This is a genomic window from Azospirillum thiophilum, from assembly GCF_001305595.1.
Taxonomy (GTDB): Bacteria; Pseudomonadota; Alphaproteobacteria; order Azospirillales; family Azospirillaceae; genus Azospirillum; species Azospirillum thiophilum.
The window spans coordinates 455,001-570,343 of record NZ_CP012402.1 but is presented as its reverse complement, the minus strand read 5'-3'; the positions used below and the strand labels follow the sequence as shown (position 1 = coordinate 570,343).

General features: G+C 68.7%; 90 protein-coding genes, 1 tRNA gene, 2 rRNA genes and 2 pseudogenes (2 of these 95 cut by a window edge). 68 read left to right on the top strand and 27 right to left on the bottom strand.

The window, feature by feature from the left end; genetic code table 11:
* From AL072_RS16325 to pcaF, 5 genes are all read left to right on the top strand, one after another.
* A protein-coding gene (locus tag AL072_RS16325; RefSeq protein WP_045583164.1) for a 3-hydroxyacyl-CoA dehydrogenase family protein crosses the window boundary here: on the top strand, nt 1–369 show its 3' portion. It extends 288 nt beyond the left edge of the window; the window shows 369 of its 657 coding nt (coding positions 289–657); the start codon falls outside the window, past its left edge; its stop codon occupies nt 367–369.
* Entirely contained in the window at nt 369–1,499 is a 1,131-nt protein-coding gene (locus AL072_RS16320) for a CaiB/BaiF CoA transferase family protein (RefSeq protein ID WP_200909868.1), read from the top strand. Before AL072_RS16325 ends, AL072_RS16320 begins: the two co-directional genes overlap by 1 nt.
* A 226-nt stretch (nt 1,500–1,725) precedes the next feature.
* On the top strand, nt 1,726–2,712 hold the full coding sequence (locus AL072_RS16315; RefSeq protein ID WP_045583165.1) for an NADPH:quinone oxidoreductase family protein: 987 nt from the start codon (nt 1,726–1,728) through the stop codon (nt 2,710–2,712).
* Nucleotides 2,713–2,786: 74 nt separating this feature from the next.
* Nucleotides 2,787–4,355, top strand: a complete 1,569-nt coding sequence (locus AL072_RS16310) for a 3-hydroxyacyl-CoA dehydrogenase (RefSeq protein ID WP_245636889.1) — start codon at nt 2,787–2,789, stop codon at nt 4,353–4,355.
* A complete protein-coding gene (gene pcaF / locus AL072_RS16305; RefSeq protein WP_045583167.1) occupies nt 4,355–5,557 on the top strand; it encodes a 3-oxoadipyl-CoA thiolase in 1,203 nt (400 codons plus the stop codon). The genes AL072_RS16310 and pcaF overlap by 1 nt, the downstream gene beginning before the upstream one ends.
* Nucleotides 5,558–5,608: 51 nt before the next feature.
* Here the strand turns inward: pcaF and AL072_RS16300 are convergent, their stop codons facing one another.
* The 6 genes from AL072_RS16300 to AL072_RS16275 form a co-directional block, all read right to left on the bottom strand.
* Nucleotides 5,609–6,742, bottom strand: a complete 1,134-nt coding sequence (locus AL072_RS16300) for a CaiB/BaiF CoA transferase family protein (RefSeq protein WP_045583422.1) — start codon at nt 6,740–6,742, stop codon at nt 5,609–5,611.
* Nucleotides 6,743–6,755: 13 nt separating this feature from the next.
* Entirely contained in the window at nt 6,756–7,793 is a 1,038-nt protein-coding gene (locus AL072_RS16295) for an NADPH:quinone oxidoreductase family protein (RefSeq protein WP_052710122.1), read from the bottom strand.
* A complete protein-coding gene (locus tag AL072_RS16290) occupies nt 7,790–8,662 on the bottom strand; it encodes a MaoC/PaaZ C-terminal domain-containing protein (RefSeq protein WP_045583424.1) in 873 nt (290 codons plus the stop codon). Before AL072_RS16290 ends, AL072_RS16295 begins: the two co-directional genes overlap by 4 nt.
* 18 nt (nt 8,663–8,680) lie before the next feature.
* The gene (locus tag AL072_RS16285; RefSeq protein WP_045583168.1) at nt 8,681–10,258 is read right to left on the bottom strand and encodes an AMP-binding protein; all 1,578 of its coding nucleotides are present in this window, start codon (nt 10,256–10,258) and stop codon (nt 8,681–8,683) included.
* 58 nt (nt 10,259–10,316) lie between these two features.
* Nucleotides 10,317–11,558: an ABC transporter substrate-binding protein gene (locus tag AL072_RS16280; protein ID WP_045583169.1), complete on the bottom strand. Its 1,242-nt coding sequence runs from the start codon at nt 11,556–11,558 to the stop codon at nt 10,317–10,319.
* 69 nt (nt 11,559–11,627) lie between these two features.
* Complete coding sequence (locus AL072_RS16275; RefSeq protein WP_045583170.1) at nt 11,628–12,686, bottom strand: amidohydrolase family protein; 1,059 nt, start codon at nt 12,684–12,686, stop codon at nt 11,628–11,630.
* A 445-nt stretch (nt 12,687–13,131) separates the two neighbouring features.
* Between AL072_RS16275 and AL072_RS16270 the strand changes: the two genes are divergently transcribed.
* Nucleotides 13,132–14,754 carry an AMP-binding protein gene (locus AL072_RS16270; protein WP_052710123.1) on the top strand — a complete coding sequence of 541 codons (1,623 nt, stop codon included), beginning with the start codon at nt 13,132–13,134 and terminating at the stop codon, nt 14,752–14,754.
* A 29-nt stretch (nt 14,755–14,783) separates the two neighbouring features.
* Nucleotides 14,784–15,983, top strand: a complete 1,200-nt coding sequence (locus AL072_RS16265; RefSeq protein ID WP_144428263.1) for an NADH:flavin oxidoreductase/NADH oxidase — start codon at nt 14,784–14,786, stop codon at nt 15,981–15,983.
* Between the two features lie 25 nt (nt 15,984–16,008).
* Here the strand turns inward: AL072_RS16265 and AL072_RS16260 are convergent, their stop codons facing one another.
* Nucleotides 16,009–16,962, bottom strand: a complete 954-nt coding sequence (locus AL072_RS16260) for an SDR family NAD(P)-dependent oxidoreductase (protein ID WP_200909867.1) — start codon at nt 16,960–16,962, stop codon at nt 16,009–16,011.
* Nucleotides 16,963–17,112: 150 nt separating this feature from the next.
* Nucleotides 17,113–17,796 carry a TetR/AcrR family transcriptional regulator gene (locus tag AL072_RS16255; protein WP_052710124.1) on the bottom strand — a complete coding sequence of 228 codons (684 nt, stop codon included), beginning with the start codon at nt 17,794–17,796 and terminating at the stop codon, nt 17,113–17,115.
* Between the two features lie 242 nt (nt 17,797–18,038).
* Here AL072_RS16255 and AL072_RS16250 point away from each other — a divergent pair, with 242 nt between their 5' ends.
* Nucleotides 18,039–20,060 (top strand): oxidoreductase, encoded by a 2,022-nt coding sequence (locus tag AL072_RS16250; protein WP_045583172.1) that lies wholly within the window; start codon nt 18,039–18,041, stop codon nt 20,058–20,060.
* Nucleotides 20,061–20,073: 13 nt separating this feature from the next.
* Here the strand turns inward: AL072_RS16250 and AL072_RS16245 are convergent, their stop codons facing one another.
* Nucleotides 20,074–21,057 (bottom strand): IclR family transcriptional regulator, encoded by a 984-nt coding sequence (locus AL072_RS16245; protein ID WP_144428262.1) that lies wholly within the window; start codon nt 21,055–21,057, stop codon nt 20,074–20,076.
* Nucleotides 21,058–21,301: 244 nt separating this feature from the next.
* Here AL072_RS16245 and AL072_RS16240 point away from each other — a divergent pair, with 244 nt between their 5' ends.
* From AL072_RS16240 to AL072_RS16030, 43 genes are all read left to right on the top strand, one after another.
* Nucleotides 21,302–22,108 (top strand): enoyl-CoA hydratase/isomerase family protein, encoded by an 807-nt coding sequence (locus AL072_RS16240; RefSeq protein ID WP_045583173.1) that lies wholly within the window; start codon nt 21,302–21,304, stop codon nt 22,106–22,108.
* A gap of 45 nt (nt 22,109–22,153) precedes the next feature.
* A complete protein-coding gene (locus AL072_RS16235) occupies nt 22,154–23,062 on the top strand; it encodes a 3-hydroxyacyl-CoA dehydrogenase (protein WP_045583174.1) in 909 nt (302 codons plus the stop codon).
* Between the two features lie 2 nt (nt 23,063–23,064).
* Complete coding sequence (locus AL072_RS16230; RefSeq protein WP_045583175.1) at nt 23,065–24,252, top strand: thiolase family protein; 1,188 nt, start codon at nt 23,065–23,067, stop codon at nt 24,250–24,252.
* 26 nt (nt 24,253–24,278) lie between these two features.
* The gene (locus AL072_RS16225; protein ID WP_045583176.1) at nt 24,279–25,448 is read left to right on the top strand and encodes an acyl-CoA dehydrogenase family protein; all 1,170 of its coding nucleotides are present in this window, start codon (nt 24,279–24,281) and stop codon (nt 25,446–25,448) included.
* A 6-nt stretch (nt 25,449–25,454) separates the two neighbouring features.
* The gene (locus tag AL072_RS16220) at nt 25,455–26,546 is read left to right on the top strand and encodes an acyl-CoA dehydrogenase family protein (RefSeq protein ID WP_045583177.1); all 1,092 of its coding nucleotides are present in this window, start codon (nt 25,455–25,457) and stop codon (nt 26,544–26,546) included.
* A 32-nt stretch (nt 26,547–26,578) separates the two neighbouring features.
* Entirely contained in the window at nt 26,579–27,739 is a 1,161-nt protein-coding gene (locus AL072_RS16215) for an acyl-CoA dehydrogenase family protein (protein WP_045583178.1), read from the top strand.
* A 52-nt stretch (nt 27,740–27,791) separates the two neighbouring features.
* Complete coding sequence (locus AL072_RS16210; protein ID WP_045583179.1) at nt 27,792–28,592, top strand: crotonase/enoyl-CoA hydratase family protein; 801 nt, start codon at nt 27,792–27,794, stop codon at nt 28,590–28,592.
* Nucleotides 28,593–28,727: 135 nt separating this feature from the next.
* Nucleotides 28,728–29,468: a TlyA family RNA methyltransferase gene (locus AL072_RS16205; RefSeq protein WP_045583180.1), complete on the top strand. Its 741-nt coding sequence runs from the start codon at nt 28,728–28,730 to the stop codon at nt 29,466–29,468.
* A 391-nt stretch (nt 29,469–29,859) separates the two neighbouring features.
* Nucleotides 29,860–32,088: a TonB-dependent receptor plug domain-containing protein gene (locus AL072_RS16200; RefSeq protein WP_082109050.1), complete on the top strand. Its 2,229-nt coding sequence runs from the start codon at nt 29,860–29,862 to the stop codon at nt 32,086–32,088.
* A 233-nt stretch (nt 32,089–32,321) separates the two neighbouring features.
* Entirely contained in the window at nt 32,322–33,992 is a 1,671-nt protein-coding gene (locus AL072_RS16195; protein WP_045583182.1) for a hypothetical protein, read from the top strand.
* 20 nt (nt 33,993–34,012) lie between these two features.
* Nucleotides 34,013–35,689, top strand: coding sequence for an SMP-30/gluconolactonase/LRE family protein (locus tag AL072_RS16190; protein ID WP_045583183.1), 1,677 nt, complete (start codon nt 34,013–34,015; stop codon nt 35,687–35,689).
* A gap of 56 nt (nt 35,690–35,745) precedes the next feature.
* Nucleotides 35,746–36,705 carry a hypothetical protein gene (locus AL072_RS16185; RefSeq protein ID WP_144428261.1) on the top strand — a complete coding sequence of 320 codons (960 nt, stop codon included), beginning with the start codon at nt 35,746–35,748 and terminating at the stop codon, nt 36,703–36,705.
* 30 nt (nt 36,706–36,735) lie between these two features.
* The gene (locus tag AL072_RS16180) at nt 36,736–37,071 is read left to right on the top strand and encodes a DMT family protein (RefSeq protein WP_045583185.1); all 336 of its coding nucleotides are present in this window, start codon (nt 36,736–36,738) and stop codon (nt 37,069–37,071) included.
* Between the two features lie 230 nt (nt 37,072–37,301).
* A complete protein-coding gene (locus AL072_RS16175) occupies nt 37,302–37,586 on the top strand; it encodes a hypothetical protein (RefSeq protein ID WP_045583186.1) in 285 nt (94 codons plus the stop codon).
* Nucleotides 37,587–37,589: 3 nt separating this feature from the next.
* A complete protein-coding gene (locus AL072_RS16170) occupies nt 37,590–37,937 on the top strand; it encodes a hypothetical protein (protein WP_045583187.1) in 348 nt (115 codons plus the stop codon).
* 32 nt (nt 37,938–37,969) lie between these two features.
* Nucleotides 37,970–39,637 (top strand): PepSY-associated TM helix domain-containing protein, encoded by a 1,668-nt coding sequence (locus AL072_RS16165; RefSeq protein ID WP_045583188.1) that lies wholly within the window; start codon nt 37,970–37,972, stop codon nt 39,635–39,637.
* A 245-nt stretch (nt 39,638–39,882) separates the two neighbouring features.
* Nucleotides 39,883–41,862 carry a TonB-dependent receptor plug domain-containing protein gene (locus tag AL072_RS16160; protein WP_245636888.1) on the top strand — a complete coding sequence of 660 codons (1,980 nt, stop codon included), beginning with the start codon at nt 39,883–39,885 and terminating at the stop codon, nt 41,860–41,862.
* Between the two features lie 86 nt (nt 41,863–41,948).
* Nucleotides 41,949–42,128 carry a hypothetical protein gene (locus tag AL072_RS16155; protein ID WP_045583189.1) on the top strand — a complete coding sequence of 60 codons (180 nt, stop codon included), beginning with the start codon at nt 41,949–41,951 and terminating at the stop codon, nt 42,126–42,128.
* Nucleotides 42,125–43,225, top strand: a complete 1,101-nt coding sequence (locus AL072_RS16150; RefSeq protein WP_245636887.1) for an efflux RND transporter periplasmic adaptor subunit — start codon at nt 42,125–42,127, stop codon at nt 43,223–43,225. The genes AL072_RS16155 and AL072_RS16150 overlap by 4 nt, the downstream gene beginning before the upstream one ends.
* 15 nt (nt 43,226–43,240) lie before the next feature.
* Nucleotides 43,241–46,414, top strand: a complete 3,174-nt coding sequence (locus AL072_RS16145) for an efflux RND transporter permease subunit (RefSeq protein ID WP_045583191.1) — start codon at nt 43,241–43,243, stop codon at nt 46,412–46,414.
* 283 nt (nt 46,415–46,697) lie between these two features.
* Nucleotides 46,698–47,537, top strand: coding sequence for a hypothetical protein (locus AL072_RS16140; RefSeq protein ID WP_052710127.1), 840 nt, complete (start codon nt 46,698–46,700; stop codon nt 47,535–47,537).
* 90 nt (nt 47,538–47,627) lie between these two features.
* Nucleotides 47,628–48,650 carry a TAXI family TRAP transporter solute-binding subunit gene (locus AL072_RS16135; RefSeq protein WP_045583192.1) on the top strand — a complete coding sequence of 341 codons (1,023 nt, stop codon included), beginning with the start codon at nt 47,628–47,630 and terminating at the stop codon, nt 48,648–48,650.
* A 114-nt stretch (nt 48,651–48,764) separates the two neighbouring features.
* Entirely contained in the window at nt 48,765–49,178 is a 414-nt protein-coding gene (locus AL072_RS16130; RefSeq protein WP_060721722.1) for a hypothetical protein, read from the top strand.
* 97 nt (nt 49,179–49,275) lie between these two features.
* Entirely contained in the window at nt 49,276–49,587 is a 312-nt protein-coding gene (locus tag AL072_RS16125; RefSeq protein ID WP_045583194.1) for a hypothetical protein, read from the top strand.
* Nucleotides 49,588–49,776: 189 nt separating this feature from the next.
* The gene (locus AL072_RS34355; protein WP_158511074.1) at nt 49,777–50,259 is read left to right on the top strand and encodes a hypothetical protein; all 483 of its coding nucleotides are present in this window, start codon (nt 49,777–49,779) and stop codon (nt 50,257–50,259) included.
* Nucleotides 50,260–50,590: 331 nt separating this feature from the next.
* The gene (locus AL072_RS16115) at nt 50,591–51,184 is read left to right on the top strand and encodes a hypothetical protein (protein ID WP_045583196.1); all 594 of its coding nucleotides are present in this window, start codon (nt 50,591–50,593) and stop codon (nt 51,182–51,184) included.
* Nucleotides 51,184–51,774, top strand: coding sequence for a hypothetical protein (locus AL072_RS16110; protein WP_052710128.1), 591 nt, complete (start codon nt 51,184–51,186; stop codon nt 51,772–51,774). Before AL072_RS16115 ends, AL072_RS16110 begins: the two co-directional genes overlap by 1 nt.
* Nucleotides 51,775–51,877: 103 nt before the next feature.
* Nucleotides 51,878–53,221: a type VI secretion system baseplate subunit TssK gene (tssK, locus tag AL072_RS16105; protein WP_060721721.1), complete on the top strand. Its 1,344-nt coding sequence runs from the start codon at nt 51,878–51,880 to the stop codon at nt 53,219–53,221.
* A gap of 30 nt (nt 53,222–53,251) precedes the next feature.
* Nucleotides 53,252–54,241, top strand: a complete 990-nt coding sequence (locus AL072_RS16100) for a DotU family type IV/VI secretion system protein (protein WP_052710129.1) — start codon at nt 53,252–53,254, stop codon at nt 54,239–54,241.
* Complete coding sequence (locus tag AL072_RS16095) at nt 54,241–58,422, top strand: type VI secretion system protein (RefSeq protein WP_158511073.1); 4,182 nt, start codon at nt 54,241–54,243, stop codon at nt 58,420–58,422. Before AL072_RS16100 ends, AL072_RS16095 begins: the two co-directional genes overlap by 1 nt.
* A gap of 73 nt (nt 58,423–58,495) precedes the next feature.
* Nucleotides 58,496–61,153: a type VI secretion system ATPase TssH gene (gene tssH, locus AL072_RS16090; RefSeq protein WP_045583199.1), complete on the top strand. Its 2,658-nt coding sequence runs from the start codon at nt 58,496–58,498 to the stop codon at nt 61,151–61,153.
* Nucleotides 61,154–61,611: 458 nt separating this feature from the next.
* Complete coding sequence (tssB, locus tag AL072_RS16085; RefSeq protein WP_045583200.1) at nt 61,612–62,154, top strand: type VI secretion system contractile sheath small subunit; 543 nt, start codon at nt 61,612–61,614, stop codon at nt 62,152–62,154.
* A 47-nt stretch (nt 62,155–62,201) separates the two neighbouring features.
* Nucleotides 62,202–63,695, top strand: a complete 1,494-nt coding sequence (gene tssC, locus AL072_RS16080; RefSeq protein ID WP_045583201.1) for a type VI secretion system contractile sheath large subunit — start codon at nt 62,202–62,204, stop codon at nt 63,693–63,695.
* Between the two features lie 98 nt (nt 63,696–63,793).
* Nucleotides 63,794–64,288, top strand: coding sequence for an Hcp family type VI secretion system effector (locus AL072_RS16075; protein WP_045583202.1), 495 nt, complete (start codon nt 63,794–63,796; stop codon nt 64,286–64,288).
* 6 nt (nt 64,289–64,294) lie between these two features.
* On the top strand, nt 64,295–64,798 hold the full coding sequence (tssE, locus tag AL072_RS16070; RefSeq protein ID WP_045583203.1) for a type VI secretion system baseplate subunit TssE: 504 nt from the start codon (nt 64,295–64,297) through the stop codon (nt 64,796–64,798).
* A complete protein-coding gene (gene tssF, locus AL072_RS16065; protein ID WP_045583204.1) occupies nt 64,788–66,632 on the top strand; it encodes a type VI secretion system baseplate subunit TssF in 1,845 nt (614 codons plus the stop codon). Before tssE ends, tssF begins: the two co-directional genes overlap by 11 nt.
* Entirely contained in the window at nt 66,629–67,762 is a 1,134-nt protein-coding gene (gene tssG, locus AL072_RS16060) for a type VI secretion system baseplate subunit TssG (protein WP_052710130.1), read from the top strand. Before tssF ends, tssG begins: the two co-directional genes overlap by 4 nt.
* 28 nt (nt 67,763–67,790) lie before the next feature.
* On the top strand, nt 67,791–68,894 hold the full coding sequence (locus AL072_RS16055; protein WP_045583205.1) for a type VI secretion system Vgr family protein: 1,104 nt from the start codon (nt 67,791–67,793) through the stop codon (nt 68,892–68,894).
* Between the two features lie 33 nt (nt 68,895–68,927).
* Nucleotides 68,928–70,382: a phage baseplate assembly protein V gene (locus AL072_RS16050; protein ID WP_045583206.1), complete on the top strand. Its 1,455-nt coding sequence runs from the start codon at nt 68,928–68,930 to the stop codon at nt 70,380–70,382.
* Between the two features lie 17 nt (nt 70,383–70,399).
* Nucleotides 70,400–73,114: a DUF2169 family type VI secretion system accessory protein gene (locus tag AL072_RS36005; protein WP_052710131.1), complete on the top strand. Its 2,715-nt coding sequence runs from the start codon at nt 70,400–70,402 to the stop codon at nt 73,112–73,114.
* A 5-nt stretch (nt 73,115–73,119) separates the two neighbouring features.
* Entirely contained in the window at nt 73,120–74,229 is a 1,110-nt protein-coding gene (locus AL072_RS16040) for a pentapeptide repeat-containing protein (protein WP_158511072.1), read from the top strand.
* Nucleotides 74,230–74,243: 14 nt separating this feature from the next.
* Nucleotides 74,244–74,873 carry a DUF3540 domain-containing protein gene (locus AL072_RS16035; RefSeq protein WP_052710132.1) on the top strand — a complete coding sequence of 210 codons (630 nt, stop codon included), beginning with the start codon at nt 74,244–74,246 and terminating at the stop codon, nt 74,871–74,873.
* A gap of 13 nt (nt 74,874–74,886) precedes the next feature.
* Nucleotides 74,887–75,282 carry a DUF4150 domain-containing protein gene (locus AL072_RS16030; protein ID WP_045583208.1) on the top strand — a complete coding sequence of 132 codons (396 nt, stop codon included), beginning with the start codon at nt 74,887–74,889 and terminating at the stop codon, nt 75,280–75,282.
* Here the strand turns inward: AL072_RS16030 and AL072_RS16025 are convergent.
* The gene (locus AL072_RS16025) at nt 75,218–77,803 is read right to left on the bottom strand and encodes a class I SAM-dependent methyltransferase (protein ID WP_158511071.1); all 2,586 of its coding nucleotides are present in this window, start codon (nt 77,801–77,803) and stop codon (nt 75,218–75,220) included. The genes AL072_RS16030 and AL072_RS16025 overlap by 65 nt on opposite strands.
* Between AL072_RS16025 and AL072_RS16020 the strand changes: the two genes are divergently transcribed.
* The 7 genes from AL072_RS16020 (at nt 77,802) to AL072_RS15990 (ending at nt 86,865) form a co-directional block, all read left to right on the top strand.
* Nucleotides 77,802–79,016: a nucleotide disphospho-sugar-binding domain-containing protein gene (locus AL072_RS16020; RefSeq protein ID WP_045583209.1), complete on the top strand. Its 1,215-nt coding sequence runs from the start codon at nt 77,802–77,804 to the stop codon at nt 79,014–79,016. The genes AL072_RS16025 and AL072_RS16020 overlap by 2 nt on opposite strands.
* A complete protein-coding gene (locus AL072_RS16015; RefSeq protein WP_045583210.1) occupies nt 79,013–80,920 on the top strand; it encodes a tetratricopeptide repeat protein in 1,908 nt (635 codons plus the stop codon). Before AL072_RS16020 ends, AL072_RS16015 begins: the two co-directional genes overlap by 4 nt.
* Nucleotides 80,917–81,870: a phytanoyl-CoA dioxygenase family protein gene (locus tag AL072_RS16010; protein WP_045583211.1), complete on the top strand. Its 954-nt coding sequence runs from the start codon at nt 80,917–80,919 to the stop codon at nt 81,868–81,870. The genes AL072_RS16015 and AL072_RS16010 overlap by 4 nt, the downstream gene beginning before the upstream one ends.
* A gap of 73 nt (nt 81,871–81,943) precedes the next feature.
* A complete protein-coding gene (gene tssA, locus AL072_RS16005; protein ID WP_045583212.1) occupies nt 81,944–83,101 on the top strand; it encodes a type VI secretion system protein TssA in 1,158 nt (385 codons plus the stop codon).
* A complete protein-coding gene (locus AL072_RS35625; protein WP_245636886.1) occupies nt 83,098–84,603 on the top strand; it encodes a lytic transglycosylase domain-containing protein in 1,506 nt (501 codons plus the stop codon). Before tssA ends, AL072_RS35625 begins: the two co-directional genes overlap by 4 nt.
* Complete coding sequence (locus AL072_RS15995; protein WP_144428258.1) at nt 84,591–85,052, top strand: hypothetical protein; 462 nt, start codon at nt 84,591–84,593, stop codon at nt 85,050–85,052. The genes AL072_RS35625 and AL072_RS15995 overlap by 13 nt, the downstream gene beginning before the upstream one ends.
* 88 nt (nt 85,053–85,140) lie before the next feature.
* Complete coding sequence (locus AL072_RS15990; protein WP_052710135.1) at nt 85,141–86,865, top strand: uracil-xanthine permease family protein; 1,725 nt, start codon at nt 85,141–85,143, stop codon at nt 86,863–86,865.
* 166 nt (nt 86,866–87,031) lie between these two features.
* Here the strand turns inward: AL072_RS15990 and AL072_RS15985 are convergent, their stop codons facing one another.
* Nucleotides 87,032–88,162 carry a M14 family metallopeptidase gene (locus AL072_RS15985; protein WP_060721719.1) on the bottom strand — a complete coding sequence of 377 codons (1,131 nt, stop codon included), beginning with the start codon at nt 88,160–88,162 and terminating at the stop codon, nt 87,032–87,034.
* Nucleotides 88,162–88,935 (bottom strand): GNAT family N-acetyltransferase, encoded by a 774-nt coding sequence (locus AL072_RS15980; protein WP_245636885.1) that lies wholly within the window; start codon nt 88,933–88,935, stop codon nt 88,162–88,164. The genes AL072_RS15985 and AL072_RS15980 overlap by 1 nt, the downstream gene beginning before the upstream one ends.
* 535 nt (nt 88,936–89,470) lie before the next feature.
* On the opposite strand from AL072_RS15980, the gene AL072_RS15975 reads away from it, so the two are divergent.
* Both AL072_RS15975 and AL072_RS15970 read left to right on the top strand, forming a co-directional pair.
* The gene (locus AL072_RS15975; protein ID WP_045580661.1) at nt 89,471–90,670 is read left to right on the top strand and encodes an IS256 family transposase; all 1,200 of its coding nucleotides are present in this window, start codon (nt 89,471–89,473) and stop codon (nt 90,668–90,670) included.
* A gap of 42 nt (nt 90,671–90,712) precedes the next feature.
* A complete protein-coding gene (locus tag AL072_RS15970) occupies nt 90,713–91,393 on the top strand; it encodes an AAA family ATPase (protein ID WP_082109053.1) in 681 nt (226 codons plus the stop codon).
* A 504-nt stretch (nt 91,394–91,897) separates the two neighbouring features.
* On the opposite strand, the pseudogene AL072_RS15965 reads toward AL072_RS15970, so the two are convergent.
* Nucleotides 91,898–92,116: pseudogene (locus tag AL072_RS15965) on the bottom strand (transposase); the annotation flags it as partial.
* Between the two features lie 91 nt (nt 92,117–92,207).
* Between AL072_RS15965 and AL072_RS15960 the strand changes: the two are divergent.
* Nucleotides 92,208–92,639, top strand: a complete 432-nt coding sequence (locus AL072_RS15960) for a hypothetical protein (protein ID WP_052710137.1) — start codon at nt 92,208–92,210, stop codon at nt 92,637–92,639.
* A 141-nt stretch (nt 92,640–92,780) separates the two neighbouring features.
* On the opposite strand, the gene AL072_RS15955 is transcribed toward AL072_RS15960, so the two are convergent.
* Nucleotides 92,781–93,940, bottom strand: a protein-coding gene (locus AL072_RS15955) for an IS3 family transposase (protein WP_425388601.1) whose coding sequence is annotated in 2 segments (ribosomal slippage) — nt 92,781–93,661 and nt 93,661–93,940 — 1,161 coding nt in all. Because the reading frame shifts where the segments join, the coding sequence is not laid out codon by codon here.
* A 228-nt stretch (nt 93,941–94,168) separates the two neighbouring features.
* Between AL072_RS15955 and AL072_RS33510 the strand changes: the two genes are divergently transcribed.
* Nucleotides 94,169–94,978 carry a DUF3800 domain-containing protein gene (locus AL072_RS33510; RefSeq protein WP_082109054.1) on the top strand — a complete coding sequence of 270 codons (810 nt, stop codon included), beginning with the start codon at nt 94,169–94,171 and terminating at the stop codon, nt 94,976–94,978.
* Nucleotides 94,979–95,096: 118 nt separating this feature from the next.
* Here AL072_RS33510 and AL072_RS15945 read toward each other — a convergent pair whose 3' ends face one another.
* Complete coding sequence (locus tag AL072_RS15945; protein ID WP_045583217.1) at nt 95,097–95,327, bottom strand: DUF6471 domain-containing protein; 231 nt, start codon at nt 95,325–95,327, stop codon at nt 95,097–95,099.
* Between the two features lie 111 nt (nt 95,328–95,438).
* Between AL072_RS15945 and AL072_RS15940 the strand changes: the two genes are divergently transcribed.
* Nucleotides 95,439–96,413 (top strand): IS1595 family transposase, encoded by a 975-nt coding sequence (locus AL072_RS15940; protein WP_045583218.1) that lies wholly within the window; start codon nt 95,439–95,441, stop codon nt 96,411–96,413.
* A gap of 20 nt (nt 96,414–96,433) precedes the next feature.
* Here AL072_RS15940 and AL072_RS33505 read toward each other — a convergent pair whose 3' ends face one another.
* Both AL072_RS33505 and AL072_RS15935 read right to left on the bottom strand, forming a co-directional pair.
* Nucleotides 96,434–97,345 carry a P63C domain-containing protein gene (locus AL072_RS33505; RefSeq protein WP_158511070.1) on the bottom strand — a complete coding sequence of 304 codons (912 nt, stop codon included), beginning with the start codon at nt 97,343–97,345 and terminating at the stop codon, nt 96,434–96,436.
* Nucleotides 97,346–97,669: 324 nt separating this feature from the next.
* A pseudogene (locus AL072_RS15935) lies at nt 97,670–98,659 on the bottom strand (IS256 family transposase); the annotation flags it as partial.
* Nucleotides 98,660–98,838: 179 nt separating this feature from the next.
* On the opposite strand from AL072_RS15935, the gene AL072_RS34350 reads away from it, so the two are divergent.
* A complete protein-coding gene (locus tag AL072_RS34350) occupies nt 98,839–99,399 on the top strand; it encodes a hypothetical protein (RefSeq protein ID WP_144428257.1) in 561 nt (186 codons plus the stop codon).
* A 297-nt stretch (nt 99,400–99,696) separates the two neighbouring features.
* On the opposite strand, the gene AL072_RS15930 is transcribed toward AL072_RS34350, so the two are convergent.
* From AL072_RS15930 to AL072_RS15900, 7 genes are all read right to left on the bottom strand, one after another.
* A complete protein-coding gene (locus AL072_RS15930; RefSeq protein ID WP_045583219.1) occupies nt 99,697–100,626 on the bottom strand; it encodes a DUF2493 domain-containing protein in 930 nt (309 codons plus the stop codon).
* A gap of 299 nt (nt 100,627–100,925) precedes the next feature.
* Nucleotides 100,926–101,951: a DUF7146 domain-containing protein gene (locus tag AL072_RS15925; protein ID WP_045583220.1), complete on the bottom strand. Its 1,026-nt coding sequence runs from the start codon at nt 101,949–101,951 to the stop codon at nt 100,926–100,928.
* A gap of 12 nt (nt 101,952–101,963) precedes the next feature.
* Nucleotides 101,964–106,337 carry a strawberry notch family protein gene (locus AL072_RS15920; RefSeq protein ID WP_045583221.1) on the bottom strand — a complete coding sequence of 1,458 codons (4,374 nt, stop codon included), beginning with the start codon at nt 106,335–106,337 and terminating at the stop codon, nt 101,964–101,966.
* Nucleotides 106,338–106,430: 93 nt separating this feature from the next.
* Entirely contained in the window at nt 106,431–106,661 is a 231-nt protein-coding gene (locus tag AL072_RS15915) for a DUF6117 family protein (protein ID WP_045583222.1), read from the bottom strand.
* Between the two features lie 70 nt (nt 106,662–106,731).
* Nucleotides 106,732–107,121 (bottom strand): hypothetical protein, encoded by a 390-nt coding sequence (locus AL072_RS15910; protein WP_144428256.1) that lies wholly within the window; start codon nt 107,119–107,121, stop codon nt 106,732–106,734.
* On the bottom strand, nt 107,118–109,271 hold the full coding sequence (locus tag AL072_RS15905; RefSeq protein WP_425388603.1) for a ParB/RepB/Spo0J family partition protein: 2,154 nt from the start codon (nt 109,269–109,271) through the stop codon (nt 107,118–107,120). The genes AL072_RS15910 and AL072_RS15905 overlap by 4 nt, the downstream gene beginning before the upstream one ends.
* 121 nt (nt 109,272–109,392) lie before the next feature.
* Nucleotides 109,393–110,337 (bottom strand): ArdC family protein, encoded by a 945-nt coding sequence (locus AL072_RS15900; RefSeq protein WP_045583223.1) that lies wholly within the window; start codon nt 110,335–110,337, stop codon nt 109,393–109,395.
* Nucleotides 110,338–110,541: 204 nt separating this feature from the next.
* Here AL072_RS15900 and AL072_RS15895 point away from each other — a divergent pair, with 204 nt between their 5' ends.
* From AL072_RS15895 to AL072_RS15880, 4 genes are all read left to right on the top strand, one after another.
* A complete protein-coding gene (locus tag AL072_RS15895) occupies nt 110,542–110,826 on the top strand; it encodes a type II toxin-antitoxin system TacA family antitoxin (protein ID WP_082109056.1) in 285 nt (94 codons plus the stop codon).
* A 4-nt stretch (nt 110,827–110,830) separates the two neighbouring features.
* Nucleotides 110,831–111,340, top strand: a complete 510-nt coding sequence (locus tag AL072_RS15890) for a GNAT family N-acetyltransferase (RefSeq protein ID WP_045583225.1) — start codon at nt 110,831–110,833, stop codon at nt 111,338–111,340.
* Between the two features lie 229 nt (nt 111,341–111,569).
* Nucleotides 111,570–111,761, top strand: a complete 192-nt coding sequence (locus AL072_RS15885) for a hypothetical protein (RefSeq protein ID WP_045583226.1) — start codon at nt 111,570–111,572, stop codon at nt 111,759–111,761.
* A gap of 12 nt (nt 111,762–111,773) precedes the next feature.
* Nucleotides 111,774–113,441 (top strand): recombinase family protein, encoded by a 1,668-nt coding sequence (locus AL072_RS15880; RefSeq protein WP_082109087.1) that lies wholly within the window; start codon nt 111,774–111,776, stop codon nt 113,439–113,441.
* Here the strand turns inward: AL072_RS15880 and AL072_RS15875 are convergent.
* The 3 genes from AL072_RS15875 to AL072_RS15865 form a co-directional block, all read right to left on the bottom strand.
* Nucleotides 113,398–113,474 (bottom strand) — tRNA-Met (locus AL072_RS15875). The genes AL072_RS15880 and AL072_RS15875 overlap by 44 nt on opposite strands.
* A gap of 78 nt (nt 113,475–113,552) precedes the next feature.
* Nucleotides 113,553–113,668: ribosomal RNA gene (gene rrf / locus AL072_RS15870) — 5S ribosomal RNA — on the bottom strand.
* Nucleotides 113,669–113,854: 186 nt separating this feature from the next.
* Nucleotides 113,855–115,343 (bottom strand): 23S ribosomal RNA (locus tag AL072_RS15865) (it continues 1,274 nt past the right edge of the window).

Sequence of the window (115,343 nt, the reverse complement as noted above, 5' to 3'; positions counted from 1 at the left end):
CTGGTGCGCCAGCCGGCCACGCCGGACAGCGCCATCGCTGCCGCCAGGGCGGTGCTGGAGGGCGCCGGGCTGAAGGTCGCGGTCTGCGGCGACTTCGCCGGCCGCATCATCGACCGTCTGGTCCGCCCCTACTACAACGCCGCGCTCCGCCGCCTCGACGAGCAGTTGGCGACGGCCGACGATCTCGACCTGACGCTGAAGCTCGGCCTCGGCTATCCGGAAGGTCCGATCGGCCTGCTGGAGCGCACCGGGCTGGCGCACCATTACGACGTCACCTCCGCCCTGTTCGAGACGCTCGGCACCCCCGACTACGCCCCGGCCCGCCGCGCCGTGGTCGCCAAGCGCCGTGCCGAAAAGGGACTCACCTGATGCGCCCGCAAGCGATGCGCCCACTCGACGGAATCCGTGTCCTCGATTTCAGCACCCTGCTGCCCGGCCCGCTCGCCACGCTGATGCTGGTCGAGGCCGGGGCCGAGGTCATCAAGATCGAGCGTCCTGGACGCGGCGACGAGATGCGCAGCTACGAGCCGAAATTCGGCGCCGACGCGGTGAATTTCGGCCTGCTGAACCGCGGCAAGCGCTCCATTGCGCTCGACCTCAAGGGGCATGGCGCGGTGGAGCGGCTGATGCCGCTGATCCGCTCGGCCGACGTGATCGTCGAGCAGTACCGGCCCGGCGTGATGGACCGGCTGGGGCTGGGCTACGCGGCGCTGTCGGCGATCAATCCCGGGCTGATCTACTGCTCGATCACCGGTTACGGGCAGAGCGGGCCGAAGGCGGCCGAGGCCGGGCACGACCTGAACTATGTCGCCGAGACCGGCATGCTGTCGTTGGCGGCCGGCAGCGACGGCGCCCCGGTCCTGCCGGCGGCGCTGGTCGCCGACATCGGCGGCGGCACCTATCCGGCGGTGGTCAACATCCTGATGGCCCTGCTGGAGCGCAACCGCACCGGCAAGGGCTGCCACCTCGACATCGCCATGGCGGACGGGATGTTCACCTTCCTCTATTGGGCGATGGGCAACGGGCTGGCCGATGGCCGGTGGCCGGTGCCGGGCGGCGACCTCGTCACCGGCGGGACGCCGCGCTACCAGATGTACTGCACCGCCGACGGCCGCTTCCTCGCCGCCGCTCCGCTGGAGGAGAAGTTCTGGGCCGCCTTCTGCGCCATCATCGGGCTGCCGGAGGAATTCCGCGACGATTCCAGGGATCCGGCCGCCACGAAGCAGGCCGTCGCCGGGCTGGTCGCGGGCAGGGACTCAGCCCACTGGCGCACCGCCTTCGCCGGCAAGGACGTCTGCTGCGTCGTGATGAGCAGCATGGAGGAGGCGCTCGCCAACCCGCATTTCCAGGAGCGCGGCCTGTTCGCCCGCCGTCTGGCGGGACCGGGCGGCCGGACCATCGCCGCCCTGCCCACCCCGCTCGCCGCCCCCCTGCGCGCCGACACCGCCGAGGCCGGCTATCCGGCGCTGGGCGAGGCGAACGGGTTGCTCGACGGCTGACGCCTGCCCCCTCCAGTTAGCGCCCCCTCCCTATCCCTCCCCCGCTCACGCGGGAGAGGGGACTGCCGCCGGCTCCCCCCGAAGCTCCTGCCCCCTCTCCCGCACTGCTCTCGCACAAAGCTCCCCTTTGTGCTGACGCGACAGGCGGACCATAGGTCCGCCGAGAACGGGGGAGGGATGGGGTGGGGGCAACCGTGGCCGAACCCCGCACAAAAGAAAGACCGAAATGAGAGCGATCACCATCCGCCAGTTCGGCGAGCCGGACGGCATGGCCATTGAGGAACGCCCGACGCCGCAAGCCGGGCCGAACGAGGTGCTGGTCTCCGTCAGGTCGATCGGCGTGAACTACCCGGACCTGCTGGTCATCGACGGCAAATACCAGATCCTCGCCAAGCCGCCCTTCAGCCCAGGCAAGGACGCGGCCGGCGTGGTGCTGGCGGTCGGTGCGGACGTCGACACCTGCAAGCCCGGCGACCGCGTGGTCTGCCAGCTCGAATACGGCGCCTATGCCGAGGAGATCACCGTCCCGGCCGACCAGTGCTTCGTCCTGCCGGACGCCCTGTCCTTCGACGAGGCGGCGGCGATGGGCCTCGCCTACCAGACCGCGCATTTCGCGCTGGTCGAGCGCGGGATGTACCGGACCGGTGAGATCGTGCTGGTCAACGGGGCGGCCGGCGGCGTCGGCCTGGCCGCCGTGCAGATCGCCAAGGGCCTCGGCGCCACGGTGATCGCCGGGGTGATCGGCGAGGACCAGGCCGCCATCGCGCGCGAGAACGGCGCCGACCACACCGTCGACCTGTCGATGCCCGACCTGCGCAACGCGCTCCGCGACCGCATCAGGGAAATCACCGGCGGCCACGGCGTCGACGTGGTGCTCGACCCGGTCGGCGGCGAGGCGTTCACCGCGGCCTTGCGGTCGATGGCGTGGCGCGGCCGCATGGTGGTGATCGGCTTCGTCAGCGGCACGATCCCGGAAGTGAAGGTCAACTACCTGCTGGTCAAGAACATCCATGTCAGCGGCCTGCAATGGAGCGACTACCGCGACCGCACCCCCGACTGGGTGCGCCGCGTGCAGACCGAGCTGTTCGACCTCTACACCGCCGGAGCCATCCGCCCGAAGGTGATGAAGAGCTTCGCCTTCGAGGACTACGCCCAGGCGCTTGGTCTGGTGCGCGAGGGCAAGGTCACCGGCAAGGTCGTGCTGCGGGTGTGACCGGACGCCGGCCCCGCCCGTCCCGGTGAAGGAGGGGGCTTTTCAAGAGACGGAATGCAATGGGAGAGGCAGCAGTGAGCGGCAAAGCGGGAAACGGGGCCGAGGCCCTGCCGAAGGACAGGGTCGTGGCCGTCGTCGGGGCCGGGACGATGGGAAGCGGCATCGCCCAGGTGGCGGCTGTGGCCGGTCACCCGGTCCTGCTGTTCGACAGCATCGCCGGCGCCGCCGGACGCGGCCTGGAGGCCATCGCCGCCAACCTTGCGCGCATGGTCGCCAAGGGCAGCCTCGACGAGGCGGGCCGCGGCGCCATTCTCGACCGCATCCGCACCTGCGACGACCTCGCGGCGCTCGCCGGCGCCGGTCTGGTCGTCGAGGCGATCGTCGAGGATCCGGCGGCCAAGCGCGCCCTGTTCACCGCATTGGAGGACGTGGTGCCGGACGACTGCATCCTCGCCACCAACACCTCCTCCCTCTCCATCGAATCCGTCGGCGCCCCGCTGGCCCGCCCGGAGCGGCTGGCCGGCCTGCATTTCTTCAACCCCGCCCCGCTGATGGCGCTGGTCGAGGTCGTCCGCGGCCGCGCCACCGATCCCGCCATCGCCGACCGGCTGCTCGCCACCGCCGCCGCCTGGGGCAAGATCCCGGTGCTCGCCCGCTCCACCCCCGGCTTCATCGTCAACCGGGTCGCCCGCCCCTTCTACGCCGAGGCGCTGCGCGTGCTGGCGGAGAGGGCAGCCGTCCCGGCGGCACTGGATGCGGTGATGCGCGGCTGCGGCGGTTTCCGCATGGGCCCGTGCGAGCTGATGGACCTGATCGGCCACGACGTGAACTACGCCGTCACCCGGTCCGTGTGGGACGCCTTCCACAACGACCCGCGCTTCCAGCCCTCGCCGGTCCAGCGCGAACTGGTGGAGGCCGGCTGGCTCGGACGCAAGTCCGGGCGCGGCTTCTACGACCACCGGCCCGGCGCCGCCGCCCCCGATCCCGGCTTCGCGCCCGCCGCATCGGTTCCGCTGCCCGCTTCGGTAACGGTGGCAGGCTCGCTGGGCTTCGCGGCACCTCTGCTCGACCGCATCCGCGCCGCGGGCATCGCCGTGGAGAGTGCTGCCGAGCAAACCGCCGGCCCCGGCCTGCTGCGCCTCGGCGGCGTCACGCTGGCGCCTACCGACGGGCGGCTCGCCACCGAGCGCGCGGCGGAGAGCGGCGGGCAACTCGTGCTGTTCGACTGGGCGCTCGACTGGGCAAAGGCGGGAACCATCGCCCTGGCCCCGGCCCGCCAGACCTCCGCCGCCGCGACCGCCGCCGCCGTCCGGCTGTTCCAGGCGCTGGGGATGAGCGTCGCCCTGATCGACGATGTGCCGGGCATGATCGTCGCCCGCACCGTCGCCATGCTGGTCAACGAGGCCGCCGACGCGCTCAACCAAGGGGTCGCCGACGCGCATGCCATCGACCTCGCCATGACCAGGGGCGTCAATTACCCCATCGGGCCGCTCGCCTGGGGCGACCGCGTCGGCGCGGCTTTCGTCCTATGCACACTGGACAATCTCGCCCGCACCTACGGCGAGGACCGCTACCGCGCCTCCCCCCTGCTCCGCCGCTGCGCGCTGGCGGGCGTTCCCCTGCTGAACGAAAAGGAACAGTGATGACCGCCGCCTACCTCTGCGATGGCCTGCGCACCCCCTTCGGCCGCTATGGCGGGGCGCTCGCGTCGGTGCGCGCCGACGATCTCGCCGCCGTGCCGATCCGCGCCCTGATGGAGCGCAACCCGGCCGTCGACTGGGCGCGGCTGGACGAGGTGATCCTCGGCTGTGCCAACCAGGCAGGCGAGGACAACCGCAACGTCGCCCGCATGGCGGCGCTGCTGGCGGGCCTGCCGGTCGAGGTGCCCGGCACCACGGTCAACCGCCTGTGCGGATCCGGCATGGACGCCGTCGGCATCGCCGCCCGCGCCATCCAGTCCGGACAGGCCGACCTGATCCTGGCCGGCGGCGTCGAGAGCATGAGCCGCGCCCCCTTCGTGATGGGCAAGGCCGACAGCGCCTTCTCCCGCAACGCCGCGATCTTCGACACCACCATCGGCTGGCGCTTCGTCAACCCGGCGATGAAGGCGGCCTACGGCGTCGATTCCATGCCGGAGACGGCGGAGAACGTGGCGGAGGATTGGGGGATCGGCCGGGCCGACCAGGACGCCTTCGCCCTGCGCAGCCAGCAGCGCGCCGGCCGGGCGCTCGCCGCCGGACGCTTCCGGTGCGAGATCGCCCCGGTGACCGTCAAGGGCCGGAAGGGCGATACCCTCGTCGACACCGACGAGCATCCCCGCCCCGACACCACGGCCGACGCGCTGGCCGCGTTGAAGCCGGTGGTCCGGCCGGGCGGCACGGTGACAGCCGGCAACGCGTCCGGCGTCAATGACGGGGCGGTGGCGCTGCTGCTGGCGTCCGAGGCTGCGGTCAAGCGCTACGGCCTGACGCCGCGGGCGCGGGTGACCGGGATGGCGACGGCGGGGGTGGCGCCGCGGGTGATGGGCATCGGCCCGGTGCCGGCGGTGCGCAAGCTGCTCGACCGCCAGGGCCTGACGGTCGCCGACCTCGACGTGGTGGAGCTGAACGAGGCGTTCGCCGCCCAGGGACTGGCCGTCCTGCGGCAGCTCGGCCTGCCCGACGACGGGGCGCAGGTCAACCCCAACGGCGGCGCCATCGCGCTGGGGCACCCGCTCGGCGCCTCGGGGGCGCGGCTGATCCTGACCGCCCTGCACGAGCTGGAGGAGACCCGCCTCAACCGGGCGCTCTGCACCATGTGCGTCGGCGTCGGCCAGGGCATCGCCACCATCATCGAACGGGTGTGACGGGCCGGGGCCGCCCGCCCGTCCGGAATCCCCACGCCTATCGGCACACGCTCACCACGGCCCGTCCCCGGCGGACAGCCCCCAATCGGCCAGCACCTCCCGCGTGTGTTCCCCGGGTGCCGCCGGCGGTCCCTGGACCGCCGGCCTGCTGCGGCTGAAGCGCGGCGCCGGGGCCGGCTGCACCACGCCGCCGACATCGACGAAGCCGCCGCGCGCAACCGCATGGGGATGGCGAGGCGCCTCGGCCATCGACAGGACGGGAGCGAAGCAGACGTCGGTCCCCTCCAGCAGCGCGCACCATTCGTCGCGCGTCCGCGTTCGGAAGACATCCGTGAAGGCCGCGCGCAGGCGGCCCCGGTTGGCCTCGCCGCGGTCACGCAACGCCTCGTCGGTCAGGCCGAGGAGATCCAGCATCATGTCGTAGAAGCGCGGCTCCAGCGGCCCGATGGCGATGTGCTTGCCATCGCTGGTCTCGTAGCTGTCGTACCACGGCACGCCGCCGTCGAGCAGGTTTCCCGCACGCCGATCCTGCCAAAGCCCTGCGTGCAGCAACCCGTAGAGCGCCGCACCCAGCGAGGCCGCGCCGTCGACCATCGCCGCATCGACCACCTGTCCCCGCCCCGACCGGCTCCGTTCGAGCAGGGCGCAGACGATGCCGAAGGCGAGATACATGGCACCGCCGCCATAATCGCCGATCAGGTTCAGCGGCGGCAGCGGCCGGTCGGCCGGGCCGATGGCGTGCAGCATGCCGCTGAGCGCGATGTAGTTCAGGTCGTGCCCGGCAGCCTTGGCCAGCGGCCCCTCCTGGCCCCAGCCGGTGATCCGGCCATAGACCAGCCGCGGGTTGACGGCCAGCAGCTCCTCCGGACCGAGGCCGAGCCGTTCCATCACGCCGGGCCGGAAGCCTTCGATCAGGGCGTCGGCCCGGACGGCAAGCCGCTTCAGCGTCGCCACCCCCTCCGGACTCTTGAGATCGAGCACCACCGAGCGCCGGCCGCGGTTGGTGACGTTGCTGAGGACCGGAATGTCGATGCCCTGGTCGGGCGGCGAGGCGCGGTCGATGCGGATGACCTCCGCCCCCATGTCCGACAGCATCATGGCGCAGAAGGGACCGGGCCCGATGCCTGCGATCTCGATGACGCGCAGGCCGGCCAGCGGCCCCGTCGGCGTTTCAGTCTCGCTCATGCCCTGCTCCACACTACTGCTCCCCCAATTGCTCCGCCCAATGCTCCTCCATGCCCGGCGCCGGCGCGGCGGTCCCGAAATCGGGCCGGATGACCGGCTTGCCCACGCTGCGCCGGTTGCGGAAATCGTCCAGCAGCGGGACCAGCGCGGAGAGCGGATGGATGGCGGGCCGCTCGGGCCGCAGCGCGCCGCTGTCGAACAGCGCGCGCAGGCGCGCCAGCAGCGTCCGGTTGGCCGCCGGCTCGGTCCGCATGAAGCCGCCCCAATCGACGCCGACGATGCTCGCCCGCTTCAGGAGCGGCAGGTTGAGGGGGATGCGCGGGATCTCTCCGGCGGCAAATCCGACGACCAGATGGCGCCCGCCGGGGGCGAGGCTGCGGAAGGCGGGTTCGGACAGGGTGCCACCCACCGGGTCGAGCACCAGATCGACGCCGCCGCCCAACCGCTCCGTCATCGCGCGGCGCCAGTCGGGATCGCCGTAATCGACCGCCAGTTCGGCACCGCGCGCCCGGCAGAACTCCAGCTTCTCCGGCGAGGAGGCCGCCGCGACCACCCGGCCGCCGAGCCCCCGCGCGATGTCGATGGCCGCCGCCCCGACCGTTCCGGCACCGCCCAGCACCAGCACCGTCTCGCCGGCCCGCATCCGCCCGCAGCTCTCCAGCGCGTAGAGGCTGGTCGCATAGGCGCTGAGGATCGAGGCGGCGGTGGCGGCATCCATGCCCGGCGGCGTCGCCATGCAATGGTCGCAGCGCGCCACCGCGCGCTCGGCCAGGGCACCCCCGAAGGCGATGGCGGCGACCCGGACGGCGACCAGCGCCGGGTCGCCGCCCTCCCCCACCGCCAGCACCCGCCCGGCCAGTTCGCGGCCCGGAATGAAGGGCGGTTCCGGGCGTTCCTGGTAGCGCCCGCCCAGCAGCACCGCGTCGAAGCCGCCGATCCCGACCGCCTCGACGGCGATCAGCGCCTCGCCGGGGCCGGGTTCCGGTTCCGCAACGTCGGCGATGCGCAGTTCGGGCGGCTCGCCGTAGGACAGGCAGTGCAGCGCCTTCATCGCACGGCCTCCCCCCGCAGCCGGCTCAGGCCGTTCCGGACCACCACGGCGTCCCGCGCCGTGACCCGCGCCTGGAAGGACACCGCGTCGCCTTCGACCCAGAGATCGACGGTGATCGTCTCGCCCGGGAAGACCGGGGCGGAGAAGCGCGCCTGATGGTGGAGCATGCGCTCCGGCCGGTAATCGCAGCAGGCGGCGAGCACCGCGCGGGCGGTGATTGCGTATGTGCAGAGCCCATGCAGGATCGGGCGCGGGAAGCCGGCCGCGCGCGCCGCCTCCGGGTCGGCGTGCAGTGGGTTGAGGTCGCCGGAAAGCCGGTAGAGCAGCGCCTGCGACGGCGTGGTCGGCAGGTCCAGCGACAGGTCGGGTGCGCGGCCGGGAACCTGGTGCGGCGCCGGCTGGCCGTCGGCCGGGCCGCCGAAGCCTCCTTCCGCCCGGCCGAAGGCGGTGGTGACAACGGTCGCCAGCGGCTCGGGATCGCCGTCGAGGCGCAGGATCTTCTCCTGGGCGAAGACCGCGCCCTTCCCCACCCCCTTGTCCCAGGCACCGAGCATGCGCCCCTCGACGGTGCCCGTGCCGCTCGGCGGCATCGGCCGGTGCAGGGTGACGGCCTGCTCGCCGTGCAGCAGGGTGCGGGTGTCGAGCCCGATCAGCAACAGCGGCCCGCCGGCAAAGGTCGGTACGATCGCGAAGGTCGGCAGCAGCTTCAGGCCGCGCTCGTGGACGAAGGGCAATTCACGTTGGTCCACCGAATTGGCCACCGGGTCGGCCCCCATCCCGACGCCCAGCGCGTAGAGCATCGCGTCGCGTTCGCTCCAGGACGTCGCGTCCCGCGTCCGCAGTTCCATGATCGCCGCATGGTCCAGCATGGCCCGCTCCATTCCGGTTCAGTTCACTCCGCGTGTCCGGTCACGCCAGTAAGGCTCACGCAGCGCCTTGCGGTCCACCTTGCCGAGCCCGGTCAACGGCATCCTGGCGACGATGTCGATGGATTTCGGCGACCAGGGTGCGCCGCGCACCGCCTTCACATGCGCCTGGAGCTCCGCCGCCTCCACCGCGGCGCCGGGACGCAGGGTGACGAATCCCTTCACCGCCTCGCCCCATTTGGCATCGGGAATGCCGATCACCCCGGCCAGCGACACCGCCGGATGGGCCATCAGCGCATCCTCGACCTCGCGCGGGTAGATGTTGAAGCCGCCGGAGATGATCATGTCCCTGGTGCGGTCGACGATGTGCAGGAAGCCCTCGGCGTCGCGCCTGGCGACGTCGCCGGTGTGCAGCCAGCCGCCGTGGAAGGCCTGTTCGGTCAGCTCCGGCCTGCGCCAATAGCCGGCCATCACCAGCGGTCCGCGCACGCAGAGTTCGCCCGGCTCGCCGACGGCGACCTCGCGCATATCGGCGTCGAACAGCTTCACGTCGCACAGCGCGGTCGGCCGTCCGCAGGAGCCGAGCCGCTCCGGCCTGCCGAGGTCGTGATCGACCCTGCGCAGCGTGGTGACGCATTGCGGCGCTTCCGACTGGCCGTAGAGCTGGAGGAAGATCGGGCCGAAGGCGTCGATGGCCCGGCGCAGCAGGTCGGGCGCCATCGGCGCCGCGCCGTAGACGATCAGCCCGAGCGAGGACAGGTCGTGCCGGGCCAGCAGCGCCGGATCCTCCACCAGCGTGTTGACGATGGTCGGCACCAGGAAGGCGGCGGTGATGCGCTCCTCCGCCACCGTGCGGCAGAACTCCGCGCCGTCGAAGCCGGGCAGCAGCCGGGCCGAGCCGCCCATCAGCATGATCGGGTAGAGCATGATGCCGCCGGCGTGGCTGATCGGCGTCACCGCGGCATAGCGCAGGTCTGCCGGCCATTCCCATTCGGCGGCGATGGTCGAGGCCATCGCCGCGATGGCCCGGTGCGGCAGCATGATGCCCTTGGACCGGCCGGTCGTGCCACCGGTGTAGCAGAGCAGCGAGACGTCCTCCGCCTCCACCTGCGGGTCGAGCGGGGCCGGTTCCAGCCGCGGCAACTCCTCCAGCAGGTCGGGAATGCCGTCGAGCGGACCGCCCAACGGACCGAGGGACAGGAGATGCTCCAGGGCCGGCACCCGCGCGCGGATCGCCAGCGCGCGCGGCCCGAACCGTTCGGCGTCGACGATCAGAACCCGCGCCTCGCAATCGGCGAGGATGAAGGCGTGGTCGTCCTCGCCGGCCAACGGGTGCAGCGGCGTGTAGCGGATGCCGAGGATGTTGGCCGCGCAGATGGCGGCCCAGGGCTCCACCCGGTTGCCGGTCAGGATGGCGATGCCGTTGCCCTTGCCGAGCCCGAGGGCCTGGAAACGGGTGACGAAGCGGCCGATCCAGTCGCCCAGCTCGGCATAGGTCCAGCGCGTCCGGTGGTCGGCCAGGGCCGGGCGGCCGGCGAAGCGGGCGACGGCGTCGGCGATCAGGCGCCCCGCCGTGCCGCCGGTGTGCAGGGATGGCATGGGGATCCTCGCGTGGGAGAGGAGTGTCGGGTGGGGGTCGCGTGAGCCTGACCCGCCCCTACTTCTTCACCAGCGGGCACTTGCTCTCCGACAGCGGCGCGAAGGCCTCCTCGCCGGGGATGGTCTTCAGCAGGGTGTAATAATCCCAGGGCTGCCTGCTTTCCGACGGCGCCTTGACCTTGAACAGGTACATGTCGCGCAGCACGATGTTGTCCGCCCGCAGATGCGACGGCTTGGTCACCGCGTCGCTGATCGTCGTCTCCTTCATCGCCTTCAGGACCGGAGCAGTGTCGGTGCTGTCGGCCGCCTTGACCGCTTTCAGATAGTGGTTCACCGCCGAATAGAGACCGGCCTGCACCATGGTCGGCATCTTGCCCCGTTTGTCGAAGAAGCGCTTCGACCATGCCCGCGTCTGGTCGTTCAGGTCCCAGTAGAAGGATTCGGTGACGTACATGCCCTTGGCCATCGGCAGCCCCATGGCGTCGATGTCGGTGATCATCGGCAGCAGCGGGGTCAGGGCGACGCTGCCGTTCAGGCCGTACTCGTTGGCCTGCTTGACCGCATTGATGGTGTCGGGGCCGGAGTTGCCGAAGCCGATCGCCTTGGCGCCCGAGCTTTGCCCCATCAGGATCTGGGAAGAGAAATCGTTGTTGTTGAACGGGTGCTTGACCGAACCCAGCACCTTGCCGCCGGCCGCCAGCACACCCTTGGTCGCATCCTCCTCCAGCGAACGGCCGCCGGCATAGTCGGCGGTCACGAAATACCAGGTCTTGGCGCCGTCCATGGTGACCGCCTTGGCCGTCGTCGCGGCGACCGCGCGGGTGTTGTAGCTCCAATGCAGGGTGGTCGGCTTGCAGTCCTCGCTGGACAGGCTGTTCTGGCCGGACGCGGTGGCGAGCACCAGCCTGTTCTTCTCGGCGCCGATGTTCGACACCGCGAGCGTGACCGAGGCGCCGGCCACGTCGGTCAGCACGTTGACGCCCTGCTCGTCGATCCATTTCCGGGCGATGCTGGAGGCGACGTCGGCCTTGCTGGTGTGGTCGGCCGACACCAGGGAGATCTTGAAACCGGGCTTCTCGGCCGCGGTGAAGTCGTCGATCGCCATCTGCGCCGCCAGCACCGAGCCGGGCCCGACCAGATCGGAATAGATGCTGCTCATGTCGGTGAGCACGCCGATCTTCACCTCCTTCACCGGGGTCTCCGCCGCGGCAATCGAGGGCGCGGCGGATGTGGCCGCCGACAGGGCGGCGGCGACCGCCAGACAGGACACGGCACCACGGAGCGTCTTGGCCAACAACATGGTTTTCCTCCCGGAACTCGGATTATCGCTTTTGGATTTTGCTTTCCGGCCCTTGCCGGCCGGCGCGGCTCAGCGCAGGACGTGCCCGATGCCGTAGACCCGGGCCGCGGTGCGGCTGAACAGCGCCGCCTTCTCGTCGGCCGACGCCCCGGCGGCGAGCCGCTTGAAGCCGTTCCACAGGACGGCGTAGCTGCAGGACAGCTGGTCCACCGGGAAGTTGCTTTCGAACATCGCGCGGTCGGGGCCGAACGCCTCGATGCAGGTCTCGATGTAGGGGCGCCACGCCGCGGCCAGATCCTCGGAGGACGGCGGCACCGGGCGTTCGTGGAATCCGAAACCGCCGAGCCGCATCGCCAGGCCGCCCAGCTTCACGCTCACGTTGGGATGGCGCGCCACCTCCAGGATGCCGGCCTTCCACTGCGCGAAGACCTCGTCGCGCCGGCCGGCATAGGGGCCGATGCCGACCGGGCCGCCGACATGGTCGAGGACGATCGCCGTGTCCGGGAAGGCGGCCGCCAGATCGGCGACGTCCGACAGCTGGTGATGGTAGACCCAGGAATCGAAGGTCAGTCCAAGCGGCGCCAGACAGGCGAAGCCGCGGCGGAGCTGCTCGTCGCGCAGCAGCCCTTCCGGCGGGGTGCGCATGGTGGTGCGGATCTCCGGGTTCGGATCCCAGGAGGTCGATTGGCGGATGCCCTTGAAGCGTCCCTTGCCGGCGGCGATGTGGGCCTCCAGCACGGCGCGCACGCCCTCGCCCTCGCGCAGGTCGGCGTAGCTGATGATGCCGGCGCACAGGCCGGCCGGCCGGTAGACGCCCGCCTCGCACTGGTCGGCGATGGCGGTCACGAATTCGGTCTCGCCGACCGGCCGCATGTTCTCCGGCCCGTCGGTGCGGTAGCCCTCGGTGCAGTCGGCGAAGACGGTGCCGACGATGTTGTGGCCCGCCTGGGCATCGCGCTGCAGCTCCCCGGCGAGGTAGCGCGGCGAGCGCGGTGCATCCCACAGATGGTGGTGGGGATCGATGATCGGCAGATCCGGCTCCAGGATCGCCTCTTCCCGCAGCGCCAGCCAGTTCGGATCCGCCGAAGGCAGGATCGCGCCCTGCGTGCCGCTCTTGGTTTCGGTCATACGGTCCTCTCGTGAACATCGGATGTGCGGCCGGGAGGGAAACCGGCACCGCCGGCCCGTCCACCGCCATCCCGGCGGGTGTCGGAGTCGATGCGGCGAGGTCCGCGCTTTGCACACCGCTTATTGCTGGCTAAGTCAATCATAAGCCAGCCGAACATGGAATATAAAAAATCACTCAGGATTGATTTTTAGCGATACGGCCATGCACCGCTGCCTGCGCGATGATCCGCCACGTCTTGCCGATTTGCGATGCGACGCCACGCTGACTGAGAAGCGGATTGACAGATAAAATTATTCGTGTGTGATTGTATTGAACCGATCTCAACCCCGGCCGGCGCAGCGACGCAGGCCGGTGCCGGCGCCCCGCCGGCCCGTTGCGGCCCCCGCGGTTTCACTGTCCCCAACCGCTTGCCGCCGGCCGGCCCCGCCGTTTGGAGCCCTTCCCATGAATGAAAGCGGCAGCACATCCCCGACCCGGCTTTTCGAAATGCTGGACGGCCCGCCCGACGGCGCGACCATGCTGGTGGGGGCGTCGGGGCCCGTCACCTACGGCCGGATGCGCGCCGACAGCGCCCGGCTCGCTGCCCGTCTGAAGGATCTCGGCCTGCGGCGCGGCGACCGGCTGGCGCTGTGGCTGCCCAACATTCCGGAATGGCTGACCACGGCGCTGGCCTGTTCGCGGCTCGGCGTCGCCGTGGTGCCGATGAACGTGCGGCTGGGCGCCCACGAGGTCGCCTTCCTGCTGTCGCGCGCCGGCTGCCGGGCGGTGGTGCTCGCCCCCGGCCATCGCAACGGCGCCTGCGCGGAGGTGCTGCGCGGCGTCGGTCCGGCCGAACGCCCGGCCCTGGACCTGGTGGTGACGCTGGGCGACGGCGAAGCGACGCTGCTCGACGGCGTGCGCCAGACCCGCTTCGCCGAGCTGGTTGCCGAATCCCCGGCCCCCCTGCCGGAAGTCGTCGACGGCCGGCCGGAGGATGTCAGCCTGATCCTCGCCACCTCCGGCACCACCAGCGCGCCCAAGCTGGTGCAGCACACGCAGGCGCGCAACACCCGCCATGCCGGCGACGCCGCCGCCGCGGTCGGGCTGACCGAGCCGGGGACCAGCTTGCTGCTGGGCATCCCGATGTGCGGCGCCTTCGGCTACACGCTGGCGATCACCACCATCCGGGCGCAACGCCCGCTGGTCCTGATGGAGGCCTTCATGCCGGAGAAGGCCGCCCGCCTGCTGGTCGAGCATGGCATCACCCACATGCTGGGCACCGACGACATGCTCGACAAGATCCTGTCGGTGGTGCCGGAGGGCAAACCCTTCCCGGATCTGCGCATGTTCGGGCATGCCAACTTCACCCCCGCCCTGACCGCCATCCTGCCGCCCAAGGCGGAGGCGCACGGGGTTCTGCTGCGCGGCTTCTTCGGCATGACCGAGACGCTGGCCATGTTCGCCGCCCAGCCCGCCGACGCTTCGCCGGAACGCCGCGCCCAGGGCGGCGGCCGGCCGGTCTGCCCCGACGCCGATCTCCGGGTGCGCGATCCGGACAGCGGCGCCCTGCTGCCCGACGGCGAGATCGGCGAGGTCGAGCTGCGGACCCCCAACGCCATGATCGGCTATCTCGACAATCCGGAGGCGACGGCCGGGGTCTTCACCGAGGACGGCTATCTGCGGACCGGCGACTACGGGTACCGGCTGGCCGACGGCGGGATGATCTTCGTCTCGCGCATCAAGGACGTGCTGCGCATCGCCGGGTATCTGGTCAGCCCGACCGAGATCGAGGAGGTCATTCTGGCGCTGCCCGGCGTCACCGTCTGCCAGACCGTCGCCGCCACCTGTCCGGCCGGCGTGCGACCGGTCGCCTTCGTCGTCATGGGGCCGGGTCGGTCCCTCGACGAGGCGTCGGCGCTCGCCGCCTGCCGGGCGCAGCTCGCCGTCTACAAGGTGCCGGCGCGGATCTTCGCGATCGAGGCCATGCCGGTCACCGACGGGCCGAACGGGGCCAAGGTCAGGAAGAACGTCCTGCGCGACATGGCGACGGCCTGGATGAAGCCGCCCGGCGAAACCGCCACGGCGTGATCCGTTCACGCCTCGCCACCGGACAGAAAATGCACATTCGGGAGGAGAAGGCCTTGGGCCAGAGCGCGCTGTTCACGCCGTATACCATGCGCGGCGTCACGCTGAAGAACCGGATCGTGGTCGCCCCGATGTGGCAGTATTGCGGGGTCGACGGCTTTCCCACCGACTGGCACCTGATGAATCTCGGCCGCTTCGCCGCCGGCGGGGCCGGGCTGGTCTTCCAGGAAGGGACCACGGTGGAACGGCGCGGCTGCGGCACCGTCGGCGACCTCGGCCTGTGGGACGACCGCTTCGTCGAACCGCTGCGGCGCATCGCCGGTTTCGTGAAGTCCTGCGGCGCCGTTCCCGGCATCCAGCTGATGCATGCCGGCCGCAAGGCGCGCCAGCGCTTCCCCTGGGACGGACGCGGCACCCTGCCGCGCAGCCCGGAGATCGCCGATTGGGACGCGTGGGACGTGGTGGCGCCCAGCGCCATCCCGCAGGGCGACGGCTATCCGATGCCGCGCGAGATGACGCGCCGGGACATCGACGACTGCGTCGAGGCGTGGGGGACCGCCGCCGCGCGGGCCGACCGCGCCGGCTACGAGGTGATGGAACTGCACGCCGCGCACGGCTACCTGATCCACGAGTTCCTGTCCCCCGCCTCCAACCGACGGACGGACGGCTATGGCGGCTCCTTCGAGAACCGGATCCGCTTCGCGGTCGAGGTGGTGGAGCGGGTCCGCGCCTCCTGGCCGGAGCACAAGCCGCTGGTCATGCGCGTCTCCACCGAGGATGACGGCGGCTGGGAGGTCGAGGACAGCGTGGCGCTCGCCCGCATCCTGAAGCCGCGGGGGGTCGATGCCTTCGACTGCTCGTCGGGCGGCATCTCCGGCGCCTCGCCGATCGAGACGCGGATTTCCCTGGCCTACGGCTATCAGGTCGGCTTCGCCGAGCGGGTGCGCCGCGAGGCGGACCTGCCGACCATGGCGGTGGGCCTGATCATCCACGCCGACCAGGCCGAGGCGATCGTCCGTGACGGCCGCGCCGATCTGGTCGCCATCGCCCGCGAGCTGCTCCACAACCCGAACTGGCCGATCGACGCCGCGCAGAAGCTGGGGATCGACCCCGGCTTCACGCTGGCGCCAGTGCAGCACGGCCATTTCCTGCACCGCCGGTCGCTGTCCGGCTTCACCGGCTCGCTCTCCACCTGGAGCGCCGGGCTGACCGCCGACACCACCTTGTCCTGATCGGCGTCCTGATCGGCGCAGCCGGTCACCGGTGCGTTCGGGGGTGCGTTCGGGGGTGCGTTCCGGGGAAGGCGGCGGCGTGCCGGTGGACCACCGGCGGACGGCCGCCAGGCTCCTTGAAGGCGATGGAGGTGCCGCCGCAGACGAACAGCACCTGTCCGGTGACGAAGCGCGCGGCATCGCTGGTGAAGAAGGACACCGCATGGGCGATGTCGTCCGGCGTGCCGATGAAGCCGACCGGCACGCCGTGCATCAGCTTTTCCGTCATCGGATGGCCGGGCGGATTGGCGGCATCGAACAGCGACGTCCGCACCGGCCCGGGCGCCACCACATTGACGGTGATGCCGTCGCTTCCCAGTTCCAGCGCCCAGGTCCGCACCAGGCCGGACAGCGCCGCCTTGCTGGCCGCATAGGCGGTCCGCCCCTCCTTGCCCAGCGCGGCGCGGCTGCCGATGGCGACAATCCGCCCGACCCCCTGGCGGCGCATCGACGGCAGCAGCACCTGCGTCAACGCGACGAAGGCACCGACATTGACCGCATAGACCCGGGCGAGTTCGGCGACCGACAGCTCGGCCCCCGGCGCCAGCGGGGCGATGGCCGCGTTGTGGACGAAGCGCGTCACCGGCCGGTCGCCGACCGCCTCGGCCAGCGCCGCCGCCGCCGCGTCCGGATCGGCGAGGTCCAACGGCACGTAGGCGGCATGGAAATCATGCTCCGGCGGGGTGCGCGACGCCACGATCACCTGAAAGCCGTCCTCGGTCAGCCGGCGGGCGATGCCCGCGCCGATGTTCCGATTGCCGCCGGTGACGACCGCCCATTCCGTCATGATGGATGTCCCGTTCGAGATGGAGGGAAAAGGCCCCGCGTCACCCCGGCGGACGGGCGGACGGGCGGGCGGGCGGACGGGCAGGCGGACGAACGGTCCGCCGACGACGATGCAGCCGATCGCCGCCAGCCCGAGGCCGGGCGGATGGGGCATGCTGCGGAAAGCCGTCGGAACCGTCACGGCGGAAATGGCCGGACGAAGGGCGGGCACGGTTTCGCACACAAGCACCGCAACGAATTGTCAGCAAGGCTGACCATAAGAGAGGCGGATCGGCCCTTCAACAGGAATCATTCACAAATGATTTTATATGTTGTGCGGATCGGCGGAACGCGGAAGCGGCTGGAGCACGCTGACGAGAAAGGTCTTGAGCAGGGTGAGCTGCGGTCCGAAATTCACCGCCGGCCCCTCCTGGATCTTGCGCAGGGCGAAACCGCGCAGCGTGTCCAGCACCATGCGGCGCAGCCGGACCACGGTCGCGGTGTCCGCCGGGGAATCGGCGAACAGCCGCACCCATTCGAGGTCGCGCGCCTCCGTCACCTTGCCGAGCTGGGTGCGGATGCTCTGGTGCAGCCAGTCGTTGAAGCGCTCGTAAAGCCGGATTTCGAGGGCGGCCACATAGTCGTCGCTGCCGAAGACCTCCCAATGCTGGTTGACCACCCGGTCCACCCGCTCGGCAATCGGAAGCCCGACGAATTCGGCCAGATTCATCTCCTTGTCCATCCAGGCGGTGATTTCCTGGATGGCGGCGAAGTAAATCTCCTCCTTGCCGGCGAAGTGATACTGCAGTGCGCCGCGCGACACACCGGCCCGGTCGGCGATGTCCGGCGTGGTGACGCTGGCATAGCCGCGCTCACGCAGCAGGTCGATGGTGGCGCGCACCAGCTTGCGGCGCGTGGCGTTGCTCCGCTCCTGCTGGGGCTTGCGCTTGGCCTTGCGCCCCTCTTCCTCGCCGGCCTCCGCCGTCTCGTCCTGCATCACCCGCCCCATACCCGACCGTCTCCCTTCTGCCCGGACTTCCCCAGCGCGAACCGCCCTTGCGTGGAACTGGCGCAGCAGGTCGTCCGTACGCAACCATCGCGGATCCTATCACATTTCACAGAAGACCGTTGACGGCAAAAAAAGTCATATGTGATTGTATTTTCCCGGCCGTCATTTGCCGCCAGCTCCGCCTTCCGGCCCACAGCCCTGGACTCCACGATCGGACGCCACGGCCAAGATTGGACGCCACGATGGAACTCGCGTTTCCCCACCTCTTTTCCCCCGGCCGCCTGCGCGGCCTCGTGCTGCCGAACCGGCTGGTCATGGCGCCGATGGAATCCAACATGGCGGCCGCGGACGGCTCGGTGTCGGACGGGATGCTCGCCTACTACACCGCCCGTGCCGCCGGCGGCGTGGGAATGGTGATCGTCGAGTATGCCTGCGTCGACCGTCCGCTCGGCCTCGGCGGATCGCCACAGCTCGGCATCGACGACGACGCCCTCATCGCCGGCCATCGCCGGCTGACCGCCGCAATCGCCGCGCAGGGTGCGCGCTCCTGCCTCCAGCTGTTCCACGCCGGGCGCCAGACGCTGCGCCGCTTCACCGGCGGGCTGGCCCCGGTCGCCGCCTCGGCCGTCGCCTGCCGCGTCTACCGCGAGGAGCCGCGCGAGATCACCCTGCCGGAGATCGAGGAACTGGTCTCGAAGTTCGGCCATGCCGCCGCGCGCGCCGTGGCCGCCGGCTACGATGCCATCGAGATCCATGGGGCCCACGGCTACCTGATCGGCGGCTTTCTGTCGGGCGCCAGCAACCGGCGGACGGACCTGTATGGCGGAACGCTGGCGAACCGGCTGCGCTTCCCGCTGGCGGTCGTCTCGGCCGTCCGGCGGGGAGCCGGCGACGCGCCGGTGATCTTCCGCCTGTCCGCAGAGGAGTTCGTGGAGGGCGGCACCACCCTGGACGAGGCGGTGCGGATGGCGCCGGACCTCGTCGCCGCGGGGGCCGACGCGCTGCATGTGTCGACCGGCACGGCGGAACGGATGGACTGCAACGTCGATCCGGTCTCGGCCCCCCAGGGATGGCGCATCCCCCTGGCAAGGCGGCTGCGTGAGGTGGCCGGCGTCCCGGTGCTGACCGTCGGCGTCATCCGCCAGCCCGAGGTCGCCGAGCGGGCCGTCGCCGACGGCTCGGCCGACTTCGTGGCGCTCGGCCGCGCCCTGCTGGCCGACCCGCAATGGCCGGAGAAGGCCCGGCGCGGCGCCGTGGCCGACATCCGCCCCTGCACCTCCTGCAACTGGTGCGTCGACCAGCTTCTCGCCCACAAGCGGCTGGGCTGCGCCGAGAACCCGCTCGCCGGGCGCGAAACCGAGCCGGCGATCCTGCGCAGCGGCGCCGGCCGCGCCGCCGCGGTGGTCGGCGGCGGACCCGGCGGAATGGCGGCGGCACTGCTTCTGCAGGATGCCGGCTTCCGCGTCACCCTATTCGAGAAGGCGGACAGGCTCGGTCTCGGGCTCGTCGCCTCGGCGACGCCGCCGGGCAAGGACAAGTTCTTCTGGTATCGCGATTACCTGGTCCGCCGGCTGGAGGCGTCCGGGGTCGAGCTCCGGCTCGGCTGCGAAGCCGGGCCGGACGACGTCCTCGCCCTCCGGCCGGCGCTCGCCATCGTCGCCACCGGAGCATCCAACCGGGAGATCGCGGTGACGGGCGGCGCCTCCGTCCCGGTCGGCTTCGCCCATGACCTGCTGACCGGGCAGGAGCCGCTCGTCGCCGGTCCCGCGGAGGGGCCGGTGGTCATCGTCGGCAGCGGCGAGACCGGCTGCGAATGCGCCGAGTATGTGGCGGAGATGGGGCGCAACGTCGTCCTGGTCAGCCGGTCGCCGGAACGGCGGCTGGCGCGCCGGGCGCAGTATGTCTATCGCCGGCAGCTGATTGCCCGGCTGGAGAACAACCCGCGCATCCGCATCGAGACCGGCATGGAGCTCGCCGCGGTCGGCGACGGGGAGACCGTGCTGCGCGACCGCGACGGAGCCGGCCACCGCCGCCCGGCCGCGCAGGTGCTGCTGGCGCTGGGCCGGGTGCCGGAGAACGGGCTGGCCGCCGCGCTGGGCGCCGCCGGGGTGCCGACCCATGTGATCGGCGACAGCCGCGAGGTCGGCCGCATCGGTGACGCCGTCCACGACGCCTATGCCGCGGTGCGCGCCGCCACCCGCGCCGGAACCGGCGGGGCCGGGAATGGCGGGCCGGCGGAGCCGGTCGCGGCCCTGGCCTGCTGACCGGCTGCCGGCTTCAAAGATGCGGCAACGCCGGGGCCAGCGCGCGGGCGACCTCGCCGAGCGCCCCGGCGATGCGCTCAGCCCGCGCCTCGTCGAAGCGGCTGAGGAACATGGTGGCGGTGCAGGCCATCAGCGGTCCGCCCTCGGCATTGAGGATCGGCACGGCGACCGACGCGGTGCCGAGCGCATAGTTCCCGTTGTCGAGCGCCCAGCCGCGCCGCGCCGTCTCGTCCACCTCGGCCATGAACGCCTCGAAGGACAGCGGCCGGTCCCAGCGCAGCGCGGCGAACTGGCGGCGCAGCTCCGCCTCCGGCAACCCGGCATGCGGCACCATGGCGCGGCCGGCGGCGCCGATCATCAGCGGCAGCCGCTGCCCGACATCCATCTTGATGCGCATGTTGCCGGAGCCGATCGCCTCCAGCACCAGCATCATGCGGTCGGCCGAAATCCGCCGCCACAGCGTCACCGTCACGCCATGGTCGCGGGCGATGCGCTCCATCAGCGGGCGCACGAGGTTGATGTCGCTGGCGACCGTTGCCGCCCCGCGCACCAGCTCCATCACCCCGAGCCCGATGGAGTAGACCTTGGCCTGCGGGTCGAAGCGGACGTAATCCTCCTGGACCAGCGTGCGCAGGATGTTGAAGCCGGTGCTGGTGTTCATCCCCAGCTCCTGCACGATGTGGGTCAGGCTGACCGGTGCGGCGGCGCGGCTCAGCAGCTTCAGGATCCTCACGCAGTTGAGCACCGCGCCGACCGGCTTGGCGGTGGTGTCCGATGCAGCCTCCATGTCGGCGCCGTCCGGCAGTTCCGCCCCATCACCGTCCGCAGATGCGGAATCAGCCTTGGCCGGATTTTTGGCGGCATTTTGGGCGGCGTTCTTTGCTGGATCCTTGGGCGGCCGGCCGCGCGGGCGCGACGGCTTGGGCGCCCCGGCAGCGTCGGCGTCGGCCACCGCCGCCTCGGCCATCGTCACCGTCTCCCCTGGCTTTGCCTGCACGGTCCACTCCCCTTCGTCTCGTCCGCACGCCCCCGTCTTATGGGGCGTGCCCGGCGTTCACGGAATTAATTTATATAATCAGAAAATCTTTCTCTATGGAGAAAAACTACTTGCGCCACATCTTCGCCCGGCATAGCGTAACGGTGGCGGAACGGACAGTCCGCGACACGCAGCGCCTTCACGACCGCGACCCGCGGCGGCGCGCGGCCCCCCGCCGGCCCTCACGGTTTTCCGGGAACCCCCCATGCCCATCGCCCCAGAGTCCCACGGCGGCAGCGCCGTCCTCGTCGAACGGCGCAACGGCGTCGGCATCGTCACGCTCAACCGTCCGGATGCGCTCAACGCCATCGACATGGCGGTGCGCCGCGGCCTCACCCGCGCCTGCCGCGACCTGGAGGCCGATCCCGACATCCGCACCGTCCTGATCCGGGCGGCGGGGGCGCGCGGCTTCTGCGTCGGCGCCGACATCAAGGAGTTCCGGCAGGTGGAATCCGCCGTTGCCGCCCGCCGGGTCGCCCCCGACATCGCCTACATCGACGCGGTGGCCGCGCTGACCAAGCCAGCGATCGCCGCCGTTCATGGCTTCTGCCTGGGCGGCGGCTTCGAGATCGCGCTGGCCTGCGACATCCGCGTCGCGTCGCCCGATGCGGTCTTCGGTCTGCCGGAGGTCAATCTGGGCCTCATCCCCGGCGCCGGAGGAACCCAGCGGCTGCCCCGCCTGATCGGCTCCGGCAGGGCGCTCGACCTGATGCTGACCGGCGAGCGCTTCGGGGCGGAGGAAGCGCTGCGGCTCGGCGTCGTCTCCCGGCTGGCGCCGTCGCGCGAAGCTCTGGACGAACAGGCGCTGGCCCTGGCCGACGCCATCGCCGCCAAGTCGCCCACGGCCGCCGCCTACGTCAAGGAGGCGGTGAAGAACGGCGCCGACCTGGACCTCGCGGCCGGGATCGCGCTGGAAAAGACCCTCTTCACGCTGCTGCTGACCACCGAGGACCGGATGGAAGCGGCAGCCGCCTTCCGCGAAAAGCGCCGCCCCGTCTTCACAGGGCGTTGAAACGCCGCCCCGTAGACGGGGCGTTGAGACAAGGTGAACCATTCGATGAACGCAAGCATTCCCGATGGCGCCAAGGTCACGGTGGTCGGCGCCGGCATCATGGGGCGCGGCATCGCCCACGCCTTCGCCGTCCGCGGCTATCCCACCGTGCTGTTCGACGTGAAGGGTGCGGCGCTGGACGATGCGCTCGGCAACATCCGCAAGATCGTCTCCGACGCGGTCGGGCTCGGGAAGCTGACCGAGGAGAAGGCGGCGCGGACGCTGTCGCTGATCACCCCGGCCGGCGACCTCGCCGCCGCAGCAACCGGATCCGATCTGGTGGTGGAGACCGCATCCGAGCAGCTCGCCGTCAAGATCGACATCATCCGCAGCATCGACGCGGTGGTGGCGGCGGACGCGATCGTCGCCACCAACACCTCGGCGCTCAGCATCACCGAGATCGCCGCCGCCTCGGCCCGGCCGGGGCGCATCGCGGGCATGCATTTCTTCAACCCCGTCCACAAGATGAAGCTGGTGGAGATCATCCGCGGGCTGGCCACCGAGGACGACGTGGTCGAGCGGCTGAAGGCGTGGTCGGACGCGCTGGGCAAGACCTCCATCGTCGTCAACGAGGCGCCCGGCTTCACCACCAGCCGCATGTCGGCGATGCTGGGCAACGAGGCGATGTACATGCTGGAATCCGGCGTCGCCAGCGCCGAGGACATCGACACCGCGCTGAGGCTCGGCCTCGGCCATCCGATGGGACCGCTGGAGTTGGGCGACATGACCGGCTGGGACACCCGGCTGGCGGTGCTGCAATATCTCCACCAGTCGCTCGGCGAGAAGTTCCGGCCCTGTCCGCTGATCGCCAAGATGGTGAAGTCCGGCCGCACCGGCCGCAAGGTCGGCCATGGCGTCTACAGGTACGAGAACGGGGCGAAGCTGCCCGGCTCCGGCCTGCTGGGGGGCAACTGACCATGCCCTCCTTGAACGCACGGGATGTCGTCATCGTCGAGGCCGTCCGCACCCCCATCGGCCGCTTCCGCGGGGCGCTGGCTCCGGTGCGCGCCGACCATCTGGGAGCGCTCGTCCTCCAGGAGCTCGTCCGCCGCACCGGCATCGCGCCGGAACTCGTGGATGACGTGGTGTTCGGCTGCGTCACCCAGGTCGGCGAGCAGTCCACCAACCCGGCGCGCACCGCGCTGCTGAGCGCCGGCTGGCCGGCCGCCATCCCCGGCATGACGGTGGACCGCAAATGCGGCTCGTCGGAGGCGGCGGTCCATGCCGCCCTCGGCTCCATCGCGTCCGGCGAGTACGACGTGGTGGTGGCCGGCGGCGTGGAAAGCATGAGCCGGGTGCCGATGGGCGGCAACCGCGACATCCACGGCAAACCCTTCGGCTGGAAGCTGCTGGAGGCCCACCCGCAGATCTCCCAGGGCGAAGCGGCGGAGCGCATCATCGACGCCTGGGGCCTGACCCGCGACGAGATCGACGACTACGCCATCGCCAGCCACCGCAAGGCCGCGGCGGCGGCCGACGCCGGCTGGTTCGACCGCGAGATCGTCCCGGTTCCGGTGGAGGAGTGGCGCGAGCGCGACCTGCCGGAGAGCGGCGTCACCCTGGCCAGGGACGAGACGATCCGCCGCGACACCAGCCGCGAAAAGCTGTCCACCCTGAAGACCAGCTTCCGCGAGAATGGCCGGATCACCGCCGGCAACTCCTCGCAGATCGCCGACGGCGCCGCGGCGCTGCTGCTGATGGCGGCGGAGGTCGCCAAGGCGCATGGGCTGAAGCCCCGCGCCCGCTTCCGCGCGGTGACGACGCTCGGCGCCGACCCGACCCTGATGCTGACCGGTCCGATCCCGGCGACCCGCCGGGTGCTGGAGCGGTCCGGGCTGGCGCTCGGCGACATCGACCTGTTCGAAGTGAACGAAGCCTTTGCACCGGTGCCGATGGTCTGGCAACGCGAGTTCGACGCCGATCCCGGGCGGCTGAACGTCAATGGCGGCGCCATCGCGCTGGGCCACCCGCTGGGCGCGTCGGGCGCGCGGCTGCTGACCACGCTGCTGCACGAGCTGGAGCGGCGCGACGCCCGCTTCGGCCTGCAGACCATGTGCTGCGCCGGCGGGCTCGGCACCGCCACCATCATCGAACTGCTGGGCTGAGGCCCGCCGCCGTGCAGGAGGCCCGCATGAAATCCTGGCCGCTTTGGGACACCCCGTTCTTCGAGGACCGTCACCGCGCCTTCGCGCACACGCTGCTGGAGCTGGAGCTTCCGGAAATCGACGAGGACAGCCGCGACCTCGGCGCCGCCAGCCGCGTCCTGGCCTGCGCCATGGGAGCCCGGGGACTGCTCGACATCGTCGTTCCGCCCGGCGCCGAGACGGGAAGCGCCCGCATCGACCTGCGCAGCGTCTGCCTGGCGCGCGAGGTTCTGGCCTACCGCTTCGGAGACTTGGCGGATTCGGTCTTCGTCATGCAGGGCATCGGCACCGCCGCCCTGTGGCAGACCGGCTCGGCCGAATTGTGCCACCGCTACCTGCCCGCCGCCCGGCGTGGCGAAACCATCGCGGCGCTGGCGCTGACCGAACCGGAGACCGGCTCCGACGTCGCCAACATCGCCACGGCAGCGGAACGCGACGGCGACGGCTGGCGAATCACCGGTGAGAAGACCTTCATCTCCAACGCGGGCTTCGCCGATCATTACATCGTGATCGCCCGGTCCGGCGAGGCGCCGGGGGCCCGTGGCCTGACCGCCTTCCTGGTCGACGCCGACGCACCGGGCCTGAGCGCCGGCCCGCCGATCGACTTCATGGCCCCCCACCCCGCCGCCCCGCTGCGGCTCGACGCCGTGCGGGTCGGCCCCGACCGGCTGGTCGGCGCGCCCGGACAGGGCTTCAAGGTGGCGATGGCGACCTTCGATGTCTTCCGCGCCTCGGTCGGGGCGGCGGGGATCGGCGCTGGGCGCCGGGCGCTCGACGAAAGCCTTTCCCGCGTCACCAGGCGCCGGCTGTTCGGCAAGGCAATGGCCGAGATGGACGGGGTGCAGACCAGGCTGGCCGACATGGCGACCACGCTGGAGCAGGCGGCGCTGTGCGTCTACCGCGCCGCCTGGGCCAAGGACACCACCGGCGGACGCTGCACCCGCGACGTCTCCATGGCCAAGCTGACCGGCAGCGAGGCCGCCGCCAGCGTGGTCGATTCCGCCGTCCAACTCTTCGGCGGAGCCGGCGTCATGCGCGGCAGCGTGGTGGAGAAGCTCTACCGCGAGGTTCGGCCGATGCGCATCTACGAGGGCGCGTCGGAAGTGCAGAAGCTCGTGATCGCCCGCGACCTCATCAAGACCCACCAGCAGGACTGAAGGCCAATGACCGACACCATCCTGGCCGACACCGCAGAGCGCCTCTTCGCCGACCGCGTGACGCCGGACCTCCTGCGGCGGGCCGACGAAGGCAAGTGGCCCGCCGATCTCTGGGCCCCCGTGGAGGAGATGGGCCTTCCCCTCGCCCTGGTGCCGGAGGAGGCGGGCGGCTTCGGACTGGACATGGTCGAGGCGCTCGGGCTGGTCCGCATCGCCGGCTTCTTCGCCGCCCCGTTGCCGCTGGCCGACAGCATGCTGGCCGCCTGGCTGCTGGCCGACGCACGCCTGGAGGTGGCGGCGGGACCGCTGACCGTGGTCCCGCCCCGCCCGGCGTCGCCGGCCGACGGCGACACGCCGTCGCTGACCCGCAGCGGCGACGGCTGGCACCTGTCCGGAATCGCCCGCCGGGTTCCCTGGGGCCGCGACGCGGCGGCCGTCGTCCTGCTCGCCGATCATGACGGCCGGGCCCATGTCGTCCGCCTCGACGCCGGAGACTGGCAGGTCGCCGAGGCAGGCCGCAACATCGCCGGCGAGCCGCGCGACGACCTGCGCTTCGCGCTTGCGCTGACCGACGGCCGCGTCGCTCCCGCGCCGGCGGGGCTGGACGCCGCCGTCCTGCATGCCATGGGCGCCACACTGCGCAGCCTCGCCATGGCCGGCGCGGTCGAGCGGGTGCTTGACCTGACGGTGCGGTATGCCGGGGAGCGCGTGCAGTTCGGCCGGCCGCTCGGCAAGTTCCAGGCGGTGCAGCAGAATTTGGCGGTGCTCGCCGGACAGTCCGCCGCCGCCGGGGCAGCCGCCGACGGCGCCGCCGAGGCCTTCGCCGAACTGGCGGCCGGCGGTTCGCGCAGCCTGGCGGTCGCAGCCGCCAAGATGCGCTGCGGCGAGGCGGCCGGGATCGCCTGTTCCATCGCCCACCAGATGCACGGCGCGATCGGCTTCACCCACGAACATGTCCTGCACCATTCGACCCGCCGGCTGTGGTCCTGGCGCGACGAGTACGGCAACGACGCCTCCTGGGCGCGGCAGCTCGGCCGCGAGGCGGCGGCGGCCGGGGCCGGGGCCGACGGCCTGTGGCCGCTCGTCACCGCCGCCTGACTCCGCGCCGCCCGCTCGCGAAAGAGACCAGAATGCCCCGCATCGCCTTCCCGCCCCCGCCCGCCAGCGACGCCACCGAGGCATTGCGCGCGGAGGTCCGCGATTTCCTGAAGACCGAGCTGGCCGACCGCCCGCCGCGCCTGCGGGCCGAGTCCTGGAACGGCTTCGACCGCGCGTTCAGCCGCAGGATGGGCGCGCGCGGCTGGATCGCCATGACCTGGCCCAAACGCTATGGCGGAAACGAGCGCAGCGCGCTGGAGCGTTACGTCGTGCTGGAGGAAATGCTGGCGGCCGGGGCGCCTGTCGCCGCCCACTGGATCGCCGACCGCCAGAGCGGCCCGCTGCTGCTGAAGAACGGCACCGAGGAGCAGCGCCGGAGCATCCTGCCGCGCATCGCATCGGGCGACTGCACCTTCTGCATCGGCATGAGCGAACCGGATTCCGGGTCCGACCTCGCCGCCGTGCGCACCCGTGCGGTTCCGGTGCCAAAGGGAGATGGCGGCGGCTGGCGCGTCAACGGCACCAAGCTGTGGACGACCTACGCCCACCATGCCCAGTACATGATCCTGTTCTGCCGCACCGACGGCGGCGCCGAGGACCGTCAGGGCGGCACGAGCCAGCTCCTGGTCGATCTTTCCACGCCCGGCATCACCATCCGCCCGATCCTCGACCTGTCCGGCGCGCACCATTTCAACGAGGTGGTGTTCGAGGACGTCCTGCTGCCCGAAGACGCGCTGATCGGACAGCGCGGCGACGGCTGGACCCAGGTGATGGGCGAACTGGCCTTCGAGCGCAGCGGGCCGGACCGCTTCCTGTCCTCCATGGCCCTGCTGACCGAGCTGGTGCGGGCGCTGGGTCCGTCGCCGTCGGGGCACGCCGCCGTCGCGGTGGGCCGGCTGGTCGGCCACCTGATCGTGCTGCGCCGGCTGTCGCGCTCGGTCGCCGGGATGCTGGACAAGGGCGAGAACCCGACCCTGCAGGCGTCGCTGGTCAAGGATCTGGGGGCGCTGTTCGAGCAGGAGATCCCGGAGATCGCCCGCCAATTGGTCGAGGCCGAGCCAGACCTGGACTCGACCCGCGACTTCTCCGCCGTGCTGGCCCACACGGTGATGAACGCGCCGGCCTTCTCGCTGCGCGGCGGCACGCGGGAGATCCTGCGCGGCATCATCGCGCGCGGCCTCGGCCTGCGCTGACCAAGCCTGCGCCAACCTGGCGACCGGACTGACAAGACCAGAGGATCCAGCGATGAGCACCCCAGTCCTGTACGAGATCGAAGACGGCATCGTCACCCTGACGCTGAACCGTCCGGAGCTGCGCAACCCGATCTCCGACCCCGACATGGTCGAGGCGATGGTGGAGGCGCTCGACCGCCTGAACGAGGATCCGGCGGTGCGGGTCGCCATCGTGACCGGCACGGGCAGCGCCTTCTCCTCCGGCGGCAACCTCAACACCATGCGCGAGGGCGGCGGCCTGAACGACCCGCTGCCGGCGCGCACCCGCCAGAACTACCAGCGCGGCATCCAGCGCATCCCGCTGGCCTTCGAGCGGCTGGAGGTGCCGGTCATCGCGGCGGTCAACGGCCCGGCGATCGGCGCCGGCTGCGACCTCGCCTGCATGTGCGACCTGCGCATCGCCTCCGAAACCGCCCGCTTCGCCGAGAGCTTCGTCAAGGTCGGCATCGTGCCCGGCGACGGCGGGGCCTGGCTGCTGCCGCGCGTCGTCGGCTTCTCGAAGGCCTGCGAGATGGCCTTCACCGGCGACCCGATCGACGCCGCCGAAGCCCTTGCCTGCGGCCTGGTGTCGAAAATCGTGCCGGCGGCGGAGTTGCTTCCCGCCGCCCGGGCGTTGGCGGCGCGCATCGCCGCCAACCCCGGCCATGCGGTGCGCATGGCCAAGCGCCTGCTGCGCGAAGGCCGCCATGTCCGCATTGACACGCTGCTGGAGATGTCCGCCGCCATGCAGGCCCTTGCCCATGCCACCGCCGACCATCGCGAGGCGGTGGATGCGATGCTGTCGAAGCGTCCGGCCAATTTCACCGGCGAATGACGTCGTTCCGGGTGTTGTTCCGGACGGGTCCGTCCCGATCGGTGCCTTGCGTGGCTCCGATCCGGTGGCGAGGCTTGCCCTTCCTGCCGTTCCGGGGCAGGAATGTCCGCGCAGGCAGGAAAGGCGGCGGACGGCATGGCAAAAGTGAGGGCGGATGTCGCCCTGGTGGAGCGCGGGCTGGTGGAAAGCCGCGCCAAGGCGCAGGCGTTGATCCTGGCCGGACTGGTCTATTCCGAGACCCGGCGCATCGACAAGGCGGGTGACTTGATCGCCGCCGAGGCGCCGCTTGCGGTCAAGGGGCAGGACCATCCCTGGGTGTCGCGCGGCGGGCTGAAGCTGGTGAAGGGGCTGGACAGTTTCGCCATCGACCCTGCCGGCTTGACCGCGGTCGATGTCGGCGCCTCCACCGGCGGCTTCACCGACGTGTTGCTGACCCGCGGCGCGGCCAAGGTCTTCGCCGTGGATGTCGGTCATGGCCAGCTGGCCTGGAAGCTGCGGAACGATCCGCGCGTGGTGGTGCTGGAGAAAACCAACGCCCGCCATCTGACGGTTGCGGAAATTCCCGATCCCATCGACCTCGTGGTCTGCGACGCCAGCTTCATCGGGCTGGAGGTGGTGCTGCCGGCAGCGCTGGACCTCGTGGTGCCCGGCGGTCGCCTGGTCGCGCTGATCAAGCCGCAGTTCGAGGTCGGCAAGGGCCGGGTCGGCAAGGGTGGCGTGGTGCGCGAACCGGAGTTGCATCAGGAAGTCTGCGACCGCATCCGGGCCTGGCTGGAGGGTTTGCCGGGCTGGCGCGTCATCGACATTGCCGAAAGCCCGATCACCGGACCGGAGGGAAACAAGGAGTTCCTCATCGGAGCGGTGAAGAACGTCTGAGCCCCCGTTCGTGACCGGCCCGGCGCGAACAGGGTCTTGATGGCTCGCGTCCCGTCTCGCAAGATGTGCGCGACGATCTGCCGGACCGCGGTGCCCTTGCGCCGGAGCGCGGACGGACGAAAGTCCGGCGCCGCGGATTCACGCTTCAAGTCGATTCCGATTTTCCGCGACCCGATCCAGGGGCGGATCATCAAGTAGAACGCCATCGAGGCGCGGAGCCTCATCGCGTCGCCCTGCCGGGTTTACCGAAGCAAAGCGGTACGGCAAACCCGCCCAGGGAACAGGGGCCGCTTCAATACGCATCGTGCACGTAAGATATTGCGAATAACTCGCATTAGCGCTAATCAGAAAGCGCCAGGTGTCGACCCCCCTTTTTGAAACAGGTGTTCCCATGCCGCACGCAAGCGGGCAGTGGGCGCACCGGGTCCATGCCCGGCGCCGCTTCACGACGATTCGTCACTGGCCGAAAGCCATCGCTCTCACGGCCTTGAGCCTTTTCATCGGGACTCCTCCCGCCCAAGCTCAGGACTCATCCTCCACCCGCCTGCCGTCGATCACCGTCACCGGCTCGGCACCGGCCGGCGAGGCCATCCGCCTGGAGTCGGTGGCACCCAGCGTGACCGTGACGCGTGAGGAGTTCGACACACTGCCCAACGACCGCGTCAGTGACATCGTCGGGCGCCTGCCGGGCGTCGTGGTGTCCGGCCCGCCGGGCGAAAAGAAGACCTTCTCCCTGCGCGGCCTGCCGACCGACTACACCCGCGTCAGCGTCGACGGCATCCAGATGCCGGCGCCCAGCCGCAGCTTCGAACTGATGAACATGTCGTCCTTCCTGGCCGGGGAGGTCACGCTGCTGCGCAACCCGTCGGCCGAGCACGACGCCGAGGGCATCGCCGGGCGGGTCGCCGTCACCACGCGCGCCATCCCCGACGAACCCACCGGCGAGTTGCGCGTCGGCTACGGCGGGCTGGACGGGCTGAACGGAACCGCCAGGGCGGGCGGCGGCGCCTATGGGCGGCGGATCGACCGCTTCGGCCTGCTCGGGTCCGTCTCCTACGAGGAACGCCGGCTCACCAAGACCAAGCACAACAGCGAGTTCACCTATTCCGGCGGCCCCGGCGGCCAGGGATTCCGCCGCAACGAGGAGGAACCCAAGGACGTCGCCAATCTCGACGCGGCGCTCGACCTCGCCGGCTTCTATGACGGCGGCGAAATCCATTTCAAGCCGATGCTGCTGCGCGAAACCTCCGACATCGACAAATGGCGCGACCAGTACCGCCGCGTCACCGGCCAGTTCCAGGACCGCGTACTGACCACCGGGCGCGAGGAGGCGACCAACGTCGGCGCCACGCTCGACCACACCCACCGCTTCGCCGGCGAGGTGTCATTGCGGACCTTCGCCAACCTGTCGACGGCCGGTTACGACACCCGCAACCGCGAGGTGACGCTGACCCCGGCGCTCGCCTTCGGCTCGGCGACGGAAAGTGAATCCGACTATGACGAGCGGACCGTCCAGGGCGGCAGCACGCTGACGGTGCCGCTGACCATGGGCGTGCCGCAGGTGCTCAAGGCCGGCGTGGTGGTCCGGGCAGCCAAGCGCACCAGCGACGGCGAGAGCTACACGTTGAACGCCGCCGGGACGCGCTCGCAGACCGCGGCCAACCGCCTGACCTCGCGGCAGTCCGACTACGAGATCGAGGAGCGCTACTACGCCGCCTTCGTCCAGGACGAGGTGACGCTGGGCGCCCTGACCCTCACGCCCGGCCTGCGGGTGGAGCGGGTGACCGACCGGATGACCGGCTACAACGGCCGCTTCGACACCGATGCCACCGACCTGTTCCCTTCGCTCCCCATCCGCTACCGGCTGAACGATGCGATCGTGCTGCGGGGCGCGCTGTCGCGGCAGATCAACCGGCCGAACTTCCAGGACATGGCGCCGGGCATCACCGTGCGCGGGTCGCGCACCATCTACGGCAACCCCGACGTGACGCCGACCCGGTCCTGGAGCGTCGATGCCGGGGCCGAATATCATGGCGACGGCTTCTTCCTGGCGGCGAACCTGTTCCATCGCCGGGTGCGGGACGTCATCGAGGCCGACGAGGTGAACAACACGACGCTTGTGATCCGCAACGTCGGCGACGGCTACGCCCGCGGGCTGGAGCTGGAACAGCGCTTCAACCTGGCCCTGCTCGGCATCGAGGCGCTGCGGCCGCTGACCTTCTTCGCCAACCAGACCTTCCTGAAGACCGAGGTGAACGACCCCAACACCGGCAAGCGGCCCTTCGCCGAGACACCGGACATCACCGCGAACATCGGTCTGACCTGGAACGATCCCGACAGCGGCACCATCCTGTCGGCGACCGTCAACGCCAGCACCGAACGGCTGGTCGTCAGCAACGAAGGGGCCGGGCAGATCCGCCGCAAGACCCGCCGGGCCGAGGCCTTCGTCGATCTCTACGCCGAACAGCGGATCGTCGAGGGGTTCAGCCTGTTCGCCAGTGCCGAGAACCTGACCGACAAGGCACGCCACGAGTATGAGGTGACCAACGGCTTGCGGTCGCGCGATGCTGTCATCGCCACCGGCCGTACGGTGCTGGTCGGCGGCCGCATGCGGTTCTGAGCGGCCCATAGCCGTTCGAATATCGGAGCATGAATTGCGATTGACAGTCAGTCGCAATTCATGCTTTTTTCCCGGTGGGGACGTGACCTGACGACCCTGGGCAAGATGATGAGGATGGACCGGCGCGCACCGCGGCCGTGACCGTTGGAGACACCTGGCAATCCGTCACTCGGACGCCGCGGTGCAAGCCCGTCTTTGCACAATCAATGACATCACTGGATATGTTTGCACGGGTGGAAGTCAAATCCACCCTGGAGCTTGGCGGCTGGCTGTGGATCGGCACCGCCGCAGGGCTTCTGCGCTGGAACCCGGATTCCGGCGCCGCCGCCACCGCCGAGCCGGTTCCCGGCTGGAGGGGCGTCGAGGTGCAGGCCCTGGCTGCCGACGGCGACCGGCTGGTCGCCGCCGTCTACGGGCCGGACGGCGCCGCCGTCACCCGCTGCGACGACGACGGCATTCCGGGCGAGCGGATCGCCCCGCCGCCGGGCGAGAAGGTCAAGACGCTGGCGGCCTGCGGCGGCATGCTGTGGATCGGCACCAAGCGCGGCGTCTTCCGCCACGACGGACAGGGCTGGAGCCATGTCTTCGGCGCCGAATTCTCCGCTGCCGGGGGCAAGGCCGAGATCCTGCGGCTGTGGCACCGGGGCGGCCGGACCCTGGTCGGTTCGGTCAAGAAGCTGGCTCCCGACGACCGCCCCGCCCTGATCGAAAGCGCGGATGACGGCGACCATTGGACGGTGCTGCCGCAGCCCGACTATCAGGATCTCGTGCTCGCCGCCGCCGCCGGGTCGATCATCACCCGCTGGCGCGGGGCGCGGCCGATCGACAAGCGCGCCGGCTACAAGAAGCACCCGATCACCGCCGGGCAGATCGCCGAAGACGGCACCACCGCCGTGGTCGACGGCGACAAGCTGGAGATCGCGCGGCCCGGCGCCGCCAAGCTCGCCGCCTATCACCCGGCCATCGCCGAGGCGGAGCATCTCCACCTCGTGCCCGGCGGCGCGGTGGTCGCGGGCGCCCAGGGGGCCTGGCGGTTCGAGCCGGCCAGCGGCACCCTGACCGACCTGCTGCCGGCCCACGGCCTGGACCGCCGGCCCGGCAAGCTGAAACGCCTGTTCCTGCTGGACGGCGCGCTGCTGGCGACAACCACCTTCGGGACCTTCCGGTCCTTCGACGACGGCGTGTCGTGGGAGCGCGCGGATTCCGAATGGTGGGTGCTCGACGCCGAACACGCCGCGCGCGGCGCCGACGGACGCTGGTGGATCGCCTGCCAGCGCGGGCTGTTCCGCACCGACGACCGGGGCGGCCGCATCGACTACCACAAGATCAAGGTGGACGGCCCGCATTACGCGGAGCTGCGCGCCCTGGCGGTGGCCGGCGACCGGGTGGCGATCGGCACCAAGCAGGGGCTGTTCGTCAACCGCCCGTCCGAGGATCCCGAGCGCTTCGTCCGCGTCGAGGCCTTCGGAACCGGGGCGGTCGAAGCGCTGGCCTGGGATCGCTCCGACGGCACCCTGGTCGTCGGCACGGCGGCCGGGACGCTGTGGCGCTGGGATTGGGCGACGGCTCCGCAGGCCCTGGCCGAGATGCCCATCGGCGAATCGACGATGCTGGCCGGGAACGGCATCGCCTGGCTCGCCTGCGGCGACCGGCTGACCGAAATCCGTGGCCGCGCCCCGACCGACGTGACCCCGCCCGACGCCAGGGGCGGACTCCATCTGACCGAGGCCGGGGACCGGCTGTTCGTCTGGGATGGGCAGGGGGCGTGGATGCGCCACCGGGAGGGACGGGACTGGACCGCCGTGGCCGGTTGGCCGGCCGGCGTCCGCCATGTCGCCATCGACGCCGCGCGCGGCGTCGCCCTGGCGACCGACCGTGCCCGCCTTTTCCGCATCGCGCTGTGAGCCGCAAGGAATCCCCTGTGATGGACGATTTCACTCCCTACCGGCGCCCCGAGGTCAAGGGCGCCATTCTCCACCGCGACGCACTGTGGCTGGCGACGCTGGGCGGCCTGTTCCGCTGGCGCGACGACCGGCTGGAGCCGGTTCCCGGTTTCGCCGGACGGCCGGTGCGGGCGCTGGCCGCCGCCCCGGACGGCGTGCTGCTGGCGACCGGCGACCGCGGCGCCCCGCTGCTGGTCTGCGACGAGAGCGGCGCCATCCTGCGCCGGCTCCCCGATCTGCCGGTGCCCGAAGCCAAATCGCTGCTGGTCCAGGACGGCGTCGTCTTCGCCGGCGGCAAGACCGGCATCTGGCGGCTGGACGGCGAGCATTGGACGGCGGTGCGCTCCGGCCGCCCCTATGAGGTGATCGGACTCGCCGGCGAACCGGGCCGCATCCTGGCCTTCGTCAAGAAACAGGGACCGGGCAGCGAACCGGCGCTGGCCGTGTCGACGGATGGCGGCGACCGCTGGCGCCATGTCTACGAAGGCTCCTACGCCGACCTCGCCCGTGCCGCGGCCGGCGACCTGATCGTCACCCAATGGGGCGGTCCGCACCGGCTGGGCGACGCGGCGGTCCCGCGCAAGGAACCCGTGACCGCAGCCGCCACCGGTGCCGGCACGGTGGCCCTGGTCGGCGGCAGCAAGCTGGAGCTGCTGCATGGCGGCCGTTGCCACATGGAGATGAAGCATCCCGCCTTCGCCGAGGCGGAAATCCTGCTGCTGCTGGGCGACCGCGCCCTGGTGGCGGGGGTCCAGGGCGCGCTGCTGGTCGATCTGTCCACCGGCCTGTTCCGCGACCTGTTCGACGGAACGGCGGCGGACCCGTCCTCCGCCAAGATCAAGAAGCTGTTCGCGCTCGACGGCGGCCGGCTGCTGGCGACCGCCAGCTTCGGAACCTTCCTGTCGGAGGCAAGCGGCCCGGGCGTCTGGCATCCGGTCCATGCCGATTGGAGCGTGCTCGACGCGGTGGGGGTCGCCCGCGCGCCGGACGGGGTGTGGTGGCTGGCCGCGCAGCGCGGCCTGTTCCAAAGCCCCGACAACGGCGCGAGTTGGAAGCATGTCAAGGTGACCGGCCGGCCGCACGGATTCGCCGAGCTGACCGGCATCGCCTTCGCGGGCGGACGGCTGGCGCTCGCCACCAAGGCGGGGCTGTTCCTGTCCGGTTCCGGCGGGCCGAAGGATCTGCGGGCGCTGCCCGCCTTCGGGCGGCAGCTGATCGACGGTCTGGCGGTCGATGGCGAGGGCCGGCTGATCGTCGCCAGCGAGCGGGTGCTGCACCGCATCGATCCGCTGGACGGCACGGTCGAGCGGTTGGCCGATCTGCCGCCCGGCACCGAGCCGGTGGCGACGGCGGACGGTCGGATCTGGCTGGCCGGCAAGGCGGGGCTGTTCCGTCTCGACGGCGGCATGCCGGTCCTGGTCGAGGCGGTGGCCGGGCCGGGCGAACTGCACGCCTCGGCCGGCGACGGCGGGCTTCTGGCGTGGCGCGGCGACCGCGCGTGGCTCGCAGCGCCGGGTGCCGCACCGGGTGCCGCACCGGGTGCCGAAGACTGGCGCGACGTGCCGGATTGGCCGCCCGGCGTGAAGAGCGCCGTTCCGGCCGCCGGATCGGTGATCGCCACCGACCGTCAGGCCATCCACCGGCGTCCGGTCGCCTGACCGCAAGGACTCCGCCGGCCCGTCCGGCGGAGTCGTTTCCAGCCAAGCGGGTTCCCATGCCCCCTTCCGCCTGTTCCGACGCCGCGGCGCCGCCGCCCGTCACCCCTCCCTCCCGGCCTCCCGCCATCCCCCGTCTGCTGACCGAGATGCTCGGCACCCTGCTCGGCATCCGCTGGCTGATCGGTGCGCTGCTGCTGGCGCTGACCTTCAAGGCGGCGGTCGCCCCCAGCTTCTCGTGGATCGCCAAGGAGGGCATCGGCGCGGTGCAGATGGCCGGGGCGACCGTCGCCACGGTGATCGCCGCCGTCGGCGTGCCCTTCCTGCTGGTCGCGCTGGCCGGTGGGCTCGCCGAATTCGCCGAGCGGATCGGCTCCAAGGCGGTCGAGCAACGGCTCATCATCCTGCTTCAGCGCACCTATCTCGACCGCCGCCGGGGCGAAAGCCAGGCCCGCGACGTCACCCAGATTCTCTACGGCAGCGAACTGGCGAAGAAGGGCTTCGAGGTCATCTACAAGGACGCCTGGCGGCTGACCGCCGAAATCGGCGCGATCATCCTCTGGCAATTGTCCATCGGCCCGGATTGGCTGCCGGCCCTGCTGCTGTCCATCCTGCCGGCGTTGCTGATCGTCTGGCTGGTCGGCCCGGCCATCCAGCGCCTGAGCCGTCTGGTCCTCACCACCCACCGCGTGCTCGCCGCCCGCACCAGGCGTCTGCACAAGGAGCGGTTCGAGCGGTCGCAGGAACGGCTCTTCCGCTCGGTGATGCATCTGGAGGTGCTGCGCTGGCTGGCCGACCGGGGCATGGGGGCGGTGCTGTGGGCCAGCTTCGGACTGTTCGTCGGCGTCTCGCTGGCGCTCGACCTCGGCCTGATTCCCAGCAGCGGCGACGTCGCCACTGCGTCGAGCTTCGCCGTCAACCTCGCCCTGCTCGCCAAGCCGCTGGGCGACATCGGCAAGGTCTACACCAAATGGCGCGAGGCGATGCCCGCCGTGATCCCGGTCTACGGCCGCGCCTGATCCACCCTGTCCGCTTTCCCGGAAATCGCGATGACGACCATCCTGCTGCTGTGCTTTTCCAACCTGTTCATGACCGCCGCCTGGTACGGGCATCTCAAGCATCCCGGCGCACCGCTGTGGAAGGTGGTCCTCGTCAGTTGGGCCATCGCCTTCGTAGAATACTGCTTCGCCGTGCCGGCCAACCGGCTCGGCTACGCCTCGGGCTTCAGCGCCGGACAGTTGAAGGTGATCCAGGAGGTGGTGACGCTGGTGACCTTCGCCGGCTTCGCCGCCCTTTATCTGGGAGAGGCGCTGAAATGGAACCACCTCGCCGCCTTCGTCTGCCTGATCGCCGCCGTCGGATTCATGTTCTCCGACCGCTTCTGAAAAGGCCGGTGGCCGGGGGGAGGTGCCGGTGCCGGTGCCGGCTTCGCCATCACCCACAACTTAAGAATGTGAGACGTGCCCCGTCGACCGCGCCTTCGCTGTCGGGCCGCGTGGTATCTCACCACGCCCTAAGCACGCAAATAATAATCACTTGCAACATCTATCATAAATAGGCACAAGATCGCGCATGTCATCCTAATCGGAATTGGTCGCGCCGGAGAAACATGCCGATGGTGGCCACACTCGTTCACGGACTGGCACTGGCGACGACGACCGCCGGTGCGGTTTGCATCTATCTGGCAGCCCCGCGCCAACAATGGCTGCCCCGGCCCCTGTCCGCCCGGCCCGGCCGGATCGCCGGGGCGGTGGCGCTGGTGGCGGGATGGCTGTCCTGGTCGGTGGTCCTGCACCCGGTGACCGCGCTCTTCACCAGCCTGACCGTATCGATGGCGCTGTTGACCGCCCTGACCTTTGCGGCGGTCGCGCACACGTCCGCTTCGGCACGGAAGGGCTGACGGATGGCCGCCCAACACTCCGCCGCCCGACGCCCCGATGCCCGACGCCCCGTTGCCCGGGCGAAAACCGCGATCCGTTCCGATTGGTGGAGCAAGAGCTGCGCCGGAACGCTGCTGGGCTTCACGCTGGCGATCGCCCTGTCGGGGCTGTTCACCTGGTTCGGTCCCGGCGGACCGGCGGCGGCGAACAAGTTCCAGTTCACCATGTGGATCGTGGCGCCCCTCTGGCTCGGGGTGGTCAGTTTCTGCTTCCTGTTCCGCAGCGGACTGCGCGCGTGGCTATGGCTGGGCGGCGCCAATCTGGTCGCCTACGCGCTGCTGCTGGCCGGACGCGGCCCCCTGCCCCACTGATCTCCCCGCCGTCATCCTTCCGGGACGCCCCCATGCGCGCAGACATCGTCCGCCTCTACCGTCAGGTCCACAGCTGGACCGGCATCCTGACCGGGTTGATCCTGTTCGTCTGCTTCTATGCCGGGGCCGTGACGATGTTCAAGGAGCCGCTGGAACGCTGGATGACCCGGCCCGAGGCCGTGTCGCCGATGGCGCTGGACGGGGCCGGGGAACTGATCGCCGCCACCCGCGCCCTGCGGCCGGAGGTGCGCGACTTCACCCTGGCGCTGGATCCAGTGCTGGCCGGTGAAGCGCCCCTGCGCCTGACCTGGACGGAGGAACGGATCGATCCCGCCCCCTGGGCGGCGACGCTGGGCCCCGACGGCTCGGTGACGGTGGATCGGCTCGATCCCGCCGGCATCGGGCTGCTGGTGGACGTTCTGCACCGGACGGCCGGCATTCCCGGCGACCTGGACATCGGCACCCTGGTGACGGGGATCGCCAGCGCGCTCTACGTGGTGGCGCTGGTGTCCGGCGTCATTGTACTGCTGCCGTCGCTGGTCAAGGATTTCCTCGTCCTGCGCGTCACCGCGAACCTGAAGCGGATGTGGCTCGACGTCCACAATGTGCTGGGCATCGTCAGCCTGCCCTTTCATATCGTGATCGCCCTGTCGGCGGTGGTGTTCGGGCTGCACGACCAGATCTACGACGCGCTGGACGAGGTCGTCTATGATGGGCGGATGCGGACGGTGATCGCCGCCAGCAGCCCCTTCCGCGGCGTCAGGAAGGACACCGGCCCCGCCGCGATGCTGGCGCCGCAGGCGTTCCTGGAGCGGGTCCACGCGCTGGAGCCCGGCTTCACCCCGACCAGCCTGGAGTATCACGACGCCGGCACCCGCGCCGCGACCGTGCGCGTCTGGGGCCACGACCCGCGCTATCTGGTACGGCGCGAAGGTTTCGTTCTGCTGGGGGCGACCGATGGCCGGGTGATCGACACCGAATACATGCCGGGGCACCAGGGACCATGGTCGTCCACCGTCTCGGCCTTCTTCGCGCTGCATTTCGGCAGCTTCGGCGGCGGCGTGGTGCGCTGGACCTATTTCCTGCTGGGGCTGGCGGGGGCGCTGCTGTTCTATACCGGCAATCTGCTGTGGATCGAATCGAGGCGCCGCACCGAACGGCGGGCCGGCGGACCGGTGGCGCAGAGCCGTTCCACCAGTCTGCTCGCCGCCGGTACGGTCGGTGTCTGCCTGGGCTGCGTCGGCGGCCTGTCATCGACCATCGCCGCCGGAAAATGGCTGAACGGGCTGGTCGACGATCTGCACGCCTGGCACTGGGGCATCTATTACGTCACGTTCCTCGCCGCCTGCATCTGGGCATTTCTGCGCGGCGCCGCGCGGGCGGGGGTGGAGTTGCTGTGGGCCTCGGCGGCGGCCAGTGCCGCGATCCCGGCCACCAGCCTGCTGGGATGGGTGGTGCCCGGCCTCGGGCTGTGGGCTTCGCCCGGGCTGATCGGCGTCGATCTGGTGGCGCTGGCCGGGGCGCTGGCGCTGGCATCGATGGCGCGCCGCACCGCCCGGCGCGCGCAGTCCGGGCCGCAGGACAGCGTATGGGCAACGAGCGCAAGCACCGCCTGTCCCGGCCGTTCGTCATCCTTGGCAGGATCCGAAGTGGACTCCGTTGCCATATCCCAGCCAAGAACCTCAGAAATGGAAGGATAGAGCGGAATAATTTGTGGTGCTTGAAATGAAATACTCGGCATCTATCTGCCGGTACCACTGATGATTTCGGAATCAAATCACTTTTCCCAACAAGTTACTCAAATATATTCACATGATTTGCATTTTTATCTTATCCGCACGTCATAATCCTTGCGGCGAAAGTGGTCATACGATAACAAGCTCGCGGGGGATATGCGAATGATTCGCATTATTAACTTGCATGGGCACAATCAGGGGATATCGACATGACCAAACGCACTGAGGAGGTTCGGGCGCGGAACGGTGTCGCGATGGGTGCGGTACTGGTGGCGGCGGTGCTGGCGGGGGGAACGCCGGCACTGGCTCAAACCGGCGAACAGACGGGCACCGGCGACAAGACCCGGATGCTGGGCGGCCAGATCCTGGGTCCGGTGACGGTCACCGCGACCGGCACGCCGGAAAGCACGCTGACCGCGCCGGCCTTCACCACCGTCATCACGTCGGAGGATTTGAAGAAGGACGGCCCGGCGACCGGCCTGCCGGAGATCCTGAGCCGCACGGTGGGCGTCAACGACAGCACCGACGCCATCGGCCGCGACGAGATGGTCGTCCGCGGCCTGGGCGCCAACTACACGCTGGTGCTGGTCAACGGTCGCCGGGTTTCCACCTCCGACGCGCTGTGGCGCGGCGGCGACTTCGACTACCATGCGGTGCCGCTGTCCGCCATCGAGCGGGTCGAAGTGGTACGCGGCCCGATGTCGGCCCTGTACGGGTCGGACGCCATCGGCGGCGTGGTCAACATCATCACGAAGAAGCCGACGGACAAGTGGACCGGCGAGGTCGGGGCCGAATACCGGTTCGTGCCGGAGGGGCGCGGCGGCAACCAGTTCCGCACCACCCTGTCGGCCGCCGGTCCCGTCACCGACAAGGTCTCGGCAACCGTCGCGGCGGAATATTACCGCCGCCAGCCCTGGTATCACGACTCCAAGAACAATGGGACCGTCCCGGTCCTGGAGAAGAAGGACCTGAAGAACTTCCTGTCCACCGTCACCTGGGACGTGACCGAGAACCAGGCCCTGGACGTCAATTACGGCCTGAACCACGACCACCGGCCCTACAACGTCTATGACCGCTGGAGCTCCTACAGCGAGCAGGACGTGGTCCGCAACACGGTCGGCATAGCCCACCGCGGCAAGTGGGATTGGGGCAACACGCTGCTGGAAGCCAATTACGAACGCGGCAACATCGACGACTACAACAGCTCCTACAATGCGCCGCAGCAGCGGCACATGAAGGAGAAGAACATCTTCCTGCATGGCCGCACCGACTTTCGGCTGGCCTTCAACCATCTGACCGCCGGCGTCGAATACCGCAAGCAGACGGTGGAGGACCCCGACACCTTCCTGCAGACCGGCCGGTCGGAAATCGCGCAGAAGGCCGCCTATCTGCAGGACCAGATCGACCTGACCGACCAGCTGACGCTGACGCTCGGCTCCCGCTACGACCATCATGAAATCTTCGGCGGGAATTTCACCAGCCGCGCGAACGCCGTCTATGCGCTGACCAAGTCGGTCTCGCTGAAGGCCGGCGTCAGCCAGGGCTACAAGGCGCCGGACGCCTATCAGCTGAGCCGCGAATACCGGGTCATCAGCTGCGGCGGGCGCTGCTTCCTGTCTGGCAATCCCGATCTCGAACCCGAGACCAGCACCAACTACGAAGCCGGCGTCGAGGTGCGTCAGGACCGCTGGGACGCCAGCGTCGTGGTGTTCAGGAACAAGGTCAAGGACATGATCCAGCCGGTCTATGATCCGGTGACCGTGGCCCGCAACTGGAGCAACATCTCCAGCGTCGACATCTCCGGCATCGAGGTGACCGGGTCGGTCACCATCACCAGGGACCTGACGGCCTCGGGCAACTACGCGTACCTCTACACCAAGAACAACAGCGGCGCGGAGCTGGAGAACCGTCCGCGCCACAAGCTCAATGCCGACCTGACCTGGCAGGCGCTGGACTATCTCGGCGCCACGGTGTCGGCGACCTACACCGGCCCGCAACTGGAAGGCGCGTCGAAGATGCCGGGCTACACGCTGCTGAACCTGGGTGTGAATGCCGACGTCAACGACGCGATCCGCGTCGGGGCCGGCGTGAAGAACATCACCAACGTCATCCTGTCCGAAAAGAACACCGGCTTCCAGACCGTGGAGATGGGGCGCAGCTTCTACGTCAGCGCCAACTACCGGTTCTGAGCAGGTCCGGTCCGCCTTTCGGCCGCCCGTCCCGGTTTGTCCGGTGGCAGGCGGCCTTTCACTGCACACGCTGCGGGAGATCCGCGATGGCGCTTTCCAAACTGTTCGTCGATACCGGCCTGCCAAGGACCAATCGCGATTCCCGCCGGATGCCGACCGCCCGGGCGATCCCGCTCCTGGACCTCGGCCTGCTGCCGGGCGGACTGTTGGCCGACCGCCGTGCGCCGCCGGCCGATCCCCTGCTGGCTAAAGGAGCCGGACCTTGAGACACGCCCTCCCTGCCCTCCCCGCCCTCATCGTCGCGGCGCTGGCATTGCCGGCGCTTCCGTCGCTGCCGGCCCACGCCCAGATGCGGGTGAAGGTGACCGCGGTGGTCGCGGCCCCCGTCCGCCAGACGCTGCAACTGCCCGGCACGCTGGTATCCCCGCGCAGCAGCGCCCTGTCCGCACAGGTGGATGGCCAGGTGGACGCCATGCTGGTCGAGGCCGGCGACCCGGTGGCGGCCGGCCAGCCCCTGCTGCGGCTGGACGACACGCTCGCCCGGCTGGAGCTGGAACGGCTGGAGAGCTCCCTGGCCGAGGCCGGGCATGTGCAGCGCGACGCCCAGCGCCTTGCCCGCGAGGCCGGGGCACTGGTCGGCGTGCAGGGCGTGTCGCGCTCGCGCTACGGCACCCTGCAGGCCCAGGCGGCCATCGAGGAGGCCAAGGTCCGGCAGTTGCGCGCCACCGTCGCCATGCAGCGCGAAAGGCTGGACCGCCACACGGTCGCCGCCCCCTTTGCAGGGGTGGTCACCGAACGGCGGACCGAGCGGGGACAATGGGTCGGGAGCGGGGCGTCCGTGCTGCAACTGACCGCCACCGACCCGCTGCGCGTCGAGATCGACGTGCCGGAGCGCCAGCATGGCCGCATCGCCGCCGGGACGCCGGCCAGCGTCCAGGTGGCCGATGCGCCGGCCGCCGACGCCATCGCCGCGCGGGTCGACCGGGTGGTCCCGTCCGCCGATCCGGTCAGCCGCAGCTTCCGCGTCCATGTGACGCTCGCCAATCCCGGCGGGCGGCTGATGGCCGGCATGTCGGCGCGCGTCACCTTCGCGCTGGACTGGACCGGCGACGGGCCGGAGGTCGCCCTGCAGGTTCCGGCCGACGCGGTCGAACGGCAGCCCGACGGCAGCGCCCGCGTCTGGGTGGTCCTGCGCAGCGGCGACGGCGCGGTTGCCCGTCCGGTGACGGTCCGCACCGGCCGCCATGTCGGCGGACAGGTGGAGATCGCCAGCCCGGACCTGAGCGCCGACGACCTGGTGGTGGTCCAGGGCAACGAGGGGCTGCGCCCCGGCCAGCCGGTCGTGCCGGACATGGTCGGCTGAGGGGAGACGAGACGAATGACACGCCTGATCCTCCGCAACCCGCTGGTGGCGGTGGTCTCCATCCTGATCCTGTGCCTGCTGGGCGCCGTCTCGGTCTTCCGCATCCCGGTGCAGATGATCCCCGACATCAGCCCGCGCTGGATCAGCGTCGAGACCGACTGGCCCGGCGCCACCCCGCAGGACATCGAACAGGAAATCCTGATCGAGCAGGAGAAATACCTGCGGCTGGTGCCCGGCCTCGTCCGCCTCTATTCCCGCGCCGAATTCGGCTTCGGGCTGGTGGAGATGGAGTTTCCGGCCGGCGTTCCGGTGGACGAGGCGCTGGTCCACATCGACAACGCCCTGTCCCAGGTCACCGACTATCCCGAAACGGTGGACCGGCCGCGCATCGTCGCCGAATCCTCCTCCGCCAACCCGTTCCTGTTCTACGGAATCGAGCGGCTGGACGGCGCCTCCGACGCGGCATCGCTCCAGCGCGAGACCAACTGGATCGAGAACACGCTGCGCCCCCGGCTGGAGCGGGTGAGCGGCGTGGCGAAGGCCGAGGTGAGCGGCGGCGCCGCCCAGGAAATCCACATCGACCTCGACCCGCTGAAGCTGGCCGCCCGCGGGCTGGGGGTGGGAACCGTGCGCGACGCCATCCGGGCGCGCAACCGCGACATGTCGGCCGGGGACCGCGATTTCGGCAAACGGCGCTACTTCCTGCGCACCATCGGCCGTTTCGAGGATCTGGAGGATCTGGCCGACCTGATCGTCGCGCGGGAGAACGGAACGGCCGTCCGCCTGCGCGACGTCGGCACCGTGCGGATGGCGACGCGGGAGGCGCGCAGCTTCGCCTTCGCCGATGGGCGGCCGACGATGATGATCAGCATCGGCAAGCGGGCCGGCGCCAACGTCATCGCCATCAAGCAGGCGATGGACGCGACGGTGGAGGAGTTGAACCGGCATGCGCTGAAGGAGCGCGGCCTGTCGATGCGGCTCCTCTCGGAAGACGTGCGTTACATGGTGCGGTCGATCGACACCGTGCTGGACAACCTGATCGCCGGCAGCCTGCTGGCCGGGGTGGTGCTGCTGGCCTTCCTGCGCTCGGTCCCCGCCACCGCCGTCGCGGCGGCCGGCATGCCGGTCTGCACGCTCGCCACCCTGCTGGTGCTCGCGGCCAGCGGGCGCAGCATCAACGTCATCTCGCTGTCGGGGATCGCCTTCGCCATCGGCATGACGCTGGACAACAGCGTGGTGGCGCTGGACAGCATCGCCCGCCATCTGCGCCTGGGAAAATCGCGCGCCGCCGCCACGGTCGACGGCATCGCCGAGGTTTGGCCGGCGATCCTGTCCTCCACGCTCACCACCGTCCTGGTGTTCCTGCCGGTGATGTTCCTGCGGATGGAGGCAGGCCAGCTCTATTCGGACATCGCCATCGCCATCACCGGCGCCGTCACCGCGTCGATGCTGGTGGCGCTGACCCTGGTGCCGGTCGTCGCCGGGCGCTGGTCCGTCGCGACGCCGGAAAGGAGTCCTCCGGAACGGCAGCGGCCCGAACGGGGGCGGCTGGAGACGGACGGCCGGCTGGATGGCGCGGTCCGCTGGATGCTGCGCGGCGTCCGGAGGGAGCTGGCGATCCTCGCCGCGACCGCCGCCGCCATGACCGGCGCTCTGCTCTATATGGTTCCGCCCGCCGAGTATCTGCCGGAAGGGGAGGAGGCGACCGTCTTCAGCTTCATGTCCGCCCCGCCCGGCTACAACATGGACACCATGCTGGAGCTCTGGCGCCAGATCGATCCGCTGCTGAGCCGTCAGGTCGGGGCGGAGCGGACGGTGGACGGCATCCCGCCGCTGCGGGTCAATCTCAGCTTCATCCGGCCGGGCTTCATCCGCTTCGTGTCGGAGCCGCTGGATCCGGCCGATACCGATGCGCTGATCGCCGCCGTCACCCAGCGGATGCGGGCCATTCCCGGCATCCGGGCCTTTGCGGCGCGCGGCTCGATCTTTTCCGGCAACGGCGGCGGTGCCCGCGCCATCAGCCTGGAATTGAGCGGCGGCGAGTTGAAGCCGCTCTACGCCACGGCGCTGACGGTGCTGGACCGGGCCGGCGACCTGTTCCCCGACGGGCAGGTCAACAGCGACCCCACCCCGCCGACGCTCGCCATGTCGCAGCCCTTCCTGGAGCTGCGTCCCGACTGGGACCGGGCCGGCGAGATGGGGATCGGGCTGGCCGAGCTGGGATACACCCTGCGCGCCTATTCCGACGGCGCCTTCGCCGACGAGTATCTGCTGAACGACGAGAAGCTGGACGTCTATCTGCGGGTGGCCGACGGCATCGGCCGCGACCGCCAGGGCTTCGCCGATCTGGTGCTGCACACCGGGCGCGGCGCCCCGGTGCCGCTGTCGAGTCTGGCCGACCTGCGGGAGACGGTGGGATCCTCCATGATCTCGCGCATCGACGGGCTGCGCACGGTCACCCTGACCATCATTCCGCCGCGGGACGTGGCGCTGGAAACCGGGATCGCGGCGGTGGAGCGCGATCTGGTCGGGCGCCTGCGTGCGGAGGGCGTCATTCCCGCCGCGATGTCCACCCGGATCACCGGGGCCGGCGGCGCGCTGGAGGAATTGCGCGAGGCCATGACCGGCGGATTCCTGCTGGCCCTGGCCATCACCTATCTGGTGCTGGTCGCCGTCTTCGCCCATTGGGGCCTGCCGCTGATCATCATGGCGGTGGTGCCGACCGGCATCGGCGGCGGGCTGGTGGGGCTGTGGCTCTACAATCTGGCCGCCGGAAGCTGGGACTGGATGGGGGCGCCGCAGCCGTTCGACGTGCTGACCATGATGGGGTTCCTGGTGCTGGTCGGGACGGTGGTGAACAACCCGATCCTGATCGTCGAGCGCGCGGCGGAAAACCGCAAGCTCCATGGCATGGGCGGCGCCGACGCCATCGCCGAGGCCCTGCACAGCCGCCTGCGCCCGATCCTGATCACCACGGTGACGACCATCGCCGGGCTGGTGCCGATGGTCGGCGTGCCCAGCGCCGGAACCGAGCTGTATCGCGGATTGGGGCTGGTCGTGCTGTGCGGCCTGCTGATCTCCAGCATCGTGACCGTGACCGTGCTGCCGGTGGTGCTGTCGCTGATCTTCCGCGCCGGCGACCGCATCGCTGCGCTGGCGGCGGAACGGCGCATGCGGGCTGACGGCTGACGGCCGCACCGATCCGGATTTTGCCTCGACACCCCCCGTCCGCACCAGTTTCACCCGTGTCTTCTGCAGCGGCGAAGCGTCGGGACGTGCGCTGTCGCGCGCCTTTACCGGCCATTTCAGCGGCGGTGGACGTCACCTTCCGTGGCGGCCGGTTCATTCACCCAGGCGCAGCCCCGATTCCACCCGCATCCCGGATTCCTAACCAACGTCGCCCATAGACGCTTGGTCCCCGAGAGCTTATGATCGCCACCGTCCAGATTGGAACGAACATACCCATCCCTTCATGACCATTTTCCCGACCGCATTCTCCGGCAACTGGCCCGGCGCTTCGCGTACGGCATCCGCCGACCGCGTGGCCGGACCGTCGGCTGCCGCCATGGCCGAACCGGCCCTGACCGATTCCGAGGACGGCGAGGGCGATCCCGGTCAGGAACCGGCTTCCCGGCGGCGAACGGCCAAACCGCTGGCGAATCACCAAGTACTCTGCCCGTCCTGGTTCCGCGACCGGGTGGACGGGCTGGCGCAACGCAATGGCGTCACCGCGGGCGATCTGGTCGAATCCGCCATGCTGCTGGCGACACCCGCAAGGTTGGATGCAATCGCCGATCCGGGCGAACCGGCAGCGGACGACATCGCGGTGACGGTGGTTGCACTTGCAAACGGGCAAACGCGCACCTTCCGCCGCAAGCCCTGCCTGAAGGTCCGGGGCGTGCTCGGCCTCGACGCGCCGCTGATCCGCCGCCTGCTCTCCTTCGCCCTGGCGCTGGACGACGACCAGTCGTGGCGCCTGGTTCCCGCCGACGAGGTGACGCGCCCCCATCAGCAGATCGCAAAGCTGGAGACCCGCATCCAGTCGCTGATCGACATCGTCCGGCAGCAGCACCCGAACGTGACCGAGATTCCGCCCCGCAACCTGCGCGAGGCAACGGCGCTGCTTGGATTCCCCAACGAATGGTGCGTGGACGAGACCAACCTGAACAAGCGGTTCCGGGAAATGGCGCGGGTCTTCCATCCGGACACCGGGCTGGCCGGCTGCGACCGCCGCATGCATTCGATCATCGAAGCCCGGCGGCTGCTGCAGCGGTTCATCGGCAATTCCAGAAGCACATCCAACCAAACCTGACCGGCTTGGAGGGGGAGAGGCGGCCAGCCGCCCCCGCAAAGGCATGAGCGCACACCGGCACGCTGCCGTCCACATCGCCCAGAGGCCCAAATGAACGTTCTTAACCTGGCGGTCCGGTCGCTCCTCGTTCTCGGCCTGCTGGCGGCGTCGGGCATTGCCCAGACCGCCTTCGCCCAGACGGAAGACAGCGCGGCCCTCCCGTCGGTCGACAGGACGCAGGTCGCGGTCGGAACCGGCAGCATCACCGGGGTCTATTATCCGGCGGGAGGCGCCATCTGCGCCGCGGTCAACACGGACCGGCCGACCCACCGGATCCGCTGCAAGGTCAGGCCATCGCAGGGATCGGTCGCGAACATAGAGGATCTGCGCCAAGGCCGCAGCCAATTCGCCATCGTCCAGTCCGACACCCAATATGCCGCGGTCAACGGCACCGGCCCCTTCAAGGAACAGGGACCGTTCCGGAACCTCCGCTCCGTCCTGTCGCTCTATTCGGAATCCCTGACGGTGCTGGCCAACAGCGCCAGCCGCATCGAGCGCTTCGAGGATCTGCGCGGCAAGCGCGTCAACATCGGCCCGACCGGATCGGGCGCCCGCGCTACGCTGGACGGGCTGATGGCGCAATATGGCTGGAGCTATGGCGATTTCGCCGAAGCCACCGACCTGCCGCCCGCCGCGCTGGCCCAGGCGCTCTGTTCCGACCGGATCGATGCCATGGTCATCCTCGCCGGGCATCCGAACAGTGCCGTGCAGGACGTGACCAACAACTGCGCCGCGGTCATCGTCCCCATCGACGGGCCGAAACGGGATGCCCTGTTGAGGGCGAACCGGTATTATGGCGGGGCGGTCGTCCCGGGCGGACTCTATCGCAACAGCAACCGCGACATTCCCACCTTCGGCGTGCTGGCAACGCTGGTCACCACGACGGCGGTGTCGGACGACGTCGTCTACACCGTGACCCGCGAGCTGCTCGACCAGTTGCCCCGCATCCAGTCGATGCATCCGGCGCTGAGCCGGCTCAACAGAAACACCATGGCGTATGCCGGGTTGACCGCGCCGCTGGCCGACGGCGCCGTCCGGTATTACCGTGAAACGGGGCTGCTGCCGACCAACTGACCATCCGGGGTGGACCATCCTCGCCGATGCCCCCGCCGATCGGTACCATTGCCGTGCCCCGGCCGCGACATCATCCTGATGAAGGAAGAATGGCGGCATCGAAGGAGGCGGATCATGGAAATGAACCGTGGGGAGAGCGTGGCGCTGCTGGTCGCCGACCTGCTGCACGGCATGGAAACCGATGGGCCATCCGCCAGCCCGGTCATACAGTCCCTGTGGGACGATCTGCTGGGCCTTCTGGCGGCCACGTACGACCTGCGCGGACGGGTGCCCGATCAGCGCACCGTCCTGCGCGTACGCAACCGCCTGCTGTGCGCTGGAGCCGCCGCCATTCCCGAGATGCGGGAAGAGGATTACGGTTTCGCCATCGGTCTGCTGGTCTGGCTGATCCGCGACCGTGGGCTACCCTACGATCCCACGCTGTCGGTCCGCCAGCCGACCATGGCGCATTTCGACGCCCACCGGGTTGCGGTGCAGTTCGAGCATCTCCAGCGCCGGGGTGGCCCCTCCCTCGAAATCCGGGATTGAGCCGAATCCGCCACCGGTCGGGAACCGCCCCCGACTGGCGGCTGGACGCGGGCCGCGTATTTGGGCAGGCTGGGCGCGATCACCGCAAAGGCCGCCGATGACCCAGCCGCGCCCGACATCACGATCCCCATACCGGCTGGCCGCCCTGTTGGCCGCCCTGTCGGCCGTTTGCCTGCTGCCGGCGGCTTGCGCATCGTCGAGCGGATTCGGCATCGAATCGAGCAGCAGCGACTATGTCCGGTTCGATTACGAAGTCGCCAAGGCCGATCGGCAAGCCATGCTGCGCGCCGCCGAATCGCATTGCCAACGCTCGTTCCGTCATGCCCGCCAGATCGACCTCGCCTATCTGCGGGGAACCGACGGCGGCGAGTTGTGGCGTACGGTGACCTACGCCTGCACCGAGCGATAGCCCGACCGGTCCGGATTCACCATCGGCAAAAACGACCCGGATCGCGATAAAGCGCACGGCTCCCATGATTATGGGATTAACGATTCAGAGTTGAAGCAAATACAAAGGGATTACGACGGCAACGCGCAGCCCGGCGATACGGCACGGGTTCGCCCGGACCATCGCCCGGTCGCAGCCGGCGGCGATCCCATGTGCCAGCCCAAGGCTGTGCCAATCCTGGAAGAGATCGTCATCATGACGGAAACGAACGGAAGGCGCGGCACCCGGCAAATCCAGCGACGGTCAAGGGGTGATGGATTGGCTGGGCGGTTGCCGGTCATCGCGCTGGCAATGTCCCTGTCGGCCTGCGCCGCGACGGCGGGCGACGGCCAAAACGCCGCGGCTCCGCCGACCGGGACGACCACCCTCTCCGCGGAAGTCTCCACGGGACGGATTTCCAGCACCTTCCAGCCGCGGATGAACAGCCGGGTCACCATCCCGTGCGAGGCGAGCGACGCAAGCTGGTTCCGCTACACCTCCCAAGGTTTCGTGTGCATCGGCGGACCGGCTCCGGAACCGGTTGCGGAAGGAACCCGACGGGAAATCCGCGACTGCCCCGACGGTCGCTGGATCAAACAGGACGGCGGCGATTTCCTTTGCACTCCCACCTCCCGTCCTGACGCCCCATCCTGATGCCGCCGAAGCGGCAGCTCAAGCAATCGAGGTGGCGAAATGGCATCCCGACAATCAAATATGCAGATTTTGACAGAATCAGATCAATCGTTGCGAGAGCTTGACGCGAAGATCGCCATCGGGCGCAAAGGCTGTAATATTCCCTTCGAACATAATTATTTCCCATATGTCCATTGGAAACATGAGGAAATATTTCAGCGTAACAATATTGCAATGTTACCTCGTTAACTATCCTTAAACGATTAGGTTTCATACCATTTATCCAAAAGGCCAACAGATAGAATTCAGGATTTCCGGTCCACTCCAATCGAACGCGAAGGCCACGGCGAGAATGTCCGATCAGGTTCTGCTCGCAGCGCTGCTCTCCTACGTTGCGGGTGCTGTCACGATTGCTGCAGTTGCTCTGATCCTGCTGTTGCGGCGGTCGGTACGGCTGCGCCATGGAATGGACCGGCTGACGGACGAACTCCGGGAGATGGCGCATGAGCTTCGGGAAGAGATCGCACGGCGCAACGGGCCGGAGGTTCAGGAGGATCGCGTCGTCCTGAAGGAGATGTCGGACCATGTGAAGGCGCTTCGCCAGACGGTCGCCTTCTCCGATCAGAAGTTGCAGGACGTGCGGCTCCAGCTTCGCGACCTCCACGCCGACCTGAAGGACCGGCTGGCCCAATCCAGCTACACCCTTCGCAGGACATTGATGGACCATGAACGCCTTATCGTCGAACTGCTGGCCAAGGCCCAACCGGATCACAGGCCCTCCGACAGCCGTCCGTCCGATGGCCGGCCGATTGCGGCCTTGGACCGGGGAATGACGGCCGCGCCGGCGGTGTCGCCGCAGGACGGAGCGGAACCGGCCGCCGAAGAGCCGGCTGCGATACCGGAACCTTTCCGCCGATCGGACCCGCGGCGGGCGGAGCCGACCTGATGACTGCGGATGGCGGCTGGAGCGACAGCGTGACGGGAGGCGGCATGCGCATGGAAACGGCGACCGGGCCGAATGGCGGACAGGATGTGCGCAGGTGCGCGCCCGGATCGACCGGCAGGCGCCGGATCGCCATGGCGCTGACCGCCCTGCTGGCCGGGACCGTGCTCCAGGGATGCTCGGTGGTCGACTGGACTCTCGGCCGCCCGCCCAAAGTCGAGGTCGACCGGATCCAGATTGTCGCAGACTCCGACGCCAACGACCGCCGGCCGATCCCGGTCGACCTCGTCCGCGTCGGCTCCCTGCCCCTGGCCGAGAAGCTGGCGACCGTCCCCGCAGCCGACTGGTTCAACAACCGCCGGCAAATACAGCAGGACAATCCGGGTTCCATCGGCATCGTCTCGTGGGAAGTGGTGCCGGGCCAGCGCATCAACCTGCGCGACCTGCCGCCCTATGACGGGCGCACGGTCGCGATCATCGTCTATGCCCGCTATGGGACGCCCGCCGACCACCGCTATCGCGTGGCGTCGGAGGACGCGATCGTCATCCACCTGCTGAAGGATCTGTTCACCGTCACCACACTGGCGCCCTAGTGAGGATCCGGCGAATCCAGCACCAGGCACCGGCCTTGCTCCGCAGCCCGTCAACACCGGCCTCTCAAGCACCGGCCCCCCAAACACCGGCAGGAACCGAATCGTGAGCGCTCCCCGTCTGGAAGACGCCATCGTCTGGCATGAAGGCATGATGCTGTCGCCACAGCATTTCCAGCAGCAGGACCGGCGCATGGAAGCTCTGCTGTTCCATCGGCTGGAAACCGCGGCCCCGCAATCATGGGGGGTGGTCGACCTTCAGTTCGACAGCGCCCTGCTGGTCAACGGCCTGTTCCGGGTCACCCGGCTGAAGGCGGTGATGCCGGACGGGCTGGTTGTCACCTACGGCAGCGAACCGCGCGACGGCTATGCCGAGCGGACGCTCGACATCGACCTGAACGAGCATGTCGAGCAGATCAAGGCCAAGCCGCAGCGCATCCACCTGACCGTGCCGGTCCCGGCGGCCAACGGAACGCTGACCGTCGGCGACAGCGCCCGCTTCCAGAGCGTGGAGGGGCCGGAAACCGTCGACGAGCATCTGGCCGACAACCGGATGCGCGTCCCGCGCCTGATGTCCAACCTGCGGCTCCAGGTGACCAACCAGCCGTCGGCGCGAGTGGTCTCCCTGCCGCTGGCCGAGGTCGAATTCTGCAACGAATCCTTCTCCCTCACCGGGTTCGTTCCCCCGGCGCCCAGCGTGGAGCCGGCATCGCGGATCGGGACGCTGTGCATCGGCGTGGCCGAGCGGATGCGTCAGAAAGCGGTGATGCTGTCGGAACGGCTGCAGGCCAGCCTGCGCGAAGGCGGAGCGGTGTCCCAGCAGGACCATGCGATGATCCAGGCGCTGGTCGCATCGCTGCCGCGGTTCGAGGTGATGGCTCGGTCGGGCTGCATCCACCCCTTCGCCCTCTATGCCGAACTTGCCGGGCTGGCGGGACAGGTGGCGACCATGACCGAGAACATGATGCCGCCGATCCTGCCCGCCTATGTCCACGCCGATCCCTGGCCATCCTTCGACACGGCGGCCCGCTACATCCATTCGGTGCTGGAGCGGATCAGCGAAACCTATCTGGCGGTGACCTTCAACCGCACCCCCACCGCCTTCAGCCTGTTCCTGCGCGAGGCCTGGGTGCGGCCGGCGCTGACCGTCGGCCTGCGTCACGGCAGCGGCATGACCCAGGCGGAGGCGGTGAGCTGGCTGGACTCCTGCCTGATCGGATCGGTGTCGACGATGCCGGACATGGAATCCCGCCGGATTCTCGGTGCCCGCCGTCGCCTGATCGAACGGGACGAGGAGCTGAAGGTCATGCCGGGCCGCGGCATGCTGCTGTTCTCCATCGACGCCACGCCGGATCTGGTTCGCCCCGGCGAACCACTGGTGATCTCGCAGCAGGATACCCGACGGACCGTGCAGCCGTCGGAAATCATGCTGTTCGTCCCGCCCGGTTGATCGTCAGCGGATCGGAAGGAAGCCTGACGCATGGACAGCATCCAGTACGGCAATACCTCCGTCATGACGGCGTTCCGGCGTTTCTACGCCGAGCTGCTGGCATGCCGCGCCCGCGCGCTGGCCGCCGGCACGATGCCGGCCACATCCTTCTTCCGTCAGCCGGACGTGGGGCCGATGGCGGGGCCGGGGGTGGGACCAGCGGCAGGACCGGGGACGGGGCCAGGGTCGGCAAACGCCATGCCGGCCATGGTCGCGGCCGCGATGAGCGGTCCGCCGGCAGGACCGGCGGGGCCGGCGGATCAGGCGGCCGGACCCGCCGGGGGCATCCAGGCCTATCACGGCCACGCCCCGGTCACCTCGGCGGTCGGCGGTCCGGCGCAGCTCGCCGCCGACCTGTCCGACCATCTGCTGATGATGCTGGAACAACTGGGGCTGGAGATCGCGCGCATGGGCGGGGCCTTCACCGCCGCGCTCTACGGCGAGGCCAAATATGCGATGGCGGCGCTGGCCGACGACGTGTTCCTCAGCCTCGACTGGCCGGGCCGTTCCGCCTGGAAATCGGTGCTGCTGGAACAGCGTCTGTTCAACTCCTACGTCGCCGGCGAGGCGCTGTTCCAGCGGATCGACCGCCTGTTCCATCAGCCCGACGGCGGAAACGCCGACCTCGCCGCGGTCTATCTCGCCACGCTGGGCCTCGGATTCGAAGGCAAGTTCCGCTCGACCGACGGCAATGCGGCCGTCGCCATCGCCGACTACCAGCTACGCCTGCACCGCCTGCTGACCAAGGGGCGGACGCCGCCGGCCAAGCCCAGCGGACGGGCCTATGAGCGGCTGATCAGCGACGCGAGGCCCAAGCTGCTGCCGACGGCGCGCTCCTGGTATCTGGCGATCGTCGGCGTCGTCGCGCTCTTCCTGCTCGTAACCCATGCCATCTGGCTCGTCAGCGTCGGGTCCATCGCCGACGAATTGGCCGGTGCCCGTGCCGCCATCGAGAATCTGGGGATCACATGGCCGAATTGATGACGAGCATCTGGCGGCTGTTCCAGCCGGCCATGACGGTGATCAACCCGGTTTGGCCCTATGTGGCCGCCATCCTGCTGCTGCTGCTGGTTCTGGCCTCCCTCTATCTGCTGGTGACCATGGTCGCGGCGCTGATCCGCCGGCGCGTGCTGTCGCGGCAGTTCCGGGCTCAGCGGCCGGCTGCCGGCGCCACGGCGGCCGTGGTGCCAGCGGCGGCCGAGATCGAGCGGTTCGCGGTGCTGCCCGACGGCGTGTCCACCGCGTCGCTGGAGCGTTCCTTCGCCGACGTGCTCGACCTGTTGAAGCGCCATGTTCCGAACCGGCAGTTCCGCTACCAGATCCCCTGGTTCGTCTCCATCGGCGATACCGGGGCCGGCAAGACCACGCTGTTCGCCTCCGCCCCGATCCACCGCCCCTTCGCCGATCCCGGCACGCTGCCGCAGGCGGGCGCCAGTTGTTCCTGGTGGTTCTACGACAACGCCATCGTCCTGGACGTCGCCGGGCGGACGGTGCTGTCGACCGGCGGACGCGCACCGCAGGGCACCGGCTGGCGCCGCTTCATCAAGCTGCTCCAGGCCAGCCGGCCGCAGCGGCCGCTGGACGGGCTGATCCTGTCGGTGTCGGCGCGCGACCTGCTGGACCAGGGGGCGGAAGGCAGCAACGCGCTGCTGCAGAAGGCCGAGACGCTGCACAACCAGCTCTGGGAACTCCAGAAGCTGCTCGAAATCAACTTCCCGATCTATGTGATCGTCACCCAGTGCGACGCTCTCGACGGCTTCCCGGAATTCTGCGCGGCGCTGCCGGCCGATTTTTCGCTGGGCATGCTTGGCTGGTCCAGCCCCTACGGCGTCGAGGCGGCCTACAACCCGCGCTGGATCAACGAGATCTTCGACGAGACGCTGGGCGACATCGGCGCGCTGGAGACCGACCTGTACCTCAACCCGTCGGTCAAGGACCGCTGGGGGCGGATGGCCCTGCTGCCGGAGAGCTTCCGCGCGCTGCGCCGCCCGATGGAGCAGTTCCTGACCCGCATCTTCATGCCGACCGCCTATCACGAGGTCTTCGTCCTGCGCGGCGTCTATTTCACCGGCGCCATGGCCGAGGTGGCCGACCGCTATCCGGTGCTGTCCGCCCCCGCCCGCTCGCCCTGGTCGGAGGATCGCGCAGCGCTGGCCGGCCAACAGGGCGGCGTGCCGTCCATCGCCTTCGTCCGCGACCTGCTGGACCGCAAGATCTTCCAGGAAACCGGGCTGGCGAAACCGATCTCCCGCGCGCTCTACGTCTCGACCCGGCGCACCCGGCTGGCCCAGGCGACGCTGGCCGGCACCGCCGCCGCGCTGACCGCCGTCACCATCTATGAAAGCGCGGCCCTGGCCGACCGCGTGCGGATCGTCGACACCACGGTGGAGGAAACCCGCCGCGACATCATCCGCTTCGAGGAGCGGGCGAAGCTGGGCAGCCTGGGTGCCGAGCCCGCCGCCGACCCGCTGACGATCAGCCGCCTGCTGGCCTCCATCGTGCTGGTCGAGCGCGACGACCTGTCGACGCCGCTATTCCCCACCTCGCTGTTCAGCGGCGTCGACGGCAACATGGAACGGCTCGTCGGCATCGCCGCCGACCGCATGATGCTGAAGCCGCTGCGCAGCGGCCTGCTGCAGCAGCTGAGCGGCGCCGTCAGCGGGACCGGCCCCGGCGGAGCGGTCGCGACCGGCGGCGGCGATGCCGGCCGGTCGGTCAACATGGATTCCCGCGCCGCCCCGCGCTCGATCGAGCAGCTGCCGGGCTATCAGCGCCTGTCGGGCTACATCAACCATCTGTCGGCCCTGCGCGAGAATCTCGACCGCTACGACCGCCTGCGCCGCTCGGGCTCCTTCGCCGACCTGGCCAGCCTGACCCAATATGTCTTCGGCGTGTCGCCGCCGTCGATCCTGAAGGACAACGAGCGGTTCCGGTCCGCCGCCATCCGTGAGGCCAACCTGCAGGAGATCAACGTCGATCCGCTGCAGGCCGCCGCCGGGGTCGGTGCCCGCCAGTTCGCCGAGGATCTCTACGACGACCTGTTCGCGCGCAACGGGCTGGCCTTCTGGACCAAGCGGCTGGAGGGGCAGGTTCGCGACCTGCGCGCCAACGCGGTGACCAACCACATCTCGGCCAAGGACATCCAGGAGCTGCAATATTCCTATCGCCAGCTGCGGTCCGCCGCCGAGGCGTCGGTGAATGGCTGGCTGCTGGCACCGGAGCCGACGATCCCGAAGGAGATCGAAACGCTGCTTGGCCGCATCGCCGTGTCCGTGCTGCTGTCGAACGACACGTTCGAGGACATCTCCCGCACCCTCGCCACCCGGTCGCTGGCCCTGCGCGAGGAGATGCTCGGGCTGGAGATGCCCCTGGTCGGCCGCGTGTTCATGCAGGGGCAGGCCGGCGCGCCCTTCCAGCTGAGCAACCGCTTCCTCGAGCTGTTCGACCCGATCGACGTGCTGCTGTCCCAGGGCTTCATGACCGACATGGGACAGGCGCCCTTCCCGACCCCCGGAGAAGGGAGCCAGTTCGTCTGGGACACCAGCCTGCTGAACCAGGCCAAGCAGCTGCGGGAGGATTATTCGGCCTATGTGGCGCAGCGGCTGTCGGACTTCCCCAAGCCGCTGCACGCCGCGGTGCGTCTGGCCGCCGGGCGCCGCATGGTGTCCAACGTCCTGACCCTGTCGGCCCGCGCCGTTTCGGTGTCGGAGGGAGAGGAGAAGGGGCCGGCGGTGGTCAGCGACCGGGCGCTGGCCGATCAGGTGGCGTCCTTCCTGACCGTGGCACCGGCCGTGCAGGAGCTGACAGACGGCATCCGGCCGCATGCCGAGCCGGGAGCGACCAGGAATCTCGAGGATCTGCTGAGCGCCCAGAGCGTCCAGATCCTGAAGCGGGTCAGCGGCATCATCGCATCGGAGGATCCCTACCGCCCGCTGACCGAGAACACCGCCCGCTGGGACGGCGAGCCCGGCGCCTTCACCCGCGCCTACAGCGCCGCCAACGGCGGCGAGCTGGCCGCCCTGCTGGGTGCGGCCCGCCAGCGCATCCGCGTGCTGGCGCGCTCCTACGCCAAGCCGGCGCTCGACTACATCAAGGATCCCTACCGGCTGGGCGCGCTCGGCATCGACCGCACCGCGCAGGACTGGCGGGACATTCTCGGGGCGCTCGACCGCTACGACCAGCAAATCCCGAACAACTCGCTGTCGGAACTGGAGAAGTTCGTCCTGTTCGTCGGTAATGCGGTGGGGCGTGACAATTGCCGCGACGTGCTGGCCGAACGGCTGGGAACCGTCGGCGGCGGGGATTACTTCGCCCGCGTCCATATCCGGGCGATGGGACAGCTGAACGACCGCTGCTCCATGTTCCAGAACCAGCAGGTGCAGATGGCGATGGGACAGCTGGGCAACAGCTTCAACCAGCTGCTGGCCGGGCATTTCCCCTTCGTCACGCCGCAGCAGGCGCCGACCGCGCCCGACGCCGACCCGGCCGACATCCGCCGCTTCTACGCGCTGTACGACGAGCTGAAGCCGCGCATCGACAAGGAGCTGGCCGCCGCCAAGGGCCGTATTTCGCCGCTGAAGGGCTTCGTCGATCAGATCGAATCCGCCCGCGCCTTCTTCGCCGACATCGTCGATCCGGCCGGGTCGGGCACGATGCGGCTGACCGCCGACATCACCTTCGGCGTCAACCGCATCAACGAGATCGGCGGCGACCAGATCATCGAATGGGCGATGAAGGCCGGCGCCTCGACCGCCAGCACCGCCGGCGGCCGGACCCTGCAATGGTCCTATTCGGAGCCGGTGGAACTGCGCCTGCGCTGGGCGTCGGGGTCCAACCAACGGCCATATCGCGAGGCGAACCGGCCGGGTGCGCCGATGGTCGACGGCGACAGCGCCATCATCGTCGAGAAGGGACCATGGTCGCTGCTCCGCCTGCTGGTCGGCCGCGGCATCGCGAACCCGGAGCTGGCCGACCCGACGCTGCGCGGCCAGCAGGTGGTCCGCGTCGCGGTGCCGACCCGCAGCCTGACCGGCGTCACCCCGCAGGACGCCGTGGTCTTCATCGCCGCCAGGGTGAAGGCCGGCGCCGAGGGCAAGCCGCCGGTCCGCGGCATCCCGGTCTTCCCGACCCGTTTCCCCGATATCCGCGTCGCCGGCTTCTGACCCCGATCACACCCCGATCATACGACCGTCCGGCCATGACCGCCAACCGACCGCCACGCAAAGGGCCGACAGCATGGAAATGAAGTTTCTGGTCAACAAGCTGAACGCCACCTGCCGCCGCGCCCTGGAAGAGGCGGCGGCGCTGGCGGTCGCCCGCAGCAACTTCCATGTCGAGATCGAGCATTTCCTGGTGAAGCTGCTGGACGCGCGCCAGTCCGACGTCGGCGCCATCCTCCACCAGTACGACGCGACGGCCGGCGCCATCCAGAGCGAGCTGTCGCTGGTCATCGACGAGTTCAAGCGCGGCTCCACCCGCACGCCGACCTTCTCGCAGGATCTGCCGAAGGTGCTGGAATCGGCGTGGATGATCTCGTCGTTGACGCTGGGCGAACAGCAGATCCGCTCCGGTGCGGTCCTGCTGGCGATCCTGGAGAACCAGTCGGCGATGGGACCGCTGTCCAGCCGCGCCCCGGCGCTGGCCCGGCTGCCGCTCGACCGGCTGAAGGCCGACCTGAAGCCGCTGTGCGCCGCCGGCACCGGCGAAGGCACGGCAACCGGACGGGCGGCGTCTTCCGCCGCCGACGCCGCGGCTGACGCGGGTGGGACCGCGCCGCCGGCATCGGATTCGGCGCTCGACACCTACACCCATGACCTGACCGCCGCGGCGCGGAGCGGGCGGATCGATCCGATCATCGGCCGCGACGGGGAAATCCGCCAGCTGGTCGACATCCTGCTGCGCCGCCGCCAGAACAACCCGATCCTGACCGGCGAGCCCGGCGTCGGCAAGACCGCCATCGTCGAGGGCTTCGCCCAGAAGGTGGTGGCGGGCGATGTCCCTGAACCGCTGCGCCGCATCGCCGTCCGCACGCTGGATCTGGGCCTGCTGCAGGCCGGCGCCGGGGTGCGCGGCGAGTTCGAGGACCGGTTGCGCCGCCTGATCGACGAGGTGCGCAAGTCGCCGGTGCCGATCATCCTGTTCATCGACGAGGCGCACACCATGATCGGCGCCGGCGGACAGGCCGGACAGGGCGATGCGGCCAATCTGCTGAAGCCGGCGCTGGCCAGGGGCGAGCTGCGCACCATCGCCGCCACCACCTGGGCCGAATACAAGAAGTATTTCGAGAAGGATCCGGCGCTGGCCCGCCGTTTCCAGGTGGTCAAGGTGCCCGAACCGTCCGACGCCGACACGGTGCGGATGATGCGGGCCCTGCTGCCGCGGCTGGAAGCCCATCACAACGTGACGATCACCGATCAGGCGGTGACGGACGCCGTGCATCTGTCGTCGCGCTACCTGTCGGGCCGCCAGCAGCCGGACAAGTCGCTGAGCGTGCTGGACACCGCCTGCGCCCGCGTCGCCGTCGGGCAGAGCAGCACGCCGCCCGCCATCGAGGCGATCGGCCATGAGCTGATGACCATCGAGTCCGAGCTGTCGCTGCTGCGCCGCGAGCGCAATGTCGGCATCGGCGATCCCGACCGCATCGAGGCGTTGATCGCCCGCCGCACGGCGTTGCAGGCCGAACAGGCTGCTCTTCAACAGGCCTTCGACGCCCAGTCGCTGCTGGTCGGCCGCATCCGCCAGCTGCGCCGGGGCATCTACGAGAAGTCGGAACTCGCCGAACGGGACGAGATCGCCCGCGCCGAGATCGACGGGCTGCGCCTGGGCGTGACCGGCCTGACCGGCGAACTGGAAACGCTGCAGGGCGAGAGCCCGCTGGTGCCGCTGTGCGTCGACAGCGCCGCCGTCGCCTCGGTGATTTCCGGCTGGACCGGCATCCCGGCGGGCCGGATGGTGCGCGACGACATCAAGGGCGTGCTCGACCTGCGCGCCCGGATGGCCGAGTGGATCATCGGCCAGAACGACGCGCTGGACGTCATCTGCAAGCGCATCCGCACCGCATCCGCCGGGTTGTCCGAGCCCGACCGTCCGACCGGCGTCTTCATGCTGGTGGGACCGAGCGGGGTCGGCAAGACCGAGACCGCCGCGACCATCGCCGAGCTGATGTATGGCGGCACCCGCGAAATGGTCGTCATCAACATGTCCGAATACCAGGAGGCGCACACCGTCTCCAACCTGAAGGGGGCGCCGCCGGGCTATGTCGGCTATGGCGAGGGCGGCGTCCTTACCGAGGCGGTGCGGCGGCGACCCTACAGCGTCGTGCTGCTCGACGAAATCGAGAAGGCCCACACCGACGTGACGGAACTGTTCTACCAGGTGTTCGACAAGGGCACGCTGGAGGACGGCGAAGGCGAGGTCGTCGATTTCAAGAGCACCGTCATCTTCATGACCTCCAACCTGGGGTCGGACGCGGTGATGGACCATTGCCTGCGCGCCACCGCCAAGCCCGATCCCGCCGATCTGGCCGACATCGTCCGCCCCTATCTGACACGCCACTTCAAGGCGGCCTTCATGGGCCGGGTGACGGTCGTTCCCTTCTTCCCGCTGACCCCGCGGGAGATCGGCGAGATCGCACGGCTGAAGCTGGCCAGGATCCAGAGACGGATGCGCGAGAATCACCGGGCGGAATTGACCGTCAGCCCGGCGGCGATCGACGCCATCGTCGCCCGCGCCAACGAGGTGGACAGCGGAGCCCGCTCCATCGATGCCGTGCTGACCGAAACCCTGCTGGCCGAACTGTCCGACGGGATCCTGCGCCGGATGGTCGACGACCTGCCCTTCACGGCCATCGATGTCGACGTCAACGACATCGGCTTCACCTACAACTTCTCATAGATGTCCAGCAAAGTTCGCCAGTTGAAGAACAAGCGAATCGGAACGGGCGTCGAGGAGAGTCCTGCAGATTTTTACAACCTCTTCCATGATGTTGCAGAGACATAACAAGGCAAAATGAATGGAGCGCACAAGCGAAACATCATGAACGGATTACAGCAGCAAAATGCCATCATACCATATTCATGGGATACCCTTTCTCGATTTCATATCGTCGTATAGGATAAGGGAATCCGCACTCTTTACGCGGATAGGTCCAGTCTGCTCCAATGGATTATGAATGAAAAATTAACCTTCTTCTTTGCCTTGATTTGAATTGATATCTCAGGCAGCTTTTGTTTTATTTGGAATCGATTTTCATCGAATTGTAGCCAGCCGGCACTACAACCACTGACGGTGAGTTTATCGACATTGCCGTTGTCGCGGTTGACACCAACTCTTGAAGCGGGAGTGACCCTAGAATGAGCGACAGCCTTCAGCACAAGTTGGACCGCGTCCGTCCGCCTCGCGTCCAGATCACCTATGACGTCGAGATCGGCGATGCCGTCCAGAACAAGGAACTGCCCCTGATCGTCGGCATCCTTGCCGACGCCGCCGGCAAGCCGGAGAAGCCGCTGCCGAAGCTGAAGGACCGCAGCTTCGTCGAGATCGACAACGACAATTTCGACGACGTGCTGGCTTCGCTGGCTCCCCGCCTGCCGCTGCAGGTGGAAAACCGCCTGGCGGGCGACGGCTCCCGCATGAATGTCGAACTGCGCTTCAGCAAGCTCGAAGACTTCGACCCGGTCTCCATCATCAAGCAGGTCGAGCCGCTGCGCCGCCTCTATGACGCCCGCGAGCGGCTGAACGACCTGCTCGCCAAGCTCGAAGGCAACGACGAGCTGAACGCCCTGCTGGTGTCGGTCATGGAAAGCAGCGACCAGCAGTCCGCCCTGCGCGGCGCGCTGGAAGGCCCGCAGGCTGCCGTCGCCGCTCCGGCCGCGACGCCGGCGGACGACGAATAACGCGCTCCAGACACTCGAACCTGCACCACCGGGACCCGGAGAATAGAATGGCGAACGAGACCCTTGATGCCCAGGGCATGCTGGTGAAGACCGAGATGGAGAGCGGGTCGATCCTCGACCGCATCCTGACCGAAGGCAAGATGGCCCGCGACGTGTCGCAGACGGCCCATGCGAAGGATCTGATCGGGCAGTTCATTGCCCAGGTCATCGACAGCGGCGTCAGCGTCAGCAAGGATTCAACCGCCGTCATCAAGGCGCGCATCGCCGAGATCGACGAGTTGATCAGCGGCCAGCTGAACGAGATCCTGCACGAGCCGGACCTCCAGAAGCTGGAAGCCACCTGGCGCGGCATGCACTACATGGTCAGCCGCGCCGAGACCGGCCCGACCCTGAAGCTGCGCTTCCTGAACGCCTCGAAGAAGGAACTGCTGGCCGATTTCGAGAAGGCTTCGGAATTCGACCAGAGCTCGCTGTTCAAGGCGATCTACGAGGCCGAATACGGCACCTTCGGCGGCCAGCCCTACGGCATGCTGATCGGCGACTACGAGTTCGGCCGCAACGCGCAGGACATGGAACTGCTGAAGTCCATGTCGCAGGTCGCCGCCGCCGCGCATGCGCCCTTCATCTCCGCCGCGTCGCCGCGCCTGTTCGACATGGACAGCTTCGCCGAGCTGGGCAACCCGCGCGACCTGTCGAAGATCTTCGAGAGCTCGGAACTGGCCAAGTGGAAGTCGCTGCGTGAGAGCGAGGATTCCCGCTACGTCACGCTGGCGCTGCCGCACATCCTGATGCGCCTGCCCTATGGTCCCGACACCAAGCCGGTCGAAGGCGTGAACTTCACCGAGGACGTGGACGGCGCCGATCATTCCAAGTTCGTCTGGGGCAACGCCGCCTGGGCGCTGGGCGCCCGCATCACCGACGCCTTCTCCAAGTACGGCTGGTGCGCGGCCATCCGCGGCGTCGAGGGCGGCGGCCTGGTGGAAGGCCTGCCGGCCTACAGCTTCAAGACCGACAACGGCGATATCGCGCTGAAGTGCCCGACCGAGGTCGCGATCACCGACCGCCGCGAGAAGGAGCTGAACGACCTCGGCTTCATCTCGCTGATCCACTGCAAGGGCACCGACTACGCCGCCTTCTTCGGCGGCCAGACGGTCAACAAGCCGAAAATCTACAACACCGACTCGGCCAACGCCAATGCCCGGCTGTCGGCGGTCCTGCCCTATGTGATGGCCGCGTCACGCTTCGCCCATTACCTGAAGGCGATCATGCGCGACAAGGTCGGCTCCTTCCAGTCGCGTGCCGACATCCAGAAGTTCCTGAACACCTGGATCGCCCAGTACGTGAACCTGGACGACCAGGCGTCGCACCCGACCAAGGCCCGCCTGCCGCTGCGCGAGGCCCGCGTGGACGTGTTCGAGGTGCCCGGCAAGCCGGGTGCCTATCGCGCCACCGTGTTCCTGCGCCCGCACTTCCAGTTGGAAGAGCTGACCACCTCGATCCGTCTGGTCGCCGAGCTGCCGACCCCGGCCGCGTCGCTCTGACCAGTCCCCGGCGCGCATCCCTCCGTCCGACCCGGGCGGACGGGGCGCGCCGCCTCCCCTTCATCGAACGAACCGACAATCCCTAGGAGGCCAGAGATATGGACGCCATCATCATGAAGATCGGCGACAAGTTCGCCATCGAAGGCGAGTCGACCCTGGACGGTCACGCCAAGCAAATCGACCTGATCGCGGTCGAGCATGAGATCACCCTGCCGGTCACCTTCGACAAGTCGGGCAACTCGCGCACCCGCGGCCGTTCGCAGCATGGCGACATCATCATCAACAAATATCTGGACAAGGCCTCGGCCAAGCTGCTGGAAGCCTGCTCCAAGGGCGTCGATCTCGGCAAGGTCCAGCTCTATTACGCCCGCACCCTGGAAGGCAAGTTCGAGCTGTTCTGGGAAGTGGAGATCACCGACGTCTATGTGTCGTCGGTCAAGAACGTGTCGCGTCGCGGCCAGGATCTCCCGCAGGAGACCGTGACCCTGAACTACACTTCCATCAAGTGGACCTACAGCCTGTACAACAACCAGGGCACCAAGGACGGTTCGGTGTCGGCCGGCTGGGATCTGGCGCAGAACAAGGCGGCCTAATCCACCGTGTCGCCGTCCAGGCCACATCTGCCTTATCCGGGACGCGCGCCCAAGGGGCGGGCTCTGCTGTTCGAACGGCTCGTCGACGACGAGCCGGAACGGACGGCGGAGCCTGCGCCGTTCCGTGTCGTCGATGAGCGCGGCATGCTCGACTCGATCTCGCGCGAGCTGTCGTGGCTTCTCAACACCCGCGCGCCCCTGTCGGTCAGGTCGGATTATGCCGCCCCCTTCCGCAGCACCGTCGATTACGGCGGGCCGGATGTCGGGCGGTCGGGCGAGCGCAACCGCGAGGAACTGCTGGCGGTGGCGCAGGAGATCGCGGCGACCGTCACGGCGTTCGAACCGCGGCTGACCTCGGTCACGGTCGCGGTCGACTGGGCGACGCTGAAGAACCGCAGGGTCGCCATGGAATTGTCGGCGCTGATGCGTTTCGCGCGTATCATGCTGCCGGTTTCCTTCGCCATCTATCTCGACGGCGACGGTCAAGCGGAGGTCGGGCATGGCCGGTGAGGAACAGGATCCCCTTCTACCGCACTATCTGCGCGAGATCGCCTACCTGCGCCGCGAAGGACGCTGGTTCGCGGCGAAATACCCCAAGGTTGCCAACCGGTTGGAGTTCGGGGCCGACGAGTCGGCCGATCCCCATGTCGAGCGGATGATCGAATCCTTCGCCTATCTGGTCGCCCGCCTTCAGCACAACCTCGATTCCGAATTCCTGGAAATTCCCGCCAGCCTGCTGAGCGTGCTGTTCCCGCAGCTGATGGCGCCGGTTCCGTCGATGGCGATCGCCAAATTCGTCGTCGGCACCGACGGCGGGCCGTCCGCCGGCACGGTGATACCGAAGGATCTGCCGCTCTATGCCGAGACCGGCGAAGGCGTGCCGTGCCGCTTCCGCACCGCCTGGCCGCTCGACCTCCAGCCGGTGCGGGTCGTCGATGCCCATCCCGGCAACATGCTGGATTACGAACTGCCCGACGGCGAAGGCCGCTATGCCGGCGCGATCGAGATCAGCGTCACCGGGGCGGGCGCCTCGCTGAACAGCCTGCCGCTCGACCGGCTGCGCTTCTTCATGGGCGGCGACCGCGTGCAGGCCAGCCAGATCTTCGAGATGCTGGCGACCCGGCTGGCCGGGGTGGCGCTGATCGGCGGGAGCACGGGCCGCACGGTGGTCCTGCCGCCGGACAGCCTGCGCTTCGTCGGGCTGGAGGATGACGAGACGGTTCTGCCCGGCAGCGACATGGTGGGCACGCCGCATCGGCTGCTGCAGGAATATTTCACCTTTCCCGACAAGTTCTATTTCTTCGACCTGACCGGGCTGGACCGGCGTCCGGCGGGCGAAACGCTGCGGATCGCGCTGCTTTTCTCGCACATGCCCAAGCGCAACGTCGCCATCGACGCCAACAGCTTCCATCTGGGCTGCGTCCCGGTCATCAACCTGTTCAAGCGCACCAGCGATCCGATCCGCATCACCCACCGCCAGCCGGACTACCGGGTGATCGCCGATTTGCGGCGCGAGGCGACGACCGAGATCCACAGCATCGACGCCGTCCACCTGATCAGCCCCGGCCGCCCCCGGCCGCAGGCGGTGAAGCCCTATTTCGCGCTGGATCATCAAGAGGGCGGGCCGGCTTCCCGGCAATCTGGCGATCCCGCCGCGCAGGCCGACCGCGACGTCTATTGGCTGGCGCGTCGGCTGTCGGCATCCGCCCCCGGACAGTCCGGCACCGACATGCTGCTGAGCCTGGTCGATCTCGATTTCCACCCCTCGCAGGTCGCCGACAAGATCGCCTATGCCGACGTCACCTGCACCAACCGCGGCCTTGCCGAGCGCATGACGGCGCTGAGCGTGCTGCAGACCGACGAGACGGTGCCGGCATCGCGCATCCTGCTGCTGACCAAGCCGTCGCGCCAGCTGTCGCCGCCGGCCCACGGACAGACGCTGTGGCGGCTGGTGTCGACGCTGGCGGTCAACCGCCTGTCCTTCGGCAACGCGCCGCAGCGGCTCGACGCGCTGAAGGAGATCCTGCGGGTCTTCAACCTCGCCCATGCCGCGGTGGTCGAGCAGCAGATCGACGGCATCCGCGCCATGGCGGTCAATCCGGTGGTGCGGCGGTTGGGGGCGGATGCCTGGCGCGGCTTCTGCCGGGGGTCGGAGATCGTCCTGACCTTCGATGAGCGCAACTATGTGGGGTCCAGCATCTTCCCCTTCGCCGGCGTGCTGGACCGTTTCTTCGCGGTGCATGCCTCGATGAACTCCTTCACCCAGCTCGCGATCCGCAGCGTCCAGCGCGAAGGGATCCTGCGCGAATGGCCGATCCGTGAAGGCGCGGGCGGGCTGGTATGAGCGATCCCCGCACCGACGGCCCGGCCGCCTCCCCGGGCAACTCCCCGGGCAAGCCTCCGGCCAGGCCCCCCATGCCGACCGTCGAGCAGCAGCTGGCCGCGGAATCCTACCGCTTCGACTTCTATCAGGTCGTCAACCTGATCGAGACGATGCGACCCGACGCCGCCCCGGTCGGCGTCGGCGCGATGCCGGCGCAGGAGCCGCTGCGCTTCGTCCATGTGCCGTCGCAGGCCTTCCCGGCGTCCGACGTGCTGTCGGTCAGCCCGCCGGAGGAGGAGGGCGGGCAATATCAGGTCTCCACCAGCTTCCTCGGCCTGTCCGGCGCCCACGGGCCGCTGCCGCCGCCCTACAGCCAATTGCTGCTGGAGCGGAGCAGCCGGCGCGACCGCGGGATGAAGGATTTCCTCGGCATCTTCGAGCATCGGCTGATCGCCCTGCTCTACCAGATCCGCCGCAGGCACCGCACCGGCTTCGAGCGCACCCCGCCCCACCGGACGGCGACCGCGCGCTACCTGTTCAGCCTGATCGGGCTGGGCACGCCGGGATTGCGCGACCGCATGGGCGTGGCCGACCATTCGCTGCTCCAGCATGCCGGGATGCTGACCCACCGGCCGCGGTCGCTGGCCGCGCTGTGCAGCCTGGTCTCCGCCATCTTCGGCGTGCCGGTGACCGGGCGCAAGCTGATCGGCGCCTGGCAGACGGTGGATGCCCGCGACCGCACCACCCTCGGCCGGAACGGCCGGAACAACCGGCTCGGCCGCGACGTCATGGCCGGCACACGGGTATGGCAGCAGGATTCGCGTGTCCGGCTGGTGCTGGGGCCACTGACCGGCGATCAGGTCGCGCGGTTCCTGCCGGACGGCGAGGGCTTCGCCGCCCTGTGCGAACTCGGCCATTTCTGCATCGGCGACCGCGCGCTCGACCTGGAGATCGAACTGCAGCCGACGCAGGACGCGCTGCCGCCGCCCATGCTGAGCAGCCGGACCGGTGCCCGGCTGGGCTGGACGTCGCAGCTGCGGACCCGGAGCGGGGGCGAGGGCGGGAGCGAGGGCGGAAGCGGGGACGCCGAAAGGCGGAGCGGACGCGGCATCCTGTTCGGGCCGTCCTGGACCGGGACGGGCGCCCTGTGAACGGCCATATGAGCACGGGTGGACAGCAATGAACCAGCTCGACATGACCCTGACGCTCGACGGGATCGGCAGCGATTTCGGCATCGTCGGCTTGGACGGCGAGGAGGCGCTGTTCGGCGATTATGCCTTCGACGTCATCATTGCATCGCCCGACCACACGCTGGACCTCCGGCCGCTGCTGACCATGCCCGCGACGCTGACCCTGCGGGCGGAAACCATGCCGGAGCGCCATTTCAGCGGCGTCGTGCTGTCGGCGACCTTCCTGGGCGACAACCCGCGCAACGCCTTCTACAACATCCGCATCGTCCCGGCCTTCAGCCTGCTGCGGATGACGCGCTGCAGCTGGGTCTTCACCAACAAGACCGTGATCGACATCGTCGAGGAGGTGCTGGACCGCCACGGCATCGCCGACCGCAGCTTCCTGGTGGCGGGCAGCTTTCCGAAGTTCCGGCACTACACGCAGAACAACTGCTCCTCCTTCCAGTTCGTCCGCCGGATCATGGCGGACGAAGGGGTCTATTACTTCTACCGGCACGGGCAGCGGCAGCACACGCTGATCGTCCAGGATTACGGCATGCCGTTCGAGAGCTGCGGCGTCACCCTGAACCACGCCTACACCGGCACCCGCCGCTTCCGCCCCGACGAGATCGAATGCTGCAGCCTGGAGCGCCGCGTGGTGCCGAGCCGGCTGATCACCATCCCGGTCAACACCAACGCCATCCTGCGCCGCCCGGCCGTCACGGACGGCCGCGATCCCTACGACCTGCGCTATGAATGGGCGCACGGCAACGCCACCAGCGCCGACCATCTTGAGGCGTTGAGCGACCGCCGGCAGGCCTCCTTCGAGGCGTCGGCCCATGTGATGCGCGCCCGCAGCCATTGCCCGCTGCTGTGCCCCGGCTACAGCGTCCGGACGACGGGGGCGACCAGGGCCGACCTGAACGGCGATTTCGTGGTGAAGCGCATCCGCCACCAGATCGACCGCGACGGCTATTCCAACGAATTCGTCGCCTTCCCCATCGATTGCCGCTACGTCCCCTTGATGCCGACAGACGAACTGGATATCGACGACAACCACATCGCCCCCTTCGGCGAGCTTCTGGCCCGCAAGAACAACGCCCGCGACCTGTAACCGACGGACCGGGACCGCAAGGAAGGAAGCGCCATGTCACAGGTCGAACTCGCCACCGTCGTCAGCGCGGAGCCGGAAGAGGGCGGGCGGCTCTATGTCCGGCCCACCATGCTGCCAGAGAACAGCGGCCCGATCCTGGCCGACGTCGCGCAATTCTGGGTCGGCGACAATTTCGGCGCCCGCTTCACCCCGCGGCAGGGCGACACCGTCGTCCTGATCTACCCGACCGACGTCACCCACCGGCCCATCGTGATCGCCAGCGTCGCCTCCGACACCAACGACGCCCGCCACACCGTCTACAACCCGACCGGCACCGAGACCGTCCAGGCCAAGCTGGCCAACGTGAAGGACGGGCTGGAGGCGCTGGCCCCCTATCCCGACGACGGATGGAAGGACAACATCGCCAACGACGCCGACGGCGGTCCCTTCTTCACCCACGACATCAAGGGATACAACGGCCTGAACATGGGGCCGTTTCCATCGGGCAAGTATTTCTCCATCCCGACCTACGACGAGTTCAAGGACAATCCCGACGACGAGTCGTGCAAGGACGGCAGGCAGGCGGTGCATCCCGATCCGTCCACCAACCGCTGGCGTTCGGTCATCCGGTCGAAGGTGCGGCCGGGAGGCGGCGACGGCGGAGGCGGGAGCGGCGACTATGCGGAGAAGTTCCAGGAGATCGTCCTGGACGACAATCCCGACGCGCCGATGATGGCCTTCACCGCCCGCGGCAAGCGGCTGGACTACACCGACGGCGACCTGCACGAGGTGGTCGACAAGGACCGCCAGGTCCGGGTCGCCGGCAACGATTACCGCTATGTCGGCGGCAGCGAGTTCCTGTTCATCGAGGGCAACCAGAACGTCTACGTGAACGGCGACTACAACAACACCTTCGTCGGCAACAGCAATTCGACCAACTGGGGCGCCGACAACTCGCTGTTCTACGGCTCCACCGAGGATGTCTTCTACGGCGAGGCCCGCGAGGCGATGTACGGCTATTCCTATGGCTACACCAGCGGCAACGCGAAGTCGGAAACCTACGGCGACACCGACGATTACCAGAAGGGCTATGCCAAGTCGGTCCATGACGGCGACAGCTGGGACGAGACCTATGGCCTGTCGACCTCGACCTATCACGGCCAGACCCGCGACTATTTCATGGGCGGCAGCATGGAATTGCGGCTGGGCGCCTCGCTGGCGATCTCGCTGTCGGCGGATACCGAGATCTCCGCCGGCCTGAAGGTGGAGCTGACGGTGGCCGGCGTCTTCGCGCTGTTCCTGGGAGGTGCCATCGACATCTATTTCGGCTACAAGATCGAACAGGACGACGGCGCCTTCGTCACCATGAGGAACGGAGCCGCCGTGGAAGCCAACAACGCCGTCGCCGCCGGCAACACGGCCGGCGTCAACGCGAACAATGCCGGCGGCGCCACCGTCAACAACTCGACGGTCACCGCCAACACCACCCCGGTCCAGCTGCTCACCTGACGGGGACCGGACAGATCATGCGCATCATCAAGCCGGCCTGCCTCAGCCTGCTGACCCGGGTCTTCCCGGTGCCGCCCAAGACGCTGTTCGCCGTCACCGGCATCGCCCCCTTCTCCTTCGCCGACCCCGGCCAGCTGACGGCGGAAGTGGATTTCTGGAAGACGGCGATGCCCGCCATCGGCGAAACCGTGCTCGACGCCGGCATGCCGAAGCCCTTCGGCGAGGTGCTGGTGGCCGGATCCGCCTTCGCCGATCCGGCGCATGGCAACCGGGTCGCCGAGGTGAACCTCGCCCTGGGGACGGTGGACAAGCGGCTGCTGGTGTTCGGCGACCGCATGTGGATGCCGGGGGCCGGCGGCTTCTCGATCAGCGAGCCGCTGCCCTTCGACAGCATCCCGCTCGACTACCCGCACGCCTTCGGCGGCCCGTCCGACCCGCGCAACCCGGTGGGCATCGGCCTGACCGGCCTCGCCGAGCTGCATGGAAGCACGGTGCCGGTGCGGCTGCCCAATGTGGAGGACGCGCGCCAGCCGATCCTGCGTCCCGGCGACCGGCCGCCGCCGGCAGGGCTCGGCCCGCTGGACCTCGCATGGAGCGAGCGGATGGCCCGCGCCGGCACCTATGACCGCCACTGGCTCGACACCCGTTTCCCGGCGCTGGCCGCCGACGTCGACTGGAGCCTGTTCAACGCCGCCCCGCGCGACCAGTGGCTCGGCGGCTACCTGTCGGGCGGGGAGGCGTTCTCGATCACCGGCATGCACCCGCGCGACCGCGTGCAGCGCGGCCGGCTACCGGCGATCCGCTGCCGCTGCCTGCTGGAGGTGGTGCGCGACGGCATCGCCCGGCGGCTCGACGTACCGCTGACCATCGACACCGCCTGGCTGTTCCCCAACGCGTCGCTCGGCGCGCTGCTGTTCCGCGGCGCCATCGAGGTGACGGACATGGACGGCCGGGACGTCAGGACGCTGATGCTGGCCTGGGAACGCGCCGCCGATCCCCCGCGCCCGACCGCCTATTACGAAGAGATCATGGCGTTGCGGCTGGATCCCAAGCAGGGATACCTGCATGCGCTGGCCGACCACCAGCTCTCCCCGCCGCCGTCGGCCGAGGCCGAGGCGGCCAAGCGGGCCCGCCACGACTCCGCCATCGACCGTGAGGTGGCGCGGATGCAGGAAGCGGCCAACCGCCGTGTCGCCGACATCCAGGCCAAGCTGGATGCGGACGGCGCGGTCGACCGCGACGGCCGGCCGGTGGTGGTGCCGCAGCCGGTGATCGGGCGCAAGGACATGGGCTTTCCCACCGCTCCCGACATCGCGGACGAGGTCGATCTGGTCGCCCTGATGGCCTGGGCCGACGAAAAGGGGAAGGAGGCACGCGTTTTCGCCGACGCCAAGCGGGCGGAGGCCGAAGCCCAGCTGGCGGAGCAGCGCCACGCCGCCGGCCTTCCCCGGCCCGGCGAGGAGGAAAGCGCCGAACAGCGTGCTGCCCGCGCCGAGCGGGAATGGCCCGACGCGCTGACCCGCGCCAGCTGGCTGCCGCCGGACCGCCGCAGCGCCGGAGCCGCAGCGGCGGCGCCGCTGGACTTCCTGGCCGGGCTCGACCTCGACGCCGACCTCCTGGGGCCGGGACCGGTGGCGACGATCGAAGACGGGGCGGAGAAGGCCCGCATCGCCATGGCGACCGCAAGGCTGCATGCGCCCGTCGCCACCATGCCGATGCAGCCGATGCTGCCGGAGACCGCGGCGCGGCTGGGGGCGCAGGCGCTGGCCTGGAAGGCGGCGGGGGAGCCGCTGGCCGGGCGCGACCTGGCGGGGGCGGACCTCGCCGGGGCCGACCTGTCGGGGCTCGACCTGACCGGCATCCTGCTGGAGCGGGCCGACCTGCGCGGCGCCCGGCTCGACGGCTGCATCCTCGACCGCGCGGTGCTGGTGGAGACGCTGCTCGACGGCGCGTCGCTGGCGGGATGCTCCCTGACCGGGGCCAACCTCGCCAGGGTCCGGGCGACGGGAACGGTCTTCGCCGGATCGGCGATGGCCGGGGTGAATGCGATGGAAGCCTGCCTGGACGGGGCCGACCTGTCGCGCTGCACATTGGGCAAGCTGTTCGCGCTGGACGCCAGCCTGCGCGGCGCCCGGCTGGCCGGGGCCGATCTTGCCGGCGCCACCCTGCTGCAGGCCGACCTGACCGGCGCCGACCTGACCGGCTCGGTGATGGACGGGGCGGTGCTGATCGACGCCCGGGCCGAGCAGGCCGACTTCTCACGCGCCCGCATGGCGCGCACCCAGCTGTTGAATGTGCGGATGGCGGGTGCCCGCTTCCGGCAGGCCGAAATCGCCACCCTGATCGTCGGCGGCACCACCATGCTGGCCGGCGCCGACGCCAGCGACGCCGACGGCACGAAATCGGCGTGGCACGGCATCGACCTGCGCGGGGCCGATTTCACCGGCGCGCGGCTGAACGAGGCGGATTTCGGCGATGCCGACCTGAGCGGCGCGCGGATGAGCGGCGCGTCGCTGGTCCGCGCCAATCTGGGCGGCGCCAACCTGACCGGAGCCGATCTCTATGGAGCCAACCTGATGGAGGCGATCCTGCGCCGCGCCTTGCTGACCGGCGCCGACCTGACCGGGGCCAACCTCTATTCGGCGATGCTGGACAATGCCGACCTGACCGATGCGGTGCTGGAGGGCGCACGGATCGGCCGCACCATCTTCACCCGGCAGAAGCCATGGTGACGGGCATGATGGGAATGGGCCTGCACCGGGGCGGCGATCCCCGATCGGTGATGCGCGACGCGGTGGACGTCCACCGCTGCCTGAACGGCTGCGACCTGTCCGGCGCCGACCTCGCCGGCGAAGCCTACGACGTCGCCATGCTGAATTCGGTGCGGCTCGCAGGCGCCCGCATGGCCCGCGGCCGCTGGAACAAGATGACGCTGGTGCAGTGCGATTGCGGGGACGCCGACCTGTCGCAGGCCGGGCTGTCGCTGTCGGTCTTCACCCTCAGCCGGTTCGAGCGCGCGGATTTCCGCGGCGCCCGGCTGGACGGCGTGATGTTCGTCGAATGCGCGCTGGCGGGGGCCGATTTCACTGGCGCCACCCTGTCGCGCTGCAACTTCGCCAATTGCGACCTCGGCGGGGTCAGCTTCCGCGGCGCGGCGATGGACAATTGCACCATGCTGACCTGCCGGCTGGACGGCATGGACGTCAGTGGGGCGGCACTGTCCTTCATGACGCTGACGGAGCCGGACTTCACCCGGCTGCGCTTCGCCGGCACCCGCTTCCACGCCATCGCCGCGCTGAAGGCCAACCTGCGCGGGCTGTCACTGGCCGGGCTGAGCCTGCGGCAATGCACGGTGATGGAAAGCGACATGGAGGGGGTCGACCTGACCGGCGCCGACATCACCCAGTCGCTGTTCTCCAAATCCAACCTGCGCAGCACCCGGCTGCGTGGCGTCCAGGCGATGCGCTGCCTGTTCGACGAGGCCGACCTGACCGGCGCCGACCTCTCCGGCAGCATGCTTGCCCAATCCAACTTCTCCGGCGCGCTGCTGACCGGCGCCGACCTCTCGCGCTGCAACCTGGAACAGGCGCAATTCACCGGCGCACGCGCCGGCGGCGCGGTGTTCGCCGGGTCGAAGCTCGATGCCGCATCGCTGGCCAACGCCGACGTCAGCGGCGCCGACCTCAGCGGCTGCACGGTCGCGCTGGCGGACCTGCACGGGCTGACCGATACGGGCGCCCTGTGGGCCGGCACCAACCGCCGCAAGGCACTCGACACCGACGCCGAAAAGCTGGATGCACAGAGTTTCATTCCCCGGCGGCGGCCGGGAACCGCTGGCAGGGGGTAGGAACCATGGGACACATGCAGGGCGAATTCGCGGAGCCGCTGAACGCGGCAACGGTGAAGACGGCATCGATGATGGGACCCCGCCTGGAAGACGGCATCCTGACCGGCGGGCGCGAGGGTGAATGGCTGGTCGAGTGCCGGGGCCGGATGACGGTCGCCCGCCGTGCCGCCTCCTGCCTGCTGGTGCCCGGCGCGGGCGACCGCGTGCTGACCGCCGACCTCGGGGGGGAGAATTATATCCTGGCGGTGCTGGACCGCGGCGCGGCCTCCGCACCCGCGGAGATCGCGGTGGCGGACGCCGGCAGCCTGCTGATCCAGGCGCCCCGCCTGACCCTGAGGGCGGAGGACGCGCAGTTGGACGCCACCACGCTGAAGGCCGCCGGCCGGCGGCTGACCGTGCTGTATGACGAAGCGGCGGCGACGGTCGGCCGGCTGACGGCGGTGGCGACGCTGGTCCATTCGGTGATCGACCGGCTGCTCCAACAGGCGCGCAGCGTCACCCGGACGGTGGACGGGGTGGAGACGGTCAAGGCGACGCACATGGTGCTGGAAGCCACCGAGACGGTGGTGGTCAAGGGGCGCCAGAGCTTCGTCGGCGCCGAGGAAGACGCCGTGATCCGCGGCAAACGCGTCAACCTGGGCTGAGGAAAGACACGCCATGTTCGCCAATTGCCAGCTCGGCGGCCTCAATCTGGGCTTTCCCGACGTCTGCCTGACCCCGATCCTGGTGCCGGTCCCGATCCCCTACCCCAACATCTCGATGGGGCCGATGGCGATCCCGACCGCACCGAACATCCTGATGTCCTGCGCGCCCGGCCACAACCTGATGACCATCACGCCCATGAGCATGGGCGACACCCCCGGCGTCAACATGGGGGTCGCCTCCGGCATGGTGATGGGACCGACGAGGCACCTGCTCGGCAGCTTCGGCATCTTCCTCAACGGGCCGCCCGCCGCCAAGATGCTTGGGCTGACCGGCCAGAACGGCCTCAGCCCGAACGCGCCGGGCCTCTCGCTGGTGCCGGCGCAGGTGTCCGTCCTGCTGATGATCTGAGGCGGCAGAAGAACTGGTACATGCCGAGGAAGCTCGCCGGATGATCCCGCTCGAACCGATCCCAGCACCGCAGGTCGTCCATCGTCAGATCGGGCGCCAGATCGGGCGCCATCCCCTGCGGCGCGTCCTGGGGCATGTGCCGGCGGTAGGACGCGGCCAGCGCCGGGTCGAGGGAATCGAAGCCCAGGAACTCCAGCCCCAGCGCGTCCAGCGTCTCGCCGATCTGCGGCAGGGTGAAACGGTGCTCGCACGCATGCATCAGGAGATCGCGGAAGCCGCCGGCGGTGGCGCAATCGCGCCAGCCGGCGAGCGCCCTGTGGTCGGGATGGCGGGCCAGCGCGGCGCGCGCGGCGCGGATTCCGGCCGGCGTCGGGCGGTGGCCCTCCGCCGCCAGCCACGCCGATGCGCGCGTGACCTGCCGCCGCGCGATGTCGCTGTAGAGGCCGATCTTCAACAGCCCGTCCGGGGCGAGATGGCGCAGCAGCGCCTGCCAGCCCTCCAGCGGTCGTTCCAGATGGTGCAGCACGCCGACGCATTCGATCAGGTCGAACCGCGCACCGTCTCCCGGCCAGTGGCGGAGGTCGGCATGGTGGAAGGCGATGTTGCCCACCCCCAGCCGTTCGGCCATACGCATGGCGCGGCCGAGGCTGGGCAAGCTGATGTCGAGCGCCACCACCCGCGCCCGCGGATACCGCATCGCGATGCCGACCGGATGCATGCCGCTGCCGCAGCCGGCGACCAGAATCCGCAGATCGTCCGGCGGCGCCGGCAGATCGCTGCGGCAGGGCAGCGCCCAGCGCAGGAACAGCCCGGGCGAATGGGGCGGCGGCCGGAACACGTCGGTCCAGGCCGGATAGGGATGCTCGGCATATTGTCCCGCGACGCGCCGGGTGACGTCGTCGCCCGGCTCCGTGCGGGCGAGCCGCTGCGCCAGCATGCGTTCGCGGGCCGGCTCGCGGATGTGGCGGTCGACCAGCCGGCCGAGCTCTTCGTCGCCCTCGGCCAGCCGCTCGGCGGCCTCCGGCAGGAGGCGGCATTGCGCCAGCGCCGCCAGAATCAGGCGGCCCGCATCGTCCAAAGGTCCGGCGGCGCGGTCGGCCAACCGCTCGGCCAACCGTTCCGCCAGCCGGTCGGCCCGCGCTGCAAGTCCCGGGGTTTCCTCCCAGGCGAAGCCGGTGTTGAAGGCCTGCATCGCCAATGTCACCGCCGGACCGAAGGCCGCGGCCGGCAGGCGCATCCCCTCGTCCAGCAGGGCGACCAGGGCATCGCGCAACGCCGTCAGCAGCCGTTCCAGCCGGATGTCCGGTACGGGAATCCGCCGCAACAGCGGGCGGGCCAATTCTCCCTCCAGCGCCGCCAGCCGGGCGGGACGGAGCCAGCAGGCGCGCAGCGCATCTCCGGCGGCGGCTCCCCCGTCTTCATCCTGCTCTCCGGCCAACGCCAGCAAATCCCCCAGCCCGTCCTCCGCCAGGGCCAGACGGAGGGCGCAGGGGGCGATCCGTTCCGGTTCGATGCCGGGGCGGGTCAGGCAGTCGAGGACCAGGGCGCGGTCCGCCGCGTAACCGGCACCGGGCAGCCGCATGGTCAGATCGGCGAACAGCATCAGCAATGTCGGGTCGCCGGGCGCCGCGGCGCAACCGGCCCGCAGGGCGTCGAGCGCCTCGCCCAGCCGCCCGGCGGCCACCAGCGCACGCACCCGCCCGGCATGGCCGCCGGGGGCGCGCGGCGCACGCACCACCGCTTTGCCGAACCAGTCCAGCGCCTCGTCCAGCCGCCATTGCCGCAGGGCAAGGAAGCCGAGAACGAGCGCGCTGGGGGCGGAGCCGGCTGCAGCAGCCTCCACCTGCCGCAGCCGCTCCGCCGCCTCTCCCATCCGGCCGGCATCGTAGGCATGCAGCCCGGCGTCGTGCAGCAGCACCAGGAAGCGCCGGTCGGCGCTCCTGCCTGCCTGCCGCCCGACGGCGTCGAGCCGGCCCTGGCGGACCAGGAAATCGCAGGCCGCCGCAGCCCCTGCCGCACGGGCGATGCCGCGCGCCTGCCGGCACTGCGCCGCGCCATGGCCGGGAACGAGGACCAGCGCGCGGGCAACCGCCCGATCCGCCGCCGCACCATCCTCCAGGCCGGACGCGAGCGCCGCCCAGCCGTCGGCCATCGCCGGGGCGAGCGCCAGCGCCATGCGGGCCGCATGGTGCGCCTCATTGGCCGCAACATCGGTCACAATATTGGCAGACGCCACCAGCGCGCGGGCCAAACCGTCGAAACCGTCGCCGGATCGCGCATCCTCCATGGCGTGGCGGCAGGCCAGACGGAACCAGCGGACCGCCTCGCCCGCCCGTCCCTGGGCCAACACGGCTTCGCCGCGCAGGAGCAGCCACTCCCCGTCCGCGGCGACATCGCGCGCCGGGCGGCGCAGGGCCGCCGCCGCCATCCCCTCGGCCTGTTCGGCAAGCCCCTGCCGCAGGACACGCCACGCCGCATCCGCATCTGCTGGGTGCGGCTGGTGCATGATTGGAGCTGACATGGCACGCATTCTCCTCGCCTGGGAACTCGGCACCGGATACGGCCACGCCGCCCGGCTGAAGATCGTGGGCGATGCGCTGGCCGCCGCCGGTCACGACCTGATCTTCGCGGTCCGCCACATCGATCAGGCGGCCGAGATCCTGGGCTACACTTCGCTTGTCCAGGCGCCGTCGGTCAATCCCGAACGCGGACGGCGGGCATCGCCGGTCCCGGTGCGCTCCTACAACGACATCCTGCACGCGGTGGGCTTCACCGATCCCGCCTGTGCCCTGCCGATCCTGGCGGCCTGGGAAACCCAGCTGTCGCTGATCCGGCCCGATCTGGTGATCGCCGACAGCAGCCCGTTCCTGGCACTGGCGCTGTATGGCCGCTGCCCGCTGGTGACGGTGGGCGACGGCTATACCCAGCCGCCGCTGCATCTGGACGACATGCCGCTGCTCGACCTGGGATCCCCGCCGCACGGCACGGCACTTGGCCCGGCGCCCGGCGTGCAGACAGAGCGCATCCTGGAGGCGATGGAGCATCTCCAGACGCTGCGCGGCCAGCCGGTGCCGCCAGGCCTGCCGGCCCTGCTGGGCGGGCGGCGGCAGTTCGTCTGCACCCTGCCGGAGCTGGACCCCTATGCCGATCTGCGGCTCGAGCCGGCGCTCGGGCCGCTGACGCCGCTGCCGGCCCCGATGCCGGCGGCCCCGATGCCGCCGGCCACGCCAACAGAGGCCGGCGCCTTCGTCTATCTCGGTGCGGACTATCCGCCGACCGACCGCGTGATGGACGCCATCCTGGCGGCCGGCGTGCCGGTCGCCGTCCATCTGCGCCGCGCACCGGCCGCCCTGCGCGAGCGGCTGCGCGCCCGCGGCGCGGTGGTGCACGACACGCCGCCGCCGCTCGATGCCATGCTGGCCGCCCATGCGATCGCTGTCCACCATGGCGGTTCGGCCACCGCCGCGACCGCTCTGGCCGCCGGCCGGCCGCAGCTGATCGTCGGCCAGCATCTGGAACACCGGCTGAACGCCGGTGCGCTGGGCCGGCAGGGGGTGAGCCGCGACATCGCCGGTGCTGCGGAGGCGGAGGCCGCGGGCGCCGTGCTGGCCGACATGCTGCAGGATGCGGCGCTGTTCGACCGCGCCGCCGCCGCCGCAAGGCGGATCGCCGAACGCCGCGCCCCCTCCCCGGTCGGAGCGGTGATCCGCGCCTGCGAAGAGTTGGCGGCATGACGACGGAGCGGTTCGACACGCCGGCCCATGCGCTCGACCGGGCGCTCGAGGAGCAGCGGGCCGGCCGTCCCGGTCAGGCTGTGGGCATCCTGGCGCAGCTGGTCAGGGCGTTTCCCGGCTACACGCCCGCCTATGTCATGCTCGGCGGCCTGCAGGTCACGCTGGGGCGCCTAGACGACGCGGTCCGGACGCTGGGCGTGGCATTGCTGCAGGACGAGCGGTCGGCCGCCGCCTACAGCAACCTCGGCAACGCGCACCGCCTCGCCGGCCGGTTGGACGAGGCGATCCTGTGCCTGCGCCGCGCCCTCCAACTGGAACGGGAGGGGCCGCACCCGCAATCGCCGGCGATCCGCTGCAACCATGCCTCCGCCCTGGACGCGGCCGGCCGGCGGGAGGAGGCAGCCGCCCTCTACAAGGAAGCCATCCGGCTGTTTCCGGACAGCGATCAGCCGCTGCTGGGCCTGGCGGAGATGCTGGGGCGGGCGGGCAACCTCGCCGCCGCCATCTCCCTCACCCGGCAGGCGGTGCGGGTGGCGGACGAGAAGCTGGCGCCGCTTCTGGGGTTGTCGCAGCTCTACCGGCGGGCCGGCTGGTTCGCGGCGGCCCTCGACACCACGGAGCGGGCGTTGTCGCTCGACTCCTCCAACCCGCGCGCCCTGTTCGACCATGGCCTGAACTGTCTGGCGCTGGGCCGCACCGACGAGGCGCTGCGCCGGCTGGACGAGGCGAAGACGCTGATGCCCCGCCTGCCCGGTATCGAGCTGTGGCGGGGCCGCGCACTGCTGGCGGCCGGCCGGGCGCGCGACGCCGCCCGCATCTTCATCGCCCTGATCCGGGAGACGCCGGGGGACGCGGGGCCCTATCTGGGGTTGGGGCAGGCTCTGCGCACGGAGGGCAAGCTGGACGATGCGCTGAAATGCTTCGCCCAGGCGCTCGACCGCGACCCCGCCCTGTTGCCGGCGGAAAAGCACCGGGTGGAAACGCTGCTGGTCAAGGGCGACCATGCCGGGGCGTGGCCGGCCTATGCCCGGCTGATGGATGCGCACGGCTCCGGTGAGGCAGGCGGCCCCGGCGGAGATGCGGAGGAGCCGTTCCGCGCCCTGCCGCCCTGGTGCGGCGAACCGCTGGAGGGGGCGACACTGGTGGTCGACGCCCGATTGCCGCTGATCGACGCCATCCTGTTCGCCCGCTTCCTGCCGGCATTGGCCGAGGGGGCGGCCGAGGGGGCGGGACGGCTGGAGGTGCGGACGACGCCGGCCCTGGCCCCGCTGTTCGCCCGCCTGCCGGGGGTCGCGGCGGTGCGCGTGCGGGCCGGCGCCTTCGACGCCGGTACGCTGCGCTACAGTCTGGCCGCCCTGCCCGGCGATTTCCGGATCCGGCCGGACGGGCTGGCGCCCTGGCAGCCCTATCTCGGCCTTCCGACTGCCGGTGATCCGTCCGACGGCGCCCCCCCTGGCGACGATCCCGCCCCCTGTGCCGGCCGGCTTCGCGTCGCGGTCCAGGGGCGGCGGCTGCGGGACCGCGCAAAGGGCTGGTTCGCCGACGCCGATGCATTGGAACGTGGACCGGAAACGGATTGGACGCTGGATGGAGACGGCTGCGCCGTCGGGTCGCCGGTGGAGCTGCTGGCCCTCCTCGACGGCTTCGACGCGCTGATCTCGCCCGATCACCCCCTGGCCCATCTGGCAGCCGCCGCCGGCAAGCCGGTGCTGGTGGCGCTGACGGACGACGGCAGCCGGCCGGTTCATTGGGTTTGGCCGCGCGACCGCGCCGACAGCGCCTGGTATCCGACCGCGCGGATCCGGCGGTCCGCTCCGTCCCTGCCGAACGCCAACGCCGATTTCGACCTCGACACCGACGTCCGCGGCTGGCTGGCGACACTGCGGAAGGATGGGCGCCGATGATGCCGTCGATCCGCCTCGGCAGCCTGCGCCACGGGCCGGGCGCCGCCCCGTCCCAGGTGGCGCGCGGCTTCCTGACCTGGGGCTTCGCGATCATGGAGGGGGTTCTGCCCGCCCATGACCTCGGCCGTCTCGATGGGGAGGCGACGGCCCTGATGGCGGAACGGCGCCGCACCATGGAGGCCGATCCCGCCTTGCGGGACCGGTTGGCGGCGCAGGCGCCGGACGCGCATCGCGCCCGCGCCATGGCGGTGGCGGCCGGCCGGCTGGAAATCCGCGACATGCCGCCGCCCTGGAACGATCCGGCGACGGCGCTGGGCTGGTTCGCCCGCCCGCCGCTGAACCGCCTGCTGGCGGAGATCTTCGGAGCCGAGCCGCTGGCCCTGCTCGCCGGCTTTTCCGGGCTGCGCCATCACGCCGCCGGTCCGGACCCGATGGATCTGGGCTTCCACCAGGACGGCGCGGCATTCGGGGAGGATGTGCCGATGCTGATCGCCTGGATGCCGCTGACCCCGGCCGGCCTGGAGAGCACGACGATCCAGCTCGTCGCCGCAGCCGTCGACCGGCTGATGTGGGCGGACGGGCCGGAGGGGGGCAATCCCTGGGACTTCGAGCTGCCATGGCGGCAGGTGGCCCGCGCCTATCCCGACGTCGCGCTGTGGCAGCCGGTCATCGCGCCCGGCAGCGTCCTGCTCATGAACCAGCGCGCCATCCACCGCACCTGCCGGGAGGCGTGCATGGACCGCGGCTTCTTCTCGCTGATCCTGCGCGTGATCCGGGCGCGGGACGCGGAAAGGCTGCTGGCGCGCTTCCCCCACCCGACGCCCCTGGCGGTCTTCGCACCGGCGGAAGGGAGCGGAGATGGCGGCGGAGATGGTGGCCCGCGCTATCGCCTTCAGCGGATCGGGGAGGCGGGGGGAACGATCGTTCGATCTGCTGATAATACGATTTAAATATTCCTTATGGACAATGGCATCCCGGGCTGGCGGAATCGGTTCCGGGCAATGGTGGAAAGGGCTTTGACCAATGGACACGAAACCGGCCGCTTCCGAGCCGCGCATCCACCGGCCCCGCGTGGAGAAGCTTCCCTATGCGGCGCTGCTGGAACCGATCCCCGGCGGCAATCCCTGCGGCGAGAGCCTGCGCTACGACGACGCCTATGACAGGCTGCGCGAATACCAGCGCGAAGAGGACGCCACCCTGCCGCAGGATGTCTGGCAGCGGGAGCTGAAGCGCGCGCAATGGCCCGACGTCTACCGGCTGTCGGTGGAGGTGCTGCAGTCCCGGACCAAGGATCTGCAGATCGCCGCCTGGCTGACGGAGGCGCTGTTCCACCTGCACGGCATCCCCGGACTGATCGACGGCATCAACCTGCTGAACGACCTGTGCGCCCGCTACTGGACCGGCATCCATCCGCAGGACGAGGACGGCGATCCGGAATGGCGGGCCGCCCCCTTCGCCGCGCTGGACCGCCGTCTTGTCGTACTGCTGCGGCAGGTGCCGATCACCGACCCGTCGACCGCCGATGCCTCCACCTGTTCCTACGAGCAGTATGAGGAGGCCATCCAGATGGACGGCCTGGCGCGGCGCGACAGCAAGCAGTACGACCGGCTGGCCGCCGAAGGAAAGATGACGCGCCAGCGGCTGCTGGCCAGCGCGTCGATGACCAGCCCGGCCTTCTTCGCCGATACCGCCCGCGATCTGGTCGTGCTGATGAACGACGCCGTGACGCTGGAACTGCAGCTCGATTCGCTGATGGGCCGCGACGCGCCGTCGATGGGCGGGCTGCGCGGGCTGCTTGAACAGATCATTCGGGTGATCAGGGAGATCGGCGGGATGGAAAACGGAACGGCCGAAGGCGCGGAGACCGGTGCGGCGGGAGCCGGCGACGGCCAGTTCCAGGGCGCGGCGGCGGCCCTGCCCGGAGGCAGCATCTCCGAATTTCCCAACCGCCCGCCCGGCCCCATCGTCAGCCGCGACGACGCCTATCGCCGCTTGAACGAAGCGGCGGAATATCTGCTGCGCACCGAACCGCACAGCCCGGTCGGCTATCTGGTCAAACGCGCCATCTCCTGGGGCCGGATGGACCTGTCCGAGCTGCTCCAGGAATTCATCGGCAGCGACCAGGATCTGTTCAAGACCTACGGGCTGCTCGGCATCCGCGAGTGGACCGGCCGGAAGTGACGGACGCGACGGGCATGGGCCGCGGGCGGAAGCTTGCGCTTTTCGGCATCGCGCTGGCGGCGGGCATCGCCGCCGGCGGGGCTTGCGCACAGACGGCGGACAGGGCGCCGGCCGCCGGCAAGCCGGCGGCAACCCATCCCGTGACACGGCCGGCGGTGACACGGCCGGCGGTGACGCGCCCGGCCGTGTCACGCCCCGCAGCGACACGGCCGGCGGTCGCAAAGCACGCACCCGCCCAAAAGGCCGGACCGGCCAAAACCGCCAAGCCGGCAGCCGCGGCCAAGCCTCGCAAGCCCGCTCCGCCCACCAGCCCGGTATGGCTTTGCCGGGCGGCGAGCAACGGGAATACACTGGCGGCCTTCCTGCTCGGGCGGCTGTATCTGACGGGGGCCGGCGTGCCGCTGTCTCCGGAACTGGGGGCGGCCTGGCTGCGGGTGGCACGGGAGCGCGGCAACGCCGATGCCGCCCAGCTGCTCGACAGCATCGGTCCGACGACACCGGTGCGGCCGGCCTGCGGCAAGGATGCCGTCGCCATCCCGCTTCCCGTTCCGCCGGCCCCGGCAGTGCCATCCCCCCCGCAGCCGGCAGCGTCGTCCGCCGGGCAGCCGCCCTCCCCTTCGGCCATATCGCCGGCCGCACCGCCGGCTCCGGCGCCGAAGGAGGCGCCACCACCGGCCGATCCGGGGCTGATGGGTGCCGGGGCGCATTGGTCCGCCCTGGGCACTCTTCCCGGCATGAGGGGGAACGGCCTTCCGCGCGGCATGGCCAATGACATGCCGGCGGCGCTGCCGGCCCGGTTCGTCAGCCCTGTGTTCCGGCAGCGCCCCCCCGGCGCCGCGGGCATCGGGCGCCTCGGGCTGGGCACGGATGCGCCGGCAGCCGTGCGCGAGATCGTGAACCGCCATGCGGTCGAGCTGAACCTCGATCCCGACCTCGTCCTGGCGATGATCTCGGTCGAATCGCGCTTCCGCCCCGACGCCGTATCGCCGAAGAACGCGGCCGGACTGATGCAACTGATCCCGGCCACCGCCCAACGCTTCGGCGTCGTCGATGTGTTCGACCCCGAGGACAACATCCGGGGCGGCATGCGCTATCTGCGCTGGCTGCTCGACAATTTCCAGGGTGACGTCACCAAGGCGGTCGCCGCCTACAATGCCGGCGAAGGTGCCGTGGAACAGCATGGCGGCGTGCCGCCCTATCAGGAGACGCGGGACTATGTCCGGCGGATCCGCGCCGCCTATCCGCAGGATTGGCTGCCCTTCAACACCCCCTACGACAGCGGCCAGCCCGCGGGCAGCCGTCCGGCGGCGAGCCGCACGCCTCAGGCCTGGGCTCCTCAGGCCGCGCCCCCTCAGGCTTGGACGTCGCCGGCATGGACGGCGCAGTGGGCCATGCAGGGTCGCGCGGCGGGAGGCCTTGCGAGCGGAGCCACATATGGCGGGACCGGGTTCGCGACGGCCGCGCGCCCGGTGTCGGATACGCTGTCCCCGTGGCTGCCATGACCGCCGAACCGCACATGCTGTCCCGGCCGCTGCACGGCCTGTCGCGGCTGGCCGGGGCGATGTCCGGGATGGCCGCCGGGCCGCTCGCCCTGCCGCTTGCCCGCTTTTCCCGACGCTGCTCGATCATGGCCGATGCGATGACCTCCTCCGACCCGCCCCGCGGTTCCCGTCCCCCGGAAGACGAACGCCCATCGATCCGGGACACCCTCCATACGGCGGGGATCGGAGCGGTCTGGGTCTGGCGCGTGACGACGGCGCCGATCCGGCTGGTGGTGTGGCTGGCCGAGGCCATCGTCACGCTGTCGATGGCCGCCATCCTGATCGGCATCGCCGCCTGGATGGCCGGATTGGTCCCGGACGAGCTGCTGCTGCGGCTGGCCCATCCGCTGATGGAGAAGCTGGCCGGCCTTCTGTCCCATGCCCTTTCGGACCCCCCTCGATCCCCCTGATCCCCCTGCCCCCTGATCGCTGCCCCCCTGCCCCACATGCCGCCCCGACCCGGCATCGCCCGATGATACCCTCCGATTGCGAGCCCACATGACGAAGCGCCCGTCCGAACTGACCTATTGGGTGAGCGAGAACCCGCCGCCCATCCCCCTGCTGCTGCTGTCCCTTCAGCATTTCGCTCTGGTCGCGATCTTCCTTGTGGTGTCGGTGACGGTGGCGAAGCTCGCCAACCTGGATGCCGAGACCGGCAGCGAGCTGATCTGCCTGACGATGATCGCCGGCGGCATCTCCACCATCCTGCAATGCCTGGGACGCGGCGGCATCGGGTCGGGTTTCATGGTGCCGGCGACGACCACGACGATCATGCTGCCGCCGGCCGCCCTGGCGCTGGTGAAGGGCGGGCTGCCGCTTCTGTTCGGCATGAGCCTGATGAGCGGGATTCTGGTGGTGGTGCTGTCGCGCTTCATCCATCGGCTGCGCCCGCTGTTTCCGACGGAGATCGCCGGTTTCGTCGTCTTCATGGTCGGCATGACGGTGATGATCCTGGCGCTGCGCCAGCTGCTGGGCATGGGCGGAGCGGATGGCGCCTATGCCCACTACGCCGCGCTCGGCCTTCCGATCCTGGCGCTGATCGTCGGGTTGAACATCTGGGGCACCAGAAAGCTCCAGCTCTATTGCTCGCTGATCGGCGTGACCGCCGGCTATGTGCTGGGCATCGTCAACGGCTGGCTGACGCCGGAGAACGTGACCCAGCTGTCGGAGGCGCCGATGCTCGCCCTGCCGCAGCCGGGACGCTTCGGGCTTGCTTTCGACTTCGACCTGATCCTGCCCTTCGTCATCACATCGCTCGCCATCACGCTGAGTTCGGTGGGTGCGGTGACCGCCGCCCAGAAGGCCAACGATTCCGAATGGAAGCGCCCGGACATGGCGAACATCGGTCGCGGCATCCTGGCCGACGGGCTGTCCAACATCGCCGCCGCCCTGATCGGCGGCGTCGGGCAGGCGGCGACGTCCAGCGCGGTCGGCCTGTCGGTCGCGACCGGCGCCACCAGCAGGGCCATCGGCTTCGGCATCGGCGGGCTGCTGATCGTGCTCGCCTTCTCTCCGAAGGTCGCCACCGCCCTGCTGATCATGCCGCCGCCGGTCATCGGCGCGGCCCTGCTGTCCAGCGGCTGCTTCCTGGTGATGAACGGCATCCAGGTCATCAGCTCCCGCCTGCTCGATTCGCGCAAGATCTTCGGACTGGGCATCGCCATGTCCTTCGGCCTTGCCCGGTTGGTCGATCCGCATTTCTTCGAGACGCTGCCCGGCTGGATCCAGCCTTGGGTCGGGTCGGCGCTGACGGTGGCGGTGGCGCTGGTGCTGATCCTGAACGCGGTCCTGCGCATCGGTACCGGCGCGCGCAGCCATCTGAAACTGGACCTCGCCACCCTGTCGGCGGAGAAGCTGGCCGACATCGTCGAGGAGCAGGGCAAGCTGTGGGCCGTGGAATTGCAGACCGCCCACCGCGTCCGCTTCGCCTTGCAGGAGAGTTTCGACCTTCTGGTCGGCAACGGGATGGTGATGGAGGAAGCCGGGGGCGCCTGTCCGGTGGAGTTGCGGACACGCTTCGACGAATTCACCTTTTCGGTGACGATCGTCTATCGCGGGCTGCCGCTGACCGTCGAAACCAAGCGCCCCACGCCGGAGGAAATCCTGGACTCGGACGACGGCGCCCAACGCCTGGCATCCTTCCTGATCGGGCGTGTCGCCAACGCCGTCCGCTGCACGGTCCGCGACGGCCGGTGCGAAGCGCAGCTCATCTTCAACGTCTGATGCCAGTACCGGAAAGTTCCGACCTGTGGTCGGCACTTTCCGGCCCCTCAAGCGCCGGGCGGCCCCCCATTGATACTCTATCGGGGCCGCGGGCCTTGGCTTCGCGGGCATGAGCCCGCACGGCCGCCGTCGCGGCCGATCGCGTCAGAACTGTCTGACCCAGGTATCAATTGGACTGGGTGAGTCCTGCCAGGGCTCGCCGAATGACAGGCGTCGACTGACCGAGGACCATGCCTTTCCAAACTGCGGAATGGTCGTAGAAGGCGGCCAGCAGTTTGGTGCGGATCCGCTGTCCCTGTGTCGAGACGGGCACTCCGTGCTGGTGCAGCCAGGCATCCGCGCGCAAGGCGTCGAACGTGTCTTCAAGGGCGCGGACACCAAACTCGAGCGTGATCGCCGTCACCTCCGCGTGGGGCAGCAGGCGAGGGATGCCGATCATGCAGTCACCCGACAGGTCGGCCGAGACGGAGCCGCCGTCCACGCTGGATGTGACGCCTGTGCCGAACCAGCGGGCCGCACGCGCGAAGACGGCGGTGTCGCGGCGTTCGCTGACGATCTCCTCGGCGACACCCCACGCCCCCAGCCCGGTGTGATAGTCGATGACCGCCACCCGGCGGGCAGTGGACAGCCGGCCGGTCAGAATGTCGGAGAGCGTGCGTCGGGCCCAGGTTGGCTTCCGGCCGCCATAGAACAATCCCCGAGGATCGGTGTGTTGCCCGCTGGAAACGACGGCCTGGAACCTGGAAAGCCCGTGAGCGCCAATGTACGCACCGAACATCCTGGCGCTGGCCGCCCGCGATTTTGCGGTCCATTCCCTGGGCGACAGCGCTTCGCGCAGCATCTCGTAGTCCGGGTTTTCCGGAAGACGAGCATTGAAATCCACCCAGTTGCGGTTGAGGTCGACGTTCTCTTCGGTCACGCGGCGGGTCCAGGCAAAGCCATAGGGGTTGGCCGCATGGATGAGCAGTGCGGCCGTGCCCTCCGGCATCCTCGCGGCTTCGCCGCTTTGCAACCAGTCGATTTGTGCGCCGGAGCCGCAATACCCCTCCACGCCGTGGACTCCGGAAATCAGGGTCAGCACGCGCCCGGCGTCACGCGGTCCGATCCAGGCGACATCGACAGACAAGGCCTCGCCGTCCGGCCCCGACATCGGACTGACAAAACTCTCGACATCGGCTTCGACCACTTCCGCTGCCGCTCGGAACTTGGCCCGCGCTTCCGAATAGCTGGTGCTGAAACTTTGGACCTTGTCGATGTTTCGCCTTCCGCGCATCGGCTCATCCTTGGACGAGAGCATCAGTGGGCGCGGTTCAGGAAATGCTTGGCGTACTTGCCCGACAATTCATCCATCGGGACGATGAGGCAAACGTCGGTGGTGTTGAATGCCCGGTCGATGACGGCGCCATCGCCGATATAGCCGCCAACCCGCAAATATCCTTTGAGCAATGGTGGAAGCCCCGCCGCCGCCGTGCGGGCGCCCAACTGCATCACCACCGTCTCACCCGACGCGGCGGACGTCGGCAAACGGTCCAGCGCAACGCGGCGGTCCGGCAGGGCTCGGGCTCGGAGCGCCGGCGGCGCCAGGTGATGGCTGTGCAGGTAGGCGAGCGTGGGAGCAAGCGCGTCGATGTCCGTGCCGGGCAGGCTGGCGCACCCGAACATCATCGAGATGTCATGCCGCAGGATGTAGGTGGCGATGCCCTGCCACAGCAACTGCATTGTCGCCCCGCTGCGGTAAGCCGGATCGACGCAGGACCGCCCAAGTTCCAGCAGTTCGCCGGGATGATCAAGCAGGGGAGCAAGGTCGAACTCGGTGGCGGAATAGAAGCCGCCATGTCGTTCCGCCACCGAGCGGCGCAGAAGACGGTAGGTGCCGACGACCGCGCCCCCCGTCCCATGGTCGATGATGATGAGATGGTCGCAGACCGCGTCGAAGGCGTCCACATCACGACCGGGAGTACCGCTCGCGAGCGTTGCTCCGAGTTCATCGTGGAAAACGCGGTGGCGCAGGGCCTGCGCGGCATCGACTTCGCGAGCGCCCGCGGCCAGCCGCACCTCGAAGCGCGCCACGGCAGGGAAAGCCGTCGGGGCTGGAGCGGCGTTCAGAGTCCGCAAGGCCATGTGCCATCCTCCCGTTTGTTCTCCCTTGGTGATGCCCGAACTGCGCGACTCTATGATGAAGCGGCGGCGACGGTCGTGTTACAGGCAACCGCGAAGACACCTTCGAGAGTGCGAAACGGGACAGCCGGCGGGCGCTCCCTCGATTCCTCCGCCCCACCCCTGTCCCGCTTCCCTCTTCCTTTCGCTGTGAGCCTCCCCTGCCGGGGCGGGGTTGGAGCCAACCTGCACGGCGAACTGGCGGGCATCCTGGCGGTCTGCGAGAGCGCCGCCCGGATGCGCAAGACCCAAACACACCAAACGCCCCGGATCATTAGAACCGGGGGTCGTGCCCCACGGGGTGGTGTAGGAGCTGTGGGGAACCGGCCCGCCGTAGCGCCCTCCGATGGCTGGCGTAGGCGGGCCGGTTATCCATAGCGGGGCGGTCATCGCGGTTCTTCGATAGAGTCTGGTCACCACACCTCAACCCGACCGAAGGGTGACCACGATGACCGACGAGATGATGGCGCTTCGCGCGATGCTTGAGAAGGGCGCGGATGCCGATGTTCTGCGCGAGATGATCGGCTTTGCTGCCGAGCGGCTGATGGAGTTGGAGGTGCAGGGCCTGACCGGCGCCGGTCATGGCGAACGGTCGGCCGAGCGACTGGTTCAGCGCAACGGCTATCGCGATCGCGACTGGGAAACTCGAGCCGGCACCGTCGAGCTGCGCATTCCCAAACTGCGCAAGGGCTCCTACTTCCCCGGCTTTCTGGAGCCGCGGCGGATGGCTGAGAAGGCGCTGACGGCGGTGATCCAGGAGGCCTACATCCAGGGCATCTCGACGCGCTCGGTGGACGATCTGGTCCAGGCCATGGGAATGTCTGGCATCTCCAAGAGCCAGGTCAGTCGGTTGTGCGCCGAGATCGACGAGCGGGTTAAGACCTTTCTCGGCCGTCCCATCGAGGGCGACTGGCCCTACCTGTGGCTGGATGCCACCTACGTGAAGGTGCGCCAGAACGGACGCATCGTTTCGGTCGCCGTGACCATCGCGGTGGCGGTCAACACCGACGGCCGGCGCGAGGTGCTGGGCATGGACATCGGCCCGTCCGAGGCGGAAACCTTCTGGATCGAGTTCCTACGCAAGCTCAAGCGCCGTGGTCTGAGCGGCGTCAAGCTGGTGATCTCCGACGCCCATGGCGGCATCAAGGCCGCCGTCACCCGGGTCTTCCAGGCGACGTGGCAAAGGTGCCGGGTCCATTTCTCCAGGACAGCGCTCGCCCACGCCGGCAAGAGCGGACGCCGTGTCGTGGCGGCCTTCATCGCCACGGCCTTCGCCCAGGACGATGCGGCATCTGCTCGCACGCAGTGGCGGCAAGTGGCCGATCAGGTCCGGGCCAAGCTGCCGAAGCTGGCCACCCTGATGGACGAGGCGGAAGAAGACGTCCTGGCCTACATGACCTTTCCCAGGGAGCATCGGGCCAAGCTCCACTCGACAAACCCGATTGAACGTCTCAACGGCGAGATCAAGCGGCGCACCGAGGTTGTCGGCATATTTCCCAACGAGGAAGCGATTACGAGGCTCATCGGCGCCATCCTCTTGGAGCAAAACGATGAATGGGCCGTTCAGCGGGCACGCTACATGACGCTGGAAACCATCGCCCCGCTCGGCGATGATCCCATCGTCAGCCTGCCCGCTGTGGCCGCCTGACCATCCGGCCAGACCGGCCGGAGAACCTGATGAGCGACCCAGATCCTACACCACTCCTCGGGGCATGATCTGGTCTGCGACATACTGGCCGGGCTGATCGCACTCCAGCCTACGTCTGGACGCAAGAGCTTCGGAGAACTCGAGGCCGTACTTCTGATCGATGAAATTGAGGCTCATCTCCATCCGCGATGGAAGATGCAGATCATGGCGGCGCTACGGAGAGTTCTGCCTAAATCTATCATCATCGCAACGACCCACGACCCACTCTGTCTGCGGGGAATGCATGACCAGGAGGTGGTCGTCTTCAATCGCACTCTGAAGAATGATGGAGCAAATTCAGACGACTTACCGGTCTTCGTCGAGACGATTCTGGCGCTGCCAAACGTGGAGAACCTGACTTTGGAACAACTCCTAACGTCAGATTTTTTCTCAATGTTCAGCACTGACTCACCCGCAGCCGAGTATAATCTTGCGAAGCTTGGCAACCTCATCGCGCGAGAGGCGCGCGGAGAAGTACTGACCGAGTCCGAATGGACCACGCTCAGAAAGCTCCGCAAAGAGGTGATGGATGCGCTTCCGCTTGGCTCCTCGGAGGTGCAGCGCTTGGTCGAGGAGGCTGTTTTCACCTACCTCCAGAAAAGGCGTGGATTGCGATCCGCCCAGCTTGAGACCCTCAAGGCCGACACACGCGAACTCATAGTGAAAGCTCTGGAGGCGTACTGACATGCGTCGGGTCTCGAGAGGGGACAAGCCACCGCCGGCCGCCCTGGCCACACGAAGCAAGCAGGGCACCGAGCTTGAGCGTGTGCGCAAGCACATGGAGGAGGCTCTCCCTCCTGACGTGAAGCGGAAGGCATTTCCATTCAAAGCCTACAAGGCTGAAAACGTAAAGAAACGTCTAGAAGAGCTTTTCCACGGCAAGTGCGCATACTGTGAATCACTCTACGCCTCCCAAGCGCCGGTCGACGTAGAGCACTACCGGCCAAAGGGACAGGTCGAAGGCGAACCTGCGCATCCAGGCTATTGGTGGCTGGCGGCTGAGTGGACCAACCTTCTCCCAAGCTGCCTGGACTGCAATCGTCGGCGGAAGCAGCTCGCGCCCACCATCTCGGCGGACCTAACGGTGCTTTACCAAGCGATGAAGACTGGCAAACAGGGATCATGCCCCGAGGAGTGGTGTAGGATCTGGGTCGCTCATCAGGTTCTCCGGCCGGTCTGGCCGGATGGTCAGGCGGCCACAGCGGGCAGGCTGACGATGGGATCATCGCCGAGCGGGGCGATGGTTTCCAGCGTCATGTAGCGTGCCCGCTGAACGGCCCATTCATCGTTTTGCTCCAAGAGGATGGCGCCGATGAGCCTCGTAATCGCTTCCTCGTTGGGAAATATGCCGACAACCTCGGTGCGCCGCTTGATCTCGCCGTTGAGACGTTCAATCGGGTTTGTCGCGGTATTCGGTAGCAAACACACCCACGGCCCGCTTTCTGGCAAGCCGTTGATTTAGCTACACTATAGCCCATTCCATTCCAATGAGGAAGCCATGGGCGACACCTACCTGATCTCCGGCTTGACCGCCAAGCGCGCCGAAGTCTCCGGCATCATCGCTGACCTTGAAAAGCGCATCGCCCAGCACCGGGCCGATCTGGTCCACATCGACGCCGTGCTGCGCCTATGCGCCCCGGATGTTGTCCCCGAAGAGATCGCACCCAAGGCCGTCAGAAAGCGGAACGACTGGTTCAAGCCGGGCGAACTGGCCCGCATGGTGCTGGACGTTCTCCGCATCGCACCAGCCCCCATGACCGTCCGAGACATCGCCGTCGAGGTGATGCAGCGCCGGGGGCTGGACACCACCGACGCGCGCACCGGGAAGCTGGTCACGAAGCTGGTTCACAACGCCGTCACCCGGCAAGCCAGCGATCTGGTGGAGCGGGTGGAAGACGGGAAGGTCACGGCATGGAAGATAACGGGTTAGCAAAAACATACTCAAGTATGCATCCTTGAATTTAATGTGGATTAGACATAAACGCGCCAAAGCTGTAAGTGAGCTGGCCCCCACGGGCTGGACGGCGGAATAGCGTTCGTTGGCTCTGACCGATGGTCGGTTGGTTGTTTTCTATGCGGCGACGGCCGCGGGTGCCGGGGCGAGCCCCGGCACCCGCGGCGCGGAAAAAATTTCGTCGGGGGTTTGGTACCCGAGCGCCTGATGGGGGCGCAACCGGTTGTAGCTGTCGATCCAGCGGCCGATGCCCTGACGGGCTTCGGTGCCCGTGGCGTAGGCGCGCAGATAGACGTCCTCGTATTTCAGGCTGCGCCACAGGCGCTCGATGAAGATGTTGTCCATGCAGCGCCCCTTGCCGTCCATGCTGATGCGGATCCCGGCGGCCTCCAGCACGCCGGTAAAGGCGGAACCGGTGAACTGGGCGCCCTGATCGGTGTTGAAGATGTCCGGCGTCCCGAACCGGGTGATCGCCTCCTCCAGCGCCGCGACGCAGAAATCGGCGTGCATGGTGTTGGACAGCCGCCACGCCAGCACCTTACGGCTGTGCCAGTCCATCACCGCCACCAGGTACAAAAAGCCCTTGGGCATCGGGATGTAGGTGATGTCGGCCGTCCACACCTGGTTGGGCCGGTCGATGACGAGATGGCGCAGCAAATACGGCCACACCCGGTGCTCGGGAGCCGGCTTGCTGGTGTTCGGCTTTTGCCAGATCGCCGCCAGCCCCATCTCCCGCATCAGGCGGCGGACCCGCTTGCGGTTGATGCTCTGCCCCTGGCGCCGCAGCCACGCCGTCATCTTGCGCGAGCCGTAATAGGGCGTCTCCAGGAACTGCCGGTCGATCAGCGCCTTGATGGCCAGATCCTCGCTGTTGTCGTTGACCGGCTTGTAATACAAGGTGGAGCGGCTTAGCCCCAACAGCCCGCATTGCCGCGTCACCGACAGCGTCTGGTGCGTCGGGTCGATCATCGTCTTCTTCTCCGCCCGGCTCAACGACCGAGCTTGCGCGACAAAAAATCGTTTTCGACCTTCAACTGACCGATTTGCTTGTACAACTCGTCGGTCACCGCTTCCGTCGCCTTCTCGGCCCGGCCGCCGCCCTTCTCAAAAACGCCGCATGCGCCGTCCACAAGCTGGCGCTTCCATTCGTTCACCAACGTCTGGTGAATCCCGTACTTGGCGGAAATCTCCGCAACCGTCGTTTCCCCTTGCAGCGCTTCCAGCGCCACCTTCGCCTTGAACGCCGCTCCATGATTGCGGCGCGTGCCCTTGCTCATCTCGTCCGGTCCTTCTCGCGTCGGCGACATCAGAACCAGAGCCAACGGACTTGTCCAGGATACGGGGACCAGCTCAAAGCTCCCGCCTATGCTCTTAGCTCGTCGGCCCATCGCCTGCATTCCAGACAACCTTCCCTGCTGGTCCGCACTCCGAGGGAGTGGATAGAGAAGGACGACCTTCTCGACAGACGTCCATTCTGCATCCATCCCTTTGTGGGCCTTTAAGCCATGACGTACCGCATGTATGTTGATGAGGTTGGTAACAGCAAAATCATTGATGCGTCTAAGCCAGGGAGCCAATCCCCTGAGAACCGTTATCTAAGCCTAACAGGAGTAATTACAAAAAAATGCGACATTAGGCCCAAGATGCATTCAGGGGTCAGTCGCATAAAAACCAAATATTTCCATGATGATCCTGATGATCATGTCATCCTGCATCGGCGTGAGATATCACGCCAGAGCGGTCACTATGAGCCTCTTAAAGATGCGGACACTAGGCTTCGCTTCCACAGTGACGTGAGAACTCTAATAAGCTGGCTACCAATCACCGTCATTACGGCTGTGATGGACAAATTTGATAAAGCTGGCGCTTATCCTGAGTGGAGCGACGACCCATACCATGTTACATTCACAAATATTGTGGAGCGTTTTTTCCTTTTCCTACAGGGTGAACGCACCACAGGTGATATTGTAATCGAAGCGCGTAATGGCGATGAAAACTCGCGCTTGAGCGGCCTTTACGCTAAGTACAGAATTAATGGGCTTCACTATATCTCAGCAAGCGACGTTCGAAAACGCTTCCCCTCGGAACGCCTTATGATCAAAGATAAAAAGTGCAACATAGCTGGACTTCAAATTGCTGATCTCGTAGCAAACCCAAGCCACATATACTGCCTTTCACAATTCGCTGAACGCAAAAAAATTGGATTTTATGAGAAACAGATTATAGATGTACTTGTCGAGTCCAAGTACCGTCGCAGCAATGACGGCGACGTGCTAGGCTTCGGAGTAAAGTGGATCCCAGACCCCAAAAGCTAAGCGGCCCCATAGGGGCCGCCCAAGCTCACAGCTTGTAATGTCCGGCTTCAACGCCAGACCCCAAGAGTGTAGGAGAGTAAGGAGCTTATGTCAAGAGAATGCTACCTTTAGCATAGCCTCACAGATCCTCTACCCTCACAGCCGGACACCCAATCGCCTTCATGCTGGCGAGGAAGAACCACGTCGGAAAGGCGCCCCGGTTGATTTTCATGGCAACCGACCCCTCCGACTCATCCATGCCCATCTCGGACAGGCGGCGGGCCAGTTCCTCATAGGTCACGTCCCGGCGCTTCAGTTCGGCCTTGAAGAACCGCTTGGAGCGGCCCGCCCATTCATCCTTGGAGTCCATCGCAATCCTCAACGAATACGTTCTTGAGATAACGTATCCGTTGTTTTCTGCATTGACAAGGGGCGCTATAGAAGATAACGTATTCGTTATTAAAACCACGGATACGATGCCATGCCGCAGCACTTCCTCATGTCCGCCACCGCACGCACGGTCAGCCTGAAGCAGGTTGCGCGCATGACGGACGGGGAAGCCCGCGCGCTGTTCCGCCAAATCCGTTGGCCCGACACCAAGGGCGCCGCCGTGTGCCCCTACTGCGATTGCCCGAAGTGCTACGAGTACACCACCCGGATCGTGTTCAAGTGCAAGGCGTGCCGCCGCCAGTTCTCCGAAACGTCCGGCACCCTGTTCGCCTCGCGCAAGCTGCCGATCCGGGATTACCTGATCGCCATCATCATCTTCGTCAACGCGGTCAAGGGCATCTCCGCTCTCCAGCTTGGCCGCGATCTCGACGTGCAGTACAAGACGGCCTACGTGCTGGCCCACAAGCTCCGGGAAGCCATGGCGGCGGAAGTCCGCGGCGTTGTGCTGGGTGGCGACGGCGCCGACGTGGAAGTTGACGGCTGCTATGTCGGTGGCCATGTCCGCCCCGAGAACCGCAAGGAAGACCGGAAGGACCGTCGCCTTGCCGAGAACCAGACGGGCAAGCGTCAGGTGGTTGTCGTAGCCCGTGAGCGCGACGGGCGGACCCTGACCCAGGTGTTCGGCTCGGAAGACGAAAGCGTCTCCTTCATCAAGGCCCGCGTTGATCGCGCCTCGACCGTCCATGCCGATGAAGCCGCCGGTTGGAACTCCCTCCATGCCCGCTTCAACATGAAGCGCATCAACCACCAGGAAGCCTACAGCGCGGATGACGCCTGCACCAACCAAGCGGAGAGCTACTTCGCCCGCCTGCGCCGCGCTCAGTGGGGACAGTATCACCGGATCGGCGGTAAGTACCTGAACCGCTACGCCGCCGAAATGGCGTGGCGGGAAGACCAGCGCCGGACCAGCAACGGGGAGCAGTTCCGCACCGTGGGCTTCCGTGCCGCCGCGCTGCCGCCGTCTGTGGATTGGTGTGGCTACTGGCAGCGCGGCCGGGCGGCCTGATCCATGAGGCCCCGCGGGAACTACTCAATATCGCCTAGATCAAAATCTGGCTGCTTGCCGAAGTTACGTTCAAACAATCGCCAAAAGAATTCCTTCTTTCCTGGCGGCGTCGCTCGCAGCAAAGTCATTACCGCAATAAGTTGTGATTTGAAGTGCTCACGACCGTGCGAAACAGTTAGATGAGAGTGGTGCTTGCGCTTCCTTCTTCCATTTGAACCTGTTGGATTTAGTTCGTCAAGTTTTGGCAGTACTGGAGCGGGCATTTGTTCGTAAATGACCTTGCGGATAAAAGTCCCGGCGTACCGCGGCGTCCTGTTGTCTTCCGTGTATCGCCACCCGTAAGCGCGGCACAGAAGCTGTGTGAACTCTGGCGGGATTTCCTGCACCCATGTCCTATGTTCCGGCAGAACATACGCCTCAAGTATGGCTTGCAGTTCGTTCTGGGAGCGCCGCTCTTGATATCGCGTTTGCTCATCAATGAGAGCTATCAGGCCAATGTACGTTAGGCCAGCGGTTAATCTCTTGATCTCTTCAACGACATGAAACTGGTTGGGCCTTAGCGCCTTCGCTGCCGCCGCGCGCTGCCAGATGTCGCAGATCTCAAGGAATGCCCTGGCCGTGATCCCGTGTGCCGAGCGTCCACCCTGCCTCGGCACGTACTCGATATAGTTCAGCACCACCGATAAATCGTTTGGAAAGAATGGCTTAAGTGCCGCTGGACGCAGAATATGGGGGAGTGCAGCACCGCCATCCGCGTCCGGCCCAGCCTTGAAGTAACCAGTCCGTGAGCGCTTGAGAGCGCGCCCAATTCCCCGCTGGGACAGGACGCGCGTCCCGTCTTCCAGCACGGCGCACTCTATCTCTGCGTCGGCAAGTTTGATCGTTCCGTCAGCAACGGCCTTCGGGAGCGGGCTAGGAATACGAGTATCCACGGCTGTACCTTTCGCTCTAGCTTTTTCGCAAGCGCGAACTGCCTTGACGCCAGCGTACCCCCAGAGCACTCTCAGACTTGCTTAGCTGCCGGGTCGCCGCAATCCGCAACGGCGCCAACTTCAGAAAGAGGCCGGGGTCCGCACCCCGGCCTTTTCTCTTTCGTGGCAGACACCATCCAATATTGTGGATTACGCGCGAATGGAGAGTCAAGCGGGCGTTCCGCTTCGTTCTCTATCCATCCCTTTGGCGTTCACATCCATGCATAGCATACTATTGTATGTGCATTTGGTATCAGCCGTGGGTGTGTTTGCTACCGAATACCGGTTTGTCGAGTGGAGCTTGGCCCGATGCTCCCTGGGAAAGGTCATGTAGGCCAGGACGTCTTCTTCCGCCTCGTCCATCAGGGTGGCCAGCTTCGGCAGCTTGGCCCGGACCTGATCGGCCACTTGCCGCCACTGCGTGCGAGCAGATGCCGCATCGTCCTGGGCGAAGGCCGTGGCGATGAAGGCCGCCACGACACGGCGTCCGCTCTTGCCGGCGTGGGCGAGCGCTGTCCTGGAGAAATGGACCCGGCACCTTTGCCACGTCGCCTGGAAGACCCGGGTGACGGCGGCCTTGATGCCGCCATGGGCGTCGGAGATCACCAGCTTGACGCCGCTCAGACCACGGCGCTTGAGCTTGCGTAGGAACTCGATCCAGAAGGTTTCCGCCTCGGACGGGCCGATGTCCATGCCCAGCACCTCGCGCCGGCCGTCGGTGTTGACCGCCACCGCGATGGTCACGGCGACCGAAACGATGCGTCCGTTCTGGCGCACCTTCACGTAGGTGGCATCCAGCCACAGGTAGGGCCAGTCGCCCTCGATGGGACGGCCGAGAAAGGTCTTAACCCGCTCGTCGATCTCGGCGCACAACCGACTGACCTGGCTCTTGGAGATGCCAGACATTCCCATGGCCTGGACCAGATCGTCCACCGAGCGCGTCGAGATGCCCTGGATGTAGGCCTCCTGGATCACCGCCGTCAGCGCCTTCTCAGCCATCCGCCGCGGCTCCAGAAAGCCGGGGAAGTAGGAGCCCTTGCGCAGTTTGGGAATGCGCAGCTCGACGGTGCCGGCTCGGGTTTCCCAGTCGCGATCGCGATAGCCGTTGCGCTGAACCAGTCGCTCGGCCGACCGTTCGCCATGACCGGCGCCGGTCAGGCCCTGCACCTCCAACTCCATCAGCCGCTCGGCAGCAAAGCCGATCATCTCGCGCAGAACATCGGCATCCGCGCCCTTCTCAAGCATCGCGCGAAGCGCCATCATCTCGTCGGTCATCGTGGTCACCCTTCGGTCGGGTTGAGGTGTGGTGACCAGACTCTATCGAAGAACCGCGATGACCGCCCCGCTATGGATAACCGGCCCGCCTACGCCAGCCATCGGAGGGCGCTACGGCGGGCCGGTTCCCCACAGCTCCTACACCACCCCGTGGGGCACGACCCAAACAGAGTTTCCCAGTGCTCGGTGTACGCGCGACGCAGGAACCCGAAGACCTCGCTGCCGAGCGGGCACTGCTCTTGGATCCTACACGCGATGATCCTGATGAACACCTTGCCTTCTGGCTGGATGGCGACCGCGCTGCAGGGGTAATCTACCCGGCGCCAACAGTTGGCGCGGCGGCAGGACCTCTGATTCTGCCACGAACGGTCGAGGATGCTGCTGCTATCGCCGGCCACGCCGCCGCTGCCGGGGTAAGCGTGCGCGGAGCCGTATCAATTCAGGTGTACGGCCTGAACCGCCTTCGCCTCGTTCAGGAGCGCGCACGGCTGCTGCAGCAACTCCGCTTTCTCGAAAGCGTGTTTCTGGACATCAGTGAGGTGTCGCGCGACCTCGCGGCGGTGAATATTACGGTTGAACGCAAAGAACTCGCTGATGCCACAGATCGTCTCGACCGGCTCCAGCGCCGCATACTAGATCAGATGCAGTCGCTTGCCGCGCCCACTGCACCCCATTCAGCGGTCGCCAGAGCCTACCTGCGGGACTTCCGCAACCGCATTGCATCATTGCCTTCACCCTGATCCCCCGGGATCACTTCGCTACTGGACGAGCGCGTGGGGTATAGCATTGAGCGGACGTCGCGCGGGCTAGCGGAATTGGCAGCAGCGCCCGACACGAAAGTCCGGTTGCCAAGGAATGTCAGTGCAACCTCAAACACCCGAACCATGCACGGAGCTGAGGTTACTGAGCGCGACTTTCCGGTTGTCGGCGAGGTTCAAAGTCCGCTCCTGGCGCAAAGCCGCCGATCCAGTTGCCCACGGTAACGGATTTGCGGAAAGCCGGCGATCCGCCGATGCGGATCGCCGGACTGGCGGTGTTCAGGCGCCACCGTCGCCGAAGCGCCACACCGGAATGCCGAGGCGCCGGGCCTTATCGGCAAGGTTGGCGGCGATGCCCGAGCCGGGAAAGGCGACGATGCCGATGGGCAGCGCCTCTAGCAGGCGGTCGTTGCGCTTGAAGGGAGCGGTCTTGGCGTGGCGCGTCCAATCGGGCCGGAACAGCACCTGCGTTACCTTGCGGTGCTCAGCCCAGCAGGCGGCGATGCGTTCGGCGCCCTTCGGGCTGCCACCGTGCAGCAGCACCATGTCGGGGTGCTTGCCGCGTACCTTGTCGAGCACCGCCCAGATACGGTGGTGGTCGTTGCACTCCACCCCGCCGGTGAAGGCGATGCGGGGGCCGGCCGGCAGCAGCGGCTCGGTCTCAGCCCTCCGCCTAGCGGCGAGGAAATCGCGGCTGTCGATCAGCGACGCCGTCAGGGTGCGGTGGCTGACCAGCGAGCCGGCGCGCGGTCGCCAGCCGGAACCGGTGTGGACCTCGAACAAGTCGGCGGCGTGGTCGCGGAAGGTCTCCATAGCGGTGCGGCGCTCGATCAGCGTCAGCCCCTCGGCCAGCAGCCGCTCCAATTCGACGGAACGGACCTCCGAGCCGTCCTGTTCGCGCTGGCTGCGCTTCTGGGCGTCCTCGTTGTCATCGAGCTCGCGCTGCACCCGGTCGGCGGCGCGATGAAACAGGTTGACGGTGGACCACAGCAGGTCGGCCAGGTCGGGTTCGAGGCGGGTGTCGATCAGGGTGGAGACCAGAGCGTCGAAGACGTCGGCCAGAGCGGCGCGGATGGCGGTCTCGTCGGGCAGCGGCCGGGGGTCGGGATCGTCCTCGAAGGGTCGGTGGCCGTAGAGCTGGAGTTCGGTCAGGGCGTGGTCGGTGGGGGAGGAGGCGTGGCGGAGCCCGGCGTCGGTATCGGTGACCATGGTGGTTGCCCTTCGGCTGGAGAATCGGCCGCGCCCACCGCGGCCTTCGTGGCGATCCCCCAGCGGCGGGCGGGGCGGGTCCGCACCCTCCTGGGCCGCAGCGCCAGCGGAGGACGGCGGGGGGCGGCTTTCTTGTCCCGCGAGGAGGCCGGCTGGGCCGGCCGGGGAAGAAAGTTGCTCCCCGCCGTTGCGGAGCCGGCCCGGCTGCCGCCCGATCGCCCGCTGGAAGGCCATGGCCGCGGCCTCCTGCCAGCCGGACCGGCATCCGCCCGTTCCGACCGGCGCCCATCCGCCGCGGCTCAGGCTCCCCATGACCGATCATGGCCGGCCGAGAAGCGCGCTACATCCTCCGGGGCGAGCTGAGCCCGCAGGTGCGCTCGCAGCTCCACCTGTCCGAACGCCAGCAGGTCGTCGTTGAGGTCGCCCAGCACCGGTGCCAGGACCAGCGCCTCGATGCCGAGGGCCTCGGCCCGGATCCCCAAGCGCTCCACCGCCCGGCGTCCGGCAGCGTCGTTGTCGCGGGCGACGTAGAGGCGGCGAAGCGTCGGCGGCAGGCGCAGGGCGGCGAGGTGGCCGGCCGACAGCGCGGCGACCATGGGCAGGGCCGGCAGGGCGGTGCGCAGCGCCAGCATGGTCTCGACGCCCTCCCCCGCCGCCAGGACGTCGCGGGCCACGCCGAAGCGGACGCCGTTGCCGAGCAGGTGGCCCAGCGCCCGGCGCGGCGAGGGCATCGCCGCCTTGCCGCCGCCGGACGGGGCGAGCCAGGTGCGCTGCACGCCGGTGAGGCCGCCGTCGAGACCGGTGACCGCAGCGATCAGCGCCGGCCCTTCGGCAAGCCGGTCATCGGCGTCGCGGAACCAGCAGCGCGGCTGGAAGCGCAGGGAACCGCATTTACGGACATCCGAATTGCCGCGGTTGCGCAGATACGCTTCTGCCAGCGTGCCGGCGAGCGGCCGGGAGCGGGCGAACAGGCGGCGGGCGGCTTCCGGCGATCCGATGGGGGCTGGAGGCTGCCACCGCAGCTCCGGCGGCGCCCGCGGTGAACCGAGGAAGACACGGGCCTCGTCGAGCACGTCGGCCAGCCGGCCGAGACCGCGGTTAAGCCCGATGAGGTCGAGCAGGTCGCCGTGCTCGCTGGTGGCAGCGTCGGCCCATCGGCCCGCGGCAGTCCCGTGCAGCCGAACGTAGAGACTCTCCCCTGGGGTGCCGTGAATGTCACCGACCCGCCAGTAACGCCCCTCCTGCCGCCCGTGCGGCAGGTAGTGGCGGCACACCGCCTCGGCCTCCCGCGCGAGGCGCTGCGCCATCTCCGATGCAACGGACATGGCGCCGGCCCGTCACGGCCCCGTCCGGTCGACAACACGGAGCAGCGGGTGGCGGGCCAGCAGGGCGGCGAACACCGCCGGTCCGCGCTCGCCCACTGGCACGAACAGGCGCAGCGTCCAGGCGATGATCTCGGACATCAGCCCCAGCGCCTTCAGCCGCTCCACCATCCCCTCGCTGAAGCCGGACAGCTCGATCCGATGGGTGCCCATCACCGTGACCCGGCGCAGCCGCAACCCGTCGGCCAGATGCAGCACCGCCCGCCCCTCCAGCACCAGGGTCCAGGCTCGCTCCGCCGATGGCATCGGCACTGCACTCTCGCCGGCACCGAAATTGCGTTCCACCTCGGCCAGGGCGTCCGGCGCCACCACCCGGCCGATGATCCGTTCGCCGTCGTCGGTCTGCAACCGCACCACCCGCAGGTTCATGTCCGGCAGATGCCGCCACACCGGCAGCAGCAGCCCGGTCACCAGATGCAGGGTGCTGGTGGCGAACTCCGGCACCGCCGCGGCCTCCATCTCCCAGGCGGCGGCGAAGGCCTCCGGCTCGGCCGGGCGCCAGTGGCTCTGCGCCAGTTCGGCCACCGTCACCGTTAGACGTTCCAGCGGGCGGAGCAGCCGCACCCGGCGCTCCACCGTGCCGTCGTCCAGCATCAGCCCGGCGGCGGGCACCGCCACCGCCGCCCGGCCCGAGCGGGCGTTGACCAGCAGCCGCGCCTGCGGCCCGGCCCCTTTCTCCAGCGCTTCCTCCAGACCCATCGGCCGGTTGCGGTCGCGCCGGGCGAGCGTGAACAGCCGGGTCTCCGCCCCCGTCGCCGGGTGGGTGTAGAGGGTGCGCCGGTTCGTCACCGTGAAGCTGTGGGCCACCAGCGTCTCGACGCCGCGGTCGTAGGTGCCCGAGGCGATGGCGCCTTCGATCTTCGCGGCGAGGAGCTGCTCGAACACGGTGAACAGCGTGTTCTGCAAGCCGATGGTCAGCGCCAGCAGCCGGTTGAGGAAGGTGGTGATCGGCGGCAGCTCCTCACGCAGGCCGCCGTCGCGGTCACACAGCGCCAAGCCGGTCGCCGCCTCGAAGTCCCCCAGCGAACAGCCTTCGACCTTGCCGGCGTGCAGCAGCCCGTAGAGCTGGCGCAGGGCGGCACGGGCGTAGACGGATTCCAGATTGTCGTCGGCGCGGAACAGGCCCTGACCGCCGGTCTGGCGCTGGCCGCGGGTGATGGCGCCCAGCGTGTCGAGCCGGCGGGCGATGGTGGAGAGGAAGCGCTTCTCCGCCAGCACGTCGGTGGCGACCAGGCGGAACAGCGGCGGCTGCGCCTGGTTGGTGCGGTTGGAACGGCCCAGTCCCTGAATGGCGGCGTCGGCCTTCCACCCCGCCTCCAGCAGGTAGTGCAACCGCAGCCGTTGGTTCTTCGCCCCGAGATCGGCGTGGTAGCTGCGGCCGGTGCCGCCGGCGTCGGAGAAGACCAGGATGCGCTTCTCGTCGTCGAGGAAGGCCTGGGTTTCGGCGAGGTTGGCCGAGCCGGGGCGGCTCTCCACCGCCAGCCGCTCGTCCCCGCCACGATCGGTCTTGCGCACGATGCGCCGCGAGCGGCCGGTGACCTCGGCGACCATCTCGGCGCCGAAACGCTGGACGATCTGATCGAGCGCCCCCGGCACCGGCTCCAGGGCGGCCAGCCGCTCGATCATGCGGGCGCGCCGCTCCACCGCCTCGCGGCACAGCACCGGCTGGCCGTCCCGCCACACCGGCCGCGACGACAGGGTGCCGTCACCGTCGGTGAAGGGTTCGTGCAGCTGGGTCGGGAAGGAGTGGGCAAGGTACTCGAGGACGAGCTCGCGCGGTGTAACGTCGATCGTCAGGGCGCCCCACTCCTCGGTAGGGATATCGGACAGGCGGCGTTCCATCAGGGCCTCGCCGGTGGAGACGAGCTGCACCACCACGGCGTGGCCCGCGGCAAGGTCACGTTCGATGGACTTGAGCACGGTCGGCGTTTTCATCGCCGAGATCAGATGGTTGAAAAACCTTTGCTTGGCGCCCTCGAAGGCGGAGCGGGCGGCGGCCTTGGCGGCGCGGTTCAGGGTGCCGCCGGCCCCGGTGACGTTGGCGGCTTCCAGCGCTGCGGTCAGGTTGGTATGGATGACCTGGAAAGCAGCGGCATAGGCGTCGTAGATGGCGATCTGTCCCGGCGTCAGCCGGTGCTCGACCATCTCATAGCGGACCCCTTCGAAGGACAGCGAGCGGGCGGCGTAGAGGCCGAGGGCCTTGAGGTCGCGGGCCAGCACCTCCATGGCGGCGACGCCGCCGGCCTCGATGGCCTGGACGAACTCGGCGCGGGTGGCGAAGGGGAAGTCCGCCCCACCCCACAGGCCGAGGCGCTGGGCGTAGGCGAGGTTTTGGACCGTGGTGGCGCCGGTGGCCGAAACGTACAGCACGCGGGCGTCCGGCAGGGCGTGCTGGAGGCGCAGCCCGGCACGCCCCTGCTGGGACGCAACAACGGCGCTGCCCTCACGACCGAAGCCGGCAGTGCCACCGGCATTGCGCAACGCGTGAGACTCGTCGAAGACAATCACGCCGTCGAAGTCACGGCCGAGCCAGTCGACGATCTGCTGGACACGAGACACCGCCCCCTCGCCGCCGTCGCCGCGCAGGGTGGCGTAGGTGGTGAAGAGGATGCCGCGCTCCAGGGCAATCGGCACGCCGGGGCGGAAGCGGGATAGCGGGGTGACCAGCAGGGGCTCCTGGCCAAGGGCCGACCAGTCGCGCCGGGCATCCTCGATCAGAGTGTCGGACTTGCTGATCCACAGCGCCCGCTGGCGGCCCTTGAGCCAGTTGTCGAGGAGGATGCCGGCGACCTGCCGGCCCTTGCCGGCGCCGGTGCCGTCGCCGAGGAACCAGCCGCGGCGGAAGCGCACCGCGTCCTCGGCATCATCCGGCGCCGCCGAGACGACGTCGAAGCTGTCGTCCACCGTCCAGCTGCCAGCGAGATGACCGGCGTGCGCCTCGCCGGCGAGGATGACGCTTTCCAGCTGGGCGTCGGAGAGGACGCCTCCGGTCACCAGGGCAGCGGGCAGGTGCGGGCGATAGCGGGGCTTGGGCGGGGCGACCGCGGCCATGGCGGCGGACTGCACCAGCGGCGTCGGGTGCGGCCGGACGCCGGGGATGGCGATGGATTGCAGTGCGTAGGGCTCGTAGAGCGCGGCGGTGAGGCGGCCTCCGGCCTCCGGCGCCCAGTCGCGCGGCTCGTATTCCAACTCGGCGACCGCCGGGCCCGATGCTGGCGTGCACACCATCGGCACAGCCGCCGCCCGGCGTACGGGCCTGGCCACTGTGGGACGGGCCAGCACCGGCAACGGTGCCGTTGCCGACGCGGAAACGGAAGCGCGCGGCGGCACGCCGTGCCGGACCCAATCCAGCAACGTGGCGGCATCGGGGGCTGTGCTCAACGAGGCCGGGAAGACCGCCGGGTTCTCGGCCGGGACGCGGTCGATGACGGTGAGCCGGGTGTCCACGGTTGTGCCGTGGCGGGCGTAGACCTTCCCGTCGATGGCGGCGGAGAACACGATGCGGCCCCGCTCCTGCAGGCGGGTGAAGGCGTCCCGCCAGACCGGATGGTCCGGAGACAACCCAGCGCCGGTGATGGCAACCAAGCGGCCACCTTCGGCCAGTCGGGCCAACGCCGAGGTGATGTGCCGCAGCGCGGTGTCCGCCACCCGGCCCTCCACCGCGGCCAAGGACGAGAAGGGCGGGTTCATCAGCACCACCGTCGGCCGGACCGCAGGATCGAGGTGGTCGTGGATGTTGGCCGCATCGAAGCGGCCCACCGGCACACCGGGAAACAGCCTTTCCAGCAGGCCAGTGCGGGTGTCCGCCAACTCGTTGAGGGCGAGACCCGCCCCCGCCTGTTCGGCAAAGACGGCGAGCAGGCCGGTGCCGGCGGAGGGCTCCAGCACGCAGTCGGCCGGGGTGAGCGCGGCGGCGGCGGCCACCACGCTGGCCAGCGGCAGCGGGGTGGAGAACTGCTGCCGGGCCTGGCTCTCCTCGGAGCGGCGGGTCTGGCTGGGCAGCAGCGCCGCCAGCCGCTCCAGCATGACCAGGAACGCCGCCGGGCTGGCGGAGCGCGCCTGCATGGCCGGACCGAAGCGGCGCAGGAACAGCACCTGCGCCGCCTCGCCGGCGTCGTAGGCCAGCTTCCAGCTCCAGACGCCTTCGGCGTCGGAGCCGCCGAAGGCTGCGATCATCGCGGCGCGCAGCGTGCCGGCGTCGATGGCCCAGCCGTGTTCAAGACTGGGCAGCAGCCGCTCCGCGGCGGCGAGCAGGGCCGCCGCGGTGTCCACCGGGGACGAAGAACAGGGGATAGCGGCATCGGTTCGGAGATCGGCGGTCAGGGTCATGACAGAAGGTTCCGGGAGAGCGGGGAGACCAGCGGCCGGCGGACGCTCTCTCGATCCGCTCCGGCTCACTCGGGCCCCCGCCCCCCTCGCCCTCTAGCCGCCGCCGGGATCGAACGGCGGGTGGTAAAGCTCATAGGGGTTCCCGTCCGCCAGATGCCCGAAGGGGGCGAGCACCACCTCGCCACCGCGTTGCGCGACAGCGCACAGAATGAAGCGGGTCTCGCCAGTGCAAGCGTCGGTGCCCTGCACCAGCGCCAGGTCGCCGGCCGCCGCAGCGCGCAGCAGCGTCGCGAAATTCGCCTTCACGAAATCGGGGATCGGCATGGTGATTCTCCCAAAAGACAGGAGCCCGGCGCGGCGACCGAGGCTCAACAAGGAAGGTGAGGGGCACGGATCAGGTGGAGGAGCCGAGGCGGCGCTCCGCCGCGCGGATGGCGGCCAGCGCCGCCCGAAACCGCGCGGCACCGTGTTCTTCGCCGAGGTCGATACTCAAAGCCACGGCCCGGCAGGCGGCGTGGATGTCGGCGTCGCCGACCATCTCCGGCGCCAGCCGGGTCAGCGTGTCGTCGGCATCGATCACGGAGCGGATTTCCTCCCGAACCTCCTCCTCGGCTAGGTGCAGCAGGACGTGTTCCCGCTGCGTCCCCTGATCCGGAAAGGCCACTTCACCGTGGGCCCGCATTACGACGAAGGCGGCCTCGGCTGTGATCATGAGGACCGGGACGCCGTGGGCGAGAGCGGCGGCCGGCAGACGCAGAACCATGGTGACGAAGGGCTCGGTCATGACGAACCTCCAGAAACGAGGACGGAGGCGGAGCGGCCGGAGCCGCTCCGCAGCTTCCGGGTCACGCGGCGACCGCCTCGGTGCGGTCCGCATCGTCTCCAGCATCCGGAACCTCCCCGCTGCCGGTCAGGAAGGCCGGCAGGGAGACATCGCCGCCCTCCACCTCGCCCTCGGCGCCAGCATCGCCGCCGGCCACTGGCTCCAACGGCCGGCGCAGCGTCTCGGGCAGCCAGCCGCTGCCGGCCAGCAGCCGTTCGGCCTCCTTGGCCATTGTCCGGCTTGCGCAAGTGGTCGATCAGCTGCGCCGCCTCCGGACCGCAGGCCTCGCGTACCGCCTCCAAGATGCGCGCCTTCGGCACCCGGCCAAGGTAGCTGTCCACCGTCGCCGTCCAGCCGGCCGCCGTCATGTCGAGGCCGACCGCCCCGGCTAGCAGGTCGGCGTGGGCGGCGCGCTGCGGCGCGCGATTCCACGGCTCGTGCACGGCGTTGACGCCGAAGGAGACGCAATGGGCGAACAGGGCCGCCCGGCTGTCGCCGTCGAACCCCACCAGCGTCTCCCACAGCGCCTCGGGCTCGCTCGGCAACTGGGTGCTCCAGCAGCGCTGGCGGGCGTTGATCGCCCGGGCCGCGGCACTGACGGCGAGGTCGGGTGGCTGCACCCCGAAGCCGGCGCTCTTGAGTTCCAGCTCCAGGCAGGAAGCACCGGGACGCTGGGTGAAGGTGCGCAGGCACAGCGCGTGCAACGCCGCCAGGAAGGCGGTGTCGGGGTCGTTGGCCAACGCGTCGCGCAGCGCCAGGGTGCGGTGCACGCTCAGCTCGATCAGCAGCCGCTCGGGCAGCGGCCGCAGCCCCTCGTCGTCCTCAGAGGTCGTACCGCCGGCAATGGCAGCCGGCTGGGCGGCCACCGCCCCACCCCCGCCGTTAGTCGGGTCGGCGGACGTCTCCTCGCCGCCGGCCGGAGCCACCGGCTCGACCGGCGCCTCGTCCTCCGGGCGCACGTAGCCGCGATCGACCTGGAGCCCGCCCTCGACGTCGACGCTGACGAACACCCCGGCTCGTGCCACCTCGGCGGTCTCGAAGACCAGCGGCCGTTCCTCCAGCCTCCGCAGTTCCAGGTCGATCTCGGCGAGGCGCCGCGCCACCCGATCCAGCTCCTCCGCTTCCGCCGGCTCGCTCGCCTCCAGCCGCTCGTACTCGGCGTGCAGCGCGTCGTAGGTCGCCTGCTCGGCTTCGGTCAACGGCACCGGCTCGCCGGCCAGACGACGCAGACCCCGGCTGTGCCCGTAGGGGAAGGCCAGAGTCACCTCCACCCACTTCCAGCCCTCCGCCTGCACCGTGGCGGCTTCCATCTCCAGCTTCTCCGCCACAAGTCGGTCGAGCAGCGCCGGATCCTGCAGCCAGCCGCCGTCATCGTGCTGGAATAGGTCGCGCATCACCGCCCCGCCGGCCGCCTCGTAGGCCTCGACGCTGACGAACAGCGCCCGCTTGTCGGATGCCCGCACCGCCCCCTCAGTCAGCAGCCGGCGGATCTGGTAGGGCTCGCGGCTGTAGGCGCGCGACAGCGCCTCCCACACCTGCTCTTGCCTGGCCCGGTCGTCGGTGACGGTGAAGGCCATCAGCTGCTCCAGCGTCATGCGGTCTTCGGCGTAGGCGTCGAGCAGCGCCGGGGCGACGGCGGCGAGCTTGAGGCGCTGCTTCACCACCGTCGGCGTGACGAAGAAGCGGGCGGCGATCTCCTCCTCGCCGAGCCCCGCCTCGCGCAGGGTCTGGAAAGCGCGGAACTGGTCGAGCGGGTGCAGCGGCTCGCGCTGCAGGTTCTCCGCCAGGGAGTCTTCCTCGGCGAGCCCACCACTGTGCACCACGCAGGGCACCGGCTGGGTCTTGCCCATGCGCTTCTGCTTGACCAGCAGCTCAAGCGCCCGGAAGCGTCGGCCGCCGACCGGCACCTCATAGACTCCAGTCTCGTTGCCCTCGGCGTCGAACACCGGCCGGACGGTGAGCCCCTGCAGCAGGGTGCGCCGGGCAATGTCCTCGGCGAGCTGCTCGATCGACACGCCGGCCTTGAGCTTACGGACGTTGGCCTGGGACAGCACCAGCTTGTTGAAGGGAATGTCGCGCGAGGCGCTGAGGACGATCTTGGGCGTGGCCATGGGGGTGATCTCCACGACGGGCGGCCGGGAGCCTCTCTCCCGACCTCCTCACCCGTCATCCCGATCCCCACCCTCCTCGTCCTCTCGTCCGGGCATGGCGTCGCGGACAGGCGCCGGCCCTTCACACCGCCTGGCGATCGTCAATAGCCGTGGCATCTTCCGGCAGGCAGGCCAGCAAATGGTCAGCTGCCCTGCTGGCTTGGCTGGCGGCCCGGACGATGGCGTGATCGTCCTCGCGCAACACCTCCAGCCAGGCGCCGATATAGTCCGCATGCCGGACGGTCGGCACGATGCCGAGTGCCGCGCAGAGAAAGGCCGAGGCGATCTCCGCCACCAGCTCCTCGAAGGCATATTTGCGGGAGCCGAAGGCACCGGACAGGTCGCGGCCCAATCGGCGGGGATGGCCGGTGCTGTGCCCCAGCTCGTGCAGCGCGGTGCGGTGCCAGTTCACCGGCTCGAAAAAGGCCTGGGGAGGCGGCACCTGAACGTAATCGTGCTGGAGATTGTAGAAGGCCCCGGTTCCGCCAATACGGACATCGACCCCGCTGGCGCGGATCAGCGCTTCGGCCCGCGGCAGGATCAGTCCTGCCGCAATCGGCGGCGGCACCGAGGCGATGTCCTCCGGCAGGCCCTCACACTGGTCGGTGTTGAAGACGGTGAAGCGTTTCAGGAAATGGATCGCTTGGGCCTCGTCGCCCGCCTCTTGGGCGCGGCGGCGCTCGCGGTCGGGAATGAAGCGGTCGGCATAGACCACGGTGGTGCCACGCTCGCCCCGGCGAACGTTACCGCCCATAGACAGGGCCTGGCGATAGGTCAGCCAGCCCTGGCCTGAGAAGCCGCCGGCGAAGACGGCGCCCCACAGGATCAGCACATTGACGCCGCTGTAGGTACGGCCCGAGGTCACATTGCGCGGCAAGCCGAGGGAAGGTGCGGCCTCCGAGTTACCCCAGGGCTGGACCCAGGGCAGCCGCCCGGCCTCCAACTCCGCAATGATCCGTTCGGTAATCTCTGTATAGAGGCTGGCGCGCCCGGCAGCGGGCTGGGCGTCTCGCAGGGCATGAGGCATGGCGGGTCTCCGCGACGGGCCGGCCGGAAGCCTCTCCTCCAGGCCTTCAAACCCGTCGCGAACCCCACTCCGTCCTCTGGCTTTCCCTGGTCAGGGAGGCTTCCATTCGTGAACTTGAGCGCGACCATGAACCAAAACAGATCAACCTTTTCTTGCACTGTACGGCGATATACCGTACGGTGCTTTGAACTGGAGGATCCGCTCATGCCCACAGCATCTCCCGACCATGGGGGACCGCGAGAACTCAAGAAGGAACGGTTGGAGTTACGCGTCACTCCATCCGCCAAGGAGTTGATCCAGCAGGCCATGGCTGTCAGCGGATTGACGGCGGGCGACCTCGCCTATGAAGGCGCCCGCCGGGTGCTCGACGATCACCAGCGCCTGTTGCTGGCCGGTGCCGATCGCGACGCCTTCCTGCAGGCTATCGAGAATCCCCCCGAAGCCAGCGACCGGCTGGTCGCCGCCCTGCACGGTCGCCAGCGGGGCTGAACCCATGGGCCCCGTCATCGAACCCCTCTCCCCACGTCACGACCGCAGGACCTTTGCCTGCGGGAAGGCCGATCTCGACCACTGGTTCCGCCAGCGAGCTGACCGCGATGCGCACAAGGGGACGCGGGTGTTCGTCGCAGTTGACGACACGCTCGGCGTGGTCGGCGTCTACAGTCTGAACTTCATCACCTTGGCTTTGGAAAACCTGCCGCAGACGCAGGCGCACCTCCTGCCATGGCCCGGATCGGCACCGGCCGCGCTGATCGGATCGCTGGCGCGGGATCTGCGCGTGCATGGTCAGGGCATTGGTGCCAGACTGCTGGTGGATGCGATCCACCGTGTTCTGGGAGCGGCCAAGACCCTTCCCTTGATCGCCGTCATCGCGGAGGTCAACGATGCGCACGCCGCTGCCTTCTACGACTCCTTCGGCTTCCGGCCTTTCCCGCGCATCCCCGAGCGCGCCTTTCTGCTCACCGCCTCGGTCATGACGGCTCTCAACGGACAGAAACCATGATCTCTCCGCAGCCCGATCACACTCTCGTTGGACAAGCTGCGAAATGCATAAGTTTCTGCGCTATGCCAACATGCGCGCCTCTGCACCAGTGCACGCCAAGCCATCCGGATATGCGCCAAGACTTCTGCCATCACATTGATCTAGAACGATATTTTTCTCCCCCAGCCAAACCGCAACAGGCATCCTGGCCCGTGGACGGTTCGAGCCGTCGGGATATGGGGAGGCCGCTGTGGCGAAGCCCAAGGGGAAGACAGCCGACACGCTGCGCCTGGTCGCCGAGGCGGCCGACGACGCCCCGGCCACCGGCGCAAAGCCCGATCCGCGTCTCGTCGATCTGGTCCGCCTGCTCGCCCGGCAGGCCGCCCGGGAGTTCGCCCGCAGCATCGAGGAGGGCCGAGCCGACCACCGTCCTCCCACATGAGGAGGCCGCCCGATGAAGGTTGCCCTCTACGCCCGCTACTCATCCGACAACCAGCGCGACGCCTCCATCGAAGATCAGCTACGCCTGTGCCGGAGTTACGCCGAGCGGCAGGGCTGGCGCATCGTCGACAGCTATTCCGACCGGGCCATCTCCGGCTCCTCACTTTTACGCCCCGGCGTTCAGGATCTGATCGCCGACGGGCTGAAGCGGCGGTTCGACGTTATCCTGACCGAATCCCTCGACCGCCTGTCGCGCGACCAGGAGGACATCGCCGGCTTCTACAAGCGCATGTGTTTTGCCGGCGTCGCCATCGTGACGCTGTCGGAGGGCGAGGTCAGCGAGTTGCATATCGGCCTGAAAGGAACGATGGGCGCGCTGTATCTGAAGGACCTCGCCGACAAGACACGCCGCGGGCTGCGCGGCCGGGTCGAAGAGGGGAAGTCGGGTGGCGGATTGTGCTACGGCTATGAGGTGGTCAAGCAGACGGCCGCCAACGGTGAGGCGACCCGCGGCGACCGCCGGATCAATGCCGCCGAGGCCGCGGTGGTGCGTCGCATCTTCAGTGCCTACCTCGGCGGCGCGTCCTCGCGCCGGATCGCCTGGGAGCTGAACGACGAGGGCGTGCCCGGCCCACAGGGCAGCGCGTGGGGAGCGTCGACGATCCATGGCAACCCGAAACGCGGCACCGGCATCCTGAACAACGAGCTGTATATCGGCCGGCTGATTTGGAACCGGCTGCGCTACGTGAAGGACCCTGACACCGGCAAGCGGGTGTCGCGGCTCAATCCCGAGAGCGAATGGGTCATCCAGGAGGTCCCTGAGCTGCGCATCGTCGACCAGGACCTCTGGGACGCGGTCAAGGCCCGGCAGAAGGCCTTCGCCTTGACCCCGGAGGAGACCGAGGAGGTTGATGGAAATATCCTGACCGATCGCCGCCGACCGAAGCATCTGTTTGCTGGGCTGGTGAAGTGTGGCTGCTGCGGTGGCGGCTATAGCATGATTTCGAAGGATCTGCTCGGCTGCTCGGCTGCGCGCAACAAGGGCACCTGCGGCAACTTGAGGAACATCCGGCGGGACTCTCTGGAGGCGTCGGTGCTGAACGGGCTGCGCGCCCACCTGATGGAGCCGGCGCTGTTCAAGGAGTTCTGCGAGGAATTCACCCGCGAAATGAACCGGCTGCGCATGGAGCAAAGCTCCGAGATCGCCGGCCGCCGCAAAGAGTTGGAACGGGTTCAAAGGGAACTGGATCGCGCGGTCCAAGCCATTCTCGATGGAGTGCCCGGTAGCCAGCTCAAGGATAAGATCGGAAAGCTGGAAGCACGCAAGGCGGAACTCACCGGCATGTTGGCGAGCGCGACCGAGCCCCCTCCCCTTCTGCACCCGAACATGGCCGAAGTGTACAGGCAACGGATCGCGGCTCTGCACGAGCGCCTGCAGTCCGAGGAAACCAAGGCTGAAGCGGCCAACATCCTCCGCGGTCTGGTCAACCAGATCACCCTGCAGCCGGACGGCAACGGGCTGGCGATCGTGCTGCGCGGCGATCTGGCGGCGATGCTGAGCTTCGCCGCCAACACGAAGAAGCCCGGCCTCCGTGGGGAGACCGGGCTTGTCTGCGATCGAGGATCGCAAGCATCGTTGGTTGCGGGGGCAGGATTTGAACCTGCGGCCTTCAGGTTATGAGCCTGACGAGCTACCGGGCTGCTCCACCCCGCGGATGTCTGATCGATGGACCTGGAATTCGTGAAGAGAGATTGCGGAGCGTTCTGGTTTTGCGTCTCCTGTGCCTGAGCGACCTGGCGGCGACCTACTCTCCCACGTCTTAAGACGCAGTACCATCGGCGCAGAGGCTTTTCACGGCCGAGTTCGGGATGGGATCGGGTGTTTGACACCTCGCCATGACCACCAGGTCACCGAGGCACAAGACCGACGCCCGCTGCTTTGTCCTTTGACTTATCGTCTCTGGCCCTGCAGCGTTCCGGAACGCTTCGCAATCTATCGTGCAAGTGACGAGGGTATGTATCGAACGGCCTCGCATTGGTCAAGTCCGCTGTTGAGCAGGCTTGCCGCTGCGCATGGCGCGGTTGTGTGGGGTCGAGATCAAGCCGATCGAGCGATTAGTAAGGCTTAGCTTCGAGCGTCACCGCCCGTCCACATGCCTCCTATCGACGTGATGGTCTGTCACGGCTCTCAAGGGAGCTCTTGTTTAGAGGTGGGTTTCCCGCTTAGATGCTTTCAGCGGTTATCCCGTCCATACTTAGCTACCCGGCCATGCCACTGGCGTGACAACCGGTGCACCAGAGGTATGTCCATCCCGGTCCTCTCGTACTAGGGACAGATCCTCGCAAAACTCCTACACCCACGGCAGATAGGGACCGAACTGTCTCACGACGTTCTAAACCCAGCTCACGTACCACTTTAATCGGCGAACAGCCGAACCCTTGGGACCTGCTCCAGCCCCAGGATGTGATGAGCCGACATCGAGGTGCCAAACGACTCCGTCGATATGGACTCTTGGGAGTCATCAGCCTGTTATCCCCGGCGTACCTTTTATCCGTTGAGCGATGGCCCGTCCACGTGGAGCCACCGGATCACTATGGCCGACTTTCGTCTCTGCTCGACTTGTCAGTCTTGCAGTCAGGCGGGCTTATGCCATTGCACTCGACGAGCGATTTCCGACCGCTCTGAGCCCACCATCGCGCGCCTCCGTTACACTTTGGGAGGCGACCGCCCCAGTCAAACTACCCGCCATGCAGGGTCCCGGACCCGGGTAACGGGCCGCGGTTAGATGCCAGAGATCTCAAGGGTGGTATTTCAAGGTTGGCTCCACCCGGGCTGGCGCCCAGGCTTCCAAGCCTCCCACCTATCCTACACATGAGATCCCTAGCACCACTGCAAAGCTGTAGTAAAGGTGCACGGGGTCTTTCCGTCTGACCGCGGGAACTCCGCATCTTCACGGAGAGTTCAATTTCGCTGAGTTGGTGTTGGAGACAGCGGGGAAGTCGTTACGCCATTCGTGCAGGTCGGAACTTACCCGACAAGGAATTTCGCTACCTTAGGACCGTTATAGTTACGGCCGCCGTTTACCGGGGCTTCAATTCAGAGCTTGCACCCCTCCTCTTAACCTTCCGGCACCGGGCAGGCGTCAGACCCTATACGTCGCCTTGTATGGCTTCGCAGAGCCCTGTGTTTTTAGTAAACAGTCGCTACCCCCTGGTCTGTGCCCCCCGCCATGGCTTGCGCCACAACGGGGCCCTCTTCTTCCGAAGTTACGAGGGCAATTTGCCGAGTTCCTTCAACACCATTCTCTCAAGCGCCTGGGTATACTCTACCTGTCCACCTGTGTCGGTTTGGGGTACGGTCTATACGGCGGGGCTGTTTCCTGGAACCGGTCCACAGCATGTCCAATCCGATAAGGACATACACGCTTTCCAATCCGTCACCTCCGCCAGGCCCACGACTATTAACGTGGTTCCCATCGACTACGCCTTTCGGCCTCGCCTTAGGGGCCGGCTCACCCTGCGTGGATTAACCTTGCGCAGGAACCCTTGGACTTTCGGCGAGAGTGTTTCTCACACTCTTTGT

What these genes read in the sequence shown, in the direction of transcription:
- AL072_RS16320 (WP_200909868.1), top strand. Translation starts at nt 369, where the DNA reads ATGCGCCCGCAAGCGATGCGCCCACTCGACGGAATCCGTGTCCTCGAT.
- AL072_RS16315 (WP_045583165.1), top strand. Translation starts at nt 1,726, where the DNA reads ATGAGAGCGATCACCATCCGCCAGTTCGGCGAGCCGGACGGCATGGCC.
- pcaF (WP_045583167.1), top strand. Translation starts at nt 4,355, where the DNA reads ATGACCGCCGCCTACCTCTGCGATGGCCTGCGCACCCCCTTCGGCCGC.
- AL072_RS16300 (WP_045583422.1), bottom strand. Translation starts at nt 6,742, where the DNA reads ATGAGCGAGACTGAAACGCCGACGGGGCCGCTGGCCGGCCTGCGCGTC.
- AL072_RS16295 (WP_052710122.1), bottom strand. Translation starts at nt 7,793, where the DNA reads ATGAAGGCGCTGCACTGCCTGTCCTACGGCGAGCCGCCCGAACTGCGC.
- AL072_RS16290 (WP_045583424.1), bottom strand. Translation starts at nt 8,662, where the DNA reads ATGCTGGACCATGCGGCGATCATGGAACTGCGGACGCGGGACGCGACG.
- AL072_RS16285 (WP_045583168.1), bottom strand. Translation starts at nt 10,258, where the DNA reads ATGCCATCCCTGCACACCGGCGGCACGGCGGGGCGCCTGATCGCCGAC.
- AL072_RS16280 (WP_045583169.1), bottom strand. Translation starts at nt 11,558, where the DNA reads ATGTTGTTGGCCAAGACGCTCCGTGGTGCCGTGTCCTGTCTGGCGGTC.
- AL072_RS16275 (WP_045583170.1), bottom strand. Translation starts at nt 12,686, where the DNA reads ATGACCGAAACCAAGAGCGGCACGCAGGGCGCGATCCTGCCTTCGGCG.
- AL072_RS16270 (WP_052710123.1), top strand. Translation starts at nt 13,132, where the DNA reads ATGAATGAAAGCGGCAGCACATCCCCGACCCGGCTTTTCGAAATGCTG.
- AL072_RS16265 (WP_144428263.1), top strand. Translation starts at nt 14,784, where the DNA reads ATGCACATTCGGGAGGAGAAGGCCTTGGGCCAGAGCGCGCTGTTCACG.
- AL072_RS16260 (WP_200909867.1), bottom strand. Translation starts at nt 16,962, where the DNA reads ATGCCCCATCCGCCCGGCCTCGGGCTGGCGGCGATCGGCTGCATCGTC.
- AL072_RS16255 (WP_052710124.1), bottom strand. Translation starts at nt 17,796, where the DNA reads ATGGGGCGGGTGATGCAGGACGAGACGGCGGAGGCCGGCGAGGAAGAG.
- AL072_RS16250 (WP_045583172.1), top strand. Translation starts at nt 18,039, where the DNA reads ATGGAACTCGCGTTTCCCCACCTCTTTTCCCCCGGCCGCCTGCGCGGC.
- AL072_RS16240 (WP_045583173.1), top strand. Translation starts at nt 21,302, where the DNA reads ATGCCCATCGCCCCAGAGTCCCACGGCGGCAGCGCCGTCCTCGTCGAA.
- AL072_RS16235 (WP_045583174.1), top strand. Translation starts at nt 22,154, where the DNA reads ATGAACGCAAGCATTCCCGATGGCGCCAAGGTCACGGTGGTCGGCGCC.
- AL072_RS16230 (WP_045583175.1), top strand. Translation starts at nt 23,065, where the DNA reads ATGCCCTCCTTGAACGCACGGGATGTCGTCATCGTCGAGGCCGTCCGC.
- AL072_RS16225 (WP_045583176.1), top strand. Translation starts at nt 24,279, where the DNA reads ATGAAATCCTGGCCGCTTTGGGACACCCCGTTCTTCGAGGACCGTCAC.
- AL072_RS16220 (WP_045583177.1), top strand. Translation starts at nt 25,455, where the DNA reads ATGACCGACACCATCCTGGCCGACACCGCAGAGCGCCTCTTCGCCGAC.
- AL072_RS16215 (WP_045583178.1), top strand. Translation starts at nt 26,579, where the DNA reads ATGCCCCGCATCGCCTTCCCGCCCCCGCCCGCCAGCGACGCCACCGAG.
- AL072_RS16210 (WP_045583179.1), top strand. Translation starts at nt 27,792, where the DNA reads ATGAGCACCCCAGTCCTGTACGAGATCGAAGACGGCATCGTCACCCTG.
- AL072_RS16205 (WP_045583180.1), top strand. Translation starts at nt 28,728, where the DNA reads ATGGCAAAAGTGAGGGCGGATGTCGCCCTGGTGGAGCGCGGGCTGGTG.
- AL072_RS16200 (WP_082109050.1), top strand. Translation starts at nt 29,860, where the DNA reads ATGCCGCACGCAAGCGGGCAGTGGGCGCACCGGGTCCATGCCCGGCGC.
- AL072_RS16190 (WP_045583183.1), top strand. Translation starts at nt 34,013, where the DNA reads ATGGACGATTTCACTCCCTACCGGCGCCCCGAGGTCAAGGGCGCCATT.
- AL072_RS16185 (WP_144428261.1), top strand. Translation starts at nt 35,746, where the DNA reads ATGCCCCCTTCCGCCTGTTCCGACGCCGCGGCGCCGCCGCCCGTCACC.
- AL072_RS16180 (WP_045583185.1), top strand. Translation starts at nt 36,736, where the DNA reads ATGACGACCATCCTGCTGCTGTGCTTTTCCAACCTGTTCATGACCGCC.
- AL072_RS16175 (WP_045583186.1), top strand. Translation starts at nt 37,302, where the DNA reads ATGGTGGCCACACTCGTTCACGGACTGGCACTGGCGACGACGACCGCC.
- AL072_RS16170 (WP_045583187.1), top strand. Translation starts at nt 37,590, where the DNA reads ATGGCCGCCCAACACTCCGCCGCCCGACGCCCCGATGCCCGACGCCCC.
- AL072_RS16165 (WP_045583188.1), top strand. Translation starts at nt 37,970, where the DNA reads ATGCGCGCAGACATCGTCCGCCTCTACCGTCAGGTCCACAGCTGGACC.
- AL072_RS16160 (WP_245636888.1), top strand. Translation starts at nt 39,883, where the DNA reads ATGACCAAACGCACTGAGGAGGTTCGGGCGCGGAACGGTGTCGCGATG.
- AL072_RS16155 (WP_045583189.1), top strand. Translation starts at nt 41,949, where the DNA reads ATGGCGCTTTCCAAACTGTTCGTCGATACCGGCCTGCCAAGGACCAAT.
- AL072_RS16145 (WP_045583191.1), top strand. Translation starts at nt 43,241, where the DNA reads ATGACACGCCTGATCCTCCGCAACCCGCTGGTGGCGGTGGTCTCCATC.
- AL072_RS16140 (WP_052710127.1), top strand. Translation starts at nt 46,698, where the DNA reads ATGACCATTTTCCCGACCGCATTCTCCGGCAACTGGCCCGGCGCTTCG.
- AL072_RS16135 (WP_045583192.1), top strand. Translation starts at nt 47,628, where the DNA reads ATGAACGTTCTTAACCTGGCGGTCCGGTCGCTCCTCGTTCTCGGCCTG.
- AL072_RS16130 (WP_060721722.1), top strand. Translation starts at nt 48,765, where the DNA reads ATGGAAATGAACCGTGGGGAGAGCGTGGCGCTGCTGGTCGCCGACCTG.
- AL072_RS16125 (WP_045583194.1), top strand. Translation starts at nt 49,276, where the DNA reads ATGACCCAGCCGCGCCCGACATCACGATCCCCATACCGGCTGGCCGCC.
- AL072_RS34355 (WP_158511074.1), top strand. Translation starts at nt 49,777, where the DNA reads ATGTGCCAGCCCAAGGCTGTGCCAATCCTGGAAGAGATCGTCATCATG.
- AL072_RS16115 (WP_045583196.1), top strand. Translation starts at nt 50,591, where the DNA reads ATGTCCGATCAGGTTCTGCTCGCAGCGCTGCTCTCCTACGTTGCGGGT.
- AL072_RS16110 (WP_052710128.1), top strand. Translation starts at nt 51,184, where the DNA reads ATGACTGCGGATGGCGGCTGGAGCGACAGCGTGACGGGAGGCGGCATG.
- AL072_RS16100 (WP_052710129.1), top strand. Translation starts at nt 53,252, where the DNA reads ATGGACAGCATCCAGTACGGCAATACCTCCGTCATGACGGCGTTCCGG.
- AL072_RS16095 (WP_158511073.1), top strand. Translation starts at nt 54,241, where the DNA reads ATGACGAGCATCTGGCGGCTGTTCCAGCCGGCCATGACGGTGATCAAC.
- tssH (WP_045583199.1), top strand. Translation starts at nt 58,496, where the DNA reads ATGGAAATGAAGTTTCTGGTCAACAAGCTGAACGCCACCTGCCGCCGC.
- tssB (WP_045583200.1), top strand. Translation starts at nt 61,612, where the DNA reads ATGAGCGACAGCCTTCAGCACAAGTTGGACCGCGTCCGTCCGCCTCGC.
- tssC (WP_045583201.1), top strand. Translation starts at nt 62,202, where the DNA reads ATGGCGAACGAGACCCTTGATGCCCAGGGCATGCTGGTGAAGACCGAG.
- AL072_RS16075 (WP_045583202.1), top strand. Translation starts at nt 63,794, where the DNA reads ATGGACGCCATCATCATGAAGATCGGCGACAAGTTCGCCATCGAAGGC.
- tssF (WP_045583204.1), top strand. Translation starts at nt 64,788, where the DNA reads ATGGCCGGTGAGGAACAGGATCCCCTTCTACCGCACTATCTGCGCGAG.
- tssG (WP_052710130.1), top strand. Translation starts at nt 66,629, where the DNA reads ATGAGCGATCCCCGCACCGACGGCCCGGCCGCCTCCCCGGGCAACTCC.
- AL072_RS16055 (WP_045583205.1), top strand. Translation starts at nt 67,791, where the DNA reads ATGAACCAGCTCGACATGACCCTGACGCTCGACGGGATCGGCAGCGAT.
- AL072_RS16050 (WP_045583206.1), top strand. Translation starts at nt 68,928, where the DNA reads ATGTCACAGGTCGAACTCGCCACCGTCGTCAGCGCGGAGCCGGAAGAG.
- AL072_RS36005 (WP_052710131.1), top strand. Translation starts at nt 70,400, where the DNA reads ATGCGCATCATCAAGCCGGCCTGCCTCAGCCTGCTGACCCGGGTCTTC.
- AL072_RS16040 (WP_158511072.1), top strand. Translation starts at nt 73,120, where the DNA reads ATGATGGGAATGGGCCTGCACCGGGGCGGCGATCCCCGATCGGTGATG.
- AL072_RS16035 (WP_052710132.1), top strand. Translation starts at nt 74,244, where the DNA reads ATGCAGGGCGAATTCGCGGAGCCGCTGAACGCGGCAACGGTGAAGACG.
- AL072_RS16030 (WP_045583208.1), top strand. Translation starts at nt 74,887, where the DNA reads ATGTTCGCCAATTGCCAGCTCGGCGGCCTCAATCTGGGCTTTCCCGAC.
- AL072_RS16020 (WP_045583209.1), top strand. Translation starts at nt 77,802, where the DNA reads ATGGCACGCATTCTCCTCGCCTGGGAACTCGGCACCGGATACGGCCAC.
- AL072_RS16025 (WP_158511071.1), bottom strand. Translation starts at nt 77,803, where the DNA reads ATGTCAGCTCCAATCATGCACCAGCCGCACCCAGCAGATGCGGATGCG.
- AL072_RS16015 (WP_045583210.1), top strand. Translation starts at nt 79,013, where the DNA reads ATGACGACGGAGCGGTTCGACACGCCGGCCCATGCGCTCGACCGGGCG.
- AL072_RS16010 (WP_045583211.1), top strand. Translation starts at nt 80,917, where the DNA reads ATGATGCCGTCGATCCGCCTCGGCAGCCTGCGCCACGGGCCGGGCGCC.
- tssA (WP_045583212.1), top strand. Translation starts at nt 81,944, where the DNA reads ATGGACACGAAACCGGCCGCTTCCGAGCCGCGCATCCACCGGCCCCGC.
- AL072_RS15990 (WP_052710135.1), top strand. Translation starts at nt 85,141, where the DNA reads ATGACGAAGCGCCCGTCCGAACTGACCTATTGGGTGAGCGAGAACCCG.
- AL072_RS15985 (WP_060721719.1), bottom strand. Translation starts at nt 88,162, where the DNA reads ATGCTCTCGTCCAAGGATGAGCCGATGCGCGGAAGGCGAAACATCGAC.
- AL072_RS15975 (WP_045580661.1), top strand. Translation starts at nt 89,471, where the DNA reads ATGACCGACGAGATGATGGCGCTTCGCGCGATGCTTGAGAAGGGCGCG.
- AL072_RS15960 (WP_052710137.1), top strand. Translation starts at nt 92,208, where the DNA reads ATGGGCGACACCTACCTGATCTCCGGCTTGACCGCCAAGCGCGCCGAA.
- AL072_RS33510 (WP_082109054.1), top strand. Translation starts at nt 94,169, where the DNA reads ATGACGTACCGCATGTATGTTGATGAGGTTGGTAACAGCAAAATCATT.
- AL072_RS15945 (WP_045583217.1), bottom strand. Translation starts at nt 95,327, where the DNA reads ATGGACTCCAAGGATGAATGGGCGGGCCGCTCCAAGCGGTTCTTCAAG.
- AL072_RS15940 (WP_045583218.1), top strand. Translation starts at nt 95,439, where the DNA reads ATGCCGCAGCACTTCCTCATGTCCGCCACCGCACGCACGGTCAGCCTG.
- AL072_RS15930 (WP_045583219.1), bottom strand. Translation starts at nt 100,626, where the DNA reads ATGGTCACCGATACCGACGCCGGGCTCCGCCACGCCTCCTCCCCCACC.
- AL072_RS15925 (WP_045583220.1), bottom strand. Translation starts at nt 101,951, where the DNA reads ATGTCCGTTGCATCGGAGATGGCGCAGCGCCTCGCGCGGGAGGCCGAG.
- AL072_RS15920 (WP_045583221.1), bottom strand. Translation starts at nt 106,337, where the DNA reads ATGACCCTGACCGCCGATCTCCGAACCGATGCCGCTATCCCCTGTTCT.
- AL072_RS15915 (WP_045583222.1), bottom strand. Translation starts at nt 106,661, where the DNA reads ATGCCGATCCCCGATTTCGTGAAGGCGAATTTCGCGACGCTGCTGCGC.
- AL072_RS15910 (WP_144428256.1), bottom strand. Translation starts at nt 107,121, where the DNA reads ATGACCGAGCCCTTCGTCACCATGGTTCTGCGTCTGCCGGCCGCCGCT.
- AL072_RS15905 (WP_425388603.1), bottom strand. Translation starts at nt 109,271, where the DNA reads ATGGCCACGCCCAAGATCGTCCTCAGCGCCTCGCGCGACATTCCCTTC.
- AL072_RS15900 (WP_045583223.1), bottom strand. Translation starts at nt 110,337, where the DNA reads ATGCCTCATGCCCTGCGAGACGCCCAGCCCGCTGCCGGGCGCGCCAGC.
- AL072_RS15895 (WP_082109056.1), top strand. Translation starts at nt 110,542, where the DNA reads ATGCCCACAGCATCTCCCGACCATGGGGGACCGCGAGAACTCAAGAAG.
- AL072_RS15890 (WP_045583225.1), top strand. Translation starts at nt 110,831, where the DNA reads ATGGGCCCCGTCATCGAACCCCTCTCCCCACGTCACGACCGCAGGACC.
- AL072_RS15880 (WP_082109087.1), top strand. Translation starts at nt 111,774, where the DNA reads ATGAAGGTTGCCCTCTACGCCCGCTACTCATCCGACAACCAGCGCGAC.